At 71.0% G+C, this 94,183-nt stretch carries 72 protein-coding genes, 1 tRNA gene and 3 pseudogenes; 43 read left to right on the plus strand and 33 right to left on the minus strand.

The features are described from left to right. Positions 1 to 135: 135 nt before the first annotated feature. From gnd to ABVB68_RS27975, 3 genes are all read left to right on the plus strand, one after another. Positions 136 to 1,014: a phosphogluconate dehydrogenase (NAD(+)-dependent, decarboxylating) gene (gene gnd / locus ABVB68_RS27965; RefSeq protein ID WP_353603930.1), complete on the plus strand. Its 879-nt coding sequence runs from the start codon at positions 136 to 138 to the stop codon at positions 1,012 to 1,014. A gap of 6 nt (positions 1,015 to 1,020) precedes the next feature. Next, positions 1,021 to 1,614 (plus strand): histidine phosphatase family protein, encoded by a 594-nt coding sequence (locus ABVB68_RS27970; RefSeq protein WP_353603931.1) that lies wholly within the window; start codon positions 1,021 to 1,023, stop codon positions 1,612 to 1,614. Between the two features lie 480 nt (positions 1,615 to 2,094). Then, complete coding sequence (locus tag ABVB68_RS27975; RefSeq protein ID WP_353603932.1) at positions 2,095 to 2,760, plus strand: TetR/AcrR family transcriptional regulator; 666 nt, start codon at positions 2,095 to 2,097, stop codon at positions 2,758 to 2,760. A gap of 200 nt (positions 2,761 to 2,960) precedes the next feature. On the opposite strand, the gene ABVB68_RS27980 is transcribed toward ABVB68_RS27975, so the two are convergent. Beyond that, positions 2,961 to 3,548, minus strand: coding sequence for an LmrA/YxaF family transcription factor (locus tag ABVB68_RS27980; RefSeq protein ID WP_353603933.1), 588 nt, complete (start codon positions 3,546 to 3,548; stop codon positions 2,961 to 2,963). A 101-nt stretch (positions 3,549 to 3,649) separates the two neighbouring features. Between ABVB68_RS27980 and ABVB68_RS27985 the strand changes: the two genes are divergently transcribed. Beyond that, on the plus strand, positions 3,650 to 4,582 hold the full coding sequence (locus ABVB68_RS27985; RefSeq protein WP_353603934.1) for an NAD(P)-dependent oxidoreductase: 933 nt from the start codon (positions 3,650 to 3,652) through the stop codon (positions 4,580 to 4,582). Positions 4,583 to 4,706: 124 nt separating this feature from the next. Here ABVB68_RS27985 and ABVB68_RS27990 read toward each other — a convergent pair whose 3' ends face one another. Continuing rightward, complete coding sequence (locus ABVB68_RS27990) at positions 4,707 to 5,144, minus strand: PPOX class F420-dependent oxidoreductase (RefSeq protein ID WP_353603935.1); 438 nt, start codon at positions 5,142 to 5,144, stop codon at positions 4,707 to 4,709. Positions 5,145 to 5,280: 136 nt separating this feature from the next. Here ABVB68_RS27990 and ABVB68_RS27995 point away from each other — a divergent pair, with 136 nt between their 5' ends. Beyond that, positions 5,281 to 6,504: a serine hydrolase domain-containing protein gene (locus ABVB68_RS27995; RefSeq protein WP_353603936.1), complete on the plus strand. Its 1,224-nt coding sequence runs from the start codon at positions 5,281 to 5,283 to the stop codon at positions 6,502 to 6,504. Positions 6,505 to 6,633: 129 nt separating this feature from the next. On the opposite strand, the gene ribA is transcribed toward ABVB68_RS27995, so the two are convergent. Then, positions 6,634 to 7,293 (minus strand): GTP cyclohydrolase II, encoded by a 660-nt coding sequence (ribA, locus tag ABVB68_RS28000; RefSeq protein WP_353603937.1) that lies wholly within the window; start codon positions 7,291 to 7,293, stop codon positions 6,634 to 6,636. A gap of 38 nt (positions 7,294 to 7,331) precedes the next feature. On the opposite strand from ribA, the pseudogene ABVB68_RS28005 reads away from it, so the two are divergent. Next, positions 7,332 to 7,994 (plus strand): annotated as a pseudogene (locus ABVB68_RS28005) (creatininase family protein); the annotation flags it as partial. Here the strand turns inward: ABVB68_RS28005 and ABVB68_RS37010 are convergent. The 5 genes from ABVB68_RS37010 to ABVB68_RS28030 all read right to left on the minus strand — a co-directional run bounded on the left by ABVB68_RS37010 (position 7,967) and on the right by ABVB68_RS28030 (position 13,327). Beyond that, on the minus strand, positions 7,967 to 9,133 hold the full coding sequence (locus ABVB68_RS37010; RefSeq protein ID WP_503006296.1) for a lysylphosphatidylglycerol synthase transmembrane domain-containing protein: 1,167 nt from the start codon (positions 9,131 to 9,133) through the stop codon (positions 7,967 to 7,969). The pseudogene ABVB68_RS28005 and the gene ABVB68_RS37010 overlap by 28 nt on opposite strands. Further along, a complete protein-coding gene (locus ABVB68_RS28015) occupies positions 9,130 to 10,131 on the minus strand; it encodes a trans-aconitate methyltransferase (protein ID WP_353603997.1) in 1,002 nt (333 codons plus the stop codon). The genes ABVB68_RS37010 and ABVB68_RS28015 overlap by 4 nt, the downstream gene beginning before the upstream one ends. A 164-nt stretch (positions 10,132 to 10,295) precedes the next feature. After that, positions 10,296 to 11,588 (minus strand): glycosyltransferase family 4 protein, encoded by a 1,293-nt coding sequence (locus ABVB68_RS28020; RefSeq protein ID WP_353603998.1) that lies wholly within the window; start codon positions 11,586 to 11,588, stop codon positions 10,296 to 10,298. A 239-nt stretch (positions 11,589 to 11,827) separates the two neighbouring features. After that, positions 11,828 to 12,226 carry a 6-pyruvoyl trahydropterin synthase family protein gene (locus ABVB68_RS28025; RefSeq protein WP_353603939.1) on the minus strand — a complete coding sequence of 133 codons (399 nt, stop codon included), beginning with the start codon at positions 12,224 to 12,226 and terminating at the stop codon, positions 11,828 to 11,830. A 111-nt stretch (positions 12,227 to 12,337) separates the two neighbouring features. Then, positions 12,338 to 13,327, minus strand: a complete 990-nt coding sequence (locus ABVB68_RS28030; protein WP_353603940.1) for a zinc-dependent alcohol dehydrogenase — start codon at positions 13,325 to 13,327, stop codon at positions 12,338 to 12,340. A 107-nt stretch (positions 13,328 to 13,434) separates the two neighbouring features. Here ABVB68_RS28030 and ABVB68_RS28035 point away from each other — a divergent pair, with 107 nt between their 5' ends. Then, positions 13,435 to 14,196 (plus strand): CDP-alcohol phosphatidyltransferase family protein, encoded by a 762-nt coding sequence (locus tag ABVB68_RS28035; RefSeq protein ID WP_353603941.1) that lies wholly within the window; start codon positions 13,435 to 13,437, stop codon positions 14,194 to 14,196. Positions 14,197 to 14,271: 75 nt separating this feature from the next. Here the strand turns inward: ABVB68_RS28035 and ABVB68_RS28040 are convergent, their stop codons facing one another. The 9 genes from ABVB68_RS28040 to ABVB68_RS28080 form a co-directional block, all read right to left on the minus strand. After that, positions 14,272 to 14,985, minus strand: coding sequence for a YcnI family copper-binding membrane protein (locus ABVB68_RS28040; RefSeq protein ID WP_353603942.1), 714 nt, complete (start codon positions 14,983 to 14,985; stop codon positions 14,272 to 14,274). After that, entirely contained in the window at positions 14,943 to 15,716 is a 774-nt protein-coding gene (locus tag ABVB68_RS28045) for a hypothetical protein (RefSeq protein WP_353603943.1), read from the minus strand. Before ABVB68_RS28045 ends, ABVB68_RS28040 begins: the two co-directional genes overlap by 43 nt. 490 nt (positions 15,717 to 16,206) lie before the next feature. Beyond that, complete coding sequence (locus ABVB68_RS28050) at positions 16,207 to 16,830, minus strand: hypothetical protein (protein WP_353603944.1); 624 nt, start codon at positions 16,828 to 16,830, stop codon at positions 16,207 to 16,209. A gap of 6 nt (positions 16,831 to 16,836) precedes the next feature. After that, a complete protein-coding gene (locus ABVB68_RS28055; RefSeq protein WP_353603945.1) occupies positions 16,837 to 19,098 on the minus strand; it encodes a DUF6571 family protein in 2,262 nt (753 codons plus the stop codon). 11 nt (positions 19,099 to 19,109) lie between these two features. Next, positions 19,110 to 19,586: a hypothetical protein gene (locus ABVB68_RS28060; protein WP_353603946.1), complete on the minus strand. Its 477-nt coding sequence runs from the start codon at positions 19,584 to 19,586 to the stop codon at positions 19,110 to 19,112. Positions 19,587 to 20,441: 855 nt separating this feature from the next. After that, complete coding sequence (locus tag ABVB68_RS28065) at positions 20,442 to 21,806, minus strand: GH1 family beta-glucosidase (protein ID WP_353603947.1); 1,365 nt, start codon at positions 21,804 to 21,806, stop codon at positions 20,442 to 20,444. Positions 21,807 to 21,835: 29 nt separating this feature from the next. Next, positions 21,836 to 22,696, minus strand: a complete 861-nt coding sequence (locus ABVB68_RS28070; protein WP_353603948.1) for a carbohydrate ABC transporter permease — start codon at positions 22,694 to 22,696, stop codon at positions 21,836 to 21,838. After that, complete coding sequence (locus tag ABVB68_RS28075; protein WP_353603949.1) at positions 22,689 to 23,675, minus strand: carbohydrate ABC transporter permease; 987 nt, start codon at positions 23,673 to 23,675, stop codon at positions 22,689 to 22,691. Before ABVB68_RS28075 ends, ABVB68_RS28070 begins: the two co-directional genes overlap by 8 nt. 8 nt (positions 23,676 to 23,683) lie before the next feature. Then, positions 23,684 to 25,000 carry an ABC transporter substrate-binding protein gene (locus ABVB68_RS28080; RefSeq protein ID WP_353603950.1) on the minus strand — a complete coding sequence of 439 codons (1,317 nt, stop codon included), beginning with the start codon at positions 24,998 to 25,000 and terminating at the stop codon, positions 23,684 to 23,686. A gap of 196 nt (positions 25,001 to 25,196) precedes the next feature. Here ABVB68_RS28080 and ABVB68_RS28085 point away from each other — a divergent pair, with 196 nt between their 5' ends. Further along, complete coding sequence (locus tag ABVB68_RS28085) at positions 25,197 to 26,756, plus strand: ROK family transcriptional regulator (RefSeq protein ID WP_353603951.1); 1,560 nt, start codon at positions 25,197 to 25,199, stop codon at positions 26,754 to 26,756. A 454-nt stretch (positions 26,757 to 27,210) separates the two neighbouring features. On the opposite strand, the gene fusA is transcribed toward ABVB68_RS28085, so the two are convergent. From fusA to ABVB68_RS28105, 4 genes are all read right to left on the minus strand, one after another. Then, positions 27,211 to 29,298 (minus strand): elongation factor G, encoded by a 2,088-nt coding sequence (gene fusA / locus ABVB68_RS28090; RefSeq protein WP_353603952.1) that lies wholly within the window; start codon positions 29,296 to 29,298, stop codon positions 27,211 to 27,213. A 482-nt stretch (positions 29,299 to 29,780) separates the two neighbouring features. Beyond that, positions 29,781 to 30,614, minus strand: a complete 834-nt coding sequence (locus ABVB68_RS28095) for an alpha/beta fold hydrolase (RefSeq protein ID WP_353603953.1) — start codon at positions 30,612 to 30,614, stop codon at positions 29,781 to 29,783. 213 nt (positions 30,615 to 30,827) lie between these two features. Continuing rightward, positions 30,828 to 31,289, minus strand: coding sequence for an SUKH-4 family immunity protein (locus ABVB68_RS28100; protein WP_353603954.1), 462 nt, complete (start codon positions 31,287 to 31,289; stop codon positions 30,828 to 30,830). Between the two features lie 9 nt (positions 31,290 to 31,298). After that, positions 31,299 to 31,913, minus strand: a complete 615-nt coding sequence (locus tag ABVB68_RS28105; RefSeq protein WP_353603955.1) for a dienelactone hydrolase family protein — start codon at positions 31,911 to 31,913, stop codon at positions 31,299 to 31,301. A gap of 517 nt (positions 31,914 to 32,430) precedes the next feature. Between ABVB68_RS28105 and ABVB68_RS28110 the strand changes: the two genes are divergently transcribed. The 19 genes from ABVB68_RS28110 (at position 32,431) to ABVB68_RS28200 (ending at position 50,866) form a co-directional block, all read left to right on the plus strand. Next, entirely contained in the window at positions 32,431 to 33,483 is a 1,053-nt protein-coding gene (locus ABVB68_RS28110; RefSeq protein ID WP_353603956.1) for a restriction endonuclease, read from the plus strand. Positions 33,484 to 33,737: 254 nt separating this feature from the next. Beyond that, the gene (locus tag ABVB68_RS28115; protein WP_353603957.1) at positions 33,738 to 34,715 is read left to right on the plus strand and encodes a lytic transglycosylase domain-containing protein; all 978 of its coding nucleotides are present in this window, start codon (positions 33,738 to 33,740) and stop codon (positions 34,713 to 34,715) included. Positions 34,716 to 34,825: 110 nt separating this feature from the next. After that, a complete protein-coding gene (locus ABVB68_RS28120; RefSeq protein ID WP_353603958.1) occupies positions 34,826 to 35,905 on the plus strand; it encodes an RNA polymerase sigma factor in 1,080 nt (359 codons plus the stop codon). Positions 35,906 to 36,013: 108 nt separating this feature from the next. Further along, positions 36,014 to 36,943, plus strand: coding sequence for an ABC transporter ATP-binding protein (locus ABVB68_RS28125; RefSeq protein WP_353603959.1), 930 nt, complete (start codon positions 36,014 to 36,016; stop codon positions 36,941 to 36,943). Beyond that, positions 36,940 to 37,710, plus strand: a complete 771-nt coding sequence (locus ABVB68_RS28130) for an MlaE family ABC transporter permease (RefSeq protein ID WP_093478077.1) — start codon at positions 36,940 to 36,942, stop codon at positions 37,708 to 37,710. Before ABVB68_RS28125 ends, ABVB68_RS28130 begins: the two co-directional genes overlap by 4 nt. 3 nt (positions 37,711 to 37,713) lie before the next feature. Continuing rightward, entirely contained in the window at positions 37,714 to 38,538 is an 825-nt protein-coding gene (locus ABVB68_RS28135) for an MlaE family ABC transporter permease (protein WP_353603960.1), read from the plus strand. 11 nt (positions 38,539 to 38,549) lie between these two features. Beyond that, entirely contained in the window at positions 38,550 to 39,797 is a 1,248-nt protein-coding gene (locus ABVB68_RS28140; protein ID WP_353603961.1) for an MCE family protein, read from the plus strand. Beyond that, on the plus strand, positions 39,794 to 40,834 hold the full coding sequence (locus tag ABVB68_RS28145; protein ID WP_353603962.1) for an MCE family protein: 1,041 nt from the start codon (positions 39,794 to 39,796) through the stop codon (positions 40,832 to 40,834). The genes ABVB68_RS28140 and ABVB68_RS28145 overlap by 4 nt, the downstream gene beginning before the upstream one ends. 257 nt (positions 40,835 to 41,091) lie before the next feature. Next, positions 41,092 to 42,072 carry an MCE family protein gene (locus tag ABVB68_RS28150; RefSeq protein WP_353603999.1) on the plus strand — a complete coding sequence of 327 codons (981 nt, stop codon included), beginning with the start codon at positions 41,092 to 41,094 and terminating at the stop codon, positions 42,070 to 42,072. Continuing rightward, positions 42,069 to 43,178: an MCE family protein gene (locus ABVB68_RS28155; RefSeq protein ID WP_353603963.1), complete on the plus strand. Its 1,110-nt coding sequence runs from the start codon at positions 42,069 to 42,071 to the stop codon at positions 43,176 to 43,178. The genes ABVB68_RS28150 and ABVB68_RS28155 overlap by 4 nt, the downstream gene beginning before the upstream one ends. Further along, positions 43,175 to 44,470, plus strand: coding sequence for an MCE family protein (locus ABVB68_RS28160; RefSeq protein WP_353603964.1), 1,296 nt, complete (start codon positions 43,175 to 43,177; stop codon positions 44,468 to 44,470). Before ABVB68_RS28155 ends, ABVB68_RS28160 begins: the two co-directional genes overlap by 4 nt. Continuing rightward, positions 44,467 to 45,741 carry an MCE family protein gene (locus tag ABVB68_RS28165; RefSeq protein ID WP_353603965.1) on the plus strand — a complete coding sequence of 425 codons (1,275 nt, stop codon included), beginning with the start codon at positions 44,467 to 44,469 and terminating at the stop codon, positions 45,739 to 45,741. Before ABVB68_RS28160 ends, ABVB68_RS28165 begins: the two co-directional genes overlap by 4 nt. Continuing rightward, positions 45,714 to 46,226, plus strand: a complete 513-nt coding sequence (locus ABVB68_RS28170; RefSeq protein WP_353603966.1) for an Rv1363c family protein — start codon at positions 45,714 to 45,716, stop codon at positions 46,224 to 46,226. The genes ABVB68_RS28165 and ABVB68_RS28170 overlap by 28 nt, the downstream gene beginning before the upstream one ends. A gap of 34 nt (positions 46,227 to 46,260) precedes the next feature. Continuing rightward, positions 46,261 to 47,010: an Rv1363c family protein gene (locus ABVB68_RS28175; protein WP_353603967.1), complete on the plus strand. Its 750-nt coding sequence runs from the start codon at positions 46,261 to 46,263 to the stop codon at positions 47,008 to 47,010. A gap of 235 nt (positions 47,011 to 47,245) precedes the next feature. Next, on the plus strand, positions 47,246 to 48,814 hold the full coding sequence (locus tag ABVB68_RS28180; protein WP_353603968.1) for an ATP-binding protein: 1,569 nt from the start codon (positions 47,246 to 47,248) through the stop codon (positions 48,812 to 48,814). Positions 48,815 to 48,905: 91 nt separating this feature from the next. Beyond that, positions 48,906 to 49,298, plus strand: coding sequence for a roadblock/LC7 domain-containing protein (locus ABVB68_RS28185; protein ID WP_353603969.1), 393 nt, complete (start codon positions 48,906 to 48,908; stop codon positions 49,296 to 49,298). A gap of 3 nt (positions 49,299 to 49,301) precedes the next feature. Then, positions 49,302 to 49,688: a DUF742 domain-containing protein gene (locus ABVB68_RS28190; RefSeq protein WP_353603970.1), complete on the plus strand. Its 387-nt coding sequence runs from the start codon at positions 49,302 to 49,304 to the stop codon at positions 49,686 to 49,688. Continuing rightward, on the plus strand, positions 49,666 to 50,289 hold the full coding sequence (locus tag ABVB68_RS28195) for a GTP-binding protein (protein ID WP_353603971.1): 624 nt from the start codon (positions 49,666 to 49,668) through the stop codon (positions 50,287 to 50,289). Before ABVB68_RS28190 ends, ABVB68_RS28195 begins: the two co-directional genes overlap by 23 nt. Further along, positions 50,252 to 50,866: a GAF domain-containing protein gene (locus tag ABVB68_RS28200; RefSeq protein ID WP_353603972.1), complete on the plus strand. Its 615-nt coding sequence runs from the start codon at positions 50,252 to 50,254 to the stop codon at positions 50,864 to 50,866. Before ABVB68_RS28195 ends, ABVB68_RS28200 begins: the two co-directional genes overlap by 38 nt. A 298-nt stretch (positions 50,867 to 51,164) precedes the next feature. Here the strand turns inward: ABVB68_RS28200 and ABVB68_RS28205 are convergent, their stop codons facing one another. Further along, positions 51,165 to 52,070 (minus strand): LysR family transcriptional regulator, encoded by a 906-nt coding sequence (locus ABVB68_RS28205; RefSeq protein WP_353603973.1) that lies wholly within the window; start codon positions 52,068 to 52,070, stop codon positions 51,165 to 51,167. A gap of 145 nt (positions 52,071 to 52,215) precedes the next feature. Between ABVB68_RS28205 and ABVB68_RS28210 the strand changes: the two genes are divergently transcribed. The 3 genes and pseudogenes from ABVB68_RS28210 to ABVB68_RS28220 all read left to right on the plus strand — a co-directional run. Beyond that, the gene (locus ABVB68_RS28210; RefSeq protein ID WP_353603974.1) at positions 52,216 to 53,334 is read left to right on the plus strand and encodes a PrpF domain-containing protein; all 1,119 of its coding nucleotides are present in this window, start codon (positions 52,216 to 52,218) and stop codon (positions 53,332 to 53,334) included. Continuing rightward, positions 53,331 to 54,746 carry a C4-dicarboxylate transporter DctA gene (gene dctA / locus ABVB68_RS28215; RefSeq protein WP_353603975.1) on the plus strand — a complete coding sequence of 472 codons (1,416 nt, stop codon included), beginning with the start codon at positions 53,331 to 53,333 and terminating at the stop codon, positions 54,744 to 54,746. The genes ABVB68_RS28210 and dctA overlap by 4 nt, the downstream gene beginning before the upstream one ends. A 48-nt stretch (positions 54,747 to 54,794) precedes the next feature. Next, a pseudogene (locus ABVB68_RS28220) lies at positions 54,795 to 54,929 on the plus strand (IS5/IS1182 family transposase); the annotation flags it as partial. Positions 54,930 to 55,343: 414 nt separating this feature from the next. Here the strand turns inward: ABVB68_RS28220 and ABVB68_RS28225 are convergent. The 6 genes from ABVB68_RS28225 to ABVB68_RS28250 all read right to left on the minus strand — a co-directional run bounded on the left by ABVB68_RS28225 (position 55,344) and on the right by ABVB68_RS28250 (position 64,316). Then, positions 55,344 to 56,363, minus strand: coding sequence for a LacI family DNA-binding transcriptional regulator (locus tag ABVB68_RS28225; protein ID WP_353603976.1), 1,020 nt, complete (start codon positions 56,361 to 56,363; stop codon positions 55,344 to 55,346). A gap of 156 nt (positions 56,364 to 56,519) precedes the next feature. Beyond that, entirely contained in the window at positions 56,520 to 58,571 is a 2,052-nt protein-coding gene (locus ABVB68_RS28230) for a glycoside hydrolase family 2 protein (protein ID WP_353603977.1), read from the minus strand. A 58-nt stretch (positions 58,572 to 58,629) separates the two neighbouring features. Then, entirely contained in the window at positions 58,630 to 59,559 is a 930-nt protein-coding gene (locus tag ABVB68_RS28235; protein ID WP_353603978.1) for a carbohydrate ABC transporter permease, read from the minus strand. Beyond that, complete coding sequence (locus ABVB68_RS28240) at positions 59,556 to 60,566, minus strand: carbohydrate ABC transporter permease (RefSeq protein ID WP_353603979.1); 1,011 nt, start codon at positions 60,564 to 60,566, stop codon at positions 59,556 to 59,558. The genes ABVB68_RS28235 and ABVB68_RS28240 overlap by 4 nt, the downstream gene beginning before the upstream one ends. 28 nt (positions 60,567 to 60,594) lie before the next feature. Further along, positions 60,595 to 61,992: an ABC transporter substrate-binding protein gene (locus tag ABVB68_RS28245; protein WP_353603980.1), complete on the minus strand. Its 1,398-nt coding sequence runs from the start codon at positions 61,990 to 61,992 to the stop codon at positions 60,595 to 60,597. 227 nt (positions 61,993 to 62,219) lie between these two features. Further along, entirely contained in the window at positions 62,220 to 64,316 is a 2,097-nt protein-coding gene (locus ABVB68_RS28250) for a ricin-type beta-trefoil lectin domain protein (protein ID WP_353603981.1), read from the minus strand. Between the two features lie 1,582 nt (positions 64,317 to 65,898). On the opposite strand from ABVB68_RS28250, the gene ABVB68_RS28255 reads away from it, so the two are divergent. From ABVB68_RS28255 to ABVB68_RS28275, 5 genes are read left to right on the plus strand one after another with little or no spacing between them, the layout of a single operon-like run. Next, the gene (locus ABVB68_RS28255) at positions 65,899 to 68,196 is read left to right on the plus strand and encodes a fibronectin type III domain-containing protein (protein WP_353603982.1); all 2,298 of its coding nucleotides are present in this window, start codon (positions 65,899 to 65,901) and stop codon (positions 68,194 to 68,196) included. Between the two features lie 32 nt (positions 68,197 to 68,228). Beyond that, positions 68,229 to 69,218: an AAA family ATPase gene (locus ABVB68_RS28260; RefSeq protein WP_353603983.1), complete on the plus strand. Its 990-nt coding sequence runs from the start codon at positions 68,229 to 68,231 to the stop codon at positions 69,216 to 69,218. Continuing rightward, positions 69,218 to 70,375 carry a DUF58 domain-containing protein gene (locus tag ABVB68_RS28265; protein ID WP_353603984.1) on the plus strand — a complete coding sequence of 386 codons (1,158 nt, stop codon included), beginning with the start codon at positions 69,218 to 69,220 and terminating at the stop codon, positions 70,373 to 70,375. Before ABVB68_RS28260 ends, ABVB68_RS28265 begins: the two co-directional genes overlap by 1 nt. Then, positions 70,372 to 72,711 (plus strand): transglutaminase TgpA family protein, encoded by a 2,340-nt coding sequence (locus tag ABVB68_RS28270; RefSeq protein WP_353603985.1) that lies wholly within the window; start codon positions 70,372 to 70,374, stop codon positions 72,709 to 72,711. The genes ABVB68_RS28265 and ABVB68_RS28270 overlap by 4 nt, the downstream gene beginning before the upstream one ends. A 59-nt stretch (positions 72,712 to 72,770) precedes the next feature. After that, positions 72,771 to 74,249, plus strand: coding sequence for a serine/threonine-protein kinase (locus ABVB68_RS28275; protein ID WP_353603986.1), 1,479 nt, complete (start codon positions 72,771 to 72,773; stop codon positions 74,247 to 74,249). 104 nt (positions 74,250 to 74,353) lie between these two features. Here ABVB68_RS28275 and ABVB68_RS28280 read toward each other — a convergent pair whose 3' ends face one another. Further along, positions 74,354 to 74,650 carry a WXG100 family type VII secretion target gene (locus tag ABVB68_RS28280; protein WP_353603987.1) on the minus strand — a complete coding sequence of 99 codons (297 nt, stop codon included), beginning with the start codon at positions 74,648 to 74,650 and terminating at the stop codon, positions 74,354 to 74,356. 260 nt (positions 74,651 to 74,910) lie between these two features. On the opposite strand from ABVB68_RS28280, the gene ABVB68_RS28285 reads away from it, so the two are divergent. Further along, a complete protein-coding gene (locus ABVB68_RS28285) occupies positions 74,911 to 76,341 on the plus strand; it encodes a WXG100-like domain-containing protein (RefSeq protein ID WP_353603988.1) in 1,431 nt (476 codons plus the stop codon). Positions 76,342 to 76,412: 71 nt separating this feature from the next. Continuing rightward, entirely contained in the window at positions 76,413 to 76,883 is a 471-nt protein-coding gene (locus ABVB68_RS28290) for a hypothetical protein (protein ID WP_353603989.1), read from the plus strand. Between the two features lie 235 nt (positions 76,884 to 77,118). On the opposite strand, the pseudogene ABVB68_RS28295 reads toward ABVB68_RS28290, so the two are convergent. After that, positions 77,119 to 77,578 (minus strand): annotated as a pseudogene (locus ABVB68_RS28295) (transposase); the annotation flags it as partial. A 173-nt stretch (positions 77,579 to 77,751) separates the two neighbouring features. Between ABVB68_RS28295 and ABVB68_RS28300 the strand changes: the two are divergent. From ABVB68_RS28300 to ABVB68_RS28315, 4 genes are all read left to right on the plus strand, one after another. Next, positions 77,752 to 82,161, plus strand: coding sequence for an FtsK/SpoIIIE domain-containing protein (locus tag ABVB68_RS28300; protein ID WP_353603990.1), 4,410 nt, complete (start codon positions 77,752 to 77,754; stop codon positions 82,159 to 82,161). A 251-nt stretch (positions 82,162 to 82,412) separates the two neighbouring features. Then, positions 82,413 to 83,240: a hypothetical protein gene (locus ABVB68_RS28305; protein WP_353603991.1), complete on the plus strand. Its 828-nt coding sequence runs from the start codon at positions 82,413 to 82,415 to the stop codon at positions 83,238 to 83,240. Further along, on the plus strand, positions 83,237 to 88,423 hold the full coding sequence (locus tag ABVB68_RS28310) for a caspase family protein (protein WP_353603992.1): 5,187 nt from the start codon (positions 83,237 to 83,239) through the stop codon (positions 88,421 to 88,423). Before ABVB68_RS28305 ends, ABVB68_RS28310 begins: the two co-directional genes overlap by 4 nt. Before the next feature lie 446 nt (positions 88,424 to 88,869). Next, complete coding sequence (locus tag ABVB68_RS28315; RefSeq protein WP_353603993.1) at positions 88,870 to 89,598, plus strand: hypothetical protein; 729 nt, start codon at positions 88,870 to 88,872, stop codon at positions 89,596 to 89,598. Between the two features lie 229 nt (positions 89,599 to 89,827). On the opposite strand, the gene ABVB68_RS28320 is transcribed toward ABVB68_RS28315, so the two are convergent. Further along, positions 89,828 to 90,781 carry a TRM11 family SAM-dependent methyltransferase gene (locus tag ABVB68_RS28320; protein ID WP_353603994.1) on the minus strand — a complete coding sequence of 318 codons (954 nt, stop codon included), beginning with the start codon at positions 90,779 to 90,781 and terminating at the stop codon, positions 89,828 to 89,830. Between the two features lie 24 nt (positions 90,782 to 90,805). Continuing rightward, positions 90,806 to 91,462, minus strand: coding sequence for a hypothetical protein (locus ABVB68_RS28325; protein ID WP_353603995.1), 657 nt, complete (start codon positions 91,460 to 91,462; stop codon positions 90,806 to 90,808). Positions 91,463 to 91,930: 468 nt separating this feature from the next. Here ABVB68_RS28325 and ABVB68_RS28330 point away from each other — a divergent pair, with 468 nt between their 5' ends. Both ABVB68_RS28330 and ABVB68_RS37015 read left to right on the plus strand, forming a co-directional pair. After that, the gene (locus tag ABVB68_RS28330) at positions 91,931 to 92,722 is read left to right on the plus strand and encodes a hypothetical protein (protein ID WP_353603996.1); all 792 of its coding nucleotides are present in this window, start codon (positions 91,931 to 91,933) and stop codon (positions 92,720 to 92,722) included. 338 nt (positions 92,723 to 93,060) lie between these two features. Further along, a complete protein-coding gene (locus ABVB68_RS37015) occupies positions 93,061 to 93,867 on the plus strand; it encodes a pilin (protein WP_503006304.1) in 807 nt (268 codons plus the stop codon). Here the strand turns inward: ABVB68_RS37015 and ABVB68_RS28340 are convergent. Next, positions 93,849 to 93,933 (minus strand) — tRNA-Leu (locus tag ABVB68_RS28340). The genes ABVB68_RS37015 and ABVB68_RS28340 overlap by 19 nt on opposite strands. Between the last annotated feature and the right edge of the window lie 250 nt (positions 93,934 to 94,183).

A 94,183-nucleotide genomic window follows, 5' to 3' on the forward strand; every position in this document is an offset into this window, starting at 1 on the left:
ACTCGGCAAGGTCCTCGCCAAGCGCGTCGAACCGGCCCTCACCGAGGGCACCGACGTACCCGGCCTCGACCCGTCGACCAAGGCCCTCGTCGCCGCCTACCGCACTCTCAAGAACGCCTAGGGAAGTGAACTGACATGCAGCTTGGTCTCATCGGTCTCGGCAAGATGGGCGGCAACATGCGCGAGCGGATCCGCCGCGCCGGCCACACCGTCATCGGCTACGACCGCAACCCCGAGGTCTCCGACGTCAAGAGCCTCGCCGAACTGGTCGAGAAGCTCGACGCGCCCCGCCATGTGTGGGTGATGGTCCCGGCGGGCACCGCCACCCAGACCGTCATCGACGAGCTGGGCGACCTGCTGGAGCCCGGCGACACCGTGATCGACGGCGGCAACTCCCGCTGGACGGACGACGAGAAGCACGCCGCCGCCCTGGCCATCAAGGGCATCGGCTTCGTCGACGCCGGAGTCTCCGGTGGCGTGTGGGGCCTGAAGAACGGCTACGCGCTCATGGTCGGCGGCGACAAGGAGCACGTGGACCGGCTGCAGCCGATCTTCGAGGCCCTCAAGCCGGACGGCCCGTACGGCTACGTCCACGCGGGCCGGGTCGGCGCCGGGCACTTCTCGAAGATGGTCCACAACGGCATCGAGTACGCGATGATGCAGGCCTACGCCGAGGGCTGGGAGCTGCTGGACAAGGTGCACTCGGTGGAGAACGTCCGCGAGGTGTTCCGCTCCTGGCAGGAGGGCACGGTCATCCGCTCCTGGCTGCTGGACCTCGCGGTGAACGCCCTCGACGAGGACGAGCACCTGACGCAGCTGCGCGGCTACGCGGAGGACTCCGGCGAGGGCCGCTGGACCGTCGAGGCGGCCCTCGACAACGCGGTGCCGCTCCCGGCGATCACCGCCGCCCTGTTCGCCCGGTTCGCCTCCCGGCAGGACGACTCGCCGCAGATGAAGATGATCGCGGCGCTGCGCAACCAGTTCGGCGGCCACGCGATCGAGAAGACGGGCTGATCCGCCGTGGGGGACCTACTACTGGTCCGCCACGGTGAGACGGAGTGGAGCCGGTCGGGACAGCACACCAGCTGGACCGACCTGCCCCTGACCGAGCACGGCGAGGAACAGGCCAAGTCCCTCGCCCCGCTCCTCACCGGGCGGACCTACGCCCTGGCGCTGGCCAGCCCGCTGGGCCGCGCGATACGCACCGCCGAACTGGCGGGCGTACCGGGGGTCGGGCTCGAACCCGACCTGCGCGAATGGGACTACGGCGGCTACGAGGGCATCACCACCGCCGAGATCCACCGCGGCCGTCCGGGCTGGGACCTGTGGACCGACGGCGTGGCGCCCGGCCCGGCGGACCACCCGGGCGAGTCGCCCGCGGAGGTCGGCGCCCGCGCCGACCGGGTCCTCGCCCGCGTCGGCGACGCCCTGGCCGAGGACGCCGGTGACGTGGTCCTCGTCGCGCACGCCCACTTCCTGCGGGTGCTGACCGCCCGCCGGCTGGGCCTGCCGCCCGCCGAGGGCCGCCTCTTCCAACTGGCCACGGGCACGGTCAGCCGCCTCTCCACGGAGCACGGGCGGCCCGTGATAGCGGAGTGGAACCGGCAGCCGTAACGACGCCGCCGACGGCCCGGGTCGCCCTGCGCGGCCCGGGCCGTCGGCGTTTCCGGCGAGGCCCGGCGCGCCGGCCGCGGCGAACGGCCGCGGCCGTTCCGGTGGTCGGCGCGAACGCGGCGGCCGGGGTCGTTCCGGCGACAGGTGCGACAGGTCCGACCGGACCGGCGGCCCCGTCGTTCCGGCGACAGGTGCGACGGCCGCGACCGACGGCCCCGTCGTTCCGCCGGCCGATGCGACAGCCGCGACCGGCGGCTCCCGTCGTTCCGGCGGCCCATGCGCCGCGTGCACGACTGCCGTCGCCGGGCACGGCTGCCGTCGCCGGGCACCGCCCCGCGGCGGACGGCCGCCGGATGCGCCGACCGGGGCCCGGGGGCCGGGCAGCCGCCGGACACCGGGTGGGGCTGCTCGGACTGCTTCTACAATCACCGGCACGCGAACGCGCGTGCTCCGCGCGTCCCACGGCCCCGAAGGACATCGATGACGAGCGTCGGAGAACCCCCGCGCCCCGCGGGGCGTGCGCGTGACGCGGCCCGCACCAGGGCCGAGATCCTCGACGTGGCCACGCAGGAGTTCGCGCGGTCCGGTTACGACGGCGCCCGGGTCGACGAGATAGCGGCCCTCACCCGCACCACCAAGCGGATGATCTACTACTACTTCGGCGGCAAGGAGCAGTTGTTCACGGCCGTGCTGGAACGGGCGTACGAGGCGATCCGGGAGGCCGAGCAGGAACTGGACGTGGAGCACCTGGACCCGGTCGCGGCGATCCGGCACCTGGCGGAGCTGACCTTCGACCACCACGAGCGGCACCGGGACTTCATCCGCCTGGTCAGCATCGAGAACATCCACGGCGCCGAGCACATCGCGGCCTCCGAGAAGCTCGGGCGGATCGGCTCACCGGCCCTGGACGTGATCCGCCGCATCCTGGCCGCCGGACAGGAGTCCGGTCTGTTCACGGCCGGCGTCGACGCCGTCGACCTGCACGCGATGATCACTTCGTTCTGCTTCTTCCGGGTCGCCAACCGGCACACCTTCGGCGCCCTCTTCGGCCGGGACCTGGTGGCTCCGGCGCGGCGGGAGCACTACCGCACCATGCTCGGGGACATGGTGATCGCGTACCTGACGGCGGAACGCGCCGCCGGCTGACGGCCGGTCGGCCAAGGCGCCCGGGGAGGCGGCGCCGGCCCCGGAGCCGAAGTCCCGTCGGCCCGGCGGGAGCGACGGCGGCCGGCTCCTGCGCACCTCGAGCCGGCCCGGCACGTCACCCCTCGGCCCCCGGGGGGCGGATCGGCGAGGCCCGCGAGACCGGCCGTGCGCGCGTCCGGGCCGGTCCGCCGACCGGAGCCCTAGGCCGCCGCCGAGTCCAGCAGGGGACCCAACTCCCGTACGACGGTGGTGAGCGGCCGTACGTCCTGTTCGGCGCGGGCGAGGATGATCGCGCCTTCGAGGGCACTGATCATCAGCGTGGCCAGGGACTCCGCTCTGGCCGCCGGGACTCCCATGCCGGTGAGTGCCTCGGCGAGCGGGCCCCGCCAGGTCGCGAACGCGTCGGCCACCGCCTCGCGGGTCGAGGTGCCGGCCGACACGCGGTCGACGGTGGCCGCGGCGACCGGGCAGCCGGTGGCGAAGCCGTCCGCCGCGTACTCGTCGGTCCACTGCGTGACCATCGCCGCGAAGAGGGCGCTCGGCATCGGCTCGTCCAGCCCCGCCACGAAGCGTGCGATCCGCTTTCCCGCGTACCGGCCGGCCCAGGTGACGGCCTCGGAGACCAGCTGTTCCTTGCCGCCGGGGAAGTAGTGCTGGAGGGAGCCGCGCGGTGCGGCGGCATGTGCGGCGACCTCGCGCATGCCCGTGGCGCCGACGCCGTCGCGGCGGATGAGCTGGGCCGCGCTGAAGACCATCCGTTCCCGCGGTCCCCGCCGCGCCTCGGCCATGGCCGACCTCCGTTCCTCACCCCTCACTCTATGACCGGCGTCATAGCGGGCGCTACTATGACCACTGTCATAGTCGGCTGGCGGTGTGAAGGGCGGCCCCCGTGTACGTCGGTTTCGTCGGGCTCGGAGTGATGGGCCGGCCCATGGCGCTGCGCCTGGCGGCCGCCGGAGTCCCGCTGGTGGTGTGGAACCGGACCCCGGAACGCGCGGAGCCGCTGCGGGCGGCCGGGGCGGAGGTGGCCGACGGCGTCGGCGAGGTGTTCGCACGGGCGGACGTGGTGCTGCTGATGCTCGCCGACGAGGCCGCGACGGACACGGTCCTCGGCCGCGGCACCCCCGCCCTCGCCGCACGGGTGGCCGGGCGGACCGTCGTCCACATGGGCACGACCTCCCCCGAGTACTCCCGGGCCCTGCAGGACGACGTCCGCGCCGCCGGCGGCCGGTATGTCGAGGCGCCCGTCTCCGGCTCCCGGGTCCCGGCGGAACAGGGGCAGCTGGTGGCCATGCTCGCCGGCGAGGAGGCGGCCGTCGACGCCGTACGGCCGCTGCTCGCGCCGATGTGCCGGGAGACGTTCGTGTGCGGTCCAGCGCCCGGCGCCCTGCTCATGAAGCTCTCGGTGAACCTCTTCCTGATCACTCTGGTGACCGGTCTCGCGGAGGCGTTCCACTTCGCCGAGGGCCAGGGCCTGGACCGGCGGCTGTTCCTGGACGTCCTCGACGCGGGCCCGATGGCCAGCGGCGTCTCCCGGATGAAGGCGCCCAAGCTGCGCGAGCGGGACTTCGCGGTGCAGGCGGCCGCACTGGACGTGCTGAAGAACAACCGGCTCATCGCCGAGGCCGCGCGCGAGGCCCGCCTCGCCTCGCCGCTCCTGGACGTCTGCCACGGCCTCTTCGAGGAGACCGTGGCACGGGGGTACGGCGGCGAGGACATGGTCGCCGTACTGCGGGCGATCGAGGCGCGCACCGCGGACGCGCCCCAGCCCGCGGACGCGCCCCACCCGGTAGCCCCGGGTCGGCGTCTCGGGGCCCTGTAGCCCGTGCCCCAGAGGCAACGTCTCGGGGCCCGGCAGCCGGTGGCCCCGGATCAGCGTCTCGGGGCGCTGTAGCAGGTGGCCCAGGGGCAGCGTCTCGGGGCGCCGACGCGCCGTAGGCGGCCGTTCAGCGTCTCGGGGCGCCGTAGACCCGCTCCACGGGCAGGCGCACCACCAGACGGCGGTCGCGGACCATCGCGGCCCGGTAGTCGTCCCAGTCCGGGTGTTCGCCGAGCACGTCCCGGTAGAGCCGGACCAGTTCCTCCACCGTCTCGTCGTGCGGGTCGGCGGCGACCGGCGACAGCTCGGCCGTGCCCTCCGCGACGGTGTACGCCCAGCGGTCGGCGCTGGTGACGTGGTACGAGGCACGGGGGTCGCGGCGCAGGTTGCGGGTCTTGGCGCGGTCGTCGGTGACCGAGATCCGGATGATCCGCTCGTCCGGGTAGTAGGCGTGGCTGACGTTGGACAGCTGGGGCCGGCCGTCGCGCTTGAGGGTGACCAGCACCCCGCCGTGGCCGTCGGCGAGCAGATCGAGCAGCGCGTCCTGTACGGAGTCCTGAGTCATGACTGGGTCAACCCGTCGCGCGCGGCACCGCATTCCCGCAAGCGCCCGGCCGTTTTCCCGCCCGCGACGACGGTCGCGTGCGAGCCTGCCGGGGCAGAGGGAAAGCACCGCGTACCACGCCGAGCGGAGGAGAGCGATGGGACAGCTGCGACAGGAAACCGACCCGGGCGAGGCGGGGCTGGACGCGAGGGCGCTGGACCGCCTGGACCGGCACTTCGCCCGCCATGTCGACGAGGGACGGCTGCCCGGCTTCCTGCTGTCCGTGGCCCGCGGCGGCCGGGTCGCCCACCTCACCACGTACGGACTGCGGGACACGGCCGCCGGACTGCCGGTCGGCCCGGACACGCTGTGGCGGATCTACTCGATGACCAAGCCGGTGACCGCGGTCGCGGTCCTGATGCTGGTGGAGGAGGGCCGGCTGGCCCTGGACGATCCGCTCGACCGCCATCTGCCGGAGTTCGCCGAACCGCGTGTGTACGAGAGCGGTTCGGGCACCGGCGTCCGCACCCGCCCCGCCGCCGGCCCCCTCCTGATCCGGCATCTGCTCACCCACACGGCGGGCCTGACCTTCGGCTTCTACTACAGACACCCGGTGGACGCCCTGTACCGCGAGGCGGGTCTGGAGTACTCGGTGCCGCCCGGCGCCGGGCTGGCCGAGACGGTCGAGCTGTACGCGCGGATGCCGCTGCAGTTCGACCCGGGCACGCAGTGGAACTACTCGGTCGCCTCCAACGTGCTGGGCAGGGTCGTCGAGGTGGTCTCCGGACGGCCGCTGGACGCGTTCTTCGCCGAGCGCATCCTCGGACCGCTCGGCATGACCGACACCGGCTTCCACGTCGTGCCCGAACAGGAGGGCCGGCTGGCCGAGTTGTACGGCGAGAAGGAGGGCGGCGGGATCGAGCCGGTGCCGGGGCTGCCGGTGCGCGGCCGGCCGCGGTTCCTGTCCGGCAGCGGCGGTCTGGTCTCCTCGGCCCCCGACTTCCACCGCTTCATGGAGATGCTGCGCCGGGGCGGTGAGCTGGACGGCACCCGGCTGCTGTCCGCCGACACCGTGGCCCTGATGACCCGCAACCAGCTGCCCGGCGCGGCGATCCTGCGCGACTTCGGCGCGCCCGGCCACCAGGAGCCCGGAAACGACGGCCTCGGCTTCGGCTTCAACGTCTCGGTCGTGGTCGACCCCTCCCGCACCCTGGCCCCGTCGAGCCCGGGCACCTACGGCTGGACCGGGGCGGCCTCCACCGCGTTCTGGGTCGACCCGCGCCACGACCTCACCGTGCAGTTCATGACCCAGGTCCGCCCGAAGACCCTGAAGCTCTTCCCGGACCTGCGGCGGCTGGTGCACGAGGCCCTGCCTGACTGATCACGCCCCATGCCCCGTCCGCCCGTCTCGGACCGGAACGGCCCGTTTCCGAGGGGAAGTTCGGCCGGGCGCCCGCGGGCGGCGGGGTGTGCGCCCGGCGCCCGGGGCGGCGAGGCGGGGGCCGGCGCGTCAGGAGCCGTGGGCCACGGCGTCGAGGTGGGGCAGGTGGTGGTCCATCCGCTCCCGCTTGGTGCGGAGGTAGGTGATGTTGCTCTCGCACGGCTCGATCAGCAGCGGCACCTGCTCGGCGACCTGGATGCCGTGCCGGAGCAGCGCCTCACGCTTGCGCGGGTTGTTCGACATCAGCCGTACCGAGCGCACCCCGAGGTCGTGCAGGATCTCGGCGGCGACGCCGTAGTCGCGGGCGTCGACGGGCAGGCCGAGCGCCAGGTTCGCCTCGACGGTGTCCAGGCCCTCCGCCTGCAGGGCCATCGCCCGCAGCTTGGCGAGCAGCCCGATGCCGCGGCCCTCGTGGCCCCTCAAGTAGACGACGACGCCGCTGCCTTCGGCGACCACCGCGCGCATCGCCGAGGCCAGCTGGTCGCCGCACTCGCAGTGCTGCGAGCCGAACGCGTCCCCGGTCAGGCATTCCGAGTGCAGCCGGACCAGGACGTTCTCGGCGCCGATCTCGCCGTGGACGAGGGCGACTTGCTCGTCACCGCGGTCGTGGTCCAGGTAGCCGATCGCCTGGAATTTCCCGTACACCGTGGGCAGCGGTGTATTCACGACGCGTTCCGCACCAGAACGCCGCGGGGACTTCTGGCCGAGTGCGCCGATGTTTTCTGTCATGATCTGATTCCTAAGCAGAGACGAAAGGCCTTGAAGAGATGAGTGATCCGGGCGCGCGAGCGGCGGCATCATACGGTGTGGTGCCGACGGACACCACGGAGGATGTACGGGCGCGGGGGGCGGGCGGTTCACCACAGGTCGCCGTCCTGCCCGTGGGCAGCTTCGAACAGCACGGACCCTGCCTGCCGTTGGCGACCGACACGCTGATCGCCTGTTCCGTGGCGCGGGAGATCGCCGCCGCATACCCCGTGCACCTCCTTCCGCCGGTGACGGTCTCCTGCTCGCACGAGCACGCGGCCTGGCCGGGGACCGTCAGCATCTCCGCCGTGACCCTGCACGCCGTGGTCCGGGACATCGCGGCGTCCCTGCGCCGCTCGGGCGTCGAGGCGCTCGTCGTGGTGAACGGGCACGGCGGCAACTACGTACTGGGCAACGTCGTCCAGGAGGCCTCCGCGCGCGGCGAGCGGATGGCGCTGTTCCCGGCCGCCGAGGACTGGGAGGCGGCGCGGGAACGGGCCGAAGTGCTGACCTCCCTGCTCACCGACATGCACGCGGGAGAAATCGAGACGTCCATTCTGCTGCACGCTCACCCCGAATTCGTCCGACCCGGTTACGAGTCCACCGATTTCACCGCCGACGACCGCCGGCATCTGCTCACCGTGGGAATGTCCGGCTATACCGAATCGGGTGTCATCGGCCGTCCTTCCCTCGGTTCGGCGGAAAAGGGGAAGGAACTGCTGGCGAGCCTCGTCGAATCCTTCGAGCCGTATTTCGCGTCGGTCACCTCGCCCGCCGCAGGCGGGTAGCCGCTCGCGGGGACGCGACCGGGGTCCGTCGCCGCGGCCCCGGTCCGCAGGCCCGCGTACCAGCGGGCGACCAGGACGACGGCACCGGGCAGGCTCGCCACCAGGCTGAGCACGCCGTACACGACGGCGACGGCGACCCCGGTGCTCGCGCCCAGGCCCGCGGCGCCGAACGCCCAGGCGGTGACGCCCTCGCGGGGACCGAAGCCGCCGACGTTCAGCGGCAGTCCCATGGCCACGAGGGCGAGTACCGCGAGCGGGATCAGCACCGCGGCCGGCGCGGCGGAACCGGCGACGCGGGCCGCGACCACGAACATCGCGAGGTGGCCGGCGAGGACCACGGCGGAGGACAGCGCGATGCCCGGGCCGCCCTGCCGGGACAGCAGGCCCTGCCGGGTCTCGCGCACCATGGCGCGCAGCGCGCCGCCGCGGCGCGCGGGCGCGCGGTTCATCCGGACGGCGAGGACGACGGCGAGCGCGCCGACGGCCGCGAGGAGTGCCGGCGGGGCGAAGTCACGGGTCTGCGCACGCACCGGCGACGGCAGGGTGAGCAGTACGGCCGCGCCGACGACGGTCAGCGCCAGCTGTCCGGCGACCCGTTCCAGCACGACCGCCTTCACCCCGCGCCGAAGGTCGCCGGCGCTCTGCCCGTGCCGTACCGCGCGGTGCACGTCGCCGAGGATCCCGCCGGGCAGGACCGCGTTCAGGAACAGCGCCCGGTAGTAGTCGGCGACGGCGGCGCCCAGCGGCAGCCGGATGCCCAGGCCGCGGGCCACGAGCTGCCAGCGCCAGGCGCTGGACACGGTGGTCACCGCGCCGATCCCCAGCGCGACGAGCACCGTCACGGTGTCGATGCGCCGGAGCCCGTCGAGGAGCGCGCCGGTGCCGAGCCGCCACATCAGCGCGGCGAGGATGGCCACACCGACGGCGGTACCCACGTGGGTGCGCAGCGCACGGGAGTCGAGGCGGCGTCGGGCGGCGGGCCGCGCCGGTCCGGCCGGCGGGGCCCAGGTCGCCGTCGCCGCCCGCGCGTTCACGACGTGCCTCCGGCCGCCCCGGGCAGTGCCAGCAGGTCACTGTGGTGGACGACGGCCCGCAGCTCACCGGCCGCGCAGGCGGCCAGCCGGTCGCGCAGGTAGCGGTCGGCGCGCTCGCGCAGCTCCGGCCGCTGCTCGACGGCGGCGCCCACCCAGCCCCGCAGCCACTGCTCGGTCAGGGCGGCCTGGTCCGGACCGAGCAGCCACGGGCTCGCCGCCACCCGCACCGTCGCGCCGCGCTCCTCGAACGCCTCGCACGTCACGGCGACCGCGTCCGGGCCGAGCAGCCCGTTGCGGCGCTGGTGGGCGTTGAACGCCTCGGCGATCTCGGTGTCCAGCGGATCGGGCGGGGTCAGCTCGACGCGTCCGGCGACGGACAGCGTGAGCAGCGCGGCGCAGCCGGCTCCCGTACAGGCGTCGGCGAGGGCGCCGACCTCCTCCCGGGTGAGTACGTCGAGCAGCGCGGACGCGGTCACCAGCGAGGCGCCGGCGAGCGCGTCCGGGGTCAGCCGGCCCACGTCGCCGCGGCGCGTCTCGACCGTCACGTGGCTGCCGTCGGCGGCGGAGCGGGGGGCGGCCACGGCGGCGAAGTGCAGCAAGTAGGGGTCGCGGTCGTGCAGCACCCAGTGCTGGGCGCCGTCCAGACGGGGCGCCAGCCAGCGGCCCATCGACCCGGTGCCGCAGCCCAGGTCGTGCACGACCAGTCCGGCCGGCCGGTCCGGCGGGCCGGCCGGCCGGTTCCGCAGCGGCTCCAGCAACTCCTCCGCGCGGGCGGCCGCGTCGGCACCCTGCCGCAACTGCAGCCACTCGGGCGCGTACCGCGGCGGCTCCTCGGTGTCGCCGTCCCGCAGCCGTACGGTGGCCCGCTCCCCGGGCCGCCCGACCGGCCCCGCGCCGGCGACGATCCCGGCGGCACCGGACGCGCCGGACTCCCCGGACCGAGGGTCCGGGGCGGCCGAGGTGCCGGTGGGGCGTGCGTTCGGGTCGTGGGGCGGCATGCGGGTCTCCGCTTCGTCGGCGCTCTCGGTCACCCGGGTGGCCCGGGGCTCGTTCTCGGCGCGTGTCACGGACTCCGCCTCGCTCGGCCCGGGCCGCGCCGGGGTCGGCGACTTCGGTCCCGGCACGGCCGCAAGCGGTCCGGCCGGTGCGGTCTTCGGGGTGCTCATGCCGCCCTCTTCGGTGCTTCGGGGAGTCGTCCGAGGACTCCGGCCAGGCTGCGGGCGGTGGTGGCCCAGCCGTCGAGCGCGGCGCGCCGGCCGCGGGCGGCGGCCTTCAGCCTGCGGCGCACGTCGGGCTCGCCGAACCAGCCGCGCAGTTCGGCCGCGAGCGCCGCGGGGTCCTCCGGCGGGACCAGGATGCCGGGCACTCCCCCGTCGGGGGCGCGGCCGACCGCCTCGGGCAGGCCCCCGACGTCGGTGGCGAGGACGGGGATGCCACGGGCGAGCGCCTCGGTCACCGCCATGCCGTAGGTCTCGGCGTAGGAGGTGAGGACCGCCAGGTCGGCGGCGGCGTAGGCGGCGTCCAGGTCGGTGCCGGAGCGCGGGCCGGTGAGCCGCAGGCGGCCGGCGAGGCCGTACCGGTCGATGAGGGTGCGCAGATGGGCCACGTACTCGGGGTCGTGACCGAGGCCGCCGACGCACTCGCAGGTCCACGGCAGGTCCCGCACCGTCGCGAGCGCCTCCACCAGCCGGTGCTGGCCCTTGCGCGGGGTGACCGCGGCGACGCACAACAGGCGGGAGACGCCGTCGGTGCCGGGTGCGAGGGGCGCGATGTCCGCGCCGGGCGCCGCCACGTGCACCCGGTCGGGGGCGAGTCCGTGGTGGGAGACCAGCCGGCGCACCGCCCAGTCGCTGGTCGCGATCACGGCGGGCGCCGCTCGCAGGACCGCGCGCTCACGGCTGTCCAGGTCGGCCGCGACGGCCGCGTCCAGGCCGGTCTCGGCGCCGAGCGGCAGATGGACGAGCACCGCGAGCCGCAGCCGTGCGGCCTCGGGGACGACGATCTCCGGTACGCCGCAGGCGACCAGCCCGTCGAGCAGGACGACCGCGTCGTCCGGCAGTTCGCGCAGGGTGCGGGCGAGTCCGTCCAGGGCGGCCCGGTCGGGGCGCGGCCAGGTGCCGGGCGCGGCGTGCCGGGTGACCTGCCAGCCGAAGCCGGGCAGGTCCAGGCAGACCCGGCGGTCGTAGGCGTTGCCGCCGCTGGGCGCCGACGGGTCGTCGACCCCGCCCGGCATGACGAAGTGCACGGTGCGCAGGGACATGGCGACGATTCCGGCGTTCTCGGCGGTGGCGCCGGCCTGCGCGGGCACGTAGGCGAGACGGGCCCGCTCCACGGTGTCCCGGCCCGGCGCGGCGAGGTCGGAGTGGTCCACGCCCGGGGCGGCGCGTCCCACGGTCGGCTCGGTGAGGCGTACTGCGGCCACGGCGGACGGTCCCACGGGGGCGGGGTATCCCATGACGAAACCGGGCGAACCCGCGGCCGGGGCGGACGGTCCGGTGTCCGCGCCCGACGATCCCGCCGCAGCTCCGGACGGCCCCGGCGCCGAGCCGGACGTCGCCTCGGCCGGGGCGGACGGTTCCCCGGTGAGGCCGTTGCCGCCCTCGCGGCCGGTGCCGTTTCCGTTGCCGTTGACGCCGATCCGGCCGCGGCCGTCGGTACCGGTGCTGCGGCCGGTGCTCGCCAGGGTCACCTCGGTCACAGGTCACGCTCGTAACTCGCCCAGGCGATGTGCGACTCGTGCAGGGAGACCGTGATCCCCGCCAGGCCCTTGGCGCCCTCGCCGAGGGCGCCCTTGTGGACGCGTTCGGCGAGCCGGTCGGCGATGACCTTGGCGAGGAACTCGGTGGACGTGTTGATCCCGGCGAACTCGGGCTCGTCGTCGAGGTTGCGGTAGTTCAACTCGGCGACGACCGCGCCCAGTTCCTGCGTGGCCAGACCGATGTCGACCACGATGTTGTCCTCGTCCAGCTGCCGGCGGCGGAATGTCGCGTCCACGAGGAAAGTGGCGCCGTGCAGTCGCTGCGCGGGTCCGAAGACCTCGCCGCGGAAGCTGTGGGCGATCATGATGTGATCGCGGACGGTGATGCTGAACAACGGACGACCCTCCAGGTGCGGCGCGTCTGGTCCCCCGGCCTTTGCCCGCCGGGGGATGCCGTGTAGTACGGCTCTTCGCTTCCCCGTGTTCAGCCCTCCCTCACTCTTTTCTCAGGTCAGGCCCGTCCCGGCGTACCGCACCCGGTGGCACAGGGCCGGGATCTCACCCGAGGCCAGCTTCGGCATGACGGCCGGGAGCTCCTCGAAGGCGCTCTCCCCCGTGACGAGCGCGTCCAGCGCCGGGTCGGCGAGCAGGTCGAGGGCGAGGGCCATGCGGTCGGCGTAGGTGCGTCCGGCGCGGGCGGCCGGGGAGACGGTTCCGACCTGGCTGCTGCGCAGTGCGAGCCGGCGGGAGTGGAAGGCCTCGCCGAGCGGCAGGCTGACGTGCCGGTCGCCGTACCAGCTCAGTTCCACGACCGTGCCCTCGGGCGCGAGGAGTTGCAGGGCGCGGGAGAGGCCGGCCTCGGTGGCGCTGGCGTGCACGACGAGGTCGCAGTCGCCGAGGGCGTCCCCGGGCGCGGCGAAGTCGACGCCGAGCGCCTCGGCCGTCCCGGCGCGGGCCGGGTCGGCGTCGACGAGTTGCAGCCGTACGCCGGGGAACCGGGCGAGCAGCGCGGCCACCGAGCAGCCGACCATGCCGCCGCCCACCACCGCGATCCGGTCGCCGATCAGCGGCGCCGCGTCCCACAGGGCGTTCACGGCGGTCTCCACGGTGCCGGCCAGCACGGCCCGGGCGGCGGGCACCCGCTCGGGCACCACGGTCACGGCGCTCACCGGGACGACGTATCGGCTCTGGTGCGGATACAGGCAGAAGACCGTACGGCCGATCAGGCCGGCGGGGCCCTCCTCGACCACGCCGACGTTGAGGTAGCCGTACTTCACGGGGCCGGGGAAGTCGCCCTCCTGGAACGGCGCCCGCATCACGGCGTGCTGGCTGCCGGGGACGCCGCCGCGGAAGACGAGCGTCTCCGTGCCGCGGCTGACCCCGGAGTAGAGCGCGCGCACCACGACCTCGTCCGCGGCGGGCTCCGCGAGAGTGACGTCGCGCAGCTCGCCCTGGCCGGGTGAGCGCAGCCAGAACGCGCGGGCCGACCGGTTCATCGGCGTCCTCCTGAACGATCGGGAAGTTGTTCACGTACCGAGAAGTGCACAGGCCGCGCACAGTACGCGGCCTTGATCGACTCTGTCACTCGGCCGGAGGATGTGCGGTGGCCCTGAACAACACGTACGACGCTAGGCTTCAGCAGGAGACCGCTGTGGGAGCGGGCGTGCAGATCCTGCTGCTGGCCCTGCTCGGCTCGGCGATCGGCCTCGGGCCGGCCGGCTGGCTGACGGGACTCGCCTTCGCGTTCGCCACCTGGGCGGTGCTCTCCCGCGCCCTGCACCGCTCCAGCCTCCGCGACTTCGGACCCGCGAACCGGGTCACGCTCGGCCGGGCCACCCTGGTCGGCGGGGTGACGGCGCTGGTCGCGGACTCGTTCCGGAGCACGCCGCCGGTGACGCTGCTGGTCGCCCTGACCGCCGTGGCGCTCCTCCTGGACGGCGTGGACGGCAAGGTGGCCCGCCGCACCGGCACCTCTTCCGCGCTGGGCGCCCGCTTCGACATGGAGGTGGACGCGTTCCTGATCCTGGTGCTGAGCGTGTACGTGTCGCTGGAACTGGGCCCGTGGGTGCTGCTGATCGGCGGCATGCGGTACGGCTTCGTCGCCGCGGCCCGGGTCGCCCCCTGGCTGAACGCCCCGCTGCCGCCGTCCTTCGCCCGCAAGACCGTCGCCGCGCTCCAGGGCGTCTGCCTGCTGGTGGCGGGCTCCGGGCTGTTGCCGTACCCGGCGGACCTCGGGATCGTGTCGTCGGCACTGGGCTCGCTGACCTGGTCCTTCGGCCGGGACGTGCTGTGGCTCCGGCGCAACTCCCGTATCCCGGTGCCGGCTCCGGCCGAGCCGAGGGTGCTGGAGCTGGCGGCGCGCTGAGCGGCACGCGCGAGGGCCCGGACCGCCGCCGATCGGTCCGGGCCCTTCCGTGTGGCTGCCGTGCCGGTCAGACGGTCACGTGCGTGCGCCGCCCCTGCTCCGTACGATCGCGAAGGCGGCGGCCGCCAGGCCGAGAGCGCCTACGACCAGTCCGGCGATGCCGAGCCCGCGCGCCGTGCCGTCACTGGCGGTGGCCGTCCCGGTGACGGCCGACTTGTCGGTGGCGGAGGCCGGGGTGGTGGCCGTGTCGCCGGCCGTCAGCTTCAGCACGGGCGCGGGGTTCTCGGGTTCGTCGCCGCCCGCCGGCACCTCGATCCAGCGGGCGACCTTGCCGTCGGAGTAGGTCTGCAGCGTCTTGAACGTCAACCGGCCGGTGTCGTCGGGCAGTTGCCCGAAAGCGACGTCGAAGTCCTCGTACTGCCCGGCGCCGATCCTCCCGCCGCTGAAGGTGATCTCGGAGGCCGCCTCGGTGATGGTGCCGTCGTCGGTCTTCACCGGCGTCTTGAGCTTGGTGATGGTGACCTTGGCGGTCCAGCCGTCCTGCGGATGGACCAGCACACCGACGACGGGGTGGTCGGTGGGCAGGAACACCTGCACCTTGGTGGTGGCGGCGCCGTCCTCCTCGTTCGGGACCCGGAAGGTCAGCACACCGTCGGTGGCTCCCCTGGCGTAGCTCTCGGGGTGGACGGTGACGTGCGCGGAGGCGACGCCGGCGGCGAGGACGACGGAGGTGGCGGCGACGGAGGCTACGGTCGCGGCGCGGCGCAGGGTGAGGCGTGGAGTGGACATGGGTGGGTCGATCTCCGTACGTGAGACGTGTGGTCCAGGGGTCGGGGCGAGTACGGGATCGGGGCCGGCGGGCCGCGCCGGTTCACCGTGTACCACAGCGGGGGCCGCCGTGGTGCGTCCGGGCGTGCGCGGAGGCGGGGTGCGCGGCCGCACGGGACGGGCAGCGAGGCATCACGCCACCAGGCGAGGAGCCCGGGCACGAACGCCGCGGCCCGGCGGATCAGTGCCCACAACGCGGCCTCACCTCGCCGCAGCCACCATGAGGCGGCCAGCGCGGCGAGCACGTGAGCGGCGGTGGCGTGGGCGGTGACGACGGGGTGAACGGCGGCGTGGGCTTGGATCACGTGCGGGAGGTGCGCGTGCGTGGCTTGCGTGGCGTGGGTCCGCAGGGTGTCCGTGGCGTTCACGTGCACGACGTTCATGCCGTCCGCATGGAGCATCGAGGTGGCGCGGAGCGCGCGGGCGGGACCCGCACCGCTGCGGTGGGCGGCGTCGAAGGCGAGGTGCAGGCCCGTCTGGGCGAGCAGCATGGCCGCGCCGATGCCGGGCAGCGACCGTTCCCGTCCACCCAGCGCCCAGCAGAGCCCGAACACGGCGAGGAAGCCGCCCGCACCGGTCCACAGCGGCGGCATCTCCCCCACGGCCAGTCCGTGCCCGGCGACGGCGAGCAGCAGACACACCGCGGCGAACACCGAGGCCCGAAGCCCTCTCACCGCCGGGGACGCGCTCATGGTCAGGGATCCTGCCACGGTCGGGTGGCACCGGGAGGAAGGACGGCTTGTTCAGTCACCGTCAGGTCGCGGCCAGACCTGTGCCGCCGAAACACCTGCCGTAACCGTGGTCGACCAGGCAGGGGACGCGTCCGCCACCCCGCCCGGCCTGAGCAGCGGACACGGTCTTCACCTGGCCGGACTGCCGGGACGCGACCGCGCGGTCAAACGCCGGGGGACAGGCTCTCGGAGCAACGGCTCCAGGCGGCCGTCCTCACCCGCAATGGTGGGCAGCAGACAGTTCGCGAGGCCGACGGCGTCACGGCAGGTCTACGGCTTCGCCGGATAGCATGCGAAATCACTGATGATCGCCCGTCGTTCACGGGACCGCCCGCCCATCGGCTCCAGTTACAAGACACTGGGCCGTCCGATCGGCGGCAGGGTCCAACCGTCGATGCGCTCGGTGACGATGCGGACGGGGGCGATGAGGGCACCTCTCGACCTCGTCCGCTCAGCCGAGCTGAGGAATGCCGTTCGGCAGGCTGTGCGCGCCGCCGCAATCCCACAATTCCCGTGCCTCCAGCCGCAAGGTGTCGGCGGCGAGCGAAGCCATTTTCTGGATCACCGCGCGGTCGGACGTCTTGTGATACGTGACATCGACCTCCACGACTGCCTTGCCCCGCCCCGAGGAACAGTCGGCGAAGAGGGAGGTGGTGTCCCCCTTGTGGAATCCTCCGGCCTTGCCAAGCCTGATCCGAGTGGCGCCTGCCGCACTCGCATCGCGGGCTACTTCCTTCATGGTGTAGTCCGCCCCGGAGTAGAGGCTGTGCTCGATCCTCACCGCCTTGCCGCCGCCGTACACCTTGCAGGTACCGGGCGCCTTTTTGGTGTACGGCTCCGCCGGGTTGAAGACACCGGTATGCCACTGCGAGAACTGCTTCCCCTTTTCCGGCAGGAGGGTCTTCACGTCAGCTCCGGGAAGGGCGTTGTCGCAGACACGCGCCGGTACAGCGACATCGGAATCCCCGGACGGCCACATCTGCCATGCCACCACTCCGACCACGGCGAGAACTACGACGGCGGCCAGAGCGATCCACAGGCCGAACCGGCGGTTCCGTACATCAGTCGCATTCATGAGCGGCTATTTCCCTGCTCTCTGTCGTCCCAGGCCGTAGGAATCCAGGATCTCCCGCCTGGCCGCCGTGGCCTGACTCTGCGCATTGGTGTCGTCGTAGCCGGCTTCCTTGGCCGCGGTGTACGTGGCGTCGTAGATGGCCTGCGCCGAGCTGGTCTGCTGCTGCTCGAGGAACGCGTCCCGGTCTTTCAGGGCCTCTTCACTCGAGTCCCTGGTGAAGTTCTCGACAACCGATTCCTGGATGTCCTCCACGACCCAGCCGGCCACCTCGCCGCCCACCGGAATCTTGCCGATACCCATTCCGATGATGCGTCCGGCCCATTTGTCCGCCGTCGCGACGCCTTCGTTGAACTTGGCATCGTCGGCGAGTTTCTCGTCTACGACCGCCTGTGTACGGGACTCCGCCATGATGCCGGCGATCTCGCCACCCGGATTGACGCGGTTGGCGATCTCCGGAGCCAACTCCTTGTACTTGTCGGCGTTGTGGAACGCGTCGTTGACGAGGTCCGTGGTCACCGACTCCTGGGAGGTGACGATGGCACCGTAGGCGTCGGGGTCCTTCCCGACCGCGCCGAGGAAGTTCTTCAACGCGCCGGGAGGGAGTCCCTCGGGATTGTCCGTGACATCGAGGTCCCCGAGATGTGCGCCGGCCCCGTGAGTCCCCACCACGGTCCCCCCGTTCCCCATGAACGCCGCCTGCACATCACGCATATAGTCCGCGGTGATGTGTCCGAGGCTGTCACGCAGGGGCGAATCGTCCAGGTCCTTGGGGTCGGTGCCGTAACGCTCCACGAGTTGGTGAAAGATGTCAGCCGCCTCCTTGGAGTGCGGCGGCGACACGGCGTCGCTTCCGTAAGGCAGACCGGTGGTCGCCGCCTCCAAGGCGTGACCGAGGGCGTCAGGACCATAACCCATGATCGTCTTGCTCTTGTCCTCGTCAGCGAAGATGTTCGCGCTGTTCGTATCCGCCGTCCACTCGAAGTCCTTGTCGGTGAGCAGGTCGACGTACGAGTCGAAGCCCAGCTTCCCGTCCTTCTTGAGCGTGCCGTCCTCGTTGTACGCGGTAGGCGGCTGGCTGAAGAACTTCTCCGCCGCCTCGGGGCTGTGCCCCAGCGCCTCAAGGACGCTGTTCAGTGGTTCGTTGCCCGTGCCGAGCCGGCCGGAGGGGTTGAAGCCGTACGTGTCCGGGTTGCCTGTCGGCTTGTTCGACAGGAAGAAGTAGGGGTCCTTCTTGTGGAGCTGGGTGATGTGCTCCGCGATGGGATTCAGGAACCGGGAGTCGTAGTTGCCGTAGCGCAGCAGGCCGCCGAGCACCTGATAACCGTACGGCTTGTTCCACTGACCCCGTTCCCACCCGATCTGCTGGGTGCCAAGACGCCGGAACTGCGTGCCCCACTCGTCGGAGAGATGGTATTTGTGGTCGGGATCCGTCGCGTTGGCGAGCGTGTACCCCATGACCTTCTGCAGGTCCTGTACCGCGTCCAACCGGGTCTTGCTCGCGTCGCCGCCCGTGCCGTCGATCGACATCGCGGCGTAGAACTGGAGCGTCTTCTCGGGCCCACCGAGTCCCTGGTAGAACTCGGTGGCGAACTCTCCGTCCTTCTCGGCAGAGTTGAAGCGCAGCAGCTGGTTGAGCTCGCGGAGTTCCGCGTCAGACATCTTGCCGCCTTTGCGTGCCAGTTCCAGGGCACGCTCGACCTCGGCGTCGTTGAGGGACTCGTACCTGCTGTGGCCCGCGTTGTACGGGTCGTTGCCATGGCTCTTGGCCAGTGCGCGGGCGACGGAGGCATCGATCTCGGCTGCATGAGCGAGGATCCGGTTGATCCGGTCCTCCAACTCCTGCCTGCTGTCGAGCTGATCCTGCGTGCGTTCGTCGGTGTCCCCGCGCGTGTGGGGGAAGAAGCAGCGGACCCTGCCGCCCCCGATGTCCTCGACACGAATGCCGAGCTTCGCGGCATCGTCGTGGACGGCGGTCTTCATCTGCTTCTGCAGCGACTCGAGCTCGGTGTGTCCGTCCTCGAGAACCTGGTAGATACTGTTGGCCTCGGTGTGGAGGTCGGAGATCTCCTTGGCCGTCTTGGCCACGAACTCCCTTGTCACCGTGGCGTTCACGCCGGCCCAGCGCGCGGAGTCCGACTTGCCCTGCATTCCCGTACGAGCGCTCTTCGCCGACTTCTTCAGCCCGTCGACGGCTTTCTTCCAGTCCGATACGGCGTTCGCGAGTCTGCCGAGGTCGACCTCAACGAGGTCCGTGAAAGTGAGAGCCACCAGCGGTTCTCCTATTTGAAGTACCCGTTGAGCTGCGAGACGGACGTGGCTGAGCCATCACGGCCACGGAGCACGGCACCGATCTTGGCGTCGTCCTCGGCGTGCCGCTTCTGCGTGTAGTCCAGGTGATCGGAGATGTGCGCACATGCCTGGAGGACGGTCTTGACCTGCGAGGTCCACATCTCGACGGTCGTCTCCAAGGCGCTTCCGGTCTGGAAGCCGTGCGACTTCATCGTGGCGGCGGCCTGCATGGTCGAGCCCATCGAGCCGTTACCCGACCCGGCCGCGGCGATGTCGGCCTGGCCTTTGACGTCGTCGTAGAGGATGCTGGCCTCGTGGCCTACGGCACCCAGGTCGTCCTGGTGCACCACCAGATCTCCGGATCCTCCGCCGCCTCCGCCGTCCGGTGGCACGTGGTTGAGCCGCGTGTGGGTCTCCCCCCGTCCGGCCGCCTGGGCCTTGAGCTGCTCCCACTCGTCCCACGCCATGACAGGTTCCCTTCCCCCTTGCGGACGATCCGGTGCTCGGTCAAATCAGCAACCCCGGCCGAGTCAAATCTGCGCCACCCCATTGTGCACTACTTGCCAGCCGCGACGATTTCCGGCGGCCGCACGTCCATGTGACGCAGAAGCGCGTCCATCGGGGGGAAGAGGACAGTTGGCGAGCCGCTGCGGCGCTGGGACGGTAGCCGCTCACCGGCCTTCTCACCCCGGGGCAAGGCCCGAGAGCCGGCACACACTTGACTGCCGGTTCACTCGAGCCTCGTGGGCGTCCAGGTCAACCCTTCTGCTCCACCGGGCTGTCATGCACGTGACATGGATCAGGAAGTGCACCTCCACCCCACAAGGAGAGCCGCACGCGCACCTCCCGCACCCTGCTCGCCGCCCTGGCCGCCACGGCCCTGCTGTGCTCCGGTCCGCTCCTGGCCGCCCCCGCCTCCGCGGCCCCCGCCGCCGTCGCCTGGGACACCGACCGCGCGGCCACCGCCTACGCGGTGGATCCGGCCGCCGTCACCGCCTCCGGCAGCGAGAACGCCGGCACCGCCGCCGGCCTCGCCTTCGACGGCAACGGCGGCACCTGCTGGGTGTAGGTGAGGACCGGTGGGCACGGGCTCCCCGCCCGTGCCCACCGGCGGTTCCGGACCGGCTCAGGCGGCCCGGAGTGCGCGGCCGGACCACACGGCCCGGCTGGTGCGGCCGGGCCGTGACGACCCGGCGGATTGCGGCCAGGCCGTGGCGGCCCCGGCAGGTACGGCCGAGCCCTGCTGCCCCGGCGGGTGCGGCCGAGCCGTCGTGACCCGGCCGGTGCGGGCGGGTCACGGTGGCCCGGTGGATCGTGGGCGCTCAGGCGGCCCGGCGTGTCTGGCCGCGGTGGACTCGGACGATGTCCGCGTAGCGGTGTCCGCTGCCCTTGATCGTGCGGGCCTGGGTGCGGTAGTCGACGTGGACCAGCCCGAAGCGCTTGTCGTAGCCGTACGCCCACTCGAAGTTGTCCAGCAGGGACCAGGCGAAGTAGCCGGCCAGCGGAGCGCCCTTGGCGGCGGCCGAGGCGCAGGCGGCGAGGTGGCGCTCCAGGTAGTCCCGGCGTTCGGGGTCGTCGACACTGCCGTCGGGGCGGACCACGTCCGGGTAGGCGGAGCCGTTCTCGGTCACGTAGATCTTCCGCGCGCCGTACTCGTCGGTGAGCCGGAGCAGCAGCGCCTCGATGCCGGACGCGTCGATCTCCCAGTCCATGCCGGTGCGCGCGACACCCTCACGGCGGACCGAGCGGACGTACGGCGCGGTGCCCTCGGGGTCGTCGGCGACGTACGCCGGGAAGTAGTAGTTCAGGCCCAGCCAGTCCAGCGGGGCCGCGATCGTCTCCAGGTCGCCCGGCTGCTCCGGGAGTTCGACGCCGTAGACCTCCCGCATGTCGGCCGGGAAGCCGCGGCCGTGCACCGGGTCGAGCCACCAGCGGTTGACGTGGCCGTCGTGCCGGCGGGCCGCCGCCAGGTCCTCCGAGCGGTCGGTGACCGCGTGCACGGTGGAGAGGTTGTTGACGATGCCCACCTGGGCGTCGGGTGCGGCGGCCCGGATCGCCTGGGTGGCCAGGCCGTGGCCCAGGAGCAGGTGGTAGGAGCTGCGTACGGCGGCGGTCAGATCGGTCCAGCCGGGGGCCATCTTTCCCTCCAGATGGCCGATCCAGGCCGAGCAGGACGGCTCGTTGAGGGTCGTCCAGAGCTTGACGCGGTCGCCGAGACGCGTGGCGACGGCCGAGGCGTACTCGGCGAACGCGAGGGCGGTGTCCCGTTCGGGCCAGCCGCCGCGGTCCTGCAGCACCTGGGGCAGGTCCCAGTGGTAGAGGGTGACCGACGGGGTGATCTCCGCCTCCAGCAGGGCGTCCACCAACTCGTCGTAGAAGGCGAGCCCCTTGGGGTTGACCGGTCCGGTGCCGCCGGGGATCACGCGGGGCCAGGCCACCGACAACCGGTAGGCGTTGACACCGAGTTGCCGCATCAGGCCGATGTCCTCGCGCCAGCGGTGGTAGTGGTCGCAGGCGACGTCGCCGTTGTCGTCGTTCGCGATCTTCCCGGGGGTGTGGGAGAAGGTGTCCCAGATCGAGGGCGTACGGCCGTCCTCGGCGACGGCCCCCTCGATCTGGTACGCCGCTGTCGCCGTGCCCCACAGGAAGTCGTGCGGGAGTGCGGCGAGGTCGATGCGTTCGGACACGGAAGTCCCTTCGGAGTGCGGGATGTTGTTCACTTGACGGCGCCTGCCGTCAGACCGGCGACGAGATAGCGCTGCAGCAGCAGGAAGCCCGCGACCACGGGCACGCTCACGACGAGCGAGGCGGCCATGATCTGGTTCCAGTAGACGTCGTTGAGGGTGGAGTAGCCCTGCAGGCCGACGGCGAGGGTGCGGGTGTCCTCGTTGGTCATCACGGACGCGAAGAGCACTTCTCCCCACGCGGTCATGAAGGCGTAGACGGCGACCGCGACGATGCCGGGGATCGCGGCCGGTACGACGACCCGCAGCAGCGCCCCGAGCGGACCGCAGCCGTCCACCAGTGCCGCCTCGTCCAGGTCACGCGGCACCGAGTCGAAGTACCCGATCAGCATCCAGATGGAGAACGGCAGCGAGAACGTCAGGTACGTCAGGATCAGTCCGCCGCGGGAGCCGAACAGGGCGATCCCGGTGGAGTTGCCGATGTCGACGTAGAGGAGGAACAGGGGCAGCAGGAAGAGGATGCCCGGGAACATCTGGGTCGACAGCACGGTCACCGTGAACACGCGTTTGCCGCGGAACTCGTAGCGGCTGACCGCGTACGCGGCGAACACGGCGATGACGACCGAGCAGACGGTCGCCGCGCCCGCCACGATCAGCGAGTTCACGAAGTAGTCGGCGAGCGGGACCGTCGACCAGATGTCGATGTACGGCCGGATGGTCAGGCCGCTGGGCAGCCAGCGGAACTTGCCGGTGACATCCGCGAGCGGCTTCAGCGAGCTGGAGACCATCACGTACACCGGGGTGAGCACGAACCCGGTGAGCAGGGTCAGGAAGATCCGCCGCGTCCACTGGAACGAACGGGACGGCGCCATGGGCGAGTTGGGGCTAGACATCGGCGGCCTTCCGTCCACGCGAGGTGAGCAGCAGGTACACCCCGGTCACGACCAGCAGGAAGAGCAGCAGCAGGACGGACATGGCCGAGCCGGTGCCGAAGTTCCAGGTGACGAAGGAGGCCTGGTAGATGTGGACCGAGATGAGGTCGGCGGCCTCGGGGGCGGCCTTGCCGAACAGGACGTACGGGGTGTTGAAGTCGTTGAAGGTCCACAGGAACAGCACCAGGACCAGGACCTGGTTGACGGGGCGCAGCGAGGGCAGGGTGATGCGCCGGATCCGCTGCCACGTCCCCGCGCCGTCCAGCGCGGCCGCCTCGTACAGTTCGTTCGGGATGTTCTGCAGGCCGGCCATCACGATGAGGAAGGCGAACGGCCAGCCCTTCCACACCGACACGGTCAGCAGGGCGTAGAAGCTGTTGTCGCCGATGAGCCAGAAGGAGGGCTTGTCGGTGAGGTGCAGCTGGTCGTGCAGGACGTGGTTCACCAGGCCGTTGTCGTGCTGGAACATGAACACCCAGGTGATCACGGCCGCGTAGACGGGCAGCGCGTACGGCACCAGGAACAGTGCGCGCAGCAGGCCGCGGCCGCGGAAGGTGTCCTGCATGCAGATCGCGGCGGCCGTGCCGATGAACCAGCACAGGCCGACGGAGAGCAGGGTGAAGCCGACGGTGACGAAGAAGGAGTGCAGCAGCGCCTTGCCGACGGGGGCGTCGAAGTCCACCGACATCGTGTAGTTGCCGAGGCCGGACCAGGGGGCGGTGCCCCAGTCGCGGATGTAGAACTGGGTGATCTCCTTGAAGCTCATCACGATGCCGACGACCATCGGCACCAGGTGGACGAGGAGTTCGAGGATCAGGGCGGGCAGGAGCAGCAGGTAGGGCAGTCCGATACGGCGGATCCGCCCGGTGCGGCGGCGGGATCCGCTCGCCGCACCGGGGGACGTCTCGCGCACCGGCTCCTCGAGAGCGGTGGTGGTCATGGTCCCGCTCACGCCTTCGGCATCTGCTGCTGGGCCTTCTCCAGCTTCGCCTTGACGGAGTCGGTGGTCACCGCGCGGCCGGCGGCGGCGTCGGCGAACAGGTCCTTGACGGCCGTTCCGACCGCCGTCTCGAACTGCGACTCGGCGGCCACCTGCGGCAGCGCGGCCGCACTGGTGGCGAGGGTGTTCTTCAGCACCGAGGTGGCGGGCGCGTTGAACGCGGCGTCGCTCTGCGCGGCCTTGACCGGCGGGATGGAGGTGTAGGCCTTGTTGAGGATCTTCTGCTCCTCGTCGCTGGTCATGAACTTCACGAACCGCGTGGCGCCGTCGAGGTTGTGGCTGTTCTTGAACACGGCGATGTTGATGCCGGCGACCATCGAGTTGGTCTGGGCGCCGGTGCCGGGGGTGCCGGACTGCACGGGCACCGGGGCGACGCCGTAGTCGGCCTCGCTCATGCCCTGGGACTTGAGGTTGGCGGCGGCGGACTGCCACAGCAGCATGGCCTGCTTGCCCTTGGCGAAGTCGCTGACGGACTGGTTCTGGGCGTACTCGGCGTCGTTGGTCGGGACGACCTTGTCCTTGGCCATCAGGTCGACGTACTGCTTGACCGCGTCCACCACCTTGGGGCTGGTGAAGTCGGGCTTGCCGTCGGCGGTGAAGAAGTCGGCACCGTGCTGTTTGGCGAAGACGAAGACGTGGTGGATGTTCTCCGACACGTTCGCGCCCTCGGCCCCGAGCACCGACGTGCCCTTGGCCCTGACCTTCTTGCCGTCGGCGATCAGCTCGTCCCAGGTGGCGGGCGGCTTGGTGATGCCGGCGTCGGCGAAGATCTTCTTGTTGTAGTAGAGCGCGTAGGACATCGAGTAGAGCGGTACCGCCGCCGGGTCCTTGCCCTCGGCGCCGGTCGAGCCGAGCGCGGAGTCCACGAACCGGCCCCTGCCGCCGATCTTCGCGAAGTTCTCGGCGTCCCACGCCTGCAGCGCGCCGGTCGCCTGCAGCGAGGCGCTCCAGGTGTTGCCGATGTTCAGCACGTCCGGGCCCTGACCGGAGGTCGTCGCCGTGAGGATGCGGTTGAGCAGGTCGGACCAGGGCACCACCTCCAGCTTCACCTTGATGCCGCTCTGCTTCTCGAACTTGGCGAGCTCGGGCTGGAGGACCTGCTTGTCGACCGTGATGCTGGCGCCCTGGTTCGACGCCCAGTAGGTCAGCGTCTTCGGCGAGTCGTCGGACCCGCTGCCGTTGGACGAACCCCCTCCGCAGGCCGTGGCCCCGAGGGCGAGAGACATGGTCACGGCGCCTACGGCCGCGGCTCGGATGCTGCGCATGGCTCCTGGTGTCCCTTTCCGGGAGTCGAGAACCGCGAGGGCCACTCGCACGAACCGACACCCCGTTCGGTTCGCGAAGCCCCCTCATGGCTTAATTTAGGACGTGAGTTAAACCTCAAGAGAAACGAACGTCAAGGGATCCGGCAGCGGCAACCGGTCATAGGGGCCGTAAAACCGCGGGAATCTGGGAGGCCAGGTGGCAGGGCTGAGCGGCCGCACGGTGCGTGACCTGCGGCGGGAGAGCCGGAGCGCCGTTCTGCAACGGTTGTATGTCGATGGGCCGATGAGCCGCCAGGCGCTGGGCCCGGCGACCGGTCTGAGTTCGGGATCCGTCAGCAACGTCGTGGCCGAGCTCCTCGCCGACGGCCTGGTGGAGGAGGCGGGCGTGATCGGCGCGGACGTCGGCAGGCCGCGCCGGCTGCTGCGGGTCCGCCGGGACAGCGGGCGGCTGATCGGCGTGGACGTCGGGGAGACCCGGGTGCGGGTGGAGCTGTTCGACCTGGGGATGACCGAACTGGCGCGGGCGGAAAGGCCGTTGGGGCCACGGGGTTACGACGTCGACGCCGTCGTCGGACATGTCGCCGACGGCGTCGCGGAGGTTCTGCGGGCGGCCGGCCTGGGGGCGGTCGGTCCCGGGACGGTCGGCCGGAGGACGGCAGGTTCGGGGACGGCCGGTTCAGGGACGGCCGGGCCGGGGGCGACCGGTGCGGGGACGGCGGGTCTGGAGGCGGCCGGTTCGGGAACGGCCGGTCTGGAGGCGGTCGGTGTGGAGGCGGTCGGTCTGGAGACGGTCGGGCCGGGGGCCTTCGATCCGGGGCCGGCCGGGCCGGGGCCAGCCGATCCGGGGCCGGCCGGGCCGGGGCCAGCCGGTTTCGGGGCGGCCGGTTCCGCCTGCGCCGATCTGCTGGGCGTCGGTGTCGGCGTACCCGGCATCGTCGAGACCGGCGGTGCGGACGGGGCCGTCGTCCACGGGCAGACCATCGGCTGGGACGCGGTGCCACTGGAACGGCTGCTCCGCACGGCCGTCGGGCTCCCGGCGCACCTGCCGTTCTTCATCGACAACGGGGCCAAGGCGCTGGGCCAGGCGGAGATGTGGTTCGGCGCGGGCCGCGGGGCGCGCAACGCCGTGGTGGTGCTGTTCGGTTCGGGGGTGGGTGCCTGTGTCGTCACCGAGGAGGCGGCGCAGGGACGGGCGGTGGAGTGGGGGCATCTCACCGTACGGGTCGGGGGGCGCCGGTGCCGGTGCGGGGCGCGGGGGTGCCTGGAGGCGTACGCGGGCGCGGAGGCGCTCGTGGCGCGCTGGCGTGAAGCGGGCGGGCGGCCCTCGGCCGGGGCCGGTGAGGAGCGGGCGCTGACCGAACTGCTCGCCGCGGCACGCCCCGTCGGCGACGGCGCGCCCGACCCGGTGGCCGCGGCCGTACTCGCCGAGACCGCCGCCTATCTCGGCGCCGGCCTGTCCGACCTCATCAACCTCTTCCAGCCGGAACGGGTCCTGATCGGCGGCTGGGCCGGTCTGCAGCTCGGCGGTGGCTTCCTGGACCGGGTCCGTGACCACGCCCTCGCCCAGGCCCTGCGCCACCCCGCGTCCCGGGTCGGCGTCGAGCTGGGCCTGCTCGGTCCGGACGCGGTGACGGTGGGCGCCGCGGTCCTTCCGCTGGCGGCATTCTTCGCGACGGGCGGCCGCCGCCCACGCCCGGCTCCCGACCCCCCACGCTCCCCCGCCTGGCGGGCGGCGGTGAGGGGGCGACTGGCCTGAGGGGGCGGTGGGTGTGGACGCGGTGACCGTGGGCGCCGCGGTCCCCCCCCCCCGCCGGCGAAATTCTTCGCACCGGGCGGCCGCCGCCCACGCCCGGCTCCCGACCCCCCACGCTCCCCCGCCTGGCGGGCGGCGGTGAAGGGGCGGCTGGCCTGAGGGGGCGGTGGGTGTGGGCGCGGTCGCCCGGAGGGGCGGAGGGAGCGACCGGCGCCACGAACCGTGCGGCTCGTGGCGCGGACCTTCGACGCGGTGCCGGACGCCACGCCGTGCTCAGCGGATCGGCACCGGTGCCGGTGCCGGTGCCGATCCGGGACGGCGAACGCCGCCGTCCCGGTCAACGGACCGGCGCCCGTGCCGACGCCGACCGCGACGGCGCCGATCCGCAGGGGCACCGATCGGCGGGGGCGCCGATCCGCAGGGGGGCCGATCCGCAGGGGCCGACGCCGCCCCCCGCTCACCGGGCCGGCACCGGTGCGGGCGCCCGTACCGGTGCCGGTGCGTAGCCGGCGGGGCGGGTCGTGAAGGTGCCCCGGCCCTGGGTACGGCTGCGCAACCGGGTCGCGTAGCCGAACAGCTCCGCCAGCGGCACGGTCGCGCTCACCTCGACCACCCCGCCGTGGGATTCGGAGCCGCCGACGCGCCCGCGCCGGGCGGCCAGGTCCCCGAGGACCGAGCCGACCGCGTCCTCGGGCACCGTGACCGTGACGTCGGCGACCGGTTCCAGCAGTGCCGTCGCGCAGGCGCGCAGCGCCCCGCGAAGACCGAGCCGGCCGGCCGCGCGGAAGGCCGTGTCGGAGGAGTCCTTCACATGGGTGGAGCCGTCGGTGAGCGTGACCCGCACCCCGGTGACCGGGTGCCCGCCGAGCGGACCCTCGGCGAGGGCGTCCCGGCAGCCGGCCTCGACCGCGCGCACGTACTCCTGCGGTACCCGCCCGCCGACCACGGTGGAGCGGAACTCGAAGCCGCCTGCGCCCACTTCGGGGCCGAGCGGTTCCACGTCGAGCACGACATGGGCGAACTGCCCGGCCCCGCCGTCCTGTTTGACGTGCCGGTGGACGAACCCCCGCACCTCGCCGACGACCGTCTCGCGGTAGGAGACCCTGGGCCGGCCCACGGTGACCTCCGGACCCCCGTCACGGCGTACCTTCTCCACCGCGACCTCCAGATGGAGTTCGCCCATACCGCAGAGCACGGTCTGCCCGGTCTCGGAGTCGGTGCGCACGACCAGCGAGGGGTCCTCCTCCGCGAGCCTCGCCAGCGCCGTCGCGAGCCGGCCGGTGTCCGTACCGCGCCGCGCCTCGACGGCCACGGACACCATGGGTTCGGCGGCCACCGGCGGCTCCAGAAGCAGCGGAGCGCCCGGATCGCACAGCGTGGAACCGGTCCGGGCCGACTTCACGCCCGCGAGCGCGACGATGTCACCGGCGACCGCCCGGTCGAGCGGGGCGTGCCGGTCCGCCATGACGCGCAGGATCCGCGCCACGCGCTCGGTGCGCCCGGTGCCCGGGTCCCACACGGTGTCCCCCTTCTCGATCGTGCCGGAGTAGACGCGCACATGGGTCAGCCGTCCGGTGGCACCCGCGCTCACCTTGAACACGAGCCCCGCGAAAGGCGCTTCCGGATCGGCGTACCGCGTCTGCTCGGCGTCCTGGTGGACACCGCGCACGGCGGGCACGTCGAGCGGCGACGGCAGGTAGGCCACCACCGCGTCCAGCAGTGGTTCGATGCCGCGGCTGCGGTAGGCGGAGCCGCACAGGACGACCACGCCCTCGCCGCTGTGGGTCAGGTCGCGCAGGGCGGCGGCGAGGGTGCCGGCGCCGAGCGTCCGGCGGTCGCAGAACTCCTCCAGGGCCGCCGGATGCAGCTCCGCCACCGCCTCCTCCAGTGCCCGGCGCCGCCGTGCCGCCTCCTCCCGCAGCGGCTCGGGAACCGGCGCGGCCACGGCCATACCGTCCCCGTCCGTCCAGACCAGGGAGCGCATCCGTACGAGATCGACGACTCCCGTGAAGTCGCCCTCCGCCCCGATCGGCAGCTGGACGACGAGCGGGGCCGGATGCAGCCGTTGCCGGATGGAGTCGACGGCCCGGTCGAGATCGGCGCCCGCGCGGTCGAGCTTGTTGACGAACGCGATCCTCGGCACGCCGTGCCGGTCGGCCTGCCGCCACACCGACTCGCTCTGCGGGTCGACCCCGGCGACGGCGTCGAACACGGCGATCGCCCCGTCCAGGACGCGCAGCGAACGCTCGACCTCGTCGGCGAAGTCGACGTGGCCGGGGGTGTCGATGAGGTTGACGCGGTGGCCGTCCCAGGCGCAGCTGACGGCCGCGGCGAAGATCGTGATGCCGCGGTCGCGTTCCTGCGGGTCGAAGTCGGTGACGGTGGTGCCGTCGTGCACCTCGCCGCGCTTGTGGGTGGTGCCGGTCGCGTACAGGATCCGCTCGGTGACGGTGGTCTTGCCCGCGTCGACGTGGGCGAGGATGCCGAGATTGCGGACGGTGGCGAGAGTGGTGGGGGTGGCGGGGTTGGTGAGGTCGGTGCGCACGGCCCTGTGGCCTTTCGGGAAGTGGTCCTTGAGAAGGGCAGCGCGATTTCCCGTGACGCCCGGGGACACAACGGTGCGGCCCCGGCGAGGCGAGGCGAGGCCTGGCCGGCCCGGCGAGTGCCGGGGCGGGCAGGCGAGTGCCGGGGGCGGGCCGGAGGGGTGTCAGCGGGGCGTCACGGGCATCCGGTGCCGGCCGCGCAGCGGGCACCGGACGGACGAGGACACCAGGATCACGTCGGTCCGCGACGGGGGAACAACGACGGCGGTACGGTCACGCACGGCCGGCTCCCCTCGGTCCTCACACACCTGATCGGGCGCGCCGCGGTGGTGTCGGTGCGGCGCGCTTGCATGACCGAGTCTAGGAAGGCGGATCGGGCGGCGCCCACCTTTTTTCCGGCGGCACCGGGTGCGGTCGCCGGGGAGGGCGACGGCCCCGGCGCCTCCCGTGCTGTGACCGGGAAGGTTCATGGGGTTGTCGGGCGTCAGCTCGGGTTCTGGAGGAAGGTGATGAGAGCGGCTGTGAGTTCGGCGGGCGCGTCTTCTTGGACGAGATGGCCGGCAGCGGCGATGGGTTCAAGTCGCGCGCCCGGGATGCGGGCGGCGAGCTCCCGCCCTTTCGCCACGGGAATCCAGGTGTCGTCCTGACCCCAGCACACCAGTGTCGGGATGCCGATCTCGCCGTACCGGTCCTGCACCTCGTCGGTGTGGAGCTGGTCGGCCTGGGCGATCTGCCGGTAGAAGGCCGCCTGGCCGGGGTCGCCGAGCCAGGGCCGGACGAGCCGGTCGAGGACCGCCGGGTGCAGGCCGGGACTGCTGGCCGACGTTATGTACGCGCGCACCAGGGCGTGGTGGAGCGCGGGCGGCAGTTGCTCGAAGACCTCGGAGTGCTCGCCGACGAGCCGGAAGAACGGGGATCCCCACGGCGCCAGCGCGACCGGGTCGACCAGAGCGAGTGCGCGGTAGCGGGCGCCGTGCAGCAGATGCGCCCGCAAGGAGACGGCACCGCCGAAGTCGTGGGCGACGACCAGGGGTTCCTCCAGGCCCCAGTGCGCGAGAAGCTCGGTGAAGACCCTGCCCTGGGCAGCCAGGGAGACATCCTGGCCGGCGGACATCTCCGACGCCCCGTAACCCGGCATGTCCCACACGAACACCTGATGACGGCGGGCGAGTGAGCGGGCGACGGCCCGCCAGACATACGAGGAGAAGGGTGTGCCGTGCAGGAGGACGACCGGATCCCGACCGGGTTGTCCGAGACTGCCCCAGCGGACGTCGCCCGACGTGCTGCGGAACGTCTCGGCCAGCTGCCGTTCACTCACGGGTGCTGTTCCTCTCGGCTGTGCCTCCGGCCCAAGCGGTGATCAGACCGAGTGCGGTCCGGACGGCGTGGTCGCAGGCCGGTAGCGCCGTGCCCGGACGGTGACTTCAAACGTTTGCCCGGTCATGCGGCGGCGGGCCTGAGTGGTCTCCCACCCCAGCGGATGCCCCCTTGTCAGTGCAGCTTGCGCAACCTGCCCCGATGATCTGCATGGTCACACACTCATGCCGTAGCCGAGCTCCTCAGCCCCGATGTGCCAGAAGGAGTTCTCGTCGGCAACGGCCTTGACGTCGAGCATCCCGAACCGTTCCAGCAACGCTTCAGTGAGCGCGTCGGCGGCCTGCTCGGCCAGGTCCACGGTCTCGTCTTCGCTCAGACCGTCACCGGGCCCCTCGTATGCGGCGGCCTCAGCAGCGGCTTCCTCATAAGCGCGGTTGAAGGCAACGAACGCCTCGACGCTGGAGTTCACGAGTTGAGGAACACCGCCCTCCGGCAGACACCAAAGCGAGCCGTCGTCACGCCGTAGGGCGAGCGCGCTCAGTCCTGGGTCGACCGCGACCAGGGCATACCGCGCACCGTCGACCGTGCGTTCCGCAAAAGGGGAGTCCTGCCACACCCCGGGGTACGGGCAGCGAGCACATCCGGCCAAGAGCGAGGCGACTTCAGCGTCGTTCATGCCGAGAACCTAGCCCGCCCCGCCGACACCCCACCAAGCCGGTGAACCTGTGCGGTCACAGCACCAGCCCAGGAAGTCCAGCACCCGGCGCCAGGTCAGCTCGGCGGCGGCGGGATCGTAGTCCGGGAGGTCCGGGTCGGTGTAGAAGTGACCGGCGCCCGGGTAACGGAAGACCTCCAGGTGCACTCCCGCGTCCCGAGCCGCCCGGCAGAGGGCGGACACACGCTCCGACGGCGCGAAGTCGTCCGGTTCGGCGACGTGCAACTGCGCCCTGAGGCCCGGACGAACGGTTGCGGGCAGGCCGGCGGTCGCGTGCAGCAGGAGAACGCCGGCGGCAGCGGGACGCTCGGGCCAGAGATCGGCGACGACACCGGCGCCCATCGACATACCGACGAGCACGCTCTCGTCCGGCAGGCCGCGCAGGGCCAGCCGAGCGCGTTCGACCACCGTCGGCCACCCGATCCGCTCCACCAGCCGGAACCCCTGGTCGATGGTGGCCGCGGCCTCGCCGCCGAAGAGGTCGGGCGTGACGACCTCGTGCCCGGCGCCGCGCATGCGCGCGGCGGCGAGCAGTTCGACGGGGCGCAGGCCGAGAACGGAGTGGAACAGCGCGATGTGGGCCATGGCGTCATCGTGGCGCACCGGCGGCTCGCGGGTGCCGTACGGCCCGCCCGACCGACGGAGATTCTCCGCGCGTCGGCCGAATGCCTCACGCTTCCCGCACGACCGTCACCGGCCCAACGCCTCACGCTGCCAGGACGATCCGTCACCGGCCCCCCACACACATCACGCTGACCGGACGAACCGTCACCGACCCAACACGTCACGCCGACCGGACGAACCGTCACCGGCCCAACACGTCACGCCGACCGGACGAACCGTCACCGGCCCAACACGTCACGCTGACCGGACGATCCGTTCCCGGCCGGGCGCGCGTCACGCTGCTCTGACAACCCGTCACCGCCTCGGTAGGCCCCGGCGTCCCGGCTCACCTCGGCAGCGGGTCCCGGCCTCTTCTGGAGCCCGAGGAGATACGGCGCGTCCGGGACCGGCGACAAAGCATCCGCCGGCCATGACAACAGTCGGCGATCTTGGGCACCTGTAGAAACACGATCTTGTCGCCGTCCAGGAGGAAGCCAGCGTGACCATACCCGTGCGCCCCGTTCGACCTCTGCGGCACGACCGGCGCTTCGACCTGCTCGCCACCACCTTCTTCTTCCTCCTGCTCGCGATCGCCCTGTGCGTCCTCGTGTTCGTGGCGCGGACCGCGGCGGGCGTCGCCGAACGCCGTCCGGTGTGGGCCGGCGTGCTGGTGGTGCTCGGCGTCGCGACCGCCGTGACGCTCCGTTCGAGGTGGCGGCGCTTCTCCGCGGCCCGGTGTGCGCGCCGCGCCGCCCTGGCACTGGAGGAGGCGGCCGAGAAGGCGTCCGACAGCCTCCGCACGGCGACACACGACCTCGCCGTCCGGCCGGCCCCGGGCGACGTCGAACGAACGACTTCCCTCGGCTGGGTCCCCGAGCCGACCGCCCCGGCCCCGGCCCCGGCCGCACACGAGCAGGCCACGGCCGAGTACACCGGACTCACCGCTGACGGCTTCGAGCAGGCCACGGCCGCATACACCGAACTCACCACCGACGGCATCGAGCAGACCACAGCCGCATACACCGAACTCACCACCGACGGCATCGAGCAGACCACAGCCGAATACACCGAACTCATCGCGGACGACATCGAGCAGGCCACGGCCGCATACACGGAAGCCGAGCAGGCCGTGTACGAGTACCGGCAGGTGGCCGCCGAGTACAGCGAACTCGATCCCGACGGTTTCGAGCAGGCCGTGGCCGACCTGTGTGTGCGTGATCACTGCCAGGACGTGGAAGTGGTGGGCGGCGCGGGCGACTTGGGTGCGGACGTCACCGCGGTGACCCCGGACGGGCGGCGCGTGGTCATCCAGTGCAAGCGCTACGCCGAGGACAACAAGGTCGGCTCGCAGGACATGCAGCGCTTCGGGGGCACCTGCTTCACCGTGCACGGTGCCGACGTCGCGGTGCTGGTCACGACGAGCGACTTCACCGCGCCCGCCCTCGATTACGCCGGTCGGTCCGGAATCCTGTGCGTGAACGGCGAGGAGTTGCAGGCGTGGTGCGACGGCACGGGACCAAGTCCCTGGGACCTCACGGAGATCTCCCCCTGACCACCGAACCGGTCGCCGGCGCCGCTACGGGCAGGCGTCGCCGGACGGTGGGTGCCGGGCGCCGTCCGACGCGCGCGTACCCCGCTCACGAAAAGGTGCCCGACCCGGTCCACCCGGTTCCGCGCGACGGACGTGCCCTCCGGCCGCGTAGAGCAGACGACGGATTCACCCACAGAGGGGACTGCACAGTGACAGCGCGTGCACTCAAGGGGGCACAGAGGGGTGCCAGGGGTACGGCGGTCGCGGTGGCGGCGATGGCCGTGCTGACCGCGTCGCAGGCGCCGGGGGCGGTCTCGGCCGGGGCCGCGGAGCCCGCGCGGAAGGCGGCGCCCGCCGAGCACGGACCCAGCGTGTCCGGCGACACCCCGTACCGCACCGATCTTCCCCCGCTGCGGACTCGGAAGGGAGGCCCGGCCCAGGCGGTGACGGAGGGCGGCGCCCTGCCCGCGAGCGTGTTCGCCGCGTACCGGCGCGCCGAGGCGGAGGTGGCGCGCAGCGCGCCCGGCTGCCGGCTGCGCTGGCAGCTGCTGGCCGCGATCGGCCAGGTGGAGTCCGGGCAGGCAGGGGGCGGCCGGGTGACCCCGGACGGTACGACCGTGACGCCCATCCTCGGCCCGCGGCTGACCGGCGGCGCCTTCGCCGCCGTCGCGGACACCGACGGCGGCGCGTACGACGGGGACACGGTGTACGACCGTGCGGTCGGGCCGATGCAGTTCATCCCGTCCACCTGGGCCCGCTGGGGCGCGGACGGCAACGGCGACGGGCGGCGGGACCCGGACAACGTCTACGACGCGGCGCTCGCCGCCGGCCGTTACCTGTGCGCGGGCGGCCGGGACCTCGCGAGCCCCGCCGACCTGGACCGGGCGATCCTGGGCTACAACCACTCGGACGCCTATCTGCGCACCGTCAAGGCGTGGTACGCGTACTACCTCACGGGGCATCGCGTGGTGCCCGACGCGTCCGCGGGCTCCCGGCCGGACCGGCCGAAGCCGTCCCGCCCGAAGAAGCCGAAGCCCTCGGCGCCGAAGCCGTCGCACGGCCCGAAGCCGGGCCCCGGTCCCTCGCGCACGCCGTCGACGCCGCCCGCCTCACCCTCCCCCGGCCCGTCCGTCGAGGCCGGCGTCCCCGAGGAGTCCGGGACGCCGCTGGTCCCCGCCCCCGAGCCGACCCTCACGCTGCCCGGCGGCGGGGTGCTGCCCGACGTAGGGCAGCTGACCACCGGCAACAGCTAGAACACGATGAGCCTCTCCCCCTCCACAACCCTGCCTACTCGGCGGTAATGTCGCCCTTCGCCGGAGCACGGAACCGGCGGGTGAGTGCGGAGGGGCCCATGGCGACGGACATGCCTGCGGACACAACGGCCGCCGACGAGCGTTGGCAGCGTATGTGGAGCCATCGCGAGCAGCTGCTCAAGGTGGCCCGGCGACGCTCCATGAGCCAGGAGGACGCCGAGGACGCCGTGCACGAGGCGATGCTGCGGGCCGCGGAGCGCCCGGGCCTCGACGACGAGCGGCTCGCCGCCTGGCTGACGACGGTGACGATGCGGCTGTGCGTCGACCGGTACCGGCAGGTCAACCGCGAGGCCGAGGTCGGCAGCCGCCCCACGCTCGTCGCGCCGGGCCCGGTACCCGTGGAGGAGGCGGTGTGCGACCGGGCCGAGGCGAAGTGGCTCGCCGGGCGCAGCGGGGAGCTGCCCGCCCGGCAGGCGGAGGCGCTCCGGCTGAAGTCGCAGGACCTGGACGTGAACCAGGTCGCGGTGCGGATGGGGCTCAGCTACCGGACCGTCGAGTCGCTGCTCGCGCGGGCCCGGCGGACGCTGCGCGCCTCGCTGGCCGGAACGCTCGGGCTGGTGCTGTTCCTGGTCGGGCGCGGGCGGCTGCGCGGGGGCGGTAAGGCCCAGGTGGTCGCGGTCACCTCGACGGCGGCGACCCTGGCGGTGGCGGGGCTCGTGCTGCCGTACACACTCGGTGCGGGCGGGAACGGGAACGGTGCGGCGCCGCGGCCGGCCGTGTCCGGCGACGCGCAGGTCCTGCGCGGCGACGCCACGGGCCGGGGACGCGCCCCCGGGACGCGCACCCCCTCACCCCTGGCGCCCGGCGACCGGGGCCGGACGCCCTCACCCACCGGTGGAACGTTCCTGCCGCTGCCCGTGCCGGCCCTGCCGGACGTGGCCTCGTCCCCGCTCCCCGGGCTGTCGGCGCCGCGGGTCCCGCAGGTGCCCGGCGTGCCGAAGCTGCCGGACCTGCCGGCAAGGCCGGCGCTGTCGCCGCCGCGGGTGCCGGACGTGCCGAAGGTGCCGGCAAGGCCGGCTGCCTCGTCGGTCCCGTCGTTCACCCCGGCCGCTCCCGCCGTGCCGTCCGCCTCGCTCTCCGTCCCCGCACCGAGAATGCCTTCGGGCACGCCGTCGCCGAAGCTGCCGTAGCACGCCGTAAACGCGTCCGAAATAAATTTCCGGTCGCCGCGACGGACGCCCCGCCCCTCCCCGTAGAGCAGATGTCGGAGCTGCTCCACGGGTGAAGGGTGGGACCGGATGGGTGTCGAGATCTGTGTGGAAGGGCTGACCAAGCTCTTCGGACACCAGGTCATCTGGCAGGACGTCTCGCTGACGCTGCCCGCCGGGGAGGTCTCGGTGATGCTCGGCCCGTCGGGGACGGGCAAGTCGGTGTTCCTCAAGACACTCGTGGGGCTGCTGAAGCCGGAGCGCGGCTCCATCACGATCCAGGGCCGGGACATCACCAAACTCCGGGAGCGCGATCTCTACGAGGTGCGGAAGCTGTTCGGCGTGCTGTTCCAGGACGGCGCCCTGTTCGGCTCGATGAACCTGTACGACAACATCGCCTTCCCGCTGCGCGAGCACACCCGCAGGTCCGAGAGCCAGATCAGGCGGACCGTCCTCGAAAAGATGGACATGGTCGGGCTGATCGGCGCCGAGATGAAGCTGCCGGGCGAGATCTCGGGCGGTATGCGCAAGCGTGCCGGGCTCGCCCGCGCCCTGGTCCTCGACCCGGAGATCATCCTGTTCGACGAGCCGGACTCGGGCCTGGACCCGGTCCGCGTGGCCTACCTCAACCAGCTCATCGTCAACCTCAACGCACAGATCGACGCGACCTTCCTGATCGTCACCCACGACATCGCCTCGGCCCGCCAGGTCCCCGACAACATCGGGCTGCTGTTCCGGCGCGAGCTGGTGATGTTCGGGCCCCGCGAAGAGCTGCTGGCCAGTGAGGAGCCCGTCGTACGGCAGTTCCTGAACGGCCGGATGCAGGGGCCGATCGGCATGGCGGAGGAGAAGGACGCGTCCCAGGTCGAGCAGGAGCTGGCCCAGCTCGACGAGGGTGAGCCGGCCGATGCGCCGACTCCCCGCCTGCTGCCCGGCCCCGGCATCACCCGCCCGCCCCGCTGGGAGGCGATCGCGAGACGCGAGGCCGAGCTGCACGGGACGGGGGTGAGCAGCGCATGAGGCTGTCCCCGACGGGGGCGCTCCGGCACTCGGGAAACCTCTTCGCGATGGCGCTGGACGTCGTCCGGACCCTGCCTCGACGCCCCTTCCAGGCACGAGAGTTCATCCAGCAGGCGTGGTTCGTCGCCAGCGTCACCATCCTGCCGACGGCGCTGGTCTCGATCCCCTTCGGGGCGGTCATCGCGCTGCAGATCGGCAGCCTGACCCGGCAGCTCGGCGCGCAGTCCTTCTCCGGTGCGGCGTCCGTGCTCGCCGTGCTGCGTGAGGCCTCGCCGATCGTCACCGCGCTGCTGATCGCGGGCGCGGGTGGCACGGCGATCTGCGCGGACCTCGGGGCACGCAAGATCCGGGACGAGATCGACGCGATGCAGGTGCTCGGCATCGACCCGATCCACCGGCTCGTCGTACCGCGAGTGCTGGCGTCGATGGTGGTGGCCGTGCTGCTCAACGGCCTCGTCTCGGTGGTCGGTGTCGCGGGCGGCTATTTCTTCAACGTCGTCCTCCAGCACGGCACGCCCGGCGCCTACCTGGCGTCCTTCACCACCCTCGCCCAGCTGTCCGACCTGTGGGCGGCGGAGATCAAGGCACTGGTGTTCGGGGCCATCGCGGCGATCGTCGCCTCCTACAAGGGGCTGACGGCGCAGGGCGGTCCGAAGGGCGTGGGCGATGCCGTCAACCAGTCCGTGGTGATCACCTTCATGTTGCTGTTCGTGACCAACTTCGTGATGACCGCGGTGTACTTCCAGGTCGTCCCGCAGAGGGGTTAGCCGATGAGACCGCGAGAACTCCTCGATCGCCCCTTGCGCTCGCTCGAAGAGCTGGGCACCCAACTGTCCTTCTACGGGCGTTCGTTCGCGTGGACGGGCCGCACCCTGCGCCGCTACAAGAAGGAGATCCTGCGGCTGCTCGCCGAGGTGAGCTTCGGGCGCGGCGCGCTCGCCGTCGTCGGCGGCACGGTCGGCGTGATCGCGTTCCTGTCCTTCTTCACCGGCACGGAGGTCGGCCTCCAGGGTTACGCGGCCCTGAACCAGCTGGGCACGTCCAACTTCGTGGCGTTCCTGTCGGCGTACTTCAACACCCGGGAGATCGCCCCGCTGGTGGCCGGACTCGCCCTGTCCGCGACGGTCGGCGCCGGGTTCACCGCGCAGCTCGGCGCGATGCGGATCAGCGAGGAGACCGACGCGCTGGAGGTGATGGGCGTCCCGTCGCTGCCCTTCCTGGTGACGACGCGGATGATCGCCGGCTTCGTCGCGGTGATCCCGCTGTACGTGGTCGGACTGCTGTCCTCGTACCTGGCGGCCCGCACCATCACCACCGGCTACTACGGGCAGTCGACGGGCACTTACGACCACTACTTCCACCAGTACCTGCCGCCCGTCGACGTGTTCTGGTCCTTCGGCAAGGCGATCGTCTTCGCCGTGCTGATCATCCTGGTGCACTGCTACTACGGCTACCACGCGAGCGGCGGACCGGCCGGTGTCGGCGTCGCGGTGGGCCGGGCGGTGCGGACCTCGATCGTCGCCATCAACGTCCTGGACTTCTTGCTGAGTCTCGCGATCTGGGGCGCCACCACGACCGTACGGATAGCGGGGTGAGAGCGGTGCGCATGCACAGAACGAGACTCAGGCTGTACGGCGTCACCTTCCTCGCCGTGCTCGCGCTGCTGCTGTCGCTCGCGGTGGCCGTCTACCAGCAGGCGTTCACGTCGGTCGTGCCCATCACGCTGGAGGCCGGCACCCTCGGCAACCAGCTCGATCCACGCGCCGACGTCAAGCTGCGCGGGCTGCTGGTCGGCGAGGTGCGCGAGGTGCACGCGGACGGCACGAAGGCCACGCTCGACATCGCGCTCGATCCCCGGTACGTCCCGTACATCCCCTCGGACGTGCACGCCCGCCTGCTGCCCAAGACGCTGTTCGGCGAGAAGTACGTCGACCTGGAAGCTCCCACCGGGGCTACGGCCCGGCCCATCCGCGCCGGGGACGTCATCACCCAGGACCGTACGAAGGTCGGCATCGAGGTGCAGCAGCTGATGAACGACCTGCTGCCGCTGCTGCGCACGGTCCGGCCGGGTGAACTCAACGCCACCCTCTCGGCGTTCGCCACCGCGCTGGAGGGCCGCGGCGACCGGATCGGCGACAACCTCACCCGGGTCGAGGGCTATCTGCGCCGCCTCAACCCGCACCTGCCCTCCCTCGAGGAGGACATCTCCCGGTTCGCGGACGTCGCCGAGGTGTACGGCGACGCCGCGCCGGACCTGATGCGGATCCTGCGCAACACGGTCACCACCAGCCGGACGATCGTGGAGAAGCAGGACCAGCTGGCCGCAGGACTCCGCTCGACCGCCGCCGTAGCGGGCACGGCGAACGACTTCCTGTCCGAGAACGGCGACCGGCTGATCACCCTGGGCCGGGTCTCCCGCCCCACGCTGGAGCTCTTCGCCCGCTACTCCCCCGAGTACCCGTGCCTGCTGACGGGACTGGTCCGGCAGGAGAAGGCGTCGGAGGACGCGTTCCGGGGCGGCGAGATGCGGATCACCCTGGAGGTCGTCCGGCCGCAGGGCGCGTACCGGCCCGGTGAGGAGCCGGTGTACGGCGAGCGGTCCGGCCCGAGCTGCCGTGGCCTGCCGGATCCGCCGGTGCCCGGGCCGAAACCCCGTCTGCATGACGGTACGTCGGCCGGAGGTTCCGGCGGCGCACTCCCCGGAGGTGTCGATGTGTCCGCCACCCGTGCCGAGCAGCGGGCCGTCGGCTCGCTCGTGGCCCCCGTCATGGGCGTTCCCGCCGACCAGGTGCCGCCCGTCACGACCCTGCTCCTCGGTCCGCTCGCGCGCGGAACGGCGGTGAGTGTCGCATGAGCAGGTCAGGAGCCAGGCAGACCGCCGCCCCTCTGATCAAGTTCACCCTTTTCGCGTTGATCACGATCGCGGCGACGGCACTGCTCGCCGCCACCATCGTCAACATCTCCTTCACCGCGAAGGACACCTACCACGCGGTGTTCACCGACGTCACCGGGCTGGAGACCGGCGACGACATCCGGGTGGCCGGAGTGCGGGTGGGACAGGTCGAGGGCATCCGGATCAAGGACCGGACCCTGGCCGAGGTGACGTTCACCGTCAGCGCCGACCGGCCGCTGCTCGCGGGGACCCACGCGGTCGTCCGCTACCGCAACCTGGTCGGGCAGCGGTACATCGCGCTGGCCGAGGGCCCCGGCGACGTCACCGCCCGGCTGCGGCCGGGCGGCACCATCCCGCTGTCCCGGACCCAGCCGGCGCTGGACCTCAACGCCCTGCTGAACGGCTTCAAGCCGCTGTTCGCCGCGCTCAGCCCGAGCGACGTCAACCAGCTCGCCACCGAGATCGTCCGGACCCTCCAGGGCGAGGGCGGCACGGTGAACAGCCTGCTGGCCCACACGGCCTCGCTCACCACCACCCTCGCCGACCGCGACAAGCTGATCGGCTCGGTGGTCGACAACCTCAACACCGTCCTGGCGACGCTCGACAGACGCGGCTCCCGCTTCTCCGACCTGCTCACGCAGCTGCGCCGGGTGGTCTCGGGGCTGTCCGCCGACCGCAAGCCCATCGGGAGGTCGCTGGTGAGCATCGGCGACCTCACCGACGCCACGTCGGGGCTGCTGAAGGACGCGCGTCCACCGCTGAAGGACGACATCGCCGGGCTCGGCGCTCTCACCGGAACGCTGAACAAGAACCAGAACACCGTGGAGGGCGTCCTGAAGCGGCTGCCGAACAAGCTCAACGGGCTGACCGGGGCGGCGTCCTACGGCTCGTGGTTCAACTTCTACCTCTGCGACTTCGACGGCCGGATCGTGCTGCCGAAGACCAAGCAGGTGATCACCCCGGAGCTGCACGTGGCGCGGGCGAGGTGTGGCGGATGAGACTGCGTGTCCGACGGCAGCGCCGTCCTGAGCCACTGGTGAAGGTGCGTGTCCTGCCACCCGCGCTGCCGAGACTCCCGCGGTTGCTGCCGAGGCGCAAGCCCCGCCCCGAACCCCTCGTGAAGGTGCGCGTCCTGCCACCCAAGCCGCCGAAACTCCCCCGGCTGCTGCCGAGGCGCAAACCCCGTCCCCAGCCCTTGGTCAAGGTGCGCGTCCTGCCGCCCAAGCTGCCCGGGATCCGGCTCAAGCGCCCACGCCTGAAGCCGTTCCGTGAGCGCAACGCGGTCGTCGTGGGCGCCGTCGGCCTCACCGTCCTCGCGCTGCTCACCGTTGCCGCCTTCAACGCCGACAGCCTGCCGCTGATCGGCGGCGGCGACACCTACAGCGCGGCCTTCTCGGAGGCCGGCGGGCTCAAGCCGGGCGACGAGGTGCGGATCGCCGGGGTCAAGGTCGGCAAGATCGACGGCGTCGACCTGGACGGCGACCACGTCAAGGTCACCTTCAAGGTGACCGGCCACCCCGGGTTCGGTACCGACACGGGCGCCGCGATCCGGGTCAAGACGATCCTCGGTGCGAAGTACCTGGCCCTGTACCCGAAGGGGCCCGGCCAGTTGCGGGCGGGCAGCGAGATCCCGCTGGGGCGGACCGTGTCGGCGTACGACGTCGTCCAGGCCTTCAGCGACCTGACGACCACCAGCGAGAAGGTCGACACGGACCGGCTCGCGAAGGCGCTGGACACGATCTCCGTCACCTTCCAGGACTCACCCGCGGAGGTACAGGCGTCGATCAAGGGACTGTCGAGGATCTCCCGGACCGTCGCCGCCCGTGACAAGGCGCTGCGCGGGCTCCTCGACCACGCGAACGGAGTCACCAAGGTGCTGGCCGGCCACACGAAGGACTTCCACACGCTGGTCAAGGACGGTGACGCGCTGTTGAAGGAGATCGCCGAACGGCGCGCGGCGATCCACACACTGCTCAAGAGCTCCGCGCTGCTGGGCATCGAGCTGTCCGGCCTGGTCAACGACAACAGGAAGACGATCGGACCCGCGCTGAAGAACCTCAACACCTTCGTGACGATGCTCGAACGCAACCAGGCGAGCCTCGACCGCAGCGTCCAACTGCTCGCCCCCTACGTGCGGCTCTTCACCAACACCCTCGGCAACGGGCGCTGGTTCGACTCCTACGTCCAGAACCTGGTCGCCGCCCCGGTCACGCCGCGGACGGGAGGCACCCGATGATCCGCAGACTCCTTGCCCTGTTCACCACGCTCGCGGTCGTCGTCGGCCTCGCCGTCGTCCTGTGGCCGGGCCCCGACCCGGTCCGCGTCACGGCGTACTTCCCGCGCACCGTCGGCATCTACCCGGGCTCCGACGTCCGCGTCCTGGGAGTCCGCATCGGTGAGGTCAGGAAGATCACCCCGGAGGGCGACCGGGTACGGGTGGAGCTGGAGTACGACCCAGGGCGCAAGGTCCCCGCCGGCGCGCGGGCCGCCATCTTCAACTCCTCGGTGGTCAGCGACCGTTACGTGCAGCTGCTGCCGGTGTACCGCAAGGGCGCGGTGCTGCGGGACGGAGACGTCATCCCCGAGTCCCGTACGGCGGTCCCCGTCGAGCTGGACCGGATCTTCGACAGCCTGCACACCACCGCCGAGGCGCTCGGCCCGAACGGGGCCAACAAGCAGGGCTCGCTGTCCCGGCTGCTCGGGGTGAGCGCGGACAACCTCCGGGGCCAGGGCCGAAACCTCAACCAGATGGTGGGCGACCTGTCCCAGGCGGTCACCACGCTGTCCGACGGGCGCGGCGACCTGTTCGGGACCGTGCGCAACCTTCAGGTGTTCACGGCCGCGCTGGCGGCGGACGACACCCGCGTGCGGTCGTTCGACACCGACCTCGCCGACGTGGCCGGGCAGCTCGCCGGGGAGCGCAAGGATCTCGCGGCCGCGCTGAAGTATCTCGCCGCCGCGCTCGGTGACGTGTCCGGCTTCGTCAAGGGCAACAAGAAGGCGCTGACCTCGGACGTGCAGGGCCTGGCCAAGGTCACCAAGATCCTCGTCACCCAACGGGCCGCACTGGAGGAACTGTTGACCGTCGCCCCCACGGGCCTGTCGAACCTGCAGAACGCCTACAACCCCGCCGCCGGCACCCTCGACACCCGCAACAACGCGCAAGCCTCGCAGGATCCGTCGTCCCTGCTCTGCTCGATCCTGAAGACGACCGGCGACGACCACGACAACTGTGCCGGGCTCGACAAGCTCTTCGGCACACTGCCCAAGGTTCCGTCGGCGCCGCCGTCGACGGGCACGGTCGACAAGACCCTCGGCGGAATCCTGGGGGCACCGGCATGAGCATGCTGCGCAAGGGGCGGGTGGCCGCCTGGACGGCGGCCGGCTCGCTGCTGCTGACCGGCTGCGAGTTCAACGGCTGGTACGACGTCCCGCTCCCCGGCGGTGCCGCCTCGGACGGCCATGCCTACCACGTCACGGTCGAGTTCCGGGACGTACTCGACCTGGTGCCGCAGTCCGCGGTCAAGGTCGACGACGTCACCGTGGGCACGGTCGAGAAGGTCCGACTGGACGGCTGGCATGCCCGCGTGCGGCTCAGGATCGCCGACTCGGTGAAGCTGCCCGGCAACGCGGTCGCCGACCTGAGGCAGACCAGCATGCTCGGCGAGAAGTACGTGGCCCTGTCCGCGCCCACCGGCACCGCGCCCGTCGGACGACTCCGCGACGGCGACGTGGTCCCGCTGTCCCGCAGCGGCCGCAACCCGGAGGTCGAGGAGGTGCTGTCGGCCCTGTCCGCGCTGCTCAACGGCGGTGGGGTGGCCCAGCTGAAGACCATCACGGTCGAGCTGAACAAGGCCCTGAACGGCCGCGAGGACCGGGTCAGGTCCCTGCTGAAGCAGCTCGACACGTTCCTCGGCGGCCTCGACCACCAGCGGACGGAGATCGTGCGCGCGCTGAAAGGCGTCGACCGGCTGGCCGGGCGGCTGAAGAAGGAGAGGAAGACGATCGCCCTGGCCGTCGACACCATGCCGCCCGCCCTGAAGGCCCTCGCCGACCAACGCAAGGACCTGACGAAGATGCTCACCGCCCTCTCCACGCTCGGCAAGACCGGCACCGAGGTGGTGAACGCCTCCCACGACGACACCGTCGCCAACCTCGAGAAGCTCCGGCCCATCCTGCAGGAGCTGAACAAGGCGGGCAACGACCTGCCCAACTCCCTTGAGCTCCTCACCACCTACCCGTTCCCGCGCAACGCGACGGACGCCGTCAAGGGCGACTACGTCAATCTGAGGATCACCGCCGACCTCGACCTGGCGGGCCTGTACGGCAACCTCACCGGCAAGCCGGGCAAGGGCGGGAAGTCCCCCGGGCCGCCGCACCTTCCCGGCCTCCCCACTCCCACCCCTCTCCCGTCCACCCCGTCCCTGCCGGGGACACCGTCCCTGCCGGGGACCCCGTCGGTGCCTCCCGCGCCCTCCGCGCCTCCCGTGCCCCCGGCGCCCTCCGCCGGCAGCACCCTGCTGTGTCCGCCGATGTGCACCGCCGCATACGGCACCGGGGGCGGCTCGCGTCGCCTCCCGCCCGGGGCGGACCTCGGCCTCGCCGAGCTGATGCTGAAGGGGATGCTGCCGTGATCACACGTACGGTCAGGGCCCAGTTGCTCGCCTTCGCCGCCGTCACCGCTCTCGGGGTGTCGTACGTCGGCGCCCGCTACACCGGCCTCGTGGACGAGGTCCTGCACCGCGGGTACACCCTGCGCGCCGACTTCGCCGAGTCCGGGGGCGTCTTCCCCGGCGCCGAGGTCACCTACCGGGGTGTGCCGGTGGGCCGCGTGGGCGACCTGCGGCTGACCGCGTCCGGGGTCTCGGTGGCGCTGAAGATCGAGGACGGGGCCCCGAGGATCCCGGCCGACACGCTCGCGGTGGTCGCCGACCGTTCGGCGGTGGGCGAGCAGTACGTCGACCTCCAGCCACGGCGGCCGGGCGGGCCGTACCTCATGGACGGCAGCCCGATCCCGCGCAGCCGCACCCGGACCCCGCTGCCGGTCACCGACCTGGTCCTCAGCCTCGACCGGCTGGTCAACTCGGTCGGCAAGGGCGATCTGCGGGTCACCGTCGACGAGTTGGGCAAGGCGTTCGCCGGCACGGGACCGAACCTGAGCCGGCTGGTGGACTCCGGCAACTCACTGGTGGAGTCGGCGTCCGCGTCGCTCCCGCAGACGGTCTCGCTGATCGAGGACTCGCGGAAGGTGCTCAAGACGCAGGCCGACCAGGGCTCGGCCATCAAGTCGTTCTCCCGCGACCTGGCCACGCTCACCCGGCAGCTGAAGTCGAGCGACGGCGATCTGCGCCGGCTGATCGGCAACACGGCGCCCGCCGGGCAGCAGTTGGACTCGCTGCTGAGGTCCACCCGGCCACACGTGCCGGTCCTGCTGGCCAACCTCGTCAGCGGCGGCCGGATCACCCTGGCCCGGCTGCCCGGCGTCGAACAGGCCCTGGTCACGCTGCCGCTCACGGTCGCCGGCAGCTACACGGTCATCCCCGGCGACGGCACCACCCACTTCGGGCTGACCGTGAACGCCGACGACCCGCCCGCGTGCACGCAGGGCTACGGCACCCGGCGGCGCGACCCCGCCGACACCGGCACGCGCCCGGCGAACACCGCCGCGCGCTGCACGGCACCGCGCGGCGGCAAGACCTCGGTGCGCGGAGCCCAGAACGCGCCCGGCGCGACGACCGGTGCGGCCGGCGCCGACCGGGCCGCGTTCGTGGCCCCGTACGACCCGGAGACCGGCACCGCGACCGGCCCGGACGGAACGCCCGTCGAGATCGGCTCGACGGGCGGAGAACAGAGCGTGTTCGGAAAGGAGTCGTGGCAATGGCTGCTCGTGGGACCGATGGCGTGACAGGGGGCCGGGCGAGGCTGCTGGCGGCGGTGCTGGTCGCCGCGACCGTGCTGACGACCGTGCTGTGTGTCTGCCTGGGCCTGAAGCTGTCCGACCAGCGCGCGGCGGAGCAGCGCCGTCAGCACATCCTGGCGGCGGCCCGCCAGTCGGCGCTGAACTTCACCTCGCTCGACTACCGGCACTACGGCCGGGACAGCCGCACCGTGCTGAGCGGCGCCACCGGCGACTTCAGGAAAGAGTTCGCCGCGCAGACCGCACAGCTGACGAAGCTCGTCGCGCAGAACAAGTCGGTGTCCGAGGGGCAGGTCCTGGAAGCGGGCCTCGTGCGCTCCGACGCGCACTCGGCCCGGGTCCTGGTCGTGGCCGACAGCAAGGTGACCAACACCGCCGCGCCCGGGGGCCAGGCGCGCACCTACCGGCTCCAACTCGACCTCGTGCGCGTGGCCGGCCGCTGGCTGACCTCCGACGTCGCGTTCGTGGGCTGACCCACCCCTGAGGCCATCAATGAGGAGAGACACCGTGGCGAACCCGACCTCCCGCACCCGCGGAACCGGATCCCCGGCCCGCCGCACCATGACCGCGGCCACCCGCGCGGCGGCCAAGCGCGCCGGACGGCCGGCGCGCCCCGAGCAGGCCGCGCGCGTGGAAAAGGAAGCCGCCTCCGGGCGCACGCTGCTCGTCGAGCCCCCGGCGAACGGCTGGGAGGACCCGCCGGAGCCCGCGCCCTTCGAGGACGAACCGGAGGAGAGCGCGCCCGCGCGCAGGCTGGGCAGGAGTGCTCTCACCGCGGTTCTGGGCGCCGTCCTCGTGGCGGCCCTGGTCGTGGCCGCCGTCCTCGGGTGGCAGTACCGGCAGGGGCGGCAGGCGGAGCAGGCCCGCGGCGAGGCCCTCGCGGCCGCGCAAAAGGCGGCCCCGGTCGTGCTGTCGTACGACTACCGGCACCTCGACCGGGACTTCGCCCGGGCCCGCGCCCTGCTGACCGGGCACTTCCGCGACCAGTACGGCAGGACGACGAAGACGGTGGTCGCGCCGACCGCGACGCAGTACCACGGCGTGGTGAAGGCGACCGTGGCCACACCCTCCGACGGCGGCGCCCCGGCCGCCTCCGTCGTGTCGGCGACGCCGGACAGGGCCGTCGTCCTGCTCTTCGTCAACCAGGTCACCCGGAGCACCCAGGTCCCGGAGCCCCGACTGGACCTGAACCGGGTGCGGCTGACGCTCACACACACCTCCGCCGGCTGGAAGGTGAGCGGTGTCGACGCCCTCTGACCAGGCCCACACACGCAGGCGATATGGTGAAGACCTGATGCCGAGCCTGTACCGGTCCGGTGCCGACGCCCGGTGGTGGTGGCCCCTTCCCGCCACTCGCACGCCCGGCCGGGCGCTTCCAGGTGAACGCGAGGACAACGGTTCGATTTCCGTATGCGCCAGGGGCTGACACCAGGGTCCTGGTGCACGATAACGTGCCCGCTCAGTCCGATCATCACACTGCCCGGGGACTGTTATGCCTGATCCTTCCATGCCGCCGGACGACCGGCCGACGCCGCCCGCCATCTCCCGTGTGTCGGCCGAGTCGCGAGCCGAGGCCCTGAGGCGGCGTCTGGTGCTGTCGTCCGTGCTGCCGCCGGGCCTGGTCGCCGTGGCCGGTGCGCTGGCCACCGCGCTGGTCGGCGACGGCCACCTGGGCCGGGCGGACCGGGGCGCGGTGTTCGGCGGCGTGGTGCTCATCGGCGCCGTGGCGGCCCTCATCGCGGGCGTACGGGCTTCGGCGCAGGCACGGGCGGTCACCACGCACTGGGCGGAGCTGTCCCGAGCGGCCGACCGGAACCGCGCCGAGCTGGCCGAGCTGACCCGTGTCACGGCCGAGGGCAGGGCTGAACTGGAGGCGCTGTGCCGCCGGTTGCGGGCCGGGGAGCGGCCCGCGCGGCGCCGGCCGGAACTGCCGCCGCAGACCGGCCCGGACGAAGTCTCCCGCCTCAGGTGCGAGATCGCCGCGGCCCGGCAGGAGGCGGAGGCAGCCCTGCTGGAGACCGCCGCCGGTGCGGTCGGTGCGGAACACAACTCCCGGCTGGAGCAGTTCGAGGTGTTCGCCAACCTGGCGCGCCGCCTGGAGTCGCTGGTGCACCGAGGGATCGGCCTGCTGGACGAGCTGGAGAACGAGGTCGAGGACCCCGAACTGCTCAAGGGGCTGTTCCGGGTGGACCACCTGTCCACCCGGATCCGCCGCTACGCCGAGAACCTGGCCGTGCTCGGCGGCGCGAACACCCACCGCCAGTGGACCCGCCCCGTCGGCCTGACCGACGTGCTGCGTTCCGCCGTCGCCGAGATCGACCAGTACGCCCGCGTCAAGCTGGTCCCGCCCATCGAGGGAACGGTCAACGGCCACGCCGTGGTCGACGTCGTCCATCTGCTGGCCGAGCTGCTGGAGAACGCGACGGTCTTCTCACCGCCCCAGACCACCGTGCACGTCCGCGTGGAGCCCGTGGCCGCAGGGGTGGCGATCGAGGTCGAGGACCGGGGCCTGGGCATGTCCCCGGCCGAGCGCAACCAGATGAACACCGTCCTGAGTGCCCCCGGCAAGGTCGCCCTCGGCGAGCTGCTGCAGGACGGCCGGATCGGCCTGTACGTGGTCTCCGTCCTGGCTCAGCGGCACGACATCGCCGTGCAGTTGTCGAGCAACGTCTACGGCGGCAGTCAGGCCGTCATGGTGCTGCCCACCGCACTGCTCGGCCCGCAGCCGGTGGTGCCCACGCCCGCGGACCACACCGTCCCGTCCCCTGACGCGGGGTCGCAGGACCCGGTGGCTGCCGAGGCGGCGGACCCCCGGGCGACAGGGGCGACCCTCGTCGCGGATCCGCCCGTGCCCGATGGCGAACCCCAAGGCGCCCCAGCGCCCTCCGACGGCGCGGAAGACCGTCCGCAGCTGCCTCAGCGCCGCCGCCAGGATGACGCCGCCAAACGGCCGCGCCCGGTCCCCGCCAACGGTGCCTCCGAGGACGTCGCACACGACCCGGGCCTGATGGCCGCGTTCCAGTCCGGACTGCGCAGGGCCGAGGAAGCGGAGACGCCCTGACAGCCGGGCCTCCCTGCAGGCCCGGGCCGCCGTGAAGGCCCGGGCCCCGTTCAGCAAGTTGTTTCCTTCCGTCGAAGAGGAGTACACGATCGTGGCGAGCGAAGACCTTTCCTGGCTGTTGACGGGTCTGGTGAACCGGGTGCCGCACACGCGAAGCGCCCTGCTGTTGTCCTCGGACGGGCTGGTGAAGGCAGCGGAGGGGCTGGAGGACGACGCCGCGGACCAGTTGGCCGCCCTCGCCAGTGGGCTGTACTCTCTGGCGCGCAGCGCGGGCCGGCACTTCGACGACGGCGGGGACGTACGACAGATCGTGACGGAGCTCAGCACCTCGCTGCTGTTCGTCTCGTCCGCCGGGCACGGCGCCGTGCTGGCCGTGCTGGCCGGACGCGAGGCCGACGCGGCGGTACTGGGCTACGAGATGGGGATGATGGTGAAGAGCGTGCGCCCGCACCTGGCCACAGCGCCCCGGCGCCCGGTGGGGTGACCGATGCCGCCGGTCCTCCCGGACGGGCCGCTGGTCGACGAAGCGGCCGGGCGGCTGGTCCGTCCGTACACGGTGAGCGACGGCCGGACGACGGCCACGTCCCCCTTCACGCTGGTGACGATGGTGCGGGCCACCGGCGCCCAGACGCAGGGCACCTTCGGCCTGGACCATGCGCAGGTGCTGGCGCTGTGCGAACGGCCGGTGAGCGTCGCCGAGGTCGCGGCCCGGATGCAGGTGCCCGCCGCCGTGGTCAAGGTGTTGCTTTCCGATCTGACCGAGGGAGGCGCGGTGGTCGCAGGTGATACGCACCCGGCGCCCCCGGGCCACTACGCACGACCTGATCTGGAACTCCTGGAAGCGGTACGCGATGGCCTCCTCAAACGACTGTGACCCGCTGCCGGCCGAAGTCCTGCCGGTGGGCATCAAGGTGCTGATCGCCGGTGGGTTCGGCGTGGGAAAGACCACCTTCGTCAACTCGCTCAGCGAGATCGAGCCGCTGAGTACCGAGGAGGTGCTGACCACCGTCAGCGCGGCCACGGACCGGCTGGACGGAGTGGAGAACAAGGCCACCACCACGGTGGCCCTGGACTTCGGCCGGATCACGCTCAGTCCGTCCCATGTCCTGTACTTGTTCGGCACGCCCGGACAGGAGCGCTTCTGGTTCATGTGGGACGAACTCTCCGAGGGGGCGCTCGGGGCGGTCGTCCTCGCCGACACCCGCAGGCTGGAGCACTCCTTCGCGGCGGTGGACTTCTTCGAGCGGCGCGGCGTGCCCTTCGTCGTCGCCGTCAACGAGTTCGACGGGGCCCACCGCTACCGCGGGGATGAGGTGCGGACCGCACTCGACCTCGGTCAGGAGGTGCCGTTGGTGCTGTGCGACGCACGCGTCCAGAGCTCCGGCGTCCGCGTGCTGCTCGAACTGATTCAGCTTCTGCTCACGACAAGGAGTTCCCATGGCACCGACGCCGACCAACCCCTCCTCCGGGCGTGAGTCCGGAATCGCCCTGCGCCACCTGCTCCTCCCTCCGGAGGACCCGCAGATGCGTGCCCGAGCCGAGCGGCTGCGCGAGCTGGGCATCGACGCCCGTCCGGATGCGGAACTCGACGCCTTCGCCCGGGAACTGGCACACCGCACCGGCGGCTGCTACGCCGGGGTCAACTTCTTCCTCGACGCCGACCGCCAGTACTTCGCGGGCTTGTACAGCGCCGCGCAGGACACCACGGTCCACGCGGGACCGCCGTTGCTGGAGGAACCGGTGCCGGGTCGCATCATGCCCCGCGACATCGACATGGGAATCTGCCCGCACGTGGTCAAACGCCGCCGGGCGCTGGTGCTGGAGGACATCCGGGACTTCCCGCGGTTCGCCGGCAACCCGGTGGTCGACGCGATCGGCGTCCACTCGTACCTGGGCGCACCGCTCATAGACAGCACCGGCGTGGTGCTCGGCACGGTCTGCGTGGTCGACCAGGACCCACAGCCGTGGGGGCGCAAGGGGCTGGAAACCATCAAGGCCATGGCGGCCGAGCTCGTCGAGCGACTGGAGGAGTCGGCGCGCCGGCGCGGCTGACCGGCCGGTACGGGTGACCCGCCGGTACGGGTGACCGGAGCCAAGGACGTGCGCCCGGTACGTCGTCACGTCCGTGAGCCGGACGCCGGTCCGCACGGCGGCGGGCGGCTCGTGCCGGTACCCGAGCCGGTGGCCGATGCGCCGGCGTCGTGGGGGTGGCGCCCGACGCATCGGCACGACCCGACCCGGCTCGGCCCGGCTCACCGTCATGGGTGTCCGGCCTCGGCCACGACTGGCCTCGGTCGCGTTCCGCAGCGGTGAGCGCGACGGCGCCCTGTCCAGTGGGCCGGTGTCGGTGTCAGGCGGTTCGCGCCGCGGCGGCGTCGCGGAGGAGTCCGGCGAAGGTCAGGGCGGCGGGGGTGAGCGAGTGGTCGGCCATGCGAACCAGGAGGATGCGGCGGACGGGGGCCGGCGTCTGGAGGGTCAGGACCTTGACGCCGGGCCGGATGCCCTCCAGGGCCAGGGTGGGGGCGAGGGCCACGCCGATGCCGGCGGCGACCATGGCCTGGGCTTCCTGGTAGTCGTGGGCCTCGTAGGCGATGTGGGGCTCGAAGCCGACGGCGCGGCAGCCGCGGACGAGGGCCTCGGCCACCGGGTGATGGTCGGCGCGGGTGATCCAGGGGTCCTCCGCGAAGTCGGCGAGCGAGGCGGCGTCGCGTCCGGCGAGTGGGTGGTGGTCGCTGACCAGAAGGGCCGGCGGGTCATCGAGGAGCGGGGTGACGACGATGTCGTCCCGGTCGATTCGGCTCCAGTCGTAGTCCCACATCAGCGACATTTCGATCTCCCGGTTCTCCAGCATCGTCCACAGCCCGGCGATGCGGGCGCTGCGGACGGTCAGCCGTACGTCGGGGTGGGCGTCCCGGAAGGCGATCACGGCCTGCGGGAGGAGCGAGGCGCCGACGGTGGGGAAGGTGCCGATGCGCAGTGTGCCCGCGCGCAGGCCGGCGAAGTCGGCGAGTTCGTTTTCCGCGGCCTGCAGTTCGCGTTCGATCCGGTGCCCTCGTTCGGCCAGCACCCGTCCGGCGTCGGTGAGGCTGACGCCCCGGGCGTGGCGTTCCAGCAGGGGCTGGCCTGCCTCCGTTTCCAGGCGGCTGATCTGCTGCGATACCGCTGACGGGGTGTAGTTGAGGGCGCGGGCTGTCGCGGTCACCGAGCCGCGCCGGGCGACCTCCGTGAACAGCAGGACGCGCCGGACGTCGAGCATGCCATCACCTCCAGCGTTCACTTCACCTTAATAGCCATGCAGATTTCCGAGATTGTACTTCACGCTGCCGTAACCCACCGTGGAGGACACCACGCACGGCGAGACCGCCGGTGGACTTCCCCTTCATGGCTGTGAGGAGTCAGTTGTGCTGCGTCTTCAGGGCGAGATGATCCGCGGAGGAACCAGCAAGTGCTGGATCTTCGACCAGCGAGACGTGGACGCCACGGGCGTGGACGTCGACGCCCTCCTGCTCGCCGCCTTCAACGCGGCCGACCCCCGCCAGATCGACGGCGTGGGCGGCGCCTCCTCCACCACCTCCAAGGCCGCCGTCGTACAGGCGTCGACCCGACCCGGCGTGGATGTCGAGTACGCCTTCGCGCAGGTCGGCATCGGCGACGAGCGCGTGGAGTGGGCCAGCAACTGCGGCAACTGCGCCACCGCCGTGGCCCTGTACGCCGTCCACCACGATCTCGTGCCGATCGCGTCGGACACCACCACCGTCCGCATGCTCAACGTCAACACCGGGGCCCGCCTCACCGGCACGATCCCCACCCCCGCGGGCGCGGCCCCGGAGCAGGGCACGGCCGTGGTGCCGGGTACCTCGGCGCCGGGCGTGCCGGTCCTGCTCGGGTTTCAGGACCCGGCGGGATCGACGACCGGCCGCGCTCTGCCGACCGGCCGGGCACTGGACGAGCTGACCGGCCCGGACGGTCCCGTCGAGGCATCCCTGGTGGACGCCGGCGCGCCGGCCGCGCTGTTCGAGGCCAAGGCGTTCGGCCTCGACGGCACGGAATCCCTCACCGCGTTCGCCACGGCGGTGCCCGCGCTGACACTGCTGCGCCGCCAGGCGGCGCTGGCCATGGGCCTGGCCCGCGAGGGCGATCCGGTCAGCCACGCGGTGCCGAAAGCGGGCATCGTCGCCCGCCCCGCCCCCTATCGCACCACACAGGGCGTACGCGTCGACCACGACGAGTACGACCTGGCCGTGCGCATGGTCTCCATGCACGCCCCGCACCCGGCGATCGGCCTGACCTCCGCCGTGGCCCTGGCCACGGCCGCCGCCACCCCTGGCACCCTCGCCCACCGCGTCGCCCGGCAGACCGCCGACGGCACGCTGCGCCTGGGCACCCCCGCCGGCGTGGTCACCACCCAAGCCGTCCCCGCACCGGACGGCGCGTCCCCCACGGTGCTGCTGCACCGCGCCGCCCGGCGTATCGCCCGAGCCGAACTCCTCGTTCCCGTCCTGGAAGGACGCCCCGCATGAGCCGCAACGACGCCGCCCCGGGTACCGTCACCGCACCACCGGGCCGCATCCGGCGGATGCTGTCCCACCTCTACATCCAGTGCCTGATCGGCGTCCTGCTGGGTGCCGCCGTGGGCGGGCTGTGGCCGTCCGTCGGCGCCGACCTCAAGCCGCTCGGCGACGGCTTCATCGCGCTGGTGAAGATGTTCATCGCGCCGATCATCTTCTGCACGGTCGTCCACGGCATCGCCTCCATGGGCAACGCCCGCGCGGTCGGCCGCGTGAGCCTGAAGGCCCTGGTCTACTTCGAGGTGCTGACCAGCGTGGCCATGGTGATCGGCCTGGTCGTCGTCAACGTGGTCAAGCCGGGCAGCGGTCTGCACATCGACCTCTCGACCCTGTCCGCCAAGGGCCTGCCGCCGGACGCCACCACGGCCCACGAGGGTTTCGCCGCCTTCCTCCTCGCCACCATCCCGGCCACCCTGGTCAGCGCCCTGACCGGCAACGAGATCCTGCCCGTGCTGCTGGTGTCGGTGCTGTTCGGCTTCGGCCTGCACGCCAGTGGAGAGGCCGGCCTGAGCATCGCCCGGGGCGTCGAGAAGTTCTCCACCGTCCTGTTCACGCTCATCCGCTGGATCATGCGCCTCGCCCCCATCGGCGCGTTCGGCTCGATGGCCTTCACCATCGGCAACTACGGCCTGGGCACCCTGCACCACCTGGCCCTGCTGGTCGGCTCTTTCTGGCTGACCGCCCTCTTCTTCGTCCTCGTCGTCCTCGGCACCGTGATGCGCCTGAACGGGCTGCGGCTGCTGCCCTTCCTGCGCTACATCAAGGAGGAACTGCTGATCGTCCTGGGCACCTCCTCCACCGAGCCCGTCCTGCCGCGCATGATGGCCAAGCTCCAGCACGCGGGCGCCTCGAAACCGGTCGTCGGCATCACGCTGCCCGCCGGGTACTCCTTCAACCTCGACGGCACCGCCATCTACCTGACCATGGGCTCGGTCTTCCTCGCCCAGGCCCTCGGCATCGACCTCACCCTCACCCAGCAACTGGCCATGCTCGCCGTCATGCTGCTCACCTCCAAGGGCGCCGCAGGTGTCACCGGCTCCGGCTTCATCGCCCTGGCCGCCACCCTCAGCGCCGTCCCCCACGTCCCGCCCGCCGCCCTCGCGCTGATCTTCGGCGTCGACCGGTTCATGTCCGAAGCCCGCGCCCTGACCAGCCTGGTCGGCAACGGCGTCGCCACCCTGGCCGTCGCCCGCTGGGAGGGCGAGCTCGACGAGGACCGCGCCAAGGCCGTCCTGCGCGGCGAGATCCCCTACGCCCCTGTCCCCGCTCCCTCCGCGGTGCCGGCCGAGCCCGATCCGAAGCAGACGCCCGCACCCGAGGCGATGCCCCAACCAACCCGCGACCCGATCCCCGCCGCAAGCTGACAACGCGTGGGCGGGCCGGCCCGGAGCAGATGCTCCGGGCCGGCCCGCGCCGTCGCTGGCGATGAGGCCTACTCCTCCCGCGCCAACCGAGCTCACCTGCGCAATCGCCGCATCAAGGCCGTCATCCCGGAGAAGAAGGACCAGGCTGCCAACCGCAAGGAGAAGGGCAGTCGCGGCGGCCGATCCTCGGCTGAGCTTGACCGGAAACCGATTCCGCGCACGGTGAGGCCAGAAAGCCGGACCGGGCGAGGAGAGGGATCACGTGGTTCCGTACTGCCGGAGCGACCACGGGTGCGTGCTCGTCGCAGCCGTTGGTCCATCGCAGGTCAGCCACTTCGGCGGCCGGCCGAGGTACCCGGTCGATCTCAGTCCTGAAAACCGTCATGTGCGACGGCAAGCCTTCGATCGCGGCGACATCCTCAACCTCGCCCGACAAGTTGAGACTCCTTCGCCGCCTCACTGCGGAGCAGTACCGACGGTACGCACAGCAACTTCCGGGCCACCTTGTACAGCAAGGACACGATCACGCGGACATGGTCCCATGTGGACCCACCGCACCCCGCTCACCTGCGGCGACGACTTCTGGAGCGGCAAAGGTCAGCGACCCACCGTGCTCTCGCGCACCTCCAGGTGGTGCGGCGCCCACAGCGCGGCCGGCGGATCCGTCGGCCCGTCGCCGAGCCGTGCGGTGATGCGCTGCACCGCGAGCCGGGCGATGGTCGCCTTGTCCGGCGAGATGGTGGTGAGGGTGGGGGTGTTGTAGCGGCCCGCCTCGATGTCGTCGAAGCCGACGACGGCCACGTCCTCGGGCACGCGCAGGCCGCGGGTGAGCAGCGTGCGGATGGCGCCGAGGGCGAGCAGGTCGTTGTAGCAGAACAGTGCGTCCGGTGGCCCGTCCGGGTGGTCGAGCAGGGCGGCCATGGCGGCGGCGCCGTCGGAGCGGTGGAAGCGGGGGGTGGTCACCACGAGCGAGTCGTCGACGGGCACGCCGCGGGCGGCGTGCGCGTCGCGGAAGCCGCGGGTGCGCAACTGGGCGGTCTCCCCGGTGTCGTAGGGCTGGTCGCCGATCGCCGCGATCCTGGTCCTGCCGAGGTCGAGCAGGTGCTCGGTGGCGGCGTAGGCGGCGGCCACGTTGTCGATGGCCACGTGGTCGTATGGGCTCTCGGCGATCCGCTCGCCGAGCAGCACCAGCGGGTCGGAGGCGTCGCGCCGGGCGAGGTCGGACTGGGACAGCGAGAGCGGGCTAAGTATCACGCCGTCGAAGAGGGCGGCGCTCGCGCCGCGCATGATCAGTTCCCGCTCCCGGTCCGGCTCGCCGTCGGTCTGGTCGATGACGACGGTGTAGCCGCGGGTGCGGGCCTCAGCGATGACGGCCCTGGCCAGCTCGGAGAAGTACGGCACGTCCAGCTCCGGTACGACCAGGGCGAGCAGCCCGGTCCGGCCGCGCTTGAGGTTGCGGGCGAGCAGGTTGGGGCGGTAGCCGAGTTCCGCGACCGCCTTCTCCACCCGCCGCCGGGTCTCGTCGGAGACCTGCGCGTAGCCGTTGACGACGTTGGACACCGTGCGGATCGAGACACCGGCGCGTTCGGCGACATCACGCAGTCGGGTGGTGGCCATCGAGGTCCCTTCGGGCGGGGCTCCGCCCAGCGGCGGAGCGGTTCGGATCGAGCTTATTGTGACGATGCAGCTTCGATGCAGCGCGGAGTCGGTGACCGGTCCGTGCCGGGTGCGGCGGCGCCGCGGTCCTCTCCCCGGTCCGCGGCGCCGCCCTTCTCACCGGACGGCCACGTCCACGCACGTGCCGCCGATCACCTGGCCGTCGCAGGCACGCACGGCCAGGAGGTGCAGGCGCGCCGCGGGGGCGCCGTCCGGGAGGCCTTCGCAGATGTGCACCGGCTCGCTCAGCCGGTACGGCTCGACGGTGACGGCCGCCGGGCCGGCGGCCGGGGCCAGGCCCTCGGCGGAACCCAAGACCGGGCCCCACACGGCGGCGACCGCGATGCGCTCCGGGGCCGGGCCGTGGTGGGAGATGCGGACGTCGAAGGCGGCCTTGCGGTCGGGGCCGGTCACCAGGTCGCGGCCCGGGGCGAACGGCTGCGCGTCGACCACCAGCACGGTGTCGGCGTGGGCGGCCGAGGCGGGGCTGACCCCGCTGTCCTTGAGCGTGCGGTCGAAGGCATAGACGCCGGCGAACTCGTGCTCGATGTCGTACAGCTCGGTCCACACATAGCCGGACAGCACGTCGTGCCGGCGCAGCTCCTGGGTCTGCCAGCGCTGGTTCCAGCCGCGCTCGACGCTCGTCTTCCCGCCCCCGTACTCGCTGTTGAGGTTGGGGACGGCGGGGGTGGGCCCGCCGTCGGCCATGAGGAGCTTGTGCACGATGTTCCCGCCGCCGAGGCCGACCGGGAAGCTGGTGGCCCGTTCGGCGAGCAGGGAGCGGACCTTGGCGGCCCACCCGGCCGGGGTCTCGTCGTAGATGTGCCAGTCCACCAGGTCGGTGGCGACGTGGGTCCAGCCGGAGTTGTCCACCACGGGCCGGGTCGCGTCCAGGCTCTTGAGCAGGTCATACGCGCGACGGACCGCGTCCTGCTTGGCAGGGTCGCCGGGCACGTCCCAGTCCAGGCCCCACTCCTCGTTGTACAGGCCCCAAATAACCACACTGGGGTGGTTGCCGTCGCGCGCGACCATGGGTGCGATCTGCGCCTCGAACCGGGCCGCCGCCTCGGGGGTGAAGGTGCCCGTGGAGGCCGGCTCGGCCCACACCAGCATGCCCGTCCGGTCGGCGTGGTGCAGGAATCTGGGGTCCTCCAGCTTGAGGTGCTTGCGGACCAGGTTGAATCCGGACTCCCTGGCCAGTTCCAGGTCGGTGACGAACGCCCGGTCGTCGGGCGCGGTCATCCCGCTGTGCGGCCAGTAGCCCTGGTCGAGGACCCCGCGGACGTACAGCCGCTCGCCGTTGAGCAGCAGGTGGTCGCCGCGGGTCTCGATCCGCCGCAGGCCGGTGGCCGAACGGACCTGGTCGGTGCCGTCCCCCGAGTCCAGGGTCACGGTGACGTCGTACAGGTACGGGTCGGTGGGCGACCACAGGCGCGGCTCGGTGACGGGCAGGGTGACACGTCCCCGCCCGTCGGCGCCCGCCACCGTGGTGACGGGGTCGCCGCCCGTCGCCTGGACGGTCAGCCGCGCCCTTGCGGCGTCCGGCCCGGCGACGCTTATGTCTGCGACAATGGCGTCGAGGTTCTCGCCGGGGGTCAGAGCCAGGCCCGACACATGGGTTGCGGGTCGCGCCTCCAGCCACACCGGCTGCCAGATGCCGCTGGTCGGGGTGAACGCGCAGTCGTCGTAGTCGTCGCGGGGAATGCTGCGCTGCTTGCCGTGCACGATCTCGCGCTTGTCGACGGGCGCCCACACCCGTACCAGGACGGTGGCCTCGGTGCGGCCGGCGAGGGCGTCGGTGATGTCGAACTCGAAAGGCGTGTAGCCGCCTTCGTGTCCGCCGACCTCCACGTCCCCGACCCAGACCCGGGCCTGGTGGTGAACGGCGCCGAAGTGCAGCACCACGCGCAGGCCGTGCCATTCGGCGGGGACGGTCAGGGTGCGCCGGTACCAGCCGTACTCCAGCCAGTTTGCGGCCACCCCGGACGCCTCGGTCTCCCAGGCGAAGGGCACGGTGATGGTCTGCGGCCACTGCGCCCGCGCGGCCAGGTCGCGCGGGTTGGCGGTGCCGGACGGGTCGACGGTGAACTCCCAGTCGCCGTTGAGGGTCAGCCAGGCGTGCGATCGGTCGAAGTGCGGGCGGGGGTATTCGGGACGGACCGAGGCCACTCTTGGTCTCCAAAAGGGTGTGGTGCTCTTAGAAGCGCCGTGGGTATGGGCAGGCGGTTCAGCCGGTGGTGCTGCCCTGGAGCGCGCCGCCGCGGAAGTACTTCTCCAGGAACAGGAACAGCAGGATCAGCGGCAGTACGGTGACCAGGCCGCCAGCGATAAGGACGGGGACCAGTTCGGCCTTGGAGCCGGTCTCGGCCGCGTGCGACAGGGAGGACAGGCCGACGGTGAGCGGGTAGAGGCTGTTGCGGCTGAAGAGGATCAGCGGCAGGAAGTAGTTGTTCCAGACCGCGACGACGGTCAGCAGCAGCACCGTGACCAGGCCGGGCACCGTCAGCGGCAGCACGATCCGGACGAAGATCCGCAGCTCGCCCGCGCCGTCCATGCGCGCCGCGTCGATCAGGTCCCGCGGTACCGAGGCGTCGATGTAGGTGCGCATCAGGTAGATGCCTACCGGGGAGACCGTGCTCGGCAGGATCATCCCCCACACCGAGTTGACCAGCCCCACCTTGGCGTACACCAGGAACAGCGGCAGCGCGACCGAGGTGATGGGCACCAGCAGGGTGGACATCACCAGGTAGAACAGCGCGTTGGAGCCGCGGAAGCGGAAGCGGGCGAAGCCGTAGCCGGCCAGCGCGGACAGCAGGGTCGCGCCGACCGCGGCGCTCACCGCGTACAGCATGGTGTTGCCGAGCCACTGCAGGTAGACGCCGGCGCCGCTGATGTTCTTGCCCAGAGCCGAGAGGTTCTGCAAGAGGTGGAAGGGACGGGCGAACCAGAAGCCGGGCGTGCCGTAGACGTTGGCCTGCGTCTTGGTCGCGTTGATCGCCAGCCAGGCGATGGGGGCCAGGACGAAGAGCGCGAACGCGGCGCAGACGGCGGTCAGGATGGTGACGGTGCCGCGGCGCAGCCCGTACAGGTGGATCGGGACGGTGTCGGAGTTGTCCTTCCGGCCGCGGCGAAGGCGCCTTGTGGATTCGGTGCTCATCGGAACTCCCCGGACCTCTTGCGGACCACGAACGCGCCCAGCGAGAGCGCGCCGATGATCAGGGCCAGGATGACCGCCGCGGCGGCGCCGAGGTTGTAGTCACCGCTGCCGACGGCGGTGTTGTAGACGTACAGGCTGGGTGTGAAGCCGTAGCTGACCGCCTGCGGCTGGAAGGCCGCGAGGATAGACGGCTCGGTGAACAGCTGCAGCGCGCCGACCGTGTTGAGGAAGAACAGCATGACGATGGTCGGGCGGACCATGGGCAGCTTCAGCTTCAGGATGATGGTGGACAGCTTGGCGCCATCCATGACGGCGGCCTCAGTGACGTGCCGCGGTATGGACTTCAGCGAGGTGTAGAGGATAGTGACGTTGTAGCCGGTCCACTCCCAGATCACGATGATCACGATCGTCGGCAGGATCAGCCGGGAGGAGAAGAAGTCCACGTGCCCGAAACCGAGGCTGTGCATCAGCTTCGCGTACGGACCGAAGTCCGGCAGCAGCAGGAACGACCACATCACCGCCGCCACCACGCCCGGCACCGCGAACGGCATGAAGAACACCGTGCGGAAGAAACGGCCGTACTTCACCGCCCCGGCGTCGAACATCGCGGCGAAGAAGAACGCCAGGGCGATGGTCACCGGTACCTGGATCGCGGTGAACACCAGGACGCGGCGCACCCCGTCCCAGAACTCCGGGGAGTGCAGCACCGTGCGGTAGTTGGCAAGTCCGGAGTAGTGACTGCCGCCGATGAGGCGGGTGGTGCGCATGCTGTCGTAGATCGCATAGACCGTCGGGACCAGCATGAACAGGGCCAGGGCCAGCATGTGTGGGCTGATGAAGACCGCGCCGGGCCACTCGCGGCGGTTTGCGCGGCGCCGGCCGCGCCGCGGCGGACCGCCCGCGGGAGGGGTACGGGGGCGGGTGCCGGGGCGGGCACCTGTGTCGGCGGCGGGGACGGTGCCCGGCGGGCCGGGCGGTGAGCCGTGGTGGGCCGTGGTGTGGTTCACGTGGATCTACCTCTCGTGCCTCGCGCGCTCAGCCCTCGGTGACCTTGAAGCCCTGGGCCTTGGCGTACGAGACCATCTGCTTCTGGAAGGTCTTGAACGCCTCCGGCAGGGTCTCGGTGCCCTTGGTGACCCCGGCGAAGGTGGAGGTCCACTGGGTGAGCGCCGCGGTCATGATCGGCGGCCACTGGATGGGGCGGAGGTCCTGGGCGGCCTTGGCGAACACCTTGTTCGGCCGGCTGGTGCCGGAGATCGGCAGCGTCCTGCTCTGGAAGGCGGGCGAGTTCAGCAGCGGCTGGTAGCCGGGGAACGCGCCGGCGACGTCGTCGCTGAGGATCTGCCAGGCGTCGGCCGAACCGCCGAACCACTTCGCGAACTCTGCCGCCTCCTTGGCGTGCGGGGTGCCCTTGACCACGGCGAGCGTGGAACCGCCCCAGTTGCCGCCGGCGCTCTGGCCCGCCTGCTGCTGCGGTAGGGGGGCCGCCCGCCAGGAGCCGATGGTCTTCTTGATACTGCCCTGCATGCCGACCGGTCCCCACGCGGGGCTGATCCGGGCCGCGTTGGCGCCGCTGTCGAGGTGGGACCACTGGGCAGGCGAGAAGTCGGCCGCGGTGGTGACCTCCTTCTTGTCGATCAAGCCCTGCCAGAAGTTCGCGAAGGCGGTCTGCGCGGCGCCGGTGAAGTTGATGCCGAGCGTGTCCCCGCCGGTGTACGTGAAGGGGAATGCGCCGTACTGCTGCATCATCGCGAGCACCGGCTGGGCGTCGACCGGGTCGAAGTTGGTCATGGCGGCCTTGGGGTCGGCGGAGTGCAGTTTGTCGGCCGCGGCCGCGAACTGGCTCCACGTGGCCGGGACCGCGATCTTGTGCTGCGTGAACGCGGCCGAGTTGTAGTACAGCGCGAGCGGGCCGAGGTCGACGGGCATCGCGTAGTGCGCCGAGCCCCGGGTGACCGCGGACCAGGCGGCGGGGGCCTCGTTCTGCTGCGCGTCGCCGATGCCGTACGGGGACAGGTCCACCAGGCTCTTGGTGATCTCGAACGACGGCAGTTCGAAGTACTCGATCTGCGCGACGTCGGGGGTGCCACTGTGCGCCTTGAGGGCGTCGCTGAGTTTGACGTACTCGTCGTTGGCGGCGCCGGCGTTCTCCAGCTCGACGCAGATGTCCGGGTGGGTCTGGTTGAACTTCTTGACCACCAGGTCGTAGCCGGCCGACCAGCCCCAGAAGGTGAGGGAGGTCGCGCCCGACCGGCAGCCGGCGCCGCCGGAACCGCCGCCTGGCGTGCCGCCGGTCGCGCCCTGCATCGCGGAGTCGCCGCTGCTGCCGCACGCGGTGAGGAGGGCGGTCGCCAGGACGGCCGCGCCGGTCGCCACCGCCCACCGGCGGGGCCTGCCGTTGCGGCGGCTTCTGCCTGTGCAGTTCTCGGACATCGTTCGTGTCACCTGAGCCCTTCATCGCGCTTGTTGCAACGTTGCAAGACGGTAACCAGCCAATTGCAACGTTGCAATAGATTCGTGCATCACGGTTGGGTCGCGGCCTGGGGCGCCCAGGCAGGCCGGACGGGCCCGGGCGACCGCAGCTTGTGCGTACGGGATGCGGGGACGCGGCTATGAGGTCACCGCCGCGGCAGCCGCAAGCGCCGCGTCGGTCACGGGAGTTACGGCAGGTGCCAGTCCTGCGTGGACAGCCCGTTGCAGTCGTAGATCTGAAGCTGGGTGCCGTTGGCGGTGTCGGCCTGCGGATCGTCGAGGCAGCGCCCGGACTGCGGATTGAACAGCGAGCCGTCGGGCTGCGGGAACCACTGCTGACCGCCCGCGTTGTCGCAGTCCCACAGCTCGACCTTGGAGTAGTTCGCGGTCCCGTTGGCCACGATGTCCAGGCACTTGCCGAAGGCGCGGAGCGTGCCGTCGCTCATGCGCGCCCACTGCTGACCTGGCACCCCGTTGCAGTCCCACAGCTGCACCTTGTTGCCGTTGGTGGAGGTGTTGGTGTCCACGTCCAGGCACTTGTTCGTCGTGCCCGGCCCGGTGATGGCACCGGTCGGCCCCTGGTTGGAGTCGGCCAGGTGCCACACCTGCGTGGACAGCCCGTTGCAGTCGTAGATCTGAAGCTGGGTGCCGTTGGCGGTGTCGGCCTGCGGATCGTCGAGGCAGCGCCCGGACTGCGGATTGAACAGCGAGCCGTCGGGCTGCGGGAACCACTGCTGACCGCCCGCGTTGTCGCAGTCCCACAGCTCGACCTTGGAGTAGTTCGCGGTCCCGTTGGCCACGATGTCCAGGCACTTGCCGAAGGCGCGGAGCGTGCCGTCGCTCATGCGCGCCCACTGCTGACCTGGCACCCCGTTGCAGTCCCACAGCTGCACCTTGTTGCCGTTGGTGGAGGTGTTGGTGTCCACGTCCAGGCACTTGTTCGTCGTGCCCGGCCCGGTGATGGCACCGGTCGGCCCGGGGGTCACCTCGGTGCCGAAGCTGACCTGGCACTTGCCGTTGCTCAGGTGTGTGCCGGCCAGATAGAGCATCGTGGAGCCGTCGGCGGAGGGCAGGATCGGCGAGCTGTAGCCGGGGCAGGATGTCTCGCCCGCGTCGTAGCCGCCGGTCGGGTCGACCGCCGCGGGAGCGGTCGTCTCGGTCCAGCTGCCGTTGCCCAGGTGGGTGTTGGCCAGCAGCACCGAGCCGGACTCCTTCTCCACCGTGAGCGCACTGCCGTCCGTACCGTAGACCACGCGCTGGCCGGACAGCAGCAGGGTGCCGTTGGCGCCGCCGGACGGGCTCCAGGCCAGTTGCGGGGTGTGCAGGAAGTGCCGCCCGTCCATGGTCTGGGCGATGTTGCCGAGGTTGCCGGGGTTCCAACTCAGCCCGTCCGGCGAGGCCTTGACGTAGACGGAGCAGGCCGAGTCCGGGTCGTAGCCGGCCTTGCAGTCCTCGTAGGCCATCGCGTACGAGCCGTTGGGTAGCTTGACCACGCTGGCCATGCCCGGGCGCTGAACGTTGTCCTGCACGGCCACGTCGTAGACCTCGCCGCCCCAGGTGGCGCCGCCGTCGGTGCTGGTCACGTGGGCCAGGACCTGTGGGTAGCCGTTCGTCGACGGCCGCTCGTCGGAGAAGTAGCAGACCAGGCTCCCGTTGGACGCCACGGTGAACTCCGGCTCCCAGATGCCGTGGCCCTGGCGGTTCGCCATCCCCGACTCCGAGGTGCATGCGCTGCGGTACGACCAGGTGGCGCCCTGATCGGTGCTGGTGAACACCTCGACGGCCTGCTGCGTGTAGTCGTTGCGGTTCCAGGCGGTGCCCGCGGCGAGCAGGGTGCCGGCCGGCAGCGGGCCCTCGGCCTGCGGCAGTTCGTAGAGCGTGGGGCCGTCCAGGTCCCAGCCGTGCACGGTGTCGGTGACGGTGCCGATCGGCGAGGCGGACCAGTGCTGACCGCCGTCGGTCGATCGGTAGATGGGGAAGCTCGCCTTCTGGGTGCCCACTCCGGAGTGCGAGAAGGTCGCCAGCAGCGTGCCGTTGGCGCCACCACTGTGCTCCAGCCGGATCACCCGGGGGTAGCTGGCGTCCTCGTTCGGGTTCGCAGAGATATCGGGCGAGTACAGCACGCCGGTGGTCGGCGCCGCCGAGGCGGTGCCGACGGCCAGTGCCATTCCGGAAACGGCCAGGGCGAACGCGGCGAGAACGGCACCGGCCCGGGACAGCCACCAGGGCGTCCGGCTGCGTCGGTCTCTCGGAAGCGTCCGGTCCGGCCTCTTTCTCCTGTGCATCGAGCGCTCCTTCGCGGTGGGGAGGTGATGGGGAGAGGACGTGAGGAACCGGCCTGCAACGTTGCAAAAGTTGAATGCGATCTACCTTTTGCAACGTTGCAGGAATGTCGCGGAGGTTACCCCCGCATGTCGTCCGTCCACAATAGGAGTGCGTGAATCGGGCGGACGAGCAGACCACGCGGCAGCTGACTCTGATCACCCTGCGACACCAACTGCTCGAACCGCAACGCCAGGTCAGCAAGCCCACGTTCACAGACACCGACCGCGCTGTCCTCGCCGGCCTGCTCCACCATCTGCCGAGGCACTGCGTCAGCTCCTGCTGCTGGTGCACCCGGACACAATCATGCGGGTGCGGACAGCGGCCATGATTGAGCCTCACTTCCGGTCCACGGACCCCGGTCGGCTGCCGGAGCTGCGGCCCTCGGATCCGAGGTCGGCGCACCGGCCAATCATCCGTGCACCATCAACCTGCGCGAAGACAACATCTGCCGGGCACTGGACGCGTGGATCGCCCGCGCCTTCGCCCCGCAGCGGCTCAACGCCACCATCACCGCACTCAGCCAGGCTGGCATCGCGGCAAGCGCCGCACAGGCCCCAACACCCGAGCAGGCTCAAGCCCGCCAGGCGATCAAGGAGTGCGAGCGGCAGCGCAACAGAAGCTGGACGCGCTTCCGACCCTCCCCCGAAGGAAGGAACCCCCGCTCAACGCGCCACAGATCCGCCAGATCACTCAGAGACTTGGAGACATTACACAGCGCATCCAAGCGATCGGCGCCGACAAGAAGGGCTCACGCTACGGAGCCCTAGGCATCAGAATCAGCTACGAACACGCAACGAGGACCACGACCGTCAGGTCGAGGCCCTCATCACCGTGCCGTCAATCGTTGTGTCCGAGGGGGGAGTTGACGGCTGACGATACGGTCTTGGTGGCACAAGGGAGAATCGCTCCCTGAGACTTCCGTCAGGGCGCGCCTCAGAAGCCGGTCTGGCCGGGGGCGGGTGTCGGTGTCCCTCGCCCAGAGTCGCCGCCTCAGGCAGCAAGTGGCATTGGAGTGCCCCGACGATGACGAACGCGAGGATAAACTCCAGGGCGCCGGAGAACACGAATTCTGCCAGCCGATCCGGCAGGCCGTTTTCTGGACGATGGATAGCACCCCCCCGGGGGCATCGAAGAAGGCTGCGGCGCGTCCTGGCCACGGGCGGGGCCGGGAGCACGGGCGCCGCCGGCGCATGCCTGGCCAAGCGCAGGGAATTCGGACAGGGTGGGCCTGGGGCACGTCGACGCCAGGCTGCGCCAGGTTTTTGGGGATGCGTACGGTGTGATGTGTGTCACGTTCGAAGTCGCCGACTCCGGTATGCGTCGCCGCTCACCGGGTTGCCCAGGCGCTTCGGAGTCGGGACGGCACACAACTCGTTCGGCCAGGCGAAGTGCGGCGCCTGCGTGCTCCGTTCCACCGCCATCCGAGATCAGAGGCAAGTGTTTCACCCTTGTCACGGTTGACGACGGACACCTGACAGAGCATCCGGCAGACGGATAGCCTGACGTTGCAGGGGACATCCTTCTTCGGGGGAAGGGGTGGACATGCCAGGGACTGGCGTCGGAGGCGGAGGGTTACCGCCAGGGCTGCGTCCGCGCAGCCTCAAGGACCCCGCGGCAACCACACCCGCGGTACGACCAAGCCTGACGGCAAGGCTCAAGCAGGGTGCTGTATCTGCGGCCACGGTGGTCTGGGCGACTGTCCGCCCCACTCGCAATCGAACCACCGGGTATGTTGCGGTCGCCGCGGTGTGCGCTCTGATCGGCACATCGGTAGCGGTAGGCGTCGGCGTGTCAGGCTCACTGCCGCACCTCGCCGACATCGGTGCGTGGCTCTCCAGCAGCGGCAAGGGAGAGGCCGCTCACGCGAACGGGCTCACCGGGCAGGTCGACGGCAAGGCGGAGCTGCCCGGAATGGCGGGGCATCCGGTGTCCGTATCGCAGGACGGCAAGACCGTCCTGGTGCTGGACGAGAAGACCGGGAAGATCATCCGTGTCGATCCCTCACAGCTCACCGCCGAGCAGTCCTCCGACTATGGGGTCACCGGGCTGCAACTGGTCGCCGGTGGCTCATACGCCTACGTGGTGAACCCGGCCAAGGGCACCGTGCAGCGGATCGATCCGGCGATGACGACACCGGTCGGCGCGCCGGTGAAACTGGGCACCCGGCTCGGCGCGGCGACGGTGGACCCCAAGGGCACCTTGTGGGTGCCCGTTCCGGGCAACGGCACCGTCGTGCCGTTCGTCAACGGTGCGCGCAGCGCGGCGGTGAAGGTCGCGGCCGCCCGGCACGATCTCGTACTGACACTGGCAGACGGCACTCCGGTGGTGACCGACCGCACTGCGGCCGTCACCAAGGTGCTCTCGGTGGCCGGCACCCAGCAGTCCTTCAACCTTCAGGGAGGCATCGCCGACTCCGGTCCGGCCGACATCCTGGTGCCGGCGAACACCGATGGCTCAACCGTGCCGGTTCTGGCCAGGGACTCCGGAGCACTCGCGCTGATCGACCTCCGTACCGGTCAGGCCGTCAACGCCAAGGTGCCGACGACGGGACACCGCCTTGGTGCACCGCAGGTTCTGGGCAAGCGGGTCTACATCCCCGACGAGAGCACCGGCGCCCTGTTGGTGTACGACACCGCGGCATCGGCCTTCGACGACTCGGTACCGGTCACGGGCCATCCCGGCGGCCTCGAACTCTTCAGCCGCAACGGGCTGTTGTGGGTCAACGACCAGGAGAGCGCCTCTGCCGCCGTCATCAGCCCCGGTGGGCAGGTCAAGCACATCGGCAAGTACAAGACGCAGGTTCCGACGGCGCGTAAGAAGAACGACAAGCCCGTCGTGGACAATCTGCCGTCGGTCCCGCCCGCGACCCAGGCGTCGCCGCCCGGGCCGACCACCCCACACCGTCGGCCCGGCCCCGCCCAGGGCGGCAGGCCCACCGCACCCAGCGCGCCGCAACCGTCGAAGACCACTCACGCACCGACGCGGAACTGTGCGATCAGGTGGGAGGCCGACTGCCCGGAACCGAAGGCCCCCGGCACCCCGCAGGCCCAGTCGGGCTCGGGATCCATCACCGTCACGTTCGCGGCGGCGTCCGGAGTGACTCCCAAGCAGTACGTTCTCAAGGGCGCCCCGGCGGGCGCGACGGTCACCCCGAACGCGGTCGGGCCCGACGGCCCTTTCACTTTCGAAGTCAGGGGCGGATCCTGCACCCAGCAGTACAGCTTCACGGTCGTCGCCCAGTATGCGGGCGGGAGCAACAGGGAGTCGGCTCTCTCTGCGCCCGTCCGGCCCTGCGTCTCCCCAGGTGCGCCGCAGAACCTGAAGGTGACAACAGCGTCGGGCGGCCACGGGGGGACGCTGACCTGGCAGGCACCGGCCGGTTCGGACGCCTCTGTGACATACACCGTGAGCGGACCCTCCGGGACGATCACGACACCGAAGACTTCCCACACCTATGCCGGACTCGCCAACAGCAAGACGTACGCGGTGTCCGTCACCGCCACCAACGCGGCCGGCTCGGGTACCACGGTCGGAGGCAGCCTCGACCTGACGCCACCGGACCAGCCGATGAAGATCGTGCACAACGACAACGACACCACTGACCTCGGCATCCGATCCGTCCCCAGCACGTCCTCCGGCCACCGGAACGGCGCGATCCCGGGCAAGAGCAGCCCGACGGTGACCGTCCAGTGCAAGACGAAGGGCTCGATGGAGCGACAGCCGTACAACGGTTCGAAGAGTGACGTCTGGGCCAAGATCACCTCGAGCTACGGCAGCGGTTACGTCGCCGACATCTATGTCGACTCGCGCTTCAACCCAGCTGTCTGGGACTGCACATGACCTGTCGACCCGCGATCAAGTGAGCGTGTGCCGTGAGCGTTTCTCAGCCGTTCCAGCGCGATGACGCCGTCGCGCTCTTCGCCCAGTGCTTCCACGCTCTGGGTGACAACATCGAGCGTGTGGTCAAGGGCAAGCGCGACACCGTCGAACTCGCGCTCGTCTGCCTGTTCGCCGAGGGCCACCTTCTCATCGAGGACGTCCCCGGCACCGGCAAGACGACGCTGGCCCGCTGCCTGGCCTCCTGTCTGGAAGCCAACTTCGCGCGGGTGCAGTTCACACCCGACCTGCTGCCCTCCGACATCACCGGCGTCACCATCTACCGGCAGAACACCGGAAGTTTCGAATTCCTCCCCGGACCGGTCTTCGCGAACATCGTGCTCGGCGACGAGATCAACCGCGCCTCGCCCAAGACCCAGTCGGCGATGCTGGAGGTCATGGAGGAGCGCCGGGTCACGGCCGACGGCAAGACGCACCCCGTCCCGCGCCCCTTCATGGTCCTGGCCACCCAGAACTCCGTCGACATGGGGGGCACGTACCCGCTCCCGGAAGCGCAGCTCGACCGCTTCCTGATGCGCGTCACCATCGGCTATCCGGACCACGCCTCCGAGGTCGCCGTCCTCACCGGCTCGGCGTCAAGCGTCGCACCGGAGTCGCTGCCCACCATCGCGACCGCCCAGCAGATCTCCCAGTTCATCCAGGCCGCCACGCGGGTCCGGGTCGCCGAACCGCTGTACGACTACCTGGTCCGGGTCGTCGCCGCGACGCGGTCACTCCCCGACGTCCGGCTCGGTGCCTCCCCCCGGGGCTCCGTCGCGCTCCTGCGTGCCGTGCGGGTGCGGGCCGCTTCACAGGGACGTGCCTACGCCCTGCCGGAGGATGTCAAGGCCCTGGCCGGGCATGTCCTCGCGCACCGACTGATCCTGACGCCGGAAGCCGAGCTCAGCGGTCGTACGGGCGCCGACGTCATCGCCGAGGTCCTCGCCACCGTGCCGGTGCCGCAGGCCGGCGGGGCGAGGGTGTGATGCTGTCCCCTACCGGCTGGGGGACCGCCGTCGGCGGGGTGGCACTGACCGCCGCCGGATACGCGCTCGGTTACCAGGAAGCAGCCGCTCTGGGTGTCGCCTGCCTGCTCGCGGTCGCGACGGCCGTGGTCTGGACACTGCCCAGACCGGAACTCACCGCAGAGCGCCGCATCGCGCCCCGCAAGATCGCCCGCGGCGAGCCGGCCGACGGCATCGTGACCCTGACCAACACCGGAAGCCGCACCAGGCGCGGTCTGCGCGCCACGGACGTGTGCGGCGACCGCCCGCTCAGCATCGACGTCCCCGTCCTGCACGCGGGCCAGGCCCACGAGGTGCGGTACGCGCTGCCGACCGCCCGGCGCGGACTCATCCCGGTCGGCCCGCTCCGGCTGCTGCGCACCGACCCGCTCGGACTCGCACGCCGTGTGCGCGACTACGGCTCCGCCGACACCCTGGTCGTCCGCCCGCGGGTCTGTCCGCTGCCCGTCCTGCCCTCCGGCAAGGCCCACCACATCGAGGGCCCCACCTCCGACACCGCGGACGACGGCTCGCTGACCTTCCACGCGCTGCGCGAGTACGTCCTCGGTGACGACCTGCGTCGTGTGCACTGGCGGTCCACCGCCCGTACCGGCACGCTGATGGTCCGTCAGATGGTGGACGTGTCCCTGCCCCACACCACCGTCGTCCTCGACAGCCGCGCCAACGCCTATGCGGGCGAGGACGATTTCGAGCTCGCCGTCGACTCCACGGCCAGCATCGCCCACGCCGCCGCCCGCTCGCACTTCCCGGTGAGCCTGCTCAGCGAAACCGGTCCGATCCTCCTCACCGACGGCTCCGGCAACGACGCGGAATCCCTGCTCGACCGGCTGGCCCTGATCGGTCGGTCCGATCGCGCCTCCGTGGCAGCGGCCTTCGACGATCTCGATCATCACCGCGGCGGCGGGTCCCTGGTCGTCGTCACCGGCACCGGTGACACCGACGGCCTGGCGGCGCTCGGCCGCGTGCGACGCCGATTCGACCGGGTGACGGTCCTGCGCGCCGGCGCTGACTCGCCCACCGCACCGTCCCTCGCAGGCTCGGGCCTGGACGTTCCGCAGCTGCACATCGTCTCCCTGGACGCCCTGCCGGCCGTCTGGCGCGGGGAGGCCGTCCGATGACGACGCCGACGCGTGCGGCCCGTACCGCGCCGCAGCCGCCCCAGGGCGGCGGTCCGACCTGGGACTGGGCCGCCCCGCCGCCGTCGTCGCACACGGCGCGCGCTGCCGAGCGTCCGCAGGAACCGGCACCCTCTCCCGCCGGGGGGCTGAGCCGCGGCCGCCGGCTGTGGTCACTGCTGCCGGTGACCGGGATGACCGCCGCCTCCGGATACGGTTTCCACCGGATCTTCGAGCTTCACGACCTGCTCCCGGTCTTCCTCGTCGCGGTGCTCGCGCCCGTCGCCCTGTCGACGGTGCTGTCCGGACTGCTCTTCGCCAGAAAGGCCCGGCCGAACCGGCCCACCGCTCTGTGGCCATCGGTCCTGCTGACCGGTGTCGGGTGGCTGGTGACGGCGGCCGCGACGCTGTTCCACCAGACGGGCGGGGGCCTGCCGACACCGCACGCCCTGCACGCGGTGTGGGCCGCGCTCCTCGACTCGCCTCATGCCGTCCTCTCCACCATCCTGCCCGCCCCCGGCGACCCGGAACTGCTGGTCCTGCCGCACGCCGTGCTCTGGCTGGCCGCCTTCGCCTCCACCGAACTGGCCCTGCGTACCCGCAATTCGCTCCTGCCCGCCGTCCCGCCCGTACTCGCCTTCGGAGCCCCGCTCGTCCTCGGCGTGGACGGCACCGGTTCCGACACCCCGGTACCGGCGGCGCTGGCGGCCCTGGCCGCGGTGCTCCTTCTCATCCGCAGCGGCGCCCGTTTCTCGATACGTGGCCTGGCGTTCGGGCTGCCCACAACGGCCGTCCTCGCCCTCGTGGCCGGCCTGCTCGGCCCTCACCTGCCCGGACTGGGCGCCCCCTACGACCCCCGCGCAGCGGTCACCCCGCACATCGTGCACCCGGAGTCGACCAGCCCACTCGACCAGGTGGCCGCCTGGATGCACAACGGTGACGAGAAGGTGTTCACCGTCAAGGCCACGAGCGCGCAGAACTACCGCCTGGCCGTGCTCGACGCCTACGACGGCACGACCTGGTCCAGCACCGCCGAACTGACCCGCACCGGCGGCCGCGTACCCGCCGAGAAGGGCACCGATCCCGGCCGGACCAAGCGGCTCACCCAGCGTTTCAGCGTCCAGCGCCTGCCCGGCATCTGGTTGCCCGCCGCCGACCGGCCGTCCTTCGTGACGGCACCGGCCCACACCGACATGGCCGTGGACCCGGACAGCGCCGTGCTGTCCACCGGCCGGGACATCCCCTCCGCCTTCAGCTACACCGTCACGTCCGAGCTGCCCGTCTACGACGCCGACCACCTGCAGTACGCCGCCGCGGCCGACGACCCCAAGCTCGTCTCGCTCCCCCGCACCGATGTCGCCGGGCAGCGGATCCCGTCGGTGGACTCCTTCGCCAAGGTCGCCGCAAAAGCCACCGCGGGCAGCACCTACCCGTACCAGCAGGCCGTCCGGCTGGCCGACTGGCTGCGCCGGGGATACGCCTTCGACCCCACCGCCATCCCCGGTCACACCTACCGGGGCCTGGAGTTCTTCCTCACAGACAGCCGTCGCGGCACCTCCGAGCAGTTCGCCGCCGCGTTCGCCGTCATGGCCCGCACCCTCGGCCTGCCCACCAGGGTCGTCGTCGGCTTCCGCCCCGGTACGCGTACCTCGGCGGACACCTGGCAGATCACCGGCAAGGACGTCCTCGCCTGGCCGGAGGTGGAATTCAGGGGTATCGGCTGGGTCCCCTTCTACCCGACGCCCGGCGAGGCGTCGAAGAACCGCGCGTCCGTGGCACCGGCGGGTGAGCCGAAGGACCGCAAGGCGGTCGACAAGAAGATCACCGAGGAGCCCCGCCCGGACACCGCGCCGAAGAACAACGGCCGCGGCGGCACCGCCGTCAGGGCCACCGGCACCGGGGGCCTCCCGCTGTGGTTCTACGTTCTCGTCGTGGGCCTCGCGCTGGTGACCGCCTACCTGTCGTACGCGGCCTGGGCCCCCTATCGGCGCCGCGCCAGGCGCCGCAAACACCCGGACCCGGCCCGCCGGGTGCTCGGAGCATGGCAGCAGATCGTCGACCGGCTGACCGAGCTCGGCCTCCCGGCCACCGGAGCGCACACGGCGGAAGAGGTCGCGGCGTTCGGCGCGGACCGTCTCGGCGACGGGGTGGGATCCCACCTGCCCACGCTCGCCATGCTGGTCAACGAGGTCGGTTACGGTGGCCGCACTCCTGACGCCGCCTCCGCCGACGCGGCCTGGGCCCACTGTGACAGTGTCGAGAAGATCGTCCTGCGCTCCGTCCCGAGACGGGAACGACTGCGCCGGACGCTGCATCCCGGCGCGCTGCTGCGGAGGTGACCGCGCAGCGGGAGAGGGGAATCGGAAACTGAGGAAAAGGGCTTGGGAAGGTGAACCGAATGCCGGAGTGGACCGGCCCGAGCGGCACGCCGGGCAGCGCCGCCACCACGGGCGGGGCCGCTCCGGCGCCCTCTTTGCCCCCGGGTTTCGTCGCGCTCCGCCGGATCGGCCGCCCCGGACGCCACGCCACCGTCCTGCTGTGCCGGGAGGAGGCGACCGGCGCGGAGGTCGCCGTCAAGGTCCTCGACATCACCGTCGACGACGAGCGGCGGCGCCTGGCCGCACACTCCGAACTCCTCTCCGCGGGCGCCGCAGCACAGTACCCCTGCGCCGTCTCCGTCGAGGACGCCGGCTTCACACCCGACCACCACCCCTATGTCGTCGAGCAGTTCTGCCCCGGCGGCGACGCCCAGGCCAGGCTGACCGCCTCGGGCCCGTTCCCGATCGACGACGTGGTCATCATCGGCACCCGCCTGGCCCTCGCCCTGCACTCGGGGCACCGCCGGGGGGTACTGCACCTCGGCGTGCGCCCCTCCAACGTACTGTTCGACGCCGGCGGCGACGCCCTGCTCGCCGACCACGGCATCGCCCGCGTACTGCAACGCTCGGCACCGCGACTCGGCGCCATCTTCGACCCGATGTACGCATCCCGCGAACTCTTCGGCTGGGAGAACCCGGGCCCTGCAGCCGACGTCTACAGCCTTGGCGCGACGCTGTACGCCCTGCTGAACGGCGAGCCCGCCCACCTCGAGGCGGGCCGCGCCGGCTCGTCCGCGCTCTACGAGGCGGTCTTCCACGGCGAGTTGCCGCCACCGGCCCAGCTCACCGGCGTACCCGGCCCGCTGCTCACCCTGATCCACCGGATGATGTCGCCGAACCCCGAGGGCCGCCCACCGCTGACCGAGGTGCACCGAGTGCTGCGGACCGTGCTGCCCCTCGCCCAGGCAGCGCGCGTACCCGCGCTGGAACCCGAACCCGCGCCCGTGGCGCCGCTGCCCGGATGGGACCCGGCCGACGATGTGACAGCGGAGGAGGCCGAGGCGGCGGAACAAGCGGGATCGGCAGCCAGGGACGAGGCGCGGCGGCAGTCGCGCAGGCGACTGATCGCGGTGTGCACGGCGGTAACGGTCTTCGCCGCTTCAGCGACAGCGATAACCCTGCTGCTGAACGGCACGGACAAGGGCGCGGCCCACACCGGCGCATCACCCTCCCCCACCGCCCCCCAGCAGGTCCCGCAGAACCTGCTCGCGGGCCTGATGCCGCGCAAGGTGACGGTGACGAAAGCCGAGGGCAACGTCGAGGTCACCTGGCAGGTACCGCAGCAGGCCGGCCAGGTCACGGGTTACGTCGTCAGGGCGAAGGTCCCCGGTGTCAAGGACCCGGTCCTGAAAACCGCGGACGGCACCGAGCCGGCGGTGGTCTTCCCGGCCGGTTCGGTGCCCTCCGGCACCTGCTACACCGTCACGTCGCTGATCATCGTGAGCGGCAGGACGGAGTTCGCGTCTGCTCCGGCCGTCTGCCGGGTGGGCGCCTCGTAGTCCGTGGCGGTGCAGCCGTACAGAAACCCATACAGGTACAGGTCAACGGGCCACAGCGGCACATGATCCCGCAGTGGCCTGTTGACCCTGTCAGGCAGCTCGTGTCAGCCTCGAGCGCCCCTGGCCAGGTCATCGTCGGCCTGCTGGAACGTATGCGCGGCGGACTCCAGGAACTTCGCGATTCCTTCCAGGCCCTCGACGGTCTGGGTCACGCCGCTGTTGAACTCCGTGTACGACTGCTCGAACTGCTTCGAGGAACGGTCGGTCACATACCCGCTGTTGACCAGGTGCTGGATAAACTTGTGCATCTCATGCAGGTTGTGGGTGATGTCGGATTGGCCTTTGCGCAGCTTCTTGGCCGCGTCATGCATCTCCTGATAGGTAATGTTCACGTTCGCCATGGAGCGTCCGCCTCTCATGTGACGCGCCTCAGGGCCAACCCCCGTGGCAGCCGCAGGTGTTGCCTTGGTGTGCTGGTGTGTCAGCTTACGGATGAGGACGAGACTGCGTCATCCCCTGGTTCCCGAACCGTTCCGGACCACGTGGCGCCTCTTGCGAAAATCCCGTGCACACCAGGGAACCGATTGAAGCGCACACGGCATCATGTATGTCGATGGCGCGTCGCGCTGGCCGAGCGCGACGCGTGACGACGGGGGTCGTGATGTCGCTCGAGCTGCCGGGCTGGGTCGTAGATGCGTTCAACTTCTTAGGTCTGCCATGGCCAGCGATCGATGAGGACGAACTACGGGGCTGGGCACGCGACTTACGAGAGTTCGCCACCGACCTGACACAGCTGTCCCAACTGTCGCATGATGCCGTCCACGGCCTGAAGGATTCCAATCAGTCCGGCATGGTCAAGACCCTGGCAGAGCACTGGGATCATCACCACTCGCAGATGATGGCCATGCGCGGCCCTATGCATGCCTTCGCCGAAGCCTTGGACATGGCCGCCGAAGCGGTAGTGGTCCAGAAGGAGGTGGTGATCGGAGCTGCAGTCGCCCTGGCGATCGAGGTGATCGCAACCCAGGGCGAGGCCCTGTTCACCTTGGGCATCGCCGAAGGTGAACTGCCGTTGGAGATCGCGCTCACCAAGATGACGGTCAAGTTCGCGCTCCAGGAGCTCGAGAACAAGATCATCGGCTATCTGATCAACGAAGCTGCGACGGAAATCAGCCACCACGCGAACGCAGCCATCGCCAAGATGCTGAAGGGCAGCACCAACGTCGTCTTCGAGGCCGTGAGCCTCAAGGCCGACTACAAGGCGCTGCAGCGCGTCGCCGACACGGCCAAGAAGCACAAGAACCGCGTGGAGACGGCGAGTATCCGGGCCCACCGGCGGGCCAACGCCCGGAAGATCGAGACGCACTCGGCCGGCGGAAGGTGGCACGTTGTCCAGGTCTTGGAAGCGGCCCTCAAGTCCATAGCGGAGGACATCTTCAAGAGGCTGCCCGGCACCTTTCACCAAGTCCTGGACGGCACCGAGAAAGACCTGGAAAAGGCGGCCACCAAGCTCAAGGCCACCGACGGAAAAGTCGCCGACGACGCCCCGAAGCCCACGACCGAGGAGACTCCGTCCCCCACCGACAATAGCGGCGGTAGCGCCATCCCACCGGTCAAAGCAGCGCCAATTCCGCGAGGTACCACCTCTCGAGGGCCCGTCGGTCAGAAGTCGCGACCTGCGTACTCGCACAAGGAAGCGGCTCCAGCCGATTGGACACCTGACGAGCGGCTCTCCCACGGCCAAGCACTGGCCCGGAAGGCTGCGGTCGAGAACCGCACCGCCCGTACCGCAGCCCGTACCTACGTTTCCGGGTACCACGTTGACACCGGCGAACTTGCCGTCGCATCCTCTGGACCGGACGTGACAGGCGGTGCGGCCACCTACTGCGCAGAGGGCAACGTCGTCCGACTGCTCGGCGGCGACTGGACCAAGGTGCGGTGGGGTGTTGCATATGAAGCAGTGAAAGGTAAAACGGCGGCAACTTACGCACCGAGCGTCAAGCCCGTTTGCCCGGAATGCCAACAGGATTACCCCCGCAGTCACTTCGGTCCAGGCGTTACAGGAGATCCGCGGGGAGTATGGTATCAATAGAAACCGGACCGAAGAATCAAGCGCTGCATCCCAGGTGCAGCACCATTCACTACTCAGGAAGTCGAACTATCTTGAGTCTGGCACGCAGAGAAATCAGTCGACACAAATGGGACTCGCTGAAGTGCGGCTGCGGAAGATCCGCTGGGCATCTCGTCAAGGTTCTGGAGTCCGCTATCGATGGGGCTGCAGATGCATTTCGGGCGCTAGACGGATGCGCTATCACCCAGTCGATCCTGAAGGAGCCCGCACCGGCCGTGTGTGCGGTCCTCATGGCTATGATTGCCGATGGACTGAATACGAACCAGATCGATGAGGCAGCGTGGCTGCTACTTTGGTTCGCCTCTGCAGAAGAGGATGGTGACTCTGTCGAGTCAGGCTTCTACTGGCGTTGCTTCGAAACCATTCGTGATGGCCTGTGGTCCATCTATCGGGAATTCCAGAAAAGTAGTCGTGAGAGCGTCTCCAATGCTTATCTCAACGATGTCTTGGAAATCGTTGAGTGGGATTCCTCGCGACTCGCATATTATCGATCACTGCCGTGAAATCCATGTAGAAGCTACGATGGAACGGTCTGCCGACGAAGTCGGGGGGACCGTTTCGCGTGCTGTGGCTGACGGGCAGGCAGGTCAACGGCCCGGTTGTCGCACCGCGTGGGCGTCGGGTTCCACTGCTCCGGTCGCGGTAGTACTGATCGTCGGGACAGAGAAATCAATGGTCATCCCGGGTTCAGCAGTTGAGCGAGCCGGTCGGGCGTGATGTCGTGATGCCAGGACCAGTAGCAGGCAAAGTGGAGGGTGCGGCGCCGGCCGGTGGGAGGGCGGCGACGGGTTCACTGGTTCCACCGGGCCCGTAGTCGACGAAACCCATCAGCGGATGGCGGCCCATAGGCCTTCTTCCGGGTCGGGGCCGCGTCTTGCTTGTCAGAGTGCGCGACAATGAGGCTACCGTCCAGATCGATGATCACCTCTCTGCCCGCATTCGGGGCCTGGTACTCGGTCAGCGACCAAAAATGTGAACGGACTTCGGACCCTACCCGGCGGACGGCGTCCAGTGCCTTCTCGCCCAAGGCGGCGAGGGCGTCGATGAGGCGGGAGACAGTGGTATTGGGACGACCGGGGCCGAACACGGCCAGCTCAAACTGCAGCATGACGACATCCACAAGCCAATCCCTACCGAGTGCGACCGCCAGCGCGAGGTCCAGGGGAACCTTGCTTGGATCATGGACAGCCCGCGGCTTCCACTGCAGCGCCCTCCTCGATTCTTACTGGTCGGAGAAACTTTCTGCTTCGCTGATCACCTGTCGGACAGCCATCTTCACAGATGCGCGAGGTTAATGGGGCCATTGAGCGTTCCATGCAGGGCTGGCCGTGAGACTCTGCTGTATACAACACCGAAAGGTCAGGGGCAACGGTGGAAATCCAGCTGAGCATCATCGATCCCAACCGCACCACCCGCGCCGACCTCCTCGTCACCACCGACCCGGAAGCCACCGTCGGCGCCCTCGCAGCCGAGGTCGGGCGGCTGTTAGGGCGACCGGTCGGCGTGGAGGGCCCGCCCGCCCTGTACGTCAACGGATTCGCCGTTGCCCCCTCCTTGACCGTCGCCAACTCCCCCCTGCGCGACGGCGCCATCATCAGCCTCGCCACCCCCAACGCCTGCCCGCTACCCGACCCGCAAGGCTTCGTCGAGGTCCGGGTGGCGGGCGGCCCCGACGCCGGCAGGGTGTATCCGCTCGGGCCAGGCATCGCCGTCGTCGGAAGCGACCCGCAAGCCTGGATCAGCGTGGACGACCCCGCGCTGCCGCAGTACGCCGTCGAGGTCGACGTCGCGGTCGACGGGAGTGTCACCGTACGCCCCGCCTACGGCAGTTCCGTGACGCTGGACGGTGAGCCGCTGGACGACCAACGGCCCTGGCGGCCGCGCAGCGTCATCGTCGCCGGGCACACCCTGCTGGAGCTGAGCCTGCCGTCGTTCCCCGACACCGCGCTCAAGCCGTCCGAGGACGGAACGGGGCTGGACTACAACCGTCCGCCGCGCATCACTCCCCCGCCCAGGCCCACCAAGTTCCAGCTGCCGTCGAAGCCCAAGCCGTCCGAGGGGCGCCCGCTGCCCTGGTTGATGGCCGTGGTGCCGTTGGTCGGTGCGGTGGTGATGGCCTTGATGATGGGGCAGCCGCGCTATCTGTTCATGGCGGTACTCAGTCCGATCGCCATGGTCGGCAACTACCTCATTGACAAGAAGCACGGCAAGAAGACCTACCGCCAGACCGTGGCCGACTACGAGCGGGCCAAGGCGTCGATCGAGCGGCAGGCCCGCAGGGCGATGGCCGCCGAGACGGGTGCCCGGCGGGAGGGCGCGCCCGACCCGGCCGAGGTGTGGGCCACCGCGACGGGGCCGGGCCAGCGGCTGTGGGAGCGGCGCCGTGCGGACGCCGACTACGGGCTGCTGCGCGTCGGCACCGGCGCGGTTCCCTCCGATGTGCAGGTCACCGACCCGAACCAGGAGGAACACCGGCGCGGCGAGGCGCGCAGGCTCGCGGACGTGCCGGTGACCGTGCCCCTGCGGCAGCACGGTGTGCTCGGTGTCGCGGGCCGCGGCGGGCTGCCACGGGCGATCGGCCGCTGGTTGGTGACGCAGGCCGCGGTGCTGCACTCGCCGGCCGACTTGCAGGTCTACGTACTGACCGATCCCAGTGGGCAGTCCGACTGGGAGTGGGTGCGGTGGCTGCCGCACGCCCGTGCCCGCGAGGGGCAGCCCGCGCTGTCGCTGATCGGCACGGACGCGGACAGCGTCGCGCGGCGGATCAGTGAACTCCTCGCTCTGGTCGCCACCCGGCAGGAGGCCGCCCGCGAGGCGGGCATGGCCGACAACCAGAGCTGGGGCGGGCCCACGGTCCTGGTGGTTCTGGACGGGTCGCGGCGGCTGCGTGCGCTGCCCGGCCTGACCCAGGTGCTGCGGGAGGGGCCGCGGGTGGGGATCGACCTGGTCTGTCTGGACGCGGACCGGCGACTGCTTCCCGAGGAGTGCCGTGCTCTGGTCGAGGAGGACTTCCATGGTTTGCTGCAGGTGTCGATGGCCGGCGCCGAGCCGCTCACTGCGGTGCGGCCGGACTGTGTGACGCCCGGGTGGAGCGAGCAGGTCGCCCGGGGTGTGGCCCCCATCCGGGATGTCAGTGGTGACGAGGGCGCGGCGCTGCCGGACGCCTGCCGACTGCTGGACGTGATCGGGATGGAGCCGCCGACCAGCGACGCGGTGGCCGCCGGCTGGTCCAGGGGAGGGCGTTCCACGACCGCCGTGGTGGGCGAGTCGTTCGACGGGCCGTTCTCCATCGACCTGGTACGGGACGGGCCCCACGGCCTGGTCGCGGGCACCACCGGGTCCGGCAAGTCTGAGTTGCTGCAGACCATCGTCGCCTCGCTGGCGGTCGCCAACCGGCCGGACGCGATGACCTTCGTCCTGGTCGACTACAAAGGTGGCGCGGCGTTCAAGGACTGTGTGAAGCTGCCGCACACCGTCGGTATGGTGACGGACCTCGACACGCACCTGGTCGAGCGGGCTCTGGAGTCCCTCGGCGCGGAGCTGCGGCGCCGCGAGCACATCCTGGGCGCGGCCGGCACCAAGGACCTCGAGGACTACATCGTCGCGATGCGGACCAACCCCGCCCTCGCGCCGATGCCCCGGCTCCTCATCGTCATCGACGAGTTCGCCTCCATGGCGCGTGAGCTGCCCGACTTCGTCACGGGCCTGGTGAACGTCGCGCAGCGGGGCCGTTCGCTGGGCATCCACCTGATCCTCGCCACCCAGCGTCCCTCGGGTGTGGTCTCGCCCGAGATCCGGGCCAACACCAACCTGCGCATCGCGCTGCGCGTGACGGACGCGAGCGAGTCCAGCGACGTCATCGACGCCCCGGACGCCGGATTCATCGCCAAGTCGACTCCGGGCCGCGCGTATGTCCGGCTGGGAGCGTCGTCCCTGCTGCCGTTCCAGTCAGGGCGGGTCGGGGGCCGGCGGCCGGGAGCGGTGCGGACCACGGTGCCGGCGCCGTTCACCGTGGCGATCGGCTGGGACGGACTCGGCCGTCCGGTGCCCGAGCGGCCCTCCGGTCCGAAGACGGGCGACGACGACCTGCTCACCGACCTCGCCGTCCTCGTCGAGGCGGTCCAGGGCGCCAACGAGCGGCTGGGCATCCCGCCGCAGCACAGCCCGTGGCTTCCCGCGCTGGCCGAGCGCGTGGTGCTGGACCAACTGGAAGCTCCCGCCGCGCCTTCCCCGGACGGGCTGCTGCCCGCTCCCTACGCGGTCGACGACCTGCCCGGTGAGCAGGCCCGGCGCACCGTGTCCCTCGATCTCACCACGTTCGGCCATCTGATGATTGCGGGTGCTCCGCGCAGTGGCCGGTCCCAGACCCTGCGCACCATCGCCGGGTCGCTGGCCCGCGCCAACTCCTGCGGTGATGTGCACCTGTATGCGCTCGACTGCGGCAACGGCGCTCTGCTGGCGCTCACTTCCCTGCCGCACTGCGGCGCGGTGGTGCGCTCCAACGAGTCCGACCGCGCGGTCCGGCTGATCGAGAAGTTGTCATCCGAGGTGCAGCGGCGGATGGCACTGCTCGGCGAGGGCGGTTTCACCGACATCAACGAGCAGCGACAGGCGGTTCCGGCCGGGGAGCGGCTGTCTCACATCGTGCTGCTGCTGGACCGCTGGGAGGGCTTCGTCCCGTCCCTGGGCGATCTCAACGGCGGCGCGCTGCAGGACGCGATCTTCCAGCTGATGCGCGAGGGTGCCTCCGTAGGCGTGCATGTGGTCCTGTCGGGCGACCGGTCCCTGCTGCTGGGCCGGATCTCCACGCTGACCGAGAACAAGATGGCGCTGCAGCTCAGTGACCCCGGCGACGTCTCCCTGATCGGCCTCAACCCCCGTAAGATCCCGGCAAAGATCCCGGCCGGCCGGGCGTTCCGTGCCCAGGGCGGGGTCGAGACGCATGTCGCGCTGCTCGTCGAGGATCCCAGCGGTCAGTCCCAGTCGGCGGCACTCCAGTCCATCGGCGCGTCCGCGGAGGACCGGGACACCGCTGTCCCGCGCTCGCGTCGGCCGTTCCGGGTCGATGTGCTGCCCGGCCGGATCGGCTACGAGGAGGCGTGGGAGCTGCGCGACGCCCAAGAGATCGGGGCCATGCCACGCGGCGGCCGGCTGTGGTCGATGGCGGCCGTCGGCGGGGACCAGCTCACCGCGCTCGGCCCCGACCTCGCCGAGGGCACACCGGCGTTCGTGATCGCCGGACCGGCGAGGTCGGGCCGCAGCACCGCCCTGCTGACCATGGTCCGGTCATTGCTGTCGGTCGGCACACAGGTGATCGTGGCCGCTCCGCGCCCGCAGTCACCCCTGCGACGGCTCAAGGGCGCTGAGGGTGTGGCCGGCTTCTTCGGTGAGGACAACCTGGCGCCGGACGCCCTGGAGGCGGCCCTGGAGCAGCTGACGAGTCCGGGAGTGATCGTCATGGACGACGCGGAACTGCTGCGTACCTGCGACGCGGGCGAGGTTCTGCAGTCGGTGCTGCGCGGCGCCGCGGGCCGGGAGGTGGGCATCGTCATCGCCGGTGACGCGGAGGACGTGTGCGGCGGGTTCAGCGGCTGGCAGGTCGACCTGAAGAAGGCCCGCCGCGGACTGCTCCTCTCCCCGCAGAACATGTCGGACGGTGAACTGATCGGTATTCGGCTGCAACGTGGTTCCGTCGGGCAGGCCGTCCAGCCGGGCCGTGGGCTGCTGCACCTGGGCGACAACACGGTCCACACCGTCCAGGTCCCGTTGACAACCGTGTAGCCGACGGGTTGTTCCCCTGCGCGGGCCGTGGGCGCCCGCGGCGCGGCGTCGTCCGCGAGCCGGGTCGCGACTTGCACACAGAGAATCACGTCGGCCCCTTCGAGAGAACCCTTGAAGACGGCTGTCAAGGTTGAGCCTCGAGCGACGGCGGTAGCATGCCGGTGTACGTGACGGGGGCGAGGGGGCGAGGTGTTCCCACGCGCTCCATGACCGGAACGGGGGCTGGGGTTCGGGTGGCGCGCGTCTTGTGTGTGCACGGTATAGGCCAGCAGTTCAAGGGCGAGCAGGTGCTGCACGGGGAGTGGTGCCCGGCGCTGCGGGACGGTGTGACACGGGCGGGCGGCGCACTCGAGCCGCAGGACGTGCGATGCGTCTTCTACGGTGACGTGTTCCGGCCACCAGGCAGGCCGCTGTCGGTCGGGATCCCGCCATACACGGCAGCGGACGTGGACGAGGAGTTCGAACGGCAACTTCTGCTGGAGTGGTGGGCGGAGGCCGCCCGGACGGATTCCCGGGTGGTGGACCCGGGCTCCCGGACCCTGGCGCGTGTACCAGCCGGTGTGCAGGCCGCACTGCGCGCGCTGAGCACGTCCCGGTTCTTCTCGGGGATCGCCGTGCGCATGCTGGTCTTCGATCTGAAGCAGGTCCGCCGTTACCTCCTGGACGAGGAGGTGCGGTCGCGGGTGCATGAGCGGATCGTGACTGCCATGGACAAGGACACCCGTGTCGTCGTGGGCCATTCGCTGGGCTCCGTGGCCGCCTACGAAACGCTGGCGGACCACCCCGCGTGGCCAGTGCGGAGTCTGGTGACGTTGGGCTCGCCGCTCGGCGTCTCCTTCATCCGCGACCGGTTGACGGCACGTCATCCGGGGGGTTGGCCAGGTGGTGTCGAACGGTGGACGAACATCGCCGACTCCGGCGATGTCGTCGCTCTGCGCAAGGCACTCGGCGGGCTTTTCGGCGGCGCCGACAAACGGGTGCACGATGTCGAGGTGAACAACGGCGCCCACGCCCACCACGTCCAGCCGTACCTGACCTCCCTGGAGGCCGGGCGCGCAATTGTGTCGGGACTCCAGTGAACGAGGAGCGTCGGCTGCTGCTGACGGCAGCGGTGACCCGCTACGTCCACTGCCCGGAATGGGACCGTCCGGAGCTGGCCGACGATCAGCAGCGCATGGTGGACCTGTTCACCGAGGACTTCGGCTACCGCCATGTCCCGGTGCTGGGGCTCAGTCCTACCGCCGACCAACTCCGTGACGCGCTGCGGGACTTCTCGATGTCGCCGGACCGCCGCCCGGACGACTACGTGGCGCTCTACGTCGCCGGCCACGGCGACTTCCTGGAGGACCGGGAATCCCGCAAGGAACATGTGCTGCTCACTGCGGACGCCGACCCCCGCGACCTGAGGCACCGCGCCGTGAAGACGGCTCACCTCGCCGAGTGGCTGCTGGCGGGCACCATGATCCGGCGGCTCCTGCTCATCCTCGACACCTGCTACTCGGGCGGAGGCGGCGGCGACGCGGCCCGTGAGGCTCTGTGGTCACTGTCCGACGTGGGCGGTGGTGCCACGGCGGACATCGAAGGGACGGGTGTGGTGCTGGTGACCGCGACCCGCCCCAACCAGATGGCCCAGCCAGGAGCGTTCACCACCGCCTTCGCGCGCGCCGCCCGTCATCTGGCCAGCGGCGGTTACTCGCAGCCGCAGCTGCGCGTCGACTCCGTCCTCAACGTACTCAAGGCAGACGGGGCGACGCCTACGGAACAGACGGCGACCTGCCACCTGCTCGGGCTGGAGGGCGAACAGCCGGCGTTCCTTCCGAACCCCCGCTTCCGGCGGGAACTGCTCGACCTGGACTTGATGCTGCAGGACCAGCTGCGCCAAGCCGATCTGCGCGCCGAGGAGTTGCGCAACCGGTTCGTCCCTGCGACACAGTGGTTCACCGGACGGCACCGGGCCCTCAGCGAACTGGCACAGTGGCTCAACGAGCCCGGTGACGACGACCGCGCGCGGGTGGTGACGGGCAACCCAGGTTCGGGTAAGACGGCGCTCCTCGGGCTGCTCACCACGCTTAGCGACGCCGAACGCCGGCCGACCGTGCCGCGAGGCGGCCTCCCGGAGGCGATCCCGGACATCGGAGTGATCGACGCGGCGATCTACGCGGGGAACCTGTCCACCGACCAGGTCCTGGCGGGGATCGCCGCCGCCGCGGACGTCAGAGCCTCCGCCGTGGGCGATCTGCTCGACGAACTGGACCGCAGGGAGCACCCGCTGACCATCCTGGTCGACGCCTTGGACGAGGCGGGCGACCCGGAGGGGCTGATCGCCTCCCTGCTCCAGCCGCTCCTCACCCGCGGACAGCGAAGAATCAGGTTGTTGCTGGGCACCCGCCCACACCTCCTGCCCGCCTTCCGCACGCGCAAGCGGATCGTGTCGCTCGATCTGGACGACGAGACCTACGCCGATCCGGACAGCCTGCGCCTGTACACGCGACGAGTACTCACCGAGTCGCGGCCGGACAGCCCGTACCGGGGCACCGACGGCGCGGCCGTGGACGCGGTGGCCGCCGCCATCGCCGAGGCCGCCCAGACGTCGTTCCTCGTGGCGCGGATCGCCGCGCAGACCCATGCCGCGCTGCCCTCGCCGCCGGCCGCGGCCGACCCCGCGTGGCGGCGCGGGCTGCCCAGGCTGGCCGGCGAGGCCATGCGCGCGGACCTGGAACTGCGGCTCGGCGAGCGGCAGCAGCAGGCCAGGGAACTGTTGCTGCCACTCGCCTACGCGCAGGGCTCCGGCCTGCCGTGGGAGGACATCTGGCCGCGGCTGGCCACCGCTCTCGCCCGCGGTACCGCCTACACCAACGAAGATCTGCTCTGGCTCCGCCGGTCGGCCGGCTCCTACGTGGTGGAGACCCGGGCCGGCGACGAGTCCGCCTACCGTCTCTATCACCAGGCACTCGGAGAGTACCTGCGCGAGGGTCGCGACCACGCCGAGGACCAGCGGGCCATCGCCGAGGCGCTGCGCGGGCATGTTCCCACCTCAGGCCGGGCCGTACGTGACTGGGAGCGGTCCCACCGCTACATCCGTACGCATCTGGTCACGCACGCCGCTCAGGGCGGGCAGATCGACGATCTGCTGACCGACCCGCGGTTTCTCCTGGTCGCCGTCCGCCCCCAGTTGCTGGCAGCGCTGCCGGGGGCGCGTGGCGTGGATGCCTACTCTGCCGCGACCGCGTACCGGCAGGCGGTGCATCACCTGCGTGGGAAGGCACCCGAGGAGCATGCCGCCTATCTTGCGCTCGCCGCGCACTGTGCCGGCGCCCGCATGCTGGCCGCAGCCGTGGCCGACAGTGGTCTCGCCCGGCCCTGGTCGGTGCGCTGGGCTTCGTGGCGGCCGGAGCCGCCGCACCGCTCGCTCACCGGGCACACGGCGAACGTCGTTTCGGTCGCGACGGGTCAGGTGGGCGGGCATCCCAGGGTGGCGAGCGGCGGCGCAGACGGTCTCGTACGGGTGTGGGACCTGACCAGGCCCTCGGAGAGCGCGAAGTTCACCGGCCACCGTGGTCGTGTCCACGTCGCTCTGGGCGAGGTGGATGGACGTGCGGTCGTCATCAGCGGCGGCGAGGACCGCAGCGTAAGGGTCTGGGACGTGGACTTGGGCCGCGAGTCGGCGGGACCGTTGACCGGGCACACCGACTACGTCTCGGCCGTGGCGCTGGCCGAGGTGCACGGTCAGCCGGTCGCCGTCAGCGGCAGCTTCGACGGCACGGTGCGGGTGTGGAATCTGCAGACCGGCGACCCGATCGGAGATCCGCTCCGGGGCCATGAAAGCTATGTCTCGGCCGTGGCGCTGGGAGAGCTGGATGCAGAGCCCGTCGTCGTGAGCGGCAGCTATGACGGCGCACTGCGGGTGTGGAGCCTGAAGACCGGGCGGACGCTGAACGTCCTGCGGGGTCACTCCAGCTACGTCTCCTGTGCCGCTCTCGGCGAGCTGGACGGGCGCCCGGTGGTGGTCAGCGGGAGCGACGACCGCACACTGCGCGTCTGGGACCTTGCGACCGGCACGGCGGTGGGGGAACCCTTCACCGGGCACAGCGGTCGGATCGAGTCGGTCGCGCTGGCCGAGTTCGACGGCCGCCCCGTCGTGGTCAGCGGAAGCTACGACGACACCGTGCGCGTATGGGACCTGCGCACCGGGCAGTCCTGGGGCAAGCCGTTCGGCGGTCACGGCGGCCGCGTGCATTCCGTGGCTGTGGAAGAACTGGACGGCTGGCCCGTCGTGGTCAGCGGCGGTGACGACCACACCATACGGCTGTGGGATCTGGCGGCAGGGCTGGTCTCCGGCAAGCCGTTCACCGGTCACACCCACCGCGTGCAGTCCGTGGCGCTGGGCGAGTTGGACGGCAGGCCCATTGTGGTCAGCGGCAGTGCGGACCGCACGGTACGGGTCTGGGACATGGCAAGCGGGCAGTCGATGGGCATGCCGCTCGTCGGCCACGAGGGATGGGTGCTCTCGGTGGTCGCCGGTACATTCGACGACACGCCCGTCGCAGTGAGTTGCGGAGAGGACCGCGGCATCCGGGTGTGGAACCTCCTCACCGGGCAGCCCATGGGCTCCCCCCTCACCGAGCGGTTCGGTTATGTCTCCTGCCTCGCGCTGGGACGATGGAACGGCAGGCCCGTCATCGCCGCCGGGACCAGACGGTCGGTGCGCATCTGGGATCCCGGCACAGGAGAGACGGTGAGCGAGCCGTTCATGCGTCACGACGGTTATGTCTCCGCGGTCGCGATCGGCGAGTGGGAGGAACGCTGTGTCGTGGTCAGTGGCAGCTACGACCGCACCGTGCGGGTGTGGGATCTCGACGCGAGGCGGGCGGTCGGCCCCCCGCTCACCGGCCACGAAGGACTGGTGCACTCCGTGGCCATCGGAACCCTGAATGCGCGTCAGGTCATTGTCAGTGGGAGTGCGGACGGTACCGTCCGGATCTGGGATCTCGTCACCGGTGAGCCTGCCGGGGCTCCGCTCACCGGCCACAACGGCCGCGTCAGGGCGGTGGCGACGGGTGAACTGGACGGCGTACCCATCGTGGTCAGCGGCGGCGCGGACGGCGCGCTGCGGGTCACGAACCTGGCCACCGGAGAGGTGGTCGGTGAGCCCCTCGCTGAGAGCACTGGGGAAGTGCTTTGCGTGACAGTCGGTGTGATGCAAGGCCGGCCCGTCGTGGTCAGTGGGAACACCGACCACAGCATCCAGGTGCGGGAACTTTCGGCCGGGGCCGCCACCGGCCGGTGGAACGCAAACGAGCCGGCTGAGCGCTTCGTGGGGCATGCCGACATCGTCTCGGCCGTGGCGACGTCAGCCGCCCCTCATGGTGGTGTGGCCGTCAGCGGCAGTCACGACTGCACGCTGCGCGTCTGGGACCTCGCGACGGGTACGCCGGTCGGCGGTGAACTCGTGGGGCACACCGACTGGATCATGGATGTGACCACCGGACGGCTGGAAGACCTGCCCATCGCCGTCAGTGCCGGCGACCGCACCGTACGGATCTGGGACCTGACCACCAGGAAGCAGCACGGGGCACCGCTCACCGGACATGACAGCTACGTCTCCGCCGTGACGTTGGCGGAGTCGGGCGCCGGGACTCCCCTGGTGATCAGCGGCAGCTACGACACCACCATCCGCCGTTGGAACCCCACCACGGGCACAGTGCAGGGCGACCCCCTCATCGGCCACACCGACTGGATCACGGCGCTGGCGGCAGACTGTCCGGGTGGAGTCCCCATCCTCGTCAGCGGCAGCGCCGACGGCACCGCCCGCATGTGGAACCCTGCGACCGGGCAGTCCCTGGGCGAGCCGCTCACCGGTCACAACGGCAACGTGACCAGCGTGGCGGTGGCCACGTCCAGCCAAGGCTTCACCATCGTCACCGGCGGCGAAGACGGCACGGTCCTCGCATGGGGCCCGCAGTACCTCACAGGCGCACCTGCCGACGAGGATGCGCTGCAGCACCACAGCCTACGACGACGGGGCACGCCGACCGTCCTGCTGTCCTGCGACGCTCCCATCACGACGCTGGCCTTCTCCCCGGCAGGAGACATCCTCGCGGCGGGGGCCGGCTCGGAGACGGCGCTCATCCGGGTCGGCGACGGCCACCGGCGTGAGATCGAGTTGGGCGCACGCGTCCTCGGGCTGTCCTTCGCCAATGATCACCTCCTGGTCGTGGCCACAGAACAAGGGCTCGTGGCTGTCAACCTCAAAAGTTGGTAGGCGAGTCCGGGGACGGGGCGCCTCAACCAGGGTGCGTAGTGAGTCTTGATCACTCGCTGGTCCGGGCGAGTTCCTTGATCCGTACGGTGACAGCGTTGCAGGTGGTGGAGAACGGATTGGCATCGCGTCCCCGACGCGCCCAAGACCGGCGCGGGAATCGTCACCACATGTGACCCCAGGCAGAGGCGGCACACCAACCTACGGGCCCCCGATGCGACGTCGTCACCGATCGACGGACCGACGCTTGACGGCATGCCCGCTTGCGAGCGTCCATGGTCGCGGCCGACGCGCCAAGCGGGATCACGGAAACCACCGTGATGCCCACGCATCGGCTTGTCCGTCCGGAACCTCGCGATGCGCACGCGCCGGCGACACCAGCGGCCCCACGACCGCGCCCCGGCCGGGGACCTCACTCCTCAAGCCCTTCGGGAAGCGAGGCCCTCTTCATGTCCGACACCACGATCAGCGACCGATTGACGGGGTTGTCCCCCGCCGTCATCCACGTCTACACCCACCTCGTCGCCTTCACCGACCCCGCCACCGTCGACGACATCGCCCAAGCAGCCGAGACCGCCCGCTCCAGCACCTTCAAGGCCCTCGTCGCCCTCGAGAAGCTAAGTCTCGCCCACCGCAACCGAGGCATCAAGAACGGCCCCGATCGCCGACCCGACCTGTGGCACGCCACCCACACCGCCCCGGCCCCGACGTTCGAACAACCCGACGCTCCTGAGGAACCCGTTGCGCAGGCAGTCGCCGCACCCCAGGCGGCTGCGCCAGCGCCGGACAGCAGCCATCCGATGAGGGAACCGTACAAGTCCACGGCTCATGGAACCGACGAAAAGTCGGATGTGTCGACATCGAAGCGGACTGCCTCATCCGGTCCGCCACCTGTCCGGTGCCCCGCAGCCCTCCAGCCGAAAGACGCTATCCCCGCGACCGCCTCACCCGGCGGCAGCAGGCGCCTTGCCCGTGGAGCCCTCCGACAGCTTGTCATCGACCACCTCAACGCCCACCCCGGTGAATCTTTCACCGCCACGAGGATCAGCCGCGTGATCGATCGTTCGTCCGGTGCCGTCGCCAATGCGCTCGTCACCCTGTCCACGCAGGGCCTCATCGAACAGGTCACCGATCGCCCGCGCACCTATCGGGCGGCCCCCCAGGAGCCGACTGCATAGTCCGGCAGCGAGCCGACGCCTGCCGTGCCGTTCCAGTCTGCGTGAGGAATCGGCACGGCAGCTTCCGTCATCAGCGTCCATCCGACCCACACTTGGCGGCCGTACGGGTCCGGCCAACCGGCAGGCATGGCGGTCCAGGCTGACCCGGAAGTCCGTTTGGGCCTGACGAGCCATCGGTTGCTGTACAACAGAAGTGGCTCAACCAGTTCCACATGTCGTGGTCTGTCCGTCAGATGGGTCGGCCACGGCCACAACCGGTTTGCGTTCTGTGGGTACGGGTCGTTCGGCTTGCGTCCCGTGGCCTGCTCAACGTCAGCGCACGGTCGCACACTCTGGTCGGGCTGACCGCCTTGGTGAAGGTGAGGACGTCCTCATGCTGGATCACCGCGAGCGGGATGCCCTGGCGGCGGGCGTCGCGAACGTTCTTCATCTGAAAGAACGACGGCCGGGTGATCAGACGGCCGTCGCGGATGCCCGCGAGGAGGGCCACGCAGCGTTCGGTGGGAGTCAGGCCTGCGGCTTGCCCGGCGGCGAGGACCGCTGATGGCAGGTCGATGAGTTCGCCGCGTTCGCGCCACGGGCGGGTGGTGACCACGACGGTGCCGCCTGGCCTGAGCATCAAGCGGCACTGAGCGAGGATCTCGGTGAAGGCGTCCAGGAGCCGGTCGGTGGAGACGTGGGCGAGGTTGGAGGGGTCGTGGCTGTAGCGGTAGTCCTTCTTGACCACGCCGCGTTCGCCGGTCTCGCGGGTGGAGCGGACCTGCCCGTGCACGGAGCTTCCGTACGGCGGTGAGGTGAGAACGAGGTCTACCTGGCCGTGGAGGGCGGCGGGGATGAGCTGGGTGAGTTTTCGGGCGTCGCCGCAGTGCACGGCCCCGGCGCTGGTGCCGTCCTCTCGGGTGGCGGAGGCGGCGTTGAGGCGTGCGAGGTCGGCCCATTTGGGTTCGTACTCGACGCCGAGGGCGCTGCGGCCGAGGTGGATGGCTTCGACGAGGGTGGTGCCGATGCCGCACATCGGGTCGAGGACGAGGTCGCCGGGACGGGTGTAGGTGGAGATGGCGTGGGCGGCGATCTTCGGAAGCATCTTGGCGGGGTGGGCTGCGGAGCCAGGCACGTAGCGGCCCTTACGCTGCGCCGGGGCGGAGGTGGGGGCGGTGTTCCACACCGAGAGGGGGAAGGGCACGGCGGTGTCTCCTCTTTCCCTGATCTAGACGTGGCGGATCGCGGACAGGGCAATCAGGTCGCAGTGCGCGATGCCACGGGAGATGTCCGCGGGAAGGACGGGTTCGAGGTGGTCGCCGACCGGGTGGGCGTAGGCGACGACGATGTGCTGGAGGTAGTGGAAGCCAGCAGTGCGGGCGGAAGCGATCAGTGTTCCCAGTGGGTCGGTGAGGTGTCCGGCCTTCCGGCTCTGGCGGGTGGCCAGCAGCAGGAGTCCGTAGTCGGGGAGGAGTCGGTGGGCGCGGTGGAAGAAGCCGGGCCAGCCGTCCTCCAGTGCGCCGGGAATCCCGCTTTGGTCGGATGGCAGGTCGTTGGTGTGAGCGGGGAGGGTGTCGGGGTGGAGTTCGGCCAGCAGGAGGGACGCTTTCCTGTCACCGTCCTCGTCGTCGCCCGGGTTGGTGAAGGGGGTGGTCGGGATGCGGGTGTCCATGCCCGCTGCCGTGTCCCGGATCGCGATCTTGAGGAGTGGGGCGGGCCGGTCGGCGGGGCGTCCGACGAAGTCGGTGCGGATCGTGTCGAGGGCCCATGCGGGCAGTACCGCGCTCGGGACGGGAGCGGCGTTGGGCTCGTCCGGGTCGGGGAGCCACACGGTCGTCGGCAGCAGGTGGGCGGGACGACGGCGGCGCGCGATGGGGTTCGGCATGGGCTGAGCGGCGCCCGGGGTGAGGGTCCGGCCGTGCTCGTGCTGACGTGGGTAATAGGGACTCGCTGGTCGATCTTCGCCATCGCCTCATAGGTGTTCGATCTCCTTGGCAGTCGCTCTGCGTGCGAGGGGGGGCGCCGCGGCCTTTCCTCGCCGGGTGTGGCGTTGACGCAGGTCACCTTGTAGGCGAGCCAGTCGCGTACCAGCTGCGAGCCACTACCGAACCACCGGGGGTGAGCCCCATGACGGCGATGAGATCGAGGGCGAAAAATTCCGTGTTCGAATTGCGCTGCCCCGGCTGAGGCGTCGTTCCAGCCCATCTCGGGAGTGGCAGATCCGGGCCATCGCACATGCCGGTCCATTCGACCGGTGGTGACGCGGCACTGGCGTGTGGGTGGGCCGGCGGTGACACGGGGGCCTGGGAGAGGTGGCGGCGGAAGTCGTCCACACCGTCACGGGAGATGCACCATGCACCACCGTCACCACGCCCACCGCCCCACCGCCGCCCGCCTGCAGAACGCCCTTCGTTCCCCGCTCGGAGAGCTGGAACAGACATTCCTCGCCCTCGCCCACGGCTCCGAGCCCCTCACCTTCCCCGCGCACCTGGTTTCTGACGAACCCGACCGTGCGGCCTGGCCGGTCGACCGGATCCGCACTCACCTGGCCCACCCCCCCACCCGCGCCGACCTGCGCGAGCAAACCTGGCGCGAGGTGATCCGGCGCGCCCGTGACCTCGGCGAACCGTGGGATGTGGTCGCCGTGGCCATGACCGTGCCGGTGCTGCGCCGGATGCTCGCCCGGCTCGCCCGCCCCGTCCATCTGGAGCGCGCCGAGGTCGAACAGGAGGCCCTGGCCGCCGTGGCCACGGCCCTGCGCACGGTTGACCCCGGCATGGAGCGTGTGGACCGGGAACTGTTCAGCGCCGCCGACCGCGCCGTGCACCGGCTGGTGTACGCAGCACGCCGCCATGCCACCCGCGAGACCGGCGCGCATGCAGTGCCGCTCGACCACCTGTGCTCCACGTACACGGTGGATCGCGGTGAGCCGGTGGACGAGCTGACGGTGCTGGCCCGTGCCGTGCAGGCCCGGGTCGTGGACGTGGCGGAGGCGCGCCTGATCGCCCGTACCCGCCTCGACGGCGAGCCCATGAGCCGGATCGCGGCAGAGCGTGGGGTGAGCGTGCGTCAGCTCTACCGCCACCGCAGCGCCGCCGAGCAGCACCTGGCCGCATATCTACGACGCCAGGTCGAGAGCCTGTAGGGCGCCCGACTGGGTGATCTCCGATGGCTGGATGTCAATTCCAGCTATCCGCCTCCCTATTCACGAGTGACGGCGGCCCAGCCCGGCTTCGGACGAAGCCGCCGGCTCCGCTCCGGGGCGGCGGCCGACGCCCCGGGCAGGGCGCCGTACGGCGCGCGGTGAGCACGACCGTCTCGTGCTGACACCCGAGAAACCCGTTCCGTGGCACCTCGAAGGAGGCCGGCCCCGGGTCCAGGGTTCTGCTCACCGCGCGCCTGCCTCTCCCACGCCTCCGGGCGCTCCCTCTCCTGCACCCGCTTCCGTCCTGTCCGGCTGTGTGCCCTTGGAGGTTTGCTGCCATGCTCGCAAGGCTCCGTCGGCCGTACCAGCCAGTGGTCCGGTCGCTCGGCCGGTGGTTCTTCCGGCTGGGGTTCCTCGCGGCCTGCACCGCTTGGGCGCTGCTGGCGGATCCGCCGTACGTATGGGCGGTCGCGGACATCCCGACCGTCATCACGAATCTGCGGAACTGGATCATTGGCATCCTCGCCGGGCTCGCCACCCTGTTCCTGACCTTCGGCGGGCTCCGCTACCTGATGGCCAGCGGTGATCCCGGCGAAGTAGAGGCCGCCAAGCGGGGGTTGAAGGCCGCGGCGATTGGCTATGGGCTGGCGATCCTGGCCCCGGTGATTTCGCCCCCAACCGGCTCACCGCCACGATCACCGCACTCAGCCAGGCCAGCATTGCGGCAAGCACCGCGCAGCCCCAAACCCCCGAGCTGGCCCGAGCCCGCCAAGCTCTCAAGGAATGCGAGCGGCGTCTTGCCCGCTATCAGGCCGCCCCCGACTCCGGAGCCGACCCAGCCGTCGTCACCCAGTGGATCAACGACGCACAACGAGACAGGGAAGCGGCACAGAAGAAGCTCGACGCACTGCCCAGCGTCACCCGGAAGAAGGAACCACCCCTCACCGCCGATCAGATCCGGGATATTACTGAGAGACTCGGAGACATCGCTCAACGCATCCAAGCCGCCGACGATGACAAGAAGGAACCCCTCTACGACGCCCTGGGCATCACGATCACATACGACAACGCAAGAAGGACCGCGACCGTTAGGTCGAGGCCCTCGCTTGCGTATCGTTATAAGGAGTGTCCGAGGGGGGACTTGAACCCCCACGCCCGATAAAGGGCACTAGCACCTCAAGCTAGCGCGTCTGCCATTCCGCCACCCGGACCAGGTGTCTGCCGCCTGACCGGGGGCTTCCCCGCGGCGACGAGACAACAATACCAAGGTTTCGCAGTGCGTTTCACCTGCGTATCCGTCCGCCGGGAGGCGGCAGGGGCGCGACCCGGACACCCTGGGTCGTACGATCGCCCACTGTCTACGGTCGGCAACATCCCGTGCGCAGGGCGTGAGACCACCCGTGTCGGCCGCGCAAAGGCCGCCCAACCCGCTCGGTCGCAGGTCAGACGGCCTTTTCGCCG

The sequence above is a fragment of the Streptomyces sp. NPDC096012 genome, assembly GCF_040426375.1.
In the GTDB taxonomy this organism is placed as follows: domain Bacteria; phylum Actinomycetota; class Actinomycetes; order Streptomycetales; family Streptomycetaceae; genus Streptomyces.

Bases quoted from the DNA above. Each gene is read 5' to 3' on its own strand.
- gnd (WP_353603930.1), top strand. From the start codon at position 136: ATGCAGCTTGGTCTCATCGGTCTCGGCAAGATGGGCGGCAACATGCGC.
- ABVB68_RS27975 (WP_353603932.1), top strand. From the start codon at position 2,095: ATGACGAGCGTCGGAGAACCCCCGCGCCCCGCGGGGCGTGCGCGTGAC.
- ABVB68_RS27980 (WP_353603933.1), bottom strand. From the start codon at position 3,548: ATGGCCGAGGCGCGGCGGGGACCGCGGGAACGGATGGTCTTCAGCGCG.
- ABVB68_RS27990 (WP_353603935.1), bottom strand. From the start codon at position 5,144: ATGACTCAGGACTCCGTACAGGACGCGCTGCTCGATCTGCTCGCCGAC.
- ABVB68_RS27995 (WP_353603936.1), top strand. From the start codon at position 5,281: ATGGGACAGCTGCGACAGGAAACCGACCCGGGCGAGGCGGGGCTGGAC.
- ribA (WP_353603937.1), bottom strand. From the start codon at position 7,293: ATGACAGAAAACATCGGCGCACTCGGCCAGAAGTCCCCGCGGCGTTCT.
- ABVB68_RS28015 (WP_353603997.1), bottom strand. From the start codon at position 10,131: ATGCCGCCCCACGACCCGAACGCACGCCCCACCGGCACCTCGGCCGCC.
- ABVB68_RS28020 (WP_353603998.1), bottom strand. From the start codon at position 11,588: ATGGGATACCCCGCCCCCGTGGGACCGTCCGCCGTGGCCGCAGTACGC.
- ABVB68_RS28030 (WP_353603940.1), bottom strand. From the start codon at position 13,327: ATGAACCGGTCGGCCCGCGCGTTCTGGCTGCGCTCACCCGGCCAGGGC.
- ABVB68_RS28040 (WP_353603942.1), bottom strand. From the start codon at position 14,985: ATGTCCACTCCACGCCTCACCCTGCGCCGCGCCGCGACCGTAGCCTCC.
- ABVB68_RS28045 (WP_353603943.1), bottom strand. From the start codon at position 15,716: ATGAGCGCGTCCCCGGCGGTGAGAGGGCTTCGGGCCTCGGTGTTCGCC.
- ABVB68_RS28050 (WP_353603944.1), bottom strand. From the start codon at position 16,830: ATGAATGCGACTGATGTACGGAACCGCCGGTTCGGCCTGTGGATCGCT.
- ABVB68_RS28060 (WP_353603946.1), bottom strand. From the start codon at position 19,586: ATGGCGTGGGACGAGTGGGAGCAGCTCAAGGCCCAGGCGGCCGGACGG.
- ABVB68_RS28070 (WP_353603948.1), bottom strand. From the start codon at position 22,696: ATGTCTAGCCCCAACTCGCCCATGGCGCCGTCCCGTTCGTTCCAGTGG.
- ABVB68_RS28075 (WP_353603949.1), bottom strand. From the start codon at position 23,675: ATGACCACCACCGCTCTCGAGGAGCCGGTGCGCGAGACGTCCCCCGGT.
- ABVB68_RS28080 (WP_353603950.1), bottom strand. From the start codon at position 25,000: ATGCGCAGCATCCGAGCCGCGGCCGTAGGCGCCGTGACCATGTCTCTC.
- ABVB68_RS28100 (WP_353603954.1), bottom strand. From the start codon at position 31,289: ATGAACGACGCTGAAGTCGCCTCGCTCTTGGCCGGATGTGCTCGCTGC.
- ABVB68_RS28105 (WP_353603955.1), bottom strand. From the start codon at position 31,913: ATGGCCCACATCGCGCTGTTCCACTCCGTTCTCGGCCTGCGCCCCGTC.
- ABVB68_RS28115 (WP_353603957.1), top strand. From the start codon at position 33,738: ATGGCCGTGCTGACCGCGTCGCAGGCGCCGGGGGCGGTCTCGGCCGGG.
- ABVB68_RS28120 (WP_353603958.1), top strand. From the start codon at position 34,826: ATGCCTGCGGACACAACGGCCGCCGACGAGCGTTGGCAGCGTATGTGG.
- ABVB68_RS28125 (WP_353603959.1), top strand. From the start codon at position 36,014: ATGGGTGTCGAGATCTGTGTGGAAGGGCTGACCAAGCTCTTCGGACAC.
- ABVB68_RS28130 (WP_093478077.1), top strand. From the start codon at position 36,940: ATGAGGCTGTCCCCGACGGGGGCGCTCCGGCACTCGGGAAACCTCTTC.
- ABVB68_RS28135 (WP_353603960.1), top strand. From the start codon at position 37,714: ATGAGACCGCGAGAACTCCTCGATCGCCCCTTGCGCTCGCTCGAAGAG.
- ABVB68_RS28140 (WP_353603961.1), top strand. From the start codon at position 38,550: ATGCACAGAACGAGACTCAGGCTGTACGGCGTCACCTTCCTCGCCGTG.
- ABVB68_RS28145 (WP_353603962.1), top strand. From the start codon at position 39,794: ATGAGCAGGTCAGGAGCCAGGCAGACCGCCGCCCCTCTGATCAAGTTC.
- ABVB68_RS28155 (WP_353603963.1), top strand. From the start codon at position 42,069: ATGATCCGCAGACTCCTTGCCCTGTTCACCACGCTCGCGGTCGTCGTC.
- ABVB68_RS28160 (WP_353603964.1), top strand. From the start codon at position 43,175: ATGAGCATGCTGCGCAAGGGGCGGGTGGCCGCCTGGACGGCGGCCGGC.
- ABVB68_RS28170 (WP_353603966.1), top strand. From the start codon at position 45,714: ATGGCTGCTCGTGGGACCGATGGCGTGACAGGGGGCCGGGCGAGGCTG.
- ABVB68_RS28180 (WP_353603968.1), top strand. From the start codon at position 47,246: ATGCCTGATCCTTCCATGCCGCCGGACGACCGGCCGACGCCGCCCGCC.
- ABVB68_RS28190 (WP_353603970.1), top strand. From the start codon at position 49,302: ATGCCGCCGGTCCTCCCGGACGGGCCGCTGGTCGACGAAGCGGCCGGG.
- ABVB68_RS28195 (WP_353603971.1), top strand. From the start codon at position 49,666: ATGGCCTCCTCAAACGACTGTGACCCGCTGCCGGCCGAAGTCCTGCCG.
- ABVB68_RS28200 (WP_353603972.1), top strand. From the start codon at position 50,252: ATGGCACCGACGCCGACCAACCCCTCCTCCGGGCGTGAGTCCGGAATC.
- ABVB68_RS28205 (WP_353603973.1), bottom strand. From the start codon at position 52,070: ATGCTCGACGTCCGGCGCGTCCTGCTGTTCACGGAGGTCGCCCGGCGC.
- dctA (WP_353603975.1), top strand. From the start codon at position 53,331: ATGAGCCGCAACGACGCCGCCCCGGGTACCGTCACCGCACCACCGGGC.
- ABVB68_RS28225 (WP_353603976.1), bottom strand. From the start codon at position 56,363: ATGGCCACCACCCGACTGCGTGATGTCGCCGAACGCGCCGGTGTCTCG.
- ABVB68_RS28235 (WP_353603978.1), bottom strand. From the start codon at position 59,559: ATGAGCACCGAATCCACAAGGCGCCTTCGCCGCGGCCGGAAGGACAAC.
- ABVB68_RS28245 (WP_353603980.1), bottom strand. From the start codon at position 61,992: ATGTCCGAGAACTGCACAGGCAGAAGCCGCCGCAACGGCAGGCCCCGC.
- ABVB68_RS28250 (WP_353603981.1), bottom strand. From the start codon at position 64,316: ATGCACAGGAGAAAGAGGCCGGACCGGACGCTTCCGAGAGACCGACGC.
- ABVB68_RS28255 (WP_353603982.1), top strand. From the start codon at position 65,899: ATGCCAGGGACTGGCGTCGGAGGCGGAGGGTTACCGCCAGGGCTGCGT.
- ABVB68_RS28265 (WP_353603984.1), top strand. From the start codon at position 69,218: ATGCTGTCCCCTACCGGCTGGGGGACCGCCGTCGGCGGGGTGGCACTG.
- ABVB68_RS28270 (WP_353603985.1), top strand. From the start codon at position 70,372: ATGACGACGCCGACGCGTGCGGCCCGTACCGCGCCGCAGCCGCCCCAG.
- ABVB68_RS28275 (WP_353603986.1), top strand. From the start codon at position 72,771: ATGCCGGAGTGGACCGGCCCGAGCGGCACGCCGGGCAGCGCCGCCACC.
- ABVB68_RS28280 (WP_353603987.1), bottom strand. From the start codon at position 74,650: ATGGCGAACGTGAACATTACCTATCAGGAGATGCATGACGCGGCCAAG.
- ABVB68_RS28285 (WP_353603988.1), top strand. From the start codon at position 74,911: ATGTCGCTCGAGCTGCCGGGCTGGGTCGTAGATGCGTTCAACTTCTTA.
- ABVB68_RS28315 (WP_353603993.1), top strand. From the start codon at position 88,870: ATGTCCGACACCACGATCAGCGACCGATTGACGGGGTTGTCCCCCGCC.
- ABVB68_RS28325 (WP_353603995.1), bottom strand. From the start codon at position 91,462: ATGCCGAACCCCATCGCGCGCCGCCGTCGTCCCGCCCACCTGCTGCCG.
- ABVB68_RS28330 (WP_353603996.1), top strand. From the start codon at position 91,931: ATGCACCACCGTCACCACGCCCACCGCCCCACCGCCGCCCGCCTGCAG.
- ABVB68_RS37015 (WP_503006304.1), top strand. From the start codon at position 93,061: ATGCTCGCAAGGCTCCGTCGGCCGTACCAGCCAGTGGTCCGGTCGCTC.